A 105,994-nucleotide genomic window follows, 5' to 3' on the forward strand; every position below is an offset into this window, starting at 1 on the left:
CAGACGCGTCTTCAGCCGCTCCTCAAGCAACCGGATATGCTGACTGACGGCCGCCTGGGTCAGGCCGAGCTCGGCGGCCGCCGCCGTAAAATTCGAAAGCCGCGCCGCTGCCTCGAAGCTGCGCAGCCAGTCGAGTGGGGGCAAGGTGGGGATGGTTCTCGCAGGCATTATGGTTTTGCAGCCATTGACCGAAAAATGATAATTTCAATTATACCTTTCGCTCGGTCAACATGCAATCGAGGCCCCGCTGAGCGGACTGCGGGGCGCAACGGACAGGAACATCTCCATGTTGACCGATGCGCTGATAGGCGACGCAGGAAGAATGATCGAGCTGGGCTGGAAGGACGGGACACGCTGCCGATTCCACGCCATGTGGCTTCGCGACAACGCACTCGACGACAAGACACGCAGCGCCGGCAACGGCCAGCGACTGATCACCATCCTCGATATTCCAGCCGAGACGCGGATCGGTGCCGCTTCGATCAAGGGCAATGCCGTGGAGATCAGATTCGTGCCCGAGAAGAAGACGGTCAGCTTTCCCGAGGCGTGGCTTCGAGCCAATGCCTATGATCGCGCCGAGGCCCGTCAGTCCGGATGGACCGCCGACGCGGTGCAGCGCTGGACAAGGGCGACGATGCAGAATTCGGTGCCGCGCGCCGGCTATCCGGCGGCAGGCCGCAGCCGCGGTGTACTGCGGGAATGGCTCTCGGCGGTGAGGACATATGGTTTTGCAGTGATGGACGGACTGCCGGCCGAACCAGGCGCTCTGTGCAAGGTCTCCGACCTGTTCGGCTACATCAGGGAGACCAATTACGGGCGCTGGTTCGAAGTGCGCGCCGAGGTCAATCCGAACAATCTGGCCTACACCAATCTCGGCCTCCAGGCGCATACCGACAACCCCTATCGGGATCCGGTGCCGACGCTGCAGATCCTGTCCTGTATCGAGAACACGGTGGAGGGTGGTGAGTCGAGCGTCGTCGACGGGTTCGCCGTGGCGGCCGCCTTGCAGGCCGAGAACCCCGAAGGCTTCCGACTCCTGAGTTCGCATCCGGCGCGTTTCGGATATGCCGGCTCGTCCGGCGTGCGGCTGCAGGCGAAGCGGCCTATGATCGAACTCGGGCCGGACGGCGAACTGATCTGCATCCGCTTCAACAACCGCTCGCTGGCGCCGACCGTCGACGTGCCTTTCGCCGAGATGGAGGCCTACTACGCCGCCTATCGCCGCTTTGCGGAGTTGATCGAGGATCCGGCCTTCGAAGTGACGTTCAAGCTCGAGCCGGGACAGGCCTTCATCGTCGACAACACCCGCGTCATGCATGCGCGCAAGGCGTTTTCGGGAACCGGGAAACGCTGGCTGCAGGGCTGTTATGCCGACAAGGACGGCCTGCTGTCGACGTTGGCGGCGATCGAGCACGGTTTCAAGGAGGCGGCGGAATGAACGCACATGATCTGAACGCCGGCAACATCGTCGAATTCATCGCCGATATCTTCGAGCGCCGGGGAGCCGAATCCTATCTCGGCGAGCCGGTGACGATGTCCGAGCATATGCTGCAGGGCGCCTGGCTCGCAGAGCAGGATGGTGCGCCGGAAGAACTGGTGGCAGCAGCCCTGCTGCACGATATCGGCCACTACACCAGCGAGTTCGGTACCTATTCGCCCGATGACGTCGAGGACAAGCACCATGACGAGGCCGGCGGCGAGGTGCTGGCGCCGTTCTTCCCGCCGGTCATCGTCGAATGCGTCAGGCTGCATGTCTCGGCCAAGCGCTATCTCTGCGCCACCGACCCGACCTATTTCGACAAGCTGTCGCCGGCTTCGGTTCATACGCTGTCGTTGCAGGGCGGGCCGATGAGCCCGGACGAGGTGGCCGGGTTCCGCAAGAACCCGTTTCACGAAGAGGCGGTGCGCGTCCGCATCTGGGACGAGGGCGGCAAGGTCGCCGACATGAGGACGCGCACGTTTCGCGACTATGTGCCGTTGCTAGAACGCGTGGTGGCGCGGTTCGCGGCCGACCAGGCGGCGTAGCCGATCGCACTGATCAGGAAAGGGAGGCGCGGTCCAAAACCGCGCCTCCCTCGGTTTTTCACCACGATCTGGCTTATCCCTTGTGGTGAACCTGCTGCAGCCCATAGACGGGCGTCGCAATGCCTTCCTGCCTGGCCTTCAACTGCAGCGACAGGAACTGCGAATAATGGCGCGACTGGTGCAGGTTACCGCCATGGAACCAGAGCGCCTCCTGCTGCGTCGGCTTCCACATGTTGCGCTGCTCACCTTCCCATGGGCCGGGATCCTTGGTGGTGTTCGAGCCGAGCCCCCAGCATTTGCCGACCTTGTCGGCAACCTCCTTTGAGATCAGCTCCGCCGCCCAGCCATTCATCGAGCCGTAGCCGGTGGCGTAGACGATGACGTCCGCCGGCAGTTCGGTGCCATCGCTGAGCAGGACGGAATGTTCTTTGATCTCGGCCACATCGACGCCGCTCTTGAGCTTGATGGCGCCATCGATGATCAGCTGCGAAGCGCCGATATCGATGTAGTAGCCGGAGCCACGCCTGAGATATTTCATGAACAGGCCGGAGCCGTCGTCGCCCCAGTCGAGCATGAACCCCGCCTTTTCCAGGCCCTTGTAGAACGCCGCGTCGCGCTCCTTCATCTTCTCATAAAGCGGAATCTGGAACTCGTGCAGGATCTTGTAGGGCAGGGAGGCGAAGATGAGGTCGGCCTTGGCGGTGGTCATACCGTTCTGCACCGCCTGCTCCGAGTAGAGCGCGCCAAGCCCGATATCCATCAGCGTGTCGGATCTGACGATGTGGGTGGTCGATCGCTGCACCATGGTGACGTCGACGCCGGCTTCCCACAGTGCTGCGCAAATGTCGTGCGCGGAATTGTTCGAGCCGATGACGACAACCTTCTTGCCGGCATATTGGTCGGGGCCGGGGTGCTTGGAGGAGTGGTGCTGATCGCCCTTGAAATTCTCCATGCCCTTGAACTTCGGCAGATTGGGACGGCCGGACATGCCGGTGGCCAACACCAGCTGCTTCGGCTTCAGCGTGATGTCCTTGCCGTCGCGGTGGACGACAACTGTCCATTCCTTCTTCTCCTCGTCGTAGGAAGCGCTCTTGGCCTCGGTTGAGGACCAGTAATTCAGCTCCATCACCTTGGTGTACATTTCCAGCCAGTCGCCGATCTTGTCCTTGGGCGAGAAAACCGGCCAGTTCCGGGGAAAATCGATGTAGGGCAAATGGTCATACCAGACCGGGTCGTGCAGGCAGAGCGACTTGTAGCGCTTGCGCCAACTGTCGCCGGCACGTTCATTCTTCTCGATGATGATCGTCGGCACGCCGAGCTGGCGGAGCCGCGCGCCAAGCGCGATGCCGCCCTGGCCGCCGCCGATGATGACCGTATAGGGCTGCGTCTTGAAGCCAAGCTCGGCCGCTTCCTTTTCGCGCTCTTCCTTCCAGGTCGGGCGGTTCTTGCCGGAGCCGTGCTTGGCGCCCATCGGCCGGGCGAAGCCGGCCGGCTCTTCATGCCCTTTCAGCTCGACCATCGTGGTCAGCAGCGTCCAGATCTTGCCGTCCTTCAACCTGATATGGCCGAAGCCGCGCGCCACATCCGTCTCGAAGCTGATCCAGCCGTCGATCACCCCGTTCGCCTCGGTCGCGTCCTCGCCCCTGGCGATGGCGAAATGTGATGGCTTCGTCTTCGACAGCTGGCTTTCCAGCATGTCACGCACCTGATCGCGGCCTTCCATGGTCTTAATATTCCAGGTGAAGGTGACGAGGTCGCGCCAATAACAATCTTCCTGGAAGCATTCGACCGCCTTGTCGACGTCGCCGGCGGCAAGGGCCGCGCCAAATCGTTCGAGAAGGTCGGAAAGCTTCCTGTTCGGGGCCTTGTCGAGCATCAGTTTCCTCCGCGTTTTTGTTGATCGGCCTCGTTGCGAGCTGCCTTTGCCGAGCTTGGGGTCCGGCCTCGGGCAGTATCGCGGCAAACCATGGGCCGCGTCACGTCGCCAAATAGTTCGCTTTGTTTTCAAGGGTTTGACCAGCGACCCGACGTCGAGCCGGGTCTAAATGACGGCGTGCGCGTGCTTCGTGCCATGCACCGGGCAAGCCGGCATGAAAGCGGAATCGACCCCATTGACGAACGGCTGCTTTCACCCTTATGGTTCGCCACCATGAAAAAGGCACTCATTCTCGTAGGAAGGCGCGTGGGCAAGGCGGTGTAACCGCCGGGCGAAAACCTCCCATGCGCAACACACAGGCTCCCTCGGGGGCCTTTTTTATTGCCTTAAACACGACTAAACGACCAGCAAATCGCCAGATGGCGGACAGTACGGGACCAAACCGATGAGCAACGGACAGAGCGAGCGGCGCGAAATGACTGGCGCCGAAATGGTGGTGCAGGCGCTGAAGGACAATGGCGTCAAGCATGTCTTCGGTTATCCGGGCGGCGCGGTTCTCCCGATCTATGACGAGATATTCCAGCAGGACGACGTCGAGCACATCCTGGTGAGGCACGAGCAGGGCGCCGGCCACGCGGCCGAGGGCTATGCGCGCTCGACCGGCAGGGCAGGCGTCATGCTGGTGACATCGGGTCCGGGCGCGACCAACGCGGTGACGCCTTTGCAGGACGCGCTGATGGATTCGATCCCGCTGGTGTGCCTGACCGGGCAGGTGCCGACCTCGCTGATCGGTTCGGACGCTTTCCAGGAGTGCGACACGGTCGGCATCACGCGCCCCTGCACCAAGCACAATTGGCTGGTGAAGGACGTCAACGAACTTGCCGCAACCATCCATGAGGCCTTCCATGTCGCCACCACCGGCCGTCCCGGTCCTGTCGTGGTCGACATCCCGAAGGACGTGCAGTTCGCCAAGGGTTTTTACGTTTCTCCGCAAACCGCGCCGCGCACCAGCTATCAGCCGAAGGTGCAGGGCGACCTGGAGAAGGTCAAGGCGGCGGTCGAACTGCTGGCCGGTGCCAGGAAGCCGATCATCTACAGCGGCGGCGGCGTCATCAACTCCGGTCCGGAAGCGAGCCATCTGCTGCGCGAACTGGTCGACCTCACCGGTTTCCCGATCACCTCGACGTTGATGGGGCTCGGCGCCTATCCGGCATCGGGCAAGAACTGGCTCGGCATGCTCGGCATGCACGGCACCTACGAAGCCAACATGGCCATGCATGATTGCGACGTGATGATCTGCATCGGTGCGCGCTTCGACGACCGCATCACCGGCCGGCTCAACGCGTTCTCGCCGAACTCGAAGAAGATCCATATCGACATCGATCCGTCCTCGATCAACAAAAACGTCCACACCGACGTGCCCATTATCGGCGATGTCGGCCGGGTTCTGGAGGATCTCGTGCGGCTGTGGCGGGCAACCGCCAAGGCCGACAAGAAGGCGCTCTATCCCTGGTGGGAGCAGATCGCCAAATGGCGTGCGCGCGATTCGCTCGCCTACAAGATGAACAACGACGTGATCATGCCGCAATATGCCATCCAGCGGCTCTATGCCCTGACCAAGGACATGGACACCTACATCACGACGGAGGTCGGCCAGCACCAGATGTGGGCGGCGCAGCACTACCATTTCGAGAAGCCGAACCGCTGGATGACGTCCGGGGGGCTCGGCACGATGGGTTACGGCCTGCCGGCGGCACTCGGCGTGCAGATCGCGCATCCGAACGCGCTGGTCGTCGATATCGCCGGCGACGCTTCGGTGCAGATGACGATGCAAGAGATGAGTGCCGCGGTGCAGTTCGACGCGCCGATCAAAATCTTCATTCTCAACAACCAGTATATGGGCATGGTGCGGCAGTGGCAGCAGCTGCTGCACGGCAACCGGCTGTCGCATTCCTACACCGAAGCCATGCCTGATTTCGTCAAGCTGGCCGAAGCCTATGGCGGCCACGGTATTCGCTGCGACAAGCCGGACGAGCTGGACGATGCCATCAAGGAGATGATCTCGGTCAGGAAGCCGGTGCTGTTCGACTGCCGCGTGGCGACGCTCGCCAACTGCTTCCCGATGATCCCGTCGGGCAAGGCGCACAATGAGATGCTCTTGCCGGACGAGGCGACGGACGAAGCGGTGGCCAACGCCATCGACGCCAAGGGCAGGGAACTGGTTTAGCAGCGGACAGAGGCAGGGCTGTCGCGAGAAGCCGTGCGTAAACAGAGATTAGATCCAAGAGTTTGAAGTCGAGATTCACATCATGAACGCACAGCTACAACCGACCGGCTCCGCCTATTTCATCGCCAAGGAAACGGAAAAGCCCGAGAACCACACGCTTTCAGTGCTGGTCGACAACGAGCCGGGCGTGCTTGCCCGGGTCATCGGCCTGTTTTCCGGGCGCGGCTACAACATCGAGAGCCTGACGGTCTCGGAAACCGAGCATGAGAAACATCTGTCGCGCATCACCATCGTGACGCGCGGCACGCCGCATGTGCTGGAGCAGATCAAGCACCAGCTCGAGCGCATCGTGCCGGTCCACCGCGTCGTCGACCTCACCGTGCGCTCGCAGGAGTTCGGCCAGGAGCGGCCGCTGGAGCGGGAACTGGCGCTGGTCAAGGTCGCCGGCACCGGCGAAGCCCGCGTCGAGGCGCTGCGGCTGGCTGACGCCTTCCGCGCCAGCGTCATCGACGCCAACACCGAGCATTTCATCTTCGAGATCACCGGCAAGGGCTCCAAGCTCGACCAGTTCATCGCCATCATGAAGCCACTCGGCCTGGTCGAAATCTGCCGCACCGGCGTGGCGGCGATGAACCGTGGCCCGCAGGGGATGTAGCACCGGTAAGTTTCTCCACAGCGCGACGACGGGATCGGCCACCGGCCGAGGGTGGCATTTGTGCGGTCGTTGGAAGAGACAATAATACTGGCTTATCTGGGAGGATATCATGTCGCTCGACGCATTCCTCGCCTTGCTTGTCTACGCCTTCGTGACCTCGATCACGCCCGGGCCTAACAATCTGATGCTGCTCGCCTCAGGTGTGAATTTCGGCCTGGTGAGGAGCGTGCCGCATATGTTCGGCATCAGCATCGGGTTTCTTGTCTTGCTGCTGGCGGTCGGCCTTGGTCTTGGCGCCGTGCTGACGGCGTTCCCGGCGCTGCACACCGCGCTCAAGATCGCCGGCGCCGCCTATCTGCTCTACCTTGCCTGGAAAATCGCCATGTCACGCTCGCTCAGCGGCAAAGGCGAGACGAAGGCGCGGCCGATGCGTTTCATCGAGGCGGCGGCGTTCCAGTGGGTCAATGCCAAGGCCTGGGTGATGGCGATCACCGCCATGGCCGTCTACTCCAATCCGGAGCATCCGTTCCTGTCGGTGGCGCTGATCTCGGTGGCCTTCACCATCGTCAACCTGCCGAGCGTTTCAGTGTGGGCGGGATTCGGCACGGCGCTGCGCGGTTTCCTGTCCGATCCAGTGCGGCTGAAATGGTTCAACATCGCCATGGGCGTGTTGCTGGCCGTGACGCTTTGGCCGATGCTGCGGTGAGTTGTCCAGGGTCGCGATCCGCCTTTTGCACGCGATCATGGTGGCCAGCCCATCCATTGTGCAGTGCACATTAAATCTTCGTAATGCCGTGTTTTGGCCCTTTTCCGCCAAAGCCCTGTCCTATCTATTCAGCGAAATCGCGGCAGGGCGTCGTGATTTGAGCTAGAATACGACCACCTGGCTATGGCGTGTCGGACGGAGAGGGTCTTTTGTCGATGCGTGGAAAAGTCATTCTTTCATTGCTTGCGGTCGCCTGCGCAGGCGCGGCCTGGCTCTATCTGTCTCCCGATGCGCTGAGCAGGGCCCGGCAGATCATCGGTGTAAATCAGGTCGCGTCGGACAAGCCGGCGTCGGATAGCCAGGATCCGCAGGCAGGGGGCAAGCAGGCGGCTGGCGGCACTGGCGCCCGTTCGGCCTCGATCATCTCGGCCACGGCAACGACGGCCGATTTCCCGGTCCGGCGCTACGCCATCGGCTTCGTCTCCTCTCCCGCCGTGGTCAGCATCAACGCGCGCGTGTCCAGCCAGATCGTGTCGATCGACGTCAAGGACGGGCAGATGGTGAAAACCGGCGATCTCCTGTTTTCGCTGGATGACCGTGCCTTGAAGGCGCAACTCGCCAAGGATCAGGCGACGCTCGCCAAGGATCAGGCGCTGCTTGCCAGTTCGAATTCCGATCTTCAGCGCGCCAAGGATCTTGTCGCCAAGCAGGCCGGTACGCAGCAGACCTACGACCAGGCCGTTGCCGCGCAGAAGGCGGCGGCAGCGACTGTCGATGCCGACAAGGCGACAATCGATGCAGACAATGTCCAGCTTGGCTTTGCCAGGATCACCGCGCCGATTTCCGGCAGGCTTGGCGCGGTCAACGTTGCCGTGGGCGATCTCGTGACCACGAGCAATGGCAGCAGCAGCACCTCGACCCCGCTCGTCACCATCACCCAGATGGATCCGCTGCAGGTGAACTTCAACCTGCCCGAAAGCAACCTTGCGCTGCTGCACAAGGCACTGGCAAAGCCACAGCAAGGGGCAGTGACCCTGACCCAGGACGGCGACCCGACACCCATTGGCAAGGGCACGCTCGATTTCGTCGATTCCAGCGTCGATACCGCTTCCGGCACCATCGCAACGCGAGCCAGCATACCCAACGCCGATCTGTCGCTGTGGCCGGGCCAATATGTGAATGTCGTGCTCGACGCCGGCATCATGCCGCAGATGACGTCCGTCCCCACGGTCGCGGTGCAGCCCAGCCAGAAGGGGCCGTTCGTCTATGTGGTCAAGCCTGACAACACAGTCGAAATGCGGCCGGTGCAAGTGGCGCTGACCGTGGGTCAGAGCGCCGCCATCAGCGATGGCCTGAAAAGCGGCGAGAAGGTTGTTATCGAAGGCCAGACGCGACTGAAGAACGGGGCTGCCGTGCACGAAGGCAACGCATCCGCCGGATCCGGCGACCAGGCAGCACCCAAGATCGCGCAAGCGGACAAGGCCGGCGAGGCGGCCCAATGATCTCCGAGTTCTGCATTCGCAGGCCTGTCGCCACCCTCCTGATGTCGTTCGCCCTCGTTCTGGGCGGGCTGTTCGCCTACAAGTTCCTCCCGGTGGCCGCGCTGCCCAGTGCCGAATTCCCTGTCGTCAACGTCTCGGCTCAGCTACCCGGAGCCTCGCCGGAAACGATGGCAACGTCGGTGGCGACGCCGCTGATCAAGCAATTCGCCACCATTGCCGGAATCGATTCGATCTCGACCACCAACTCGCTCGGCCAGACCTCGATCGCCATCCAGTTCGTGCTCAACCGCGACATCGATGCCGCGGCCGCGGACGTGCAGGCAGCGATCGCGCGCACGCAAAGATCGCTGCCGCCGCAGATGACCTCGCCGCCGAGCTATCGCAAGGTCAATCCGGCCGACGCGCCGATCCTTTTGATGTCGCTGGTCAGCGATACGGTTCCGCTGACCGATCTCGATGCTTTCGCCGAAAACGTCATCTCGCCGTCGCTGTCGACCATCGACGGCGTGGCGCAGGTCTCCATCTTCGGCCAGCAGAAATATGCAGTCCGCATCCAGATCGACCCGACCGCGCTTGCCGCGCGCGGCATTTCGATCGACCAGCTGCAGGCGGCGATCGCATCCGCCAACTCCAACACCCCGCTGGGTGTTCTGAAGAACAACAAACAGCAGTTGACGATCACGGCCAATACGCAGCTGACCGACGCCGCCGGATTCTCCAACCTCATCATCGCCACCAAGAACGGTCATCCGGTGCGGCTGGGCGAGGTGACACGCGTCGTCGATTCGGTGCAGACCACGACGACTGCAAGCTGGTATGACGGCACGCGCGCGATCATCATGGCGGTGCAGCGCCAGCCCGACGCCAACACTGTCGATGTCGTCGACAAGGTCAAGGCGATGCTGCCGTCCTTCCAGGACCAGATGCCGGCCGCCGCCCAGATCAAGCTGCTCAACGACCGTTCGACCTCGATCCGCCAGGCCGTGGATGACGTGCAGTTCACGCTGCTGTTGACCATCGCGCTGGTGGTCATGGTGATCTTCGTGTTCCTGCGCCGCGTTACGGCGACCATCATCCCGGCCGTGGCGGTGCCGATCTCGTTGATCGCCACGCTCGGCGCGATGTTCCTGTTCGGCTTTTCCATCGACAACATCTCGCTGATGGGCCTGACGCTTGCGGTCGGCCTCGTCGTCGACGACGCCATCGTGATGCTGGAAAACATCTTCCGTCACATGGAGGAGGACGGATTGTCGGCTTTCGATGCGTCGCTGAAGGGCGCGCGCGAAATCGGCTTCACCATCATCTCGATTTCGATCTCGCTGGTGGCCGTGTTCATCCCGGTGCTTCTGATGGGCGGCGTCATCGGGCGCATCTTCAACGAGTTCGCCGTCGTGGTGACGGTCGCCATCCTGGCGTCGATGTTCGTGTCGCTGACGCTGACGCCGATGCTGTGCTCGCGGCTGCTGTCGGTGACCAAGGCCGACCGCGAGGCGCATGGCGATGGCCACAGGCGCGATTTCATCACCCGCGGCTACGACCGGATCCTGAGCTTCTGTCTGCGGCACACTTTCCTGGTGTTCCTGGTCTTCATAGGCACCGCGGCGGCGTCGGTGTGGCTGATCGAGGTCTCGCCGAAGGGCTTTTTCCCGCAGGAGGATATCGGCCAGATATCGGTGACGACCATTGCGCGCCAGGACATCTCGTTCGACGCCATGGCAAAGCTGCAGGGGCAGGTGGCCAGCGTGTTCTCGCATTCGCCCTATGTCGACCATGTTGCGTGGTCGGCGGGCAGCGGCAACAATGCGCTCAACCAGGGGCAGCTTTTCGTCCAGCTCAAGGGCAAGGACCAGCGGCCCAATATCGAGAAGGTGCTTGCGGATCTGCGCAAGCAATTGGCCGGCGTCGCGGGCATCGAGACCTACATGCAGCCTGTGCAGAATCTGAGGCTGGGTTCGCGCTCGTCTGCCAGCGCCTACCAGCTCGTGGTTCAGGGCCTCGACACCGGCCAGACAGACATCTGGGCGCAGAAACTGAATGACGCGATGGCGGCCGATCATGCGACCTTCACCGACGTCACCAGCGATTTGCAGAACAATGCGCTGCAGGCGACGCTGGTGGTGGATCGCGACAAGGCGGCCCAGCTCGGCATCGACACCGACACGCTGCGCTCGGCGCTTTATGGCGGGTTCGGCACCGACCAGGTTTCGACGATCTTCGGCTCCGCCGACAGCTACGAAGTCATCACCGAGCTCGATCCCAAGATCGAGTGGTCCCCGGAGCGGATGCTGGCCATCCAGATGCGGACGGCGAGCGGCTCGCTGGTTCCGCTTGGCGCCTTCGCCCGGGTCGATCGCACGGCCGGCGCCTTGACGGTGAACCAGCTCGGCCAGCTTCCGGCCGTGACGATCTCCTATAATCTGCCGCAAGGCGTGGCGCTCGGCGACAGCGTGAGCCGCATCAACGCGCTCAAAGAGCAGATCGGCATGCCGGAGACGATCTCGACCAGCTTCGCCGGCACGGCCAAGACCTTCCAGGACTCGCTCGCCAACCAGGGCCTGCTGATCGGCGGCGCGATCCTCACCATCTATATCGTGCTTGGCATTCTCTATGAGAGCTTCATCCATCCGCTCACGATCCTCACAGGCTTGCCATCGGCTGTGCTGGGAGCGGTTGTCGCCTTGCGCTTCGCCGGCATGGACCTGTCCGTCATCGCGGTGATCGGCATCCTGATGCTGATCGGCATCGTCAAGAAGAACGGCATCATGATGGTCGACGTCGCGCTCGAATTGCGACGAGAAGGAATGTCGGCCACCGAGTCCATCCACAAGGCCTGCCTGATGCGGTTCCGGCCGATCATGATGACGACGCTGGCCGCCTTGATGGGCACGTTCCCGATCGCGCTCGGCACGGGCGCCAGCGCGGAGCTGCGCCAGCCGCTGGGCGTCGCCGTTGTCGGCGGTCTGCTCGCCTCGCAGGCGCTGACGCTGTTCGTCACACCGGTAATCTATGTCTACATGGAAAATTTCTCGGGCTGGCTGGTCGGGCTGATGCCGAAGCGCAAGCCCGAATTGCATCTGGTCGAAGCGGGGGATCAGCCTTCGCTGTTCGACGATGATGACGAAATCCGAGGCGAGCCGCAAAAGACGGCCGCGGAGTAGTGTATCCGCGTCGCGCCCACTGGCCCAAGTCGTCATGCTTGCGGCCGGCGGATCGCAGCCGTAGTTTGTGGCCATGTCCCACGATCATGACCACGACAACGAACTCGATCCGTTTGCCGCTCGCGTGCGCGCGCTGGAAACCATTCTCACCCGCAAGGGATTGATCGATCCGGCCGCGATCGATGTCATCGTCGATACCTACGAGACTAAGATCGGTCCTCGCAACGGCGCGAGGGTGGTGGCCAAGGCCTGGAGCGATCCCGCTTTTGCCGACTGGCTGAAGCGCGATGCTACGGCGGCGATCGGATCGCTGGGCTATACCGGCCGGCAAGGCGAGCACATGCAGGCGGTGTTCAACACCGAAGAGACTCACAATCTCGTCGTCTGCACGCTGTGCTCCTGCTATCCGTGGTCGGTGCTCGGCCTGCCGCCGGTCTGGTACAAGGCGCCGCCCTATCGCTCGCGCGCGGTCATCGATCCGCGCGGCGTGCTTGAGGAATTCGGGCTGACGCTGCCGGCCTCAACAAAGATACGCGTCTGGGATTCGACCGCGGAGTTACGCTATCTCGTCGTCCCGATGCGGCCTCAAGGAACCGAAGGCTGGAGCGAGGAGCGCTTGTCAGAATTGGTAAGCCGCGATGCGATGATCGGCACTGTGCTAGCCCAAAAACCGGAACAAACAGGGGGCCCGGCATGAACGGCCCGCAGGATCTCGGCGGACAGATGGGATTCGGACCGGTGGCGCCGGAACGGGACGAGCCGTATTTCCATGCCGACTGGGAGCGGCGGGCGCTCGGCGTGACGCTCACCGCCGGCGCAATGGGTGCCTGGAATATCGATGAGAGCCGGCATGCGCGGGAATCGCTGCATCCGGCCGACTATTATGCCTCCAGCTACTACCAGATCTGGATCGAGGCGCTGGAAACCCTGCTCAAGCGCCATGGTTTCGTCAGCGAGCGTGATCTCAAGGCAGGCGAGGCGATCGATCCGGCGGCGACGCCCAAAAGAGTGCTGAAGGCCGATGACGTTCCGGCCGTGCTGGCGAAGGGCGCTCCGTGCAACCGGCCGGTCGAAACGGCGCCGCGGTTCAGGGCCGGCGACCGCGTGCGGACCAGGAATTTCAATCCGGCCGGCCACACCAGACTGCCGCGCTACGCGCGCGGCAAGCATGGGAGGATCGAAGCGGTGCGCGACGGCTTTGTATTCCCCGACACCAACGCGCATGGGCAGGGCGAGAACCCGCAATGGGTCTATACGGTGGTTTTCGACGGGGCCGAGATCTGGGGCGACGGGGCCGATCCGACGCTGACCGTGTCCATCGATGCCTGGGAGAACTATCTTGAACCGGCCTGAGGCGAACGGGCCTGCCGGTCTGCCCGCCGGCCTCGATGCGCCCGTCTTCGCCGAGCCCTGGCAGGCCGAAGCCTTCGCGATGACGGTGGCGCTGCACGACAAGGGCCTGTTTTCGTGGAGCGAGTGGGCGCAGGCACTGTCGGCCGAAGTGAAGAAACCCGGCGCCGCGGCTGACGGCCATGACTATTACGAACATTGGTTGGCGGCGCTGGAAGCGCTGCTGGCGTCGAAAGGATTGGCCGCCAAGCCCGATGTCGATGCGATGGCACGGGCCTGGGAGCGCGCCGCGCACGCCACGCCGCACGGCAAGCCGATCCTGCTGGAGAACGATCCCCACGCCGTCGGGTGATCGCACGGACATGGCGCCCGTTCCCTTTACGTTCCCGTCCTCGCCTGATAGGCTGAAGCGTGTGGAGTTCGCCACCAGGCTGCGTCGATGATGGTGGCGGCCATCTTGTCTTTCCCTTGCGAATCCGGTCACACGATCAGATGGAATTTTCACCCCAACAGGACGAGGCGCTGCAAGCGGTTGCCCGCTGGCTCAAGGACGGCAAGCCGCAAGTGTTCCGGCTGTTCGGCTATGCCGGCACCGGCAAGACGACGCTGGCGCGCTATTTCGCCGAACATGTCGACGGGCAGGTGCAGTTCGCCGCCTTCACCGGCAAGGCGGCGCAGGTGCTGCGCTCGAAAGGCGCGGTTAACGCCCGCACCATCCATTCGCTGATCTACAGGCCGAAGGGCGAGGAATCGGTTGAAGACGAGGTGACCGGCAAGACGTCGATGTCGCCGACCTTTTCGCTCAACCGGCAGAGCCCGATCTCGCGTGCGAAACTGGTCATCATCGACGAATGCTCGATGGTCGACGAGCAGCTTGGCCGTGACCTCTTGAGCTTCGGTACGCCGATCCTGGTGCTGGGCGATCCCGGCCAGTTGCCGCCGATCTCGGGCGGCGGCTTCTTCACCGACCACGAGCCGGATTTCCTGCTCACCGAAATCCACCGGCAGGCGCGCGACAATCCGATCCTGCGGCTGGCGCTCGACGTGCGCGAGGGGCGCGAATTCATGCGCGGCGACTACGGCACTGCGCAGGTGATCGGCAAGGAAGACGTCAACCAGGACCTAGTGCTGAGGGCGGACCAGGTGCTGGTCGGCACCAACCGCACGCGCCGTCGCTACAACCAGCGCCTGCGCGAGCTCAAGGGGTTCAATGCCGACTATCCGCAGGCCGGCGACAAGCTGGTGTGCCTGCGCAACGACCCGGCCAAGGGCCTGCTCAACGGTTCGCTGTGGAAGGTGATGACCTCGTCGCGCGAGACGGTGAAACCTGGCATCAACCTCCTGGTGTCGCCCGAAGAGGATGATCCGGACCGCGGTGTCGCCAAGATCAAGCTGCTCAAGGCGGCGTTCGAGGATCCCGACGCCGATATCCCGTGGCAGCAGAAGAAGCGGTTCGACGATTTCGACTATGGCTATGCGCTGACCGTGCACAAGGCGCAGGGGTCGCAGTGGAACGAGATCGTGCTGTTCGACGAGAGCTGGGCGTTCAAGGAAACGCGCCAGCGCTGGCTTTACACCGCGATCACCCGGGCGGCCGAACGGCTGACGATCGTCAGGTAGCGGAGCCCAGCTGTCTGGCGCCGAGCCATTGCCAGGCATCGGCCTCGTCTTTGAAATGCCTGAGTTCGACCGGCGGCGGGGTAGGGAGGAAGTCTCGCGCCTGCGCCGTCCAGTCCGGCTCGCCGATCGCGGCACAACGACCGATATGTTCTGCGGCCTGCACCGCGCCCTGTCGCAGCGTCTCGTCCGATATGTCGTTCCAGTCGACACCGTCATGATCGATCACGCGCACCAGCACATCGATTCGCGGGTGAAGCGCGTAAGCCGCTTCGAGCAGGCCGAACAGGTTTTCCGCGTCGGCCGCCGAGACATGGCCGACGATATCGATGGCGAAGAGATCCTCACGGTCCGTATCGATGCGCCGGATTGCCGGCACGGCTTCGAGGAAATTCAAGGGATCGTATCCTTTCACAAACGTCATCCGATCTTCTGGAACACCGGAAACCCCCTATCTGTTCCCGTCAAAGGCGGTATAGATGCGCCGAAATCGAGCAGGATCCGAAGCCATGCCCGCAAAGCTTTCCGTCAATCTCAACGCCATCGCCATGCTGCGCAACCGGCGCGACCTGCCGTGGCCCGATGTGATCAGGCTTGGCCGCATCGCGCTTGCGGCGGGAGCGCATGGGCTGACGGTGCATCCTCGTCCGGACGAGCGCCATACCCGCCGTTCAGACCTGCCTGAGATCAGGGCCTTGATCGACGATGAGTTCCCGCGGGCCGAATTCAACATCGAGGGCCATCCGACCGAGGATTTCCTGGCTCTCGTGGAAAAGCACCAACCGGAACAGGTAACCCTGGTGCCTGACGATCCCTCCCAGGCAACCTCGGACCATGGCTGGAACTTCATCGCCGATGCAGCGTTCCTGACACCGATCGTGAGACGCCTGAAGAAGAGCGGTTTCCGGGTCTCGTTGTTCTCCGATGCGGATCCTGCCGGCGTAAACGCCGCGCGCGATACCGGCGCCGACCGTATCGAGCTTTACACGGGACCTTATGGCAGTTGCCATGCCGATTCCGCCAAGGCGGCCAAGGAGCTGGAAAGACTGGGAAAAACCGCCGATGCGGCCTTTGTCGCGGGCCTCGAGGTCAATGCCGGGCACGATCTGACGGTGAGCAACCTGCCGGCCTTGGCGCGACGCGTTCCGGCATTGGCCGAAGTGTCGATCGGACATGGGTTGACAGCCGACGCGTTGGAGTATGGCATGGCCGGCACGGTGGGCCGCTTTCTCAGGGCCTGCGGGTGGTAATGGTGGCAGCCTCGCGTGCAAAGCATGGCAGCCATAACGCGACGGTACTTGATATTGCATCGCAGCAAGCGTAGAGCACCGCCCGCTTATCGGAGTGTCGTTCATGGCCCTTGCCAACACTGGTAGTGAGGCAGAAACCGTCGAACAATCGAGCCATCCTGAAATCGAGCAGCACAGCACCAAGGTGTTGATGCTCGGCGCGCTCGGCGTTGTTTACGGCGATATCGGCACCAGCCCGATCTACGCGTTCCGCGAGGCGCTGGTGGCGTCGTCGGGCGGCGAAGTGGCCGACCGTGGCGACATTCTTGGCGTTCTCTCGCTGATCATCTGGTCACTGACGATCATCGTCACCATCAAATACATCATGTTCGTGCTGCGCGCCAACAACCGCGGCGAAGGCGGCGTGCTATCGTTGATGGCATTGGCGCGCGGCAGTTTCCCGAAGCGCTCGGCGATCATCCTGGGCATCGGTATCGTCGGCGCCTCGCTGTTTTTCGGCGACGCCGTCATAACCCCGGCAATTTCGGTGCTCTCGGCGGTCGAGGGCATGAATGTCGTCACGCCGACCTTCCAGCCTTATGTCGTGCCGCTGACACTGGTCATCCTGGCGGTTCTGTTTTCGGTGCAGCGCTTCGGCACCGGCGGCGTGGCGCTGATCTTCGGCCCGATCACCGCGGTCTGGTTCCTGGCTATCGGCCTGTCCGGCCTCAACCATATCATCGCCGATCCGGAAATCCTGTGGGCGATCAGCCCGCACTATATCGTCGCCTTCCTGATCAATTCGCCCGATGTCGCCTTCGTCACCATCGGCGCCATCTTCCTTGCGGTCACTGGCGCCGAAGCGCTCTATGCCGATCTGGGCCATTTCGGCCGCAAGCCGATCGTGCTCGCCTGGCTGGCGATCGTGTTCCCTTGCCTGCTGCTCAACTATGCCGGCCAGGGCGCCTTCGTGCTGGCCAAGAACGGCGTGGTCGGGCATCCCTTCTTCGAAATGAACGAAGGCTGGACGCTGATCCCGATGGTGGTGCTGGCGACCGCCGCGACGGTCATCGCCAGCCAGGCGGTGATTTCAGGCGCATTCTCGCTGACCAGGCAGGCGGTTCAGCTCAATATGCTGCCACGGCTGGAAATCCTGCACACGTCGGAAAAACAGTCCGGCCAGATCTACATGCCGCGCGTCAACCTGTTGTTGGCGCTGGTGGTGATGATGCTGGTGGTGGGCTTCGGCGAATCCAGCAGGCTGGCTTCGGCATACGGCATCTCGGTGACCGGCAACATGCTGGTGACCACGGTGCTGCTGTTTGTCGTCATGACCCGCATCTGGAAATGGCGGCTGTGGGTGGCGGTCGCGATGACAGCCTTGTTCGGGTTCATCGATGTCGGTTTCTTTGCTTCCAACATCGTCAAGGTGTTCGAAGGCGGCTGGGCCTCGCTGGCGGTGGCCTTCACCATCGTTCTGGCGATGTGGACCTGGGTGCGCGGCAGCCGTTATCTCTTCGACAAGACCCGCCGCAACGAGATCCCGCTCGATTTCCTGGCCGGCAATCTGTTGAAGAAGAAGCCGCAGCTGGTATCCGGCACCGCGGTGTTCCTGACCAGCGATCCGCTCAGCGCGCCGACCGCGCTGATGCACAGCCTGAAGCACTACAAGGTCCTGCACGAGCAGAATGTGATCCTCTCGGTGGTAACCGCGCCGCAGCCGGTGGTGCCTGACAGCGACCGGGTCAAGATGGAGACGGTCAACGAGCTGTTCATGCGGGTGACGCTGACCTTCGGCTATATGGAGCAGCCCAACATCCCGCGCGCGCTGGCGATCTGCCGCAAGCAAGGCTGGAAGTTCGACATCATGACGACGTCCTTCTTCCTGTCCCGGCGCTCGCTGAAAGCCTCGCCCAATTCCGGCATGCCGGTGTGGCAGGACCGGCTGTTCATCGGGCTGGCGCGCACGGCGGCCGACGCCACCGAATATTTCCAGATACCGACCGGCCGTGTGGTAGAGATCGGCACGCAGGTGGCGATCTGACTGTCTCGATCGCCTTGGGCTGACGCTTCGGGGGACGGGCATGAGCGGCGAATTGGTGCTTGTCACCGGCGGATCTGGCTTTCTCGGCGCCCACTGTATCCTTGAACTGCTGAAGGCGGGCTACCGCGTGCGCACCACCGTGCGCTCGGCCAGGCGGCAAGCCGATGTCCTGGCCATGCTCAAGGCAGGTGGCGTCGAGCCGGATGACAGGCTCTCCTTTGCAATCGCCGATCTCATGAGCGATGCCGGCTGGCCGCTAGCCGCTGCAGGCTGCGACTATGTCCTGCATGTCGCCTCGCCGTTCCCGCCCGGCGTGCCCAAGCATGATGACGAGCTGATCATTCCGGCCCGTGAAGGCGCGTTGCGGGTGCTGCGGGCGGCACGAGATGCCGGCGTCAGACGCGTCGTGCTGACGTCCTCCTTCGCGGCTGTCGGCTACGGCAAGATGCCGCCCGACGGCCGTCCGTTCACCGAGGAGAACTGGACCGATCCGATGGGAAGGGTCAGCGCCTATGTGAAGTCGAAGACGCTCGCCGAGCGCGCGGCCTGGGATTTTATCGCCGCCGAGGGTGGCGGGTTGGAGCTTGCTGCCGTCAACCCCGTCGGCATCTTCGGGCCTGTGCTTGGCTCCGACCATTCGACCTCCACCGAATTTGTCCAACGCATGATGAATGGAGCCATGCCGGGGCTGCCGCGCCTGTCCTTCGGCGCCGTCGATGCACGCGACGTGGCGGACCTGCATGTCCGCGCCATGACCGATCCAGCTGCCAATGGCGAGCGCTTCCTGGCGGTGGCCGGCGATTTCATGACCGTGCGGGAAATCGCGCAAACCTTGAGAAAGCGGCTCGGCAACGCGGCGAAGCGCGTTTCGACCAGAGAGCTTCCCGATTGGCTGGTGCGCATGGTGGGACTGTTCAATCCGGAAGTCGCGCAGCTCGTGCCTGAGCTGGGCAAGGTCAAGAATGCCACCAATGCCAAGGCGGTTCGCATGCTCGGCTGGAAGCCGCGTTCGCGCGAAGACGCGCTGGCTGCGACCGGAGAGAGCCTTATTCGGCACGGCCTGATCAAAACATCGAAGTAGGGGCGGAAAGTCGAGAACAGACTTCCCGCCGCGTGGATTTCAACCTGCCAGGGCAGCCTTGTTCGCCTCGAGGAATTGTCTCAACGTCCTTGGCGTCCTGCCGGAAAGCATCTCGATCGCGTCCGTCACCATGGCGATGCGGCCGGCACGCGTGTTGACGTCGAAGGAAACGATGACGCCGGCAAAATCCTCGGGAACGCCTGATGCCTTTACCCCTTCGGTCAGGACATCATCCGAAACCTGCACGACATCGAGCGGCTTGCCGGTGACTTCGCTGACAAGGGCGGCGATCTCTGCCGTCGTGTACGCTTGCGGGCCAGTCAGCGTGTAGGTTTTGTTGTCGGTCGAGCCGGAAGCGAGACCGGCGGCGATCGCCGCTGCCATGTCGTCGCGCGCGCCATGGGCGATGCGGCCTTCGCCGGCGGACGTGTACCAGTGCCCCGAGGCGATCGCGTGCGGCAGCGCCATGAACAGGTTCTCCTGGTACCAGCCGTTGCGGAAGATCGTGTAGGGGATGCCGCTCGCCTTGATTGCCTGCTCGGTGCTGTAGTGGTCACCGGCAAACAGGACCGGCGACACCGGTTCCGGGTTGGGCATCGAGGTATAGAGCAGGTGCGAGACGCCGGCGTTTTTGGCCGCCGCGACGGCATTCTCGTGCTGCTTCAGGCGCTTGCCGCTTTTGAGATCGAGATCGCCGGTCGAAATGATTAGCGCCTTGTCGGCGCCCTTGAATGCGGTTTCCAGCGAAATGGCGTCGTTGAAGTCTGCGGCCCTGACAACGACGCCGCGCACCGCCAAATCTGCCAGGCTTTCGGGATTGCGCGTGATAGCGATGATCTTTGCAGGCGGAGTTTTATGCGCGTCCAGGAGATAGCGGATGACGCCGCGGCCAAGCTGGCCGGAGGCGCCGGTGACGAGAAGGGTTTCGGTCATCGGAGATCCTGATTTGTGCCGAAGCGGCGGGTGCTCTAGTGGTCTCAGAAAGAGACCAGCACTAAAATAGGAATTGACCTGTCGCCGTAAAGAAGGCAGTTTTTCGGGAGGTAGGCACATCCAGGGAACCAGCGATGGACGGCAAGGTCACCAATCTGAAATCGAAGCTGGAGACCTACAAAGCGATGAGCGGGGGCGGTAATTTTGCCGATTGTCCGGTTCGCAATGTCATCCAGGGCGTCAGCGGCAAATGGAGATCGCTGCTGGTGATGGCGCTGGCTGAAAGGCCGTATCGTTTCGGCGAGTTGCGGCGGCTGGTGCCTGACATTTCGCAGCGCATGCTGACCCAGACACTGCACGATTTGCAACGCGACGGTTATGTGCATCGTGAAGTGTTCCCGACCAAACCACCGAGCGTTGAATACAGCCTTACCGATCTCGGGCGCTCGATGTTCGGCGCCTTTCATCAACTGATCCTATGGGCCGAACTCAACCATGATGCGGTGCGCGAAGCGCGTGCGGATTTTGATGCCGCCCAGGCATAAGCCGCGTGGTGGCGCCGCGACGCCGCGCATTCGCCGCAGTTCCTGGCCTCGATGGTGGCCGGCACTGTGGTCGATCCGTTCAGCCGAACTGGGCTGGCGGAAGCGCGCTGGCCCGATCGTTCTTGCGAATGACCGTCGAAAGATACGATCCCTTCGCCCGCAGGAAGGCATGCAGGCGCTGTGGATAGTCCTGCGCCACGGCATGCTTGACGGACGGGCGTCCACTCAATGCCTGGCGCCAGGCCTGGACGAGCGGTTTGCCGTCCAGAATGCCGAAATCGCCGATCCGGTCGAAGGTATCGATGTAGCGGAAGACAGGGCCGTAGACTGCGTCGACGAGCGAAAAGCGCCCGCCTTCGAACCATGGTCCAGTCCGGCCGGCTTCGCCCGCCAATTCGGTCTCCACACGATCGAACATTTCCGACAGCGTCCGAGACTCGGCAAGGAATCCTGCCTCGGTCGACGCCGAATAGAACCGGCCGACGGCGTTGAGGATGGCTGAGCCATACTCGATCCAGGCACGATGCCGGGCACGGGCATAGGGGTCGGCGGGGTGGAGGGGATTGGCCTCAGTTTCTTCGAGGAATTCGAGGATGACGGCGGATTCGAAGATCACCGTCTCATCGTTCCCCGGCCGCACGCGCAGCAGCGGCACCTTGCCGAGCGGCGAGACCGCCTTGAACCAGTCAGGCTTGTTGGCGAGGTCGATGTCGACGCGCTCGAACGGCACGCCTTTCTCGGTCAGCGAGATCGCCGCACGCTGGACATAGGGGCAAAGGGGATGGCTGACGAGAATGAGGGTGTTGGCATGCTTCATCGGATTTGCCTCTCGATATCAATGCATTCGCATCTATCTAGATGCAAATGCATTGATCGTCAAGCTTGATGCAATTGCATCTATCTCTTATGGTGCCGTCATGATCGAGACAGCCATGCCTTCGCCGGAGGCCATCAAGACCTGGGCACGCCTGATGCGGGTATCGCGCCAACTGGTGGAACGTGCTGAAGACGCGCTGAAGGAAGGCGGCCTGCCGCCGCTTGCCTGGTATGACGTGCTGCACGAACTCGCTGAGGCGGGCGAGGGCGGCTTGCGGCCGTTCCAACTGATCGAACGAACCCTGTTCGCGCAGTACAATATTTCGCGGCTGCTGGCTCGACTTGAGGCTGACGGGTTTGTCGAGAAGCTGCCGGTGGCTGATGACGGCCGCGGCCAAACCGTCCGCGTCACGGCCAAGGGACGAGAGACGCGCCGGCGTATGTGGGCCGTCTATGGCAGGTCGATCGCGGAGCTGGTTGGCGACAAGCTCTCGCCGCAAGAACTGAACACGGTATCGGCCTTGGTTGGGCGGTTGCGCGATCCGCCAGCCGGCGACTGAACATACGCGTTGCGCGGCTGCGGGGACACGGGAAAGACATTTCGTCATTTTGGCCTTGCGCCGATCTTCGGATTGCGCAATATGCCGAACCGTAACGTACGGTACTGAGCTCGGGCGATCTACGGCTCTACCATCAAACGGGAACAGAGCGTGTTGCAGGCAAATGCCGATATCGACGACAGCGAAGCGCTGACGGAGCGTCAGAAGGCGGTCCTGGATGCAGCGCTCCGCCTGCTGGTCGAAGAGGGCGACAATCTGACCATGACTGCGGTGGCACGCCGGGCGAGCTGCTCCAAGGAAACGCTCTACAAATGGTTCGGCGACCGCGACGGACTGCTGACGGCGACTGTGCAATGGCAGGCCTCGAAGGTGCGGGTGACGGCGGTCGACGGCAGGGGGCTCGACCTTGCGTCGTTGGCCGCGAGCCTGGAGCGATTTGCTTCCGACTGGCTGAAGGTCATTTCCAGCGACACTTCTGTCGCGCTCAACCGAGTGGCGGTCGGCCATGCCGGTTCGGGCAAGGATGATCTTGGCGCGGTGGTGCTGGAGAACGGGCGGTTTGCCCTCGCCAAGCGCCTGAAGCCGGTGCTGGAGGCCGGCCGCCAGGCCGGGCTGCTCGATTTCTCGGACGCCGAGACGGCGTTCCGTACGTTTTTCGGGCTGGTCGCCCGCGACGTGCAGATCCGTCTCTTGCTTGGCGACCGGCTGGAATTGACTGAGGCGGCGATCGGCGGTGATGCCGTCCGCGCGACGCAGCAGTTTCTCGCTCTTTTCGGAGCAAAAACCGGGCCGCAAGGCCTCTGATCTTCAAACGGGAAGGAAGACAAAAATGCGCGTCTATTACGATCGTGATGCCGATCTCAACCTGATCAAGGGCAAGAAGGTCGCCATCATCGGCTATGGCAGCCAGGGCCGGGCGCATGCGCTCAACCTCAAGGATTCCGGCGCCAAGGAGATCGCCATCGGCCTCAAGGCCGGATCGGCGACCGCCAAGAAGGTCGAGGCCGACGGGCTCAAGGTGATGAGCGTGGCCGACGCCGCCAAATGGGCCGACCTGATGATGATGGCGACGCCCGACGAATTGCAGGCCGACATCTACAAAAACGAGATCGCGCCGAACATCCGCGACGGCGCGGCAATCGCCTTCGCGCATGGCCTCAACGTGCATTTCGGCCTGATCGAGCCGAAGTCGACGGTCGACGTCGTCATGATCGCGCCGAAGGGGCCCGGCCATACGGTGCGCGGCGAATACCAGAAGGGCGGCGGCGTGCCGTGCCTGGTCGCCGTCAACCAGGATGCTTCGGGCAACGCACTCGACCTCGCGCTCTCCTACGCCTGCGGCGTCGGCGGCGGCCGTTCGGGTATCATCGAGACCAATTTCCGCGAGGAATGCGAGACCGATCTGTTCGGCGAGCAGGTCGTGCTGTGCGGCGGCCTGGTGGAGTTGATCCGCGCCGGGTTCGAGACGCTGGTGGAAGCCGGCTATGCGCCCGAAATGGCCTATTTCGAGTGCCTGCACGAGGTCAAGCTGATCGTCGACCTGATCTATGAAGGCGGCATCGCCAACATGAATTACTCGATCTCGAACACCGCCGAATGGGGCGAATATGTCTCGGGGCCGCGCATCATCACCGCAGAGACAAAGGCCGAGATGAAGCGGGTGCTGAAGGATATCCAGACCGGCAAGTTCACCTCGGAGTGGATGCAGGAATACCGTGCCGGCCTGTCGCGTTTCAAGGGCATCCGCCGCAACAACGACAGCCATCAGATCGAGGAAGTCGGCGCCAAGCTGCGCGCGATGATGCCGTGGATCTCCAAGAACAAGCTGGTCGACAAGGCGAAGAACTGAGCGATCCACGCTCCAAAAGAAACGGCGCCGCGCGGCGCCGTTTTTTATTGCAGGATTGTGCGGCCTGGCTCAGCGATAGGGCGAGTAGCACTGCTGGCGTGGGCCGTTATAGGGCTGGAAGGTGTTGTCGTAAGCGCGATACGAGCGGTATCTGTTGTAGCACCACCGGACATGGGCGCTCGACAGCCGGCCGGCGCGATAGTAGCGGCGCGGCGGTGCATCGTAGTAATTGTAGTTGTTGTACATGCTGCCGAGGCCGAGCCCCAAGCCAAGCCCCAGGATCGCGGCGCCGGCGCTGTCATCATAGTAGCGGCCGCGATAATGGTGGCGGCGCCAACGCCAATCATCGCCGCCGTTCCAGTGACGACCGCTCCAGTGACGGCCGCCCCAATCGCCGCGGTTCCAATTGCCGTGGTTCCACCCGCCCGACCGGCGCCATCTCCAGTCGTTGTTGAAGCTCCGGTTGTTGCCGCCGGCCCAGCTGTCACGCACAGGCGTGACCGTCGGCGCCGCGGTGCTGGCTGGGATCGACAGCTCCGGCTGAAGGATTGGTCCGGCAGCGGATGGTGCCGTGATGCCGGAGAAGATACCGAGCGCTATCAGCCCGGATTTGACTGTGGAAGAAAAGAGCGCGTTCATTGCACTTCTCCAAGAGAACAGGCCCCACGCCGACCCTGGGATGGGCCCACTGTGGGTCTTTGCGTCTGAACGGCGGATGAACGGAAAGGTTCCCTCAACCATGGCGCGAGGCGCGCCAGGATCAATCGATTCCAGCTGGTGGTTGCCCGGCCTTGTTTTCTGCCGCGCTTGCGGGCAAAGGTCATGATATGTCGCTGCGTCTTGCAACCTTCAACGTCGAGAACCTGATGAACAGGTTCGATTTCTCCGGATACCGCAACCAGCTCAACGAGGACCGGACGCTGGCTCTCTTCGATATCCAGAGCGAGGCCGAGTACAAGATGCTGGAGCAGGCCCGCGCCATCGCGCAGTCGGACGACATGCGGCAGCTGACGGCGCTGGCCATAGCGGCCACGCGCGCGGATATCATCTGCATGCAGGAGGTCGACAATATCGAAGCCCTCAAGGCGTTCGAATATGGCTATCTTTTCAAGATGGTGGGGCAGGGCTACCGCCAGAAGTACACCGCTACCGGCAATGATTCGCGCGGCATCGACGTCGCCGTGATGATGCGCAGCGAGACCGCGCAGGGCCAGCCCATCGAATTCGTGCGCATGACCAGCCACGCCTATGTGACCTATGAACAGTTCGGGCTGCACACGCCGGAGCTGGCGGCGCTCGGCAACCAGCCCAATGAACGCATCTTCCGGCGCGACTGCCTGGAAGTGGACATTACCGTGGGCGGCTCGCCGCTGACGCTCTATCTCGTGCACTTCAAGTCGATGGGCTCGCCCCGCAACGGGCTCGACGGGCGTGAAGCGACGATGCCGATCCGCATCGCGGAGGCGCAGGCGGTGCGCCGGATCATCGAGGAGCGCTTCGGGGCGGATCATGCAGCCGACAAGCGCTGGGCGATCTGCGGCGACATGAACGATTACCGCCAGCGCGTGAAGATCGCCGGCGACGAATTCGACGGCTATCGTTTCGAGGTGGTCGACGAGAACCTGTCCTGCATCAACGTGCTGACGGCTGGCGGTTTTTGCGAAAACGTGGTCGAGAGGCGGCCGGAAATGAACCGCTGGACCTTCTACCACACGCGTGGGCCGCAAGAGCGGCATTTGTGCCAGCTCGATTATATCCTGCTGTCCAAGGGATTGGCGGCTAAGAACGCCACCGCCGTCCCGGACATCATCCGCAACGGCCAGCCCTGGCGCACGATCTTTCCTGCCGGCCAGGAAGTGGAGCGCTTTCCGCGCGCCGGCTGGGACCGGCCGAAGGCATCGGACCATTGTCCGGTGGCGATCACGCTGGACATGGCCTGAACCGTGAGCTTCGACCTGCCGCGCAATGTCATTTTGCCGGTCGACGCCGTCGATGTCAGGCTCGACCCCGGCCCGCATCCTTTCGCGCTGGACAATGCCGAGGCGATCGCCGCGAACTGGCAGCACGAGATCGCGGCCAACCCCGCGCTGTTCGACGGTCCCGTGGTGCTGCTCTCGCGACTTGCCTGGCGCGACAATCGCCTCGTCGGCCGGTGCCACGCGGTCAACTACTCCACCTTCATGCTCTGGCGGAAGCGGCGCGAGAATTCGGGCGCCGAGCACGCCTATGCCCATGCCATGCTCGTGGCCGGCGACAATGCGCTGGTGGCGATTCGCATGGCCGCCCACACCGTTACTGCCGGCCGCGTCTATTTCGCCGCCGGTTCCTTCGAACCGGCCGATTTTCGCGATGGCCTCGTCGATGTCGATTTCAATATGATCCGCGAGGTGCGGGAAGAAACCGGCCTCGACATTTCAGGCGCCGCACGCGGCCTGCATTACCATGCCCTGTCGACGGAAAGCGGCACGGTGATCTTCCGCCGATACCGGGTTCCCGAGCCCGCCGAGGAGATCGCGCGGCGCATCTCGGCCTTCGTCGCAACCGAGGCCGAACCGGAGATCGTCGGTCCGGTCATCATCCGCCACGCCGCCGACCTGCCGCACGGGCTGATGCCGCACATGAAGCCGCTGATCGAGTGGCATTTTGCGAACGCGGACTAAACCTTACCTTCCGTGCTGATCGCCAATGCCGGCATACGAAGGTCTGAGTGGCTGCCTGCAACCCCAAACATCGGGTGCGTGCGCGGACAATCGTCTCGATCAGGATGTGTTGCCACTGTTTGCAGGCCGCATTCTGCCTTTCGACCTCGACGCGTCGCGCGCCTATGCCGACCTCATGGTAAAGGCGAGAGCCTCAGGCAAGGCGATCGGCAATGCGGATGCCTACATCGCGGCCACGGCCGCAGCAAACGGTCTTACGGTCGCCACCCGCGACACCGGCCCATTCGCGGCCGCCGGATTGAATACGATCAATCCCTGGGAAACAGCGTCGTAGCCGCGCCTTTGCTTTCCAATCGCCTTATTCATGCCGCAGCGCGTCGATCGGGTCGAGCCTGGCGCCGCGCAGCGCCGGGAAGAAGCCGAAGACCATGCCGATCAGCGCGGAAAAGCCGACGGCGAGCAGGATGACTGCCGTGCTCGGCGCAAAGGGAATGGCCAGCGTCGCCGAGGCGAGACCGGCCAGCGAGAGCCCGATCAGGATGCCGATGATGCCGCCGAGCAGCGACAGCACCGTCGCCTCGACCAGGAACTGGATGAGGATGTGCTTTTCATGCGCGCCGATGGCGAGCCTGATGCCGATCTCGCGGGTGCGCTCGGTGACCGACACCAGCATGATGTTCATGATGCCGATGCCGCCGACCAGCAGGCTGACGCCGGCGACCGCGCCCAGCATGCCGGTCATGGTGGTGGTGGCGCTGGCCATGGCATCGGCGATCTGGGTCATGTCGCGGATCGCGAAATCGCTTTCGCGGTCGGGCGTGAGGCGTCTGGCGTCGCGCAGAATATCCTCGACGCGCGGCTGCAGCTCGCTGGTCGGGGTGCGGTCGTCGGCGGCGACGTAGATGTTGTCGATGTTGCGGTTGCCTGCAATGCGCCGCTGATAGGCATGCAGCGGCATCAACACGACATTGTCCTGGTCCTGGCCGAAGCCGGTATAGCCCTTCGGCTCGAGCAGGCCGATGATCTTGCAGGAGGTGCGGTTGACGCGGATGATTTCGCCCTCCGGGTCGCCGGCACCGAAGAACTGCTGGCGCACCGTCTCACCGATCAGGCATACGCCGGTGCCCGAGCGGGTCTCGGACTCACTGAACGAACGGCCTGAGACCAGTTTCCAGTCGCGAGCATCGAGATAGGCACTGTCGGTGCCGGTGACGCCGGAGGTCAGGCTCTCGGTACCGAAGATGACGCGGACCTGCTTCTGCGAGGCCGGCGAAATGGCGCGTGCGCCTGTCAGATGGGCAATGAGCGCGGCAAGATCCTTTTCGGTGAGCGGACGGACGACCTGGTCGAGCCCGCCCGGGCCGCCGGGACCGGCCGGGCGGCCGGAGCGCACAACCAGAAGATTGCTGCCGAGCTTGGCGATGTCGTCCTTGACCTTGGCGGTGGTGCCGGCGCCAATGGTGAGCATGGCGATGACCGCGGCGACGCCGATGACGATGCCGAGCAAGGTCAGGAACGAGCGCAGCATGTTGCGGCGGATCGAGCGCAAGGAGAGGCGGACGGTTTCCCAGAGCATTGTCAGGCCACCTCGACGGTCATGGTGTCGGAGGCGACATGGCCGTCGAGGAAGCGCACCGTGCGCTCGGCATATTCGGCGACGTCGGCCTCGTGGGTGACCATGGTGATGGTCAAGCCAAGCTCCTTGTTCAGTTGCGTCAGCAACTCCATGATCTCGTGCGTGCGGGCAGTGTCGAGATTGCCGGTCGGTTCGTCGGCGACGAGCAGCGTCGGCCTCGTGACGATGGCGCGCGCGATCGCCACGCGCTGTTGCTGGCCGCCGGAAAGCTCGGCCGGCGTGTGATGCTCGCGACCGACAAGGCCGACTTGCGCCAGCGCCTGCATGGCAAGATCGCGGCGCTCGCGGCCGGCCACGCCGCGATAGATCAGCGGCAGTTCGACATTTTCCGCCGCCGTGGTGCGCGTCAGCAGATTATAGCCCTGGAAGACGAAGCCGACATAGAGGTTGCGCAGCATGGCGCGGCGGTTGCGGTCGAGCCGGCCAGCATCGACGCCCATGAAGGAATAGGTGCCGGCGGTCGGCGTGTCGAGGCAGCCGATGATGTTCATCGCCGTCGATTTGCCGGAGCCGGACGGGCCCATGATGGCGACGAATTCGCCGCGCCGGATCGCCAGGTCGACGCCGGCCAGCGCGTGCACCTTGGCTTCGCCATGGCCGTAGGTCTTCCAGACCTTGTCGAAGGTGATGAGGGGGGCGCCCATCGCCACGGCGTCAGCTCCGCTGCTGCGAGGCCGTGATGACCTGCGCCCCCTCCGACAGGCCCGAGGTGATCTCGGTCAGCTCGCCGTCGGTCGAGCCGATCCTGACGTTGACCGGATGCGGACGGCCTTTCTCCAGCACGTAGAGCATGCGTGAGCCGTCGGTCGGCGGCGCTGCCGCCTGGCGCTGGCGATTGCCGCCGGGACGTCCCATGCGGCCGGTGAACAGGTCGCTCAGGCTCCAGCCGCGGGCGGCCTGCTGCGCAGGACGATAGCGGAAGGCGGAGGAGGGGACGGTCAGCACGTCCTTGGCCTGCCGGGTGACGACCGAAACAGTGGCCGTCATGCCGGGGCGCAGCAACAGCTCGTTGTTGTCGACCTCGAGCCGCGCATTGTAGGTGACGACGCCGTCGGTGGTGACCGAGGCGTAGGAGATGTCGCGGATCTCGGCGTCGAACGGCCGCTCCGGGAAGGCATCCACGGTGAAGCGGGCATGCTGGCCCGGCTTCACCGCGCCAATATCGGCTTCGTCGACCGCCGCCACCAGTTCCATGTTCCTGAGATCGGCGGCGATGATGAACAGCACCGGCGCCTGCAAGGAGGAGGCGACCGTCTGGCCGGGGTCGACAGAGCGCGTCAGCACGATGCCGTCGATCGGCGCATAGATGGTGCTGTTGGCAAGGTCGGTCTGCTGCGATTTCAGGTCGGCGTTGGCGATGGCGAGATTGGCCTCGGCGCTATCGAGCGCTGCCTTCGAACGGTCGCGGGTCGCGGTCGCCGCTTCGAGCGACTGGTCGGTGGCCATGCCGCGCTTGGTGAGGGCGGCGGCGCGCACGAGCGCGCTTTCATTCTCGGCCAGCGTCACGGTGGCGTCCGCGACATTGGCGGCGGCCGCCTTGGCGGATGCCTCGGCGCGTTCGATCTGCACCTGCAGCTTGGCGGTGTCGAGCGCGGCCAGCACATCGCCCTTCTTGACCTGCTGGTTCTCGTTGACCGAGACTGAACGGATGATGCCCGAGAGCTGGCTGGAAATGTCGACCTGGGTGAGGGGCTGCAAGGTGCCGGTCGCCGAAACCTCGACAGTGAGGTCGGCCTTGGCGGCGGGCGCCGTCGTATAGTCGATCTTGACCGGCGAGCCGGCATACCACTGGTAGCCGGCAAAAGCCGCGACAAGGACGATCAGCGCCAGCAGCGCATAGAGCCAGCCGCGGCGGCGATTCTTGCGCCGCCCCGTCTGGTCGAGCCCGAGCGCGGTCTCGATGGCGGAATCCGATTCCGTCTTTGGCAGATTGACAATCTGGTCCACGCCGGACCCCCTGAAGCGCAATAAGTCCCTATGAGTGCACAGATCAGTGCTAATGGTTCGAATATCAAATTAAATTTCGCTCATGTTGGGATTGAGGCAGAAATTCGGATCAAAGCGGAAGGTTTCCTCCATGAGACGCGATTACTTGCTTTACGATGTGTTTACGACCGATCGGCTGGCCGGCAACCCGCTGGCGGTGGTGTTGGACAGCGGCGGACTGGACACGGCTGCGATGCAGGCCATCGCACGAGAGTTCAACCTGTCGGAATCGGTGTTCGTGCTGCCGCCGGACAATCCCAAGCACCGCGCCCGTATCCGCATCTTCACGCCCGATTATGAAATGCCTTTCGCCGGCCACCCGACCGTGGGCTCGGCGATCGCGCTGGCCGAACTGGCCGATATCGCGCTCGCTGAAATGGCCGACAATGACGGCGCTGCGAGCATTTTCGTGCTGGAGGAAAACATCGGCCCGGTGCGCTGTGCCGTCAGCAAGCACGATGGCGCCACCTTCGCCGAATTCGACCTGGCGAAGCTGCCGGAGCCGCTGAAGCTCGAAGCCGACCCGGTGGCGATCGGCGCCGCCCTTGGCCTGGCGCCGCACGAGATCGGTTTCGAGAATCACCGCGTCGCGTTCTGGTCAGCCGGCGTGCCCTATGTGACCATACCGGTGGCCAATCTGGAGGCGGCCGGCCGGATCCGGCTCGACAACCAGGCCTGGTCGGAACTGGCGCCCCGCAAGAGCGAATGGGCCTTTGCCAGTCCCTATGTCTATTGCCGAGAGACGGTGAACCACGAGAGCGCCTTCCATGTGCGCATGATCGTGCCCGGCACGCCTTCCTACGAGGACCCGGCGACCGGCTCGGCGGCGGCGGCTTTCGCCGGCGCCGTCATGCATTTCGACGCTCCGACGGATGGCGTTTCGCAGCTGTGGATCGAACAGGGGCTGGAGATGGGGCGGCCCTCGCGTATCCGCCTGGAACTAAGTGTACAGGGCGGAAAACTGGTCTCGGCGCGCATCGGTGGCAACGCGGTCAAGGTGGCGGAAGGCAAGCTGTTCGTCTGACCATCTGCGTCACTTCGGCGATTTGTCGGGAAATGATTCCGGCAGGGCTGGACAGGACCGGCATCGGCGGCTATATGCCCGCCAACGCCGGTTTTTGCCGGCCGAGTGGGTGCGTAGCTCAGTTGGTAGAGCAGCTGACTCTTAATCAGCGGGTCACAGGTTCAATCCCTGTCGCACCCACCACTAAGTCCTTGAAAAACCGCTGTAATTCCAATCATCAAAAATAAATCAGCAGGCACTGTGTTTCAAAGTGTGTCGGCCTCCATCTGGTCGATCGCCTTCTTCAGCGACTTCAGGCTGTTGTGGGAATAGCGACGGGTCATCGAGTCCGTCTTATGTCCCATCAGATCCTGGGTCGTTTTGTCTGCCACACCGGACTGAAGCAGCCAGCTGGCGAACGTATGGCGCAGATCGTGAATGTGAAGCTTTGGCATGCCCGCGCGCTTGCGGATGCCCAACCACCTCTTCGCAAAGCTGTATTGTGGTTTACCCTCCTCTTCTCCAATGAACACATATCCCTTCCGCTGGTCCTTCGGTGTGTGTGCGAGTGTGTCGCGCACCTCCTGACGGAGCGGTATTCGCCTGGGGCTGCTGTTTTTCACGCGCTCGCCGTCCAGTTGTATCGCGGTCAGCTTGGGGTTTATCTCGCTCCACTCAAGCTTCATGATCTCCTGGTGCCGCATACCGGTCCAGACGGCCAGGGTGACGAATAGGCGTTGCTCCTGGTTCGTGCAGGCCGCCAGCAGCTTCTCGTAATGGTGACGCTGCAGATAGACCTCGCGCCTCGTGGCGTCGGGAATGTCGCCCTTGTCGACCTCCTTCACCGCGTTGTAGGTCACACCGCAGTCTAGTCTCCTTTTGGCAAACGTCAGCAGCAGGCTCAGGAAGGCAAGGTCGCGCCGAAGCTGGACCGTCTTACCCGTCTTGAGCTTCTCCTTGATATAGGTCTTCACCTTCGCTTCATCTAGTACACGCAGAGTGATATCGCCCAGCACCTCGACGACGTTGGTCAAACTCGTCGTGTAGTGGCGCTTGGTGTTCTTCGAATATGGCCGGCGCCGGGGGTGCGCAAAGAGCAGCTCCGTCGCCTTGATGAGGGTGATATCGCCGTCCAGGATGAGCGCGGCGTTCAGTTCTTGTTCAAGCCGATCTGCCTCCGCTTGAGCAGCCTTTGGACATTTAAGCCCAGTGGATTTTCTGACGGTGTCGTCCCCGACGCGGAGACGGGCTTGGTAGATCGTTGATCCTTCTCGTAGGTAGATATCGGCCATTGATGGACCTTCCTCTGTTGTTGAGAAACATCCATGGTGTTCAGCCAACCCTCGACTTCTGTCAAGCGAAAGCGGAATTGCCTCCCAATTCGTGCGGCGCCAGGGATCATGCCCCGGGCCGCCCAATACCGGATTGTTCTGTCGGACACGCTCAACGCGTCCGCCAGCTGCTTGGCTGATATCCAAAGCACGATTTCCGCCCACCAAACCTTTGAATGCTTGTTTTATGGGCAGGTCTGTACCGGATTGGGACACCCTAGCACAAGAGGAAAAATCACTTTTCGTAACAGAAAATTAACATTTAATGATGGGATTTATTAAACCTCGCTAATATTCGAAGTACGTCCTCATTCACGGGGTACCGAAGTTTCTCCAAGAGTTTGACGCCATCCCTGATGACTTTGAACGATGGGGACAGAGCAAACATGTCCTCATCGTCGTAATGAAGGTCGAGCTCTGTTGCGAGCTCCAGCAGGAGGTTGTTGATCGTCTCCTTATCTGCTTCCGTGATCTGATCTTTTTCCGGCATGTCCAGCAATTTCGTCCACCCGTTTCTTTTTCGTACCGTGGGCGGGGAAGCCTACTATCACTCCCTTTCGTTCTCCATCGGCACATACGCCACACTGTGTACAACTAACGTCGGTATAGGTCGCGGGGCAGACAGCAATTTTCCTACCTTTTGGAGTGTAGTTAGCTAAGTCTTTTGCCCTACGGCGGTATTCACTCAGGCTTTCATCTTTTCTTCTTCCGTATTCGGAATTCAATACTACCGCTACTGGTAGACCCAGGTCGGCCAGGTTGTCTGCCTTCTCGATGCTGTCGGCAGAGAGGTTGATGTTCAATCCTTCAGCTGCGGCCTCTCTAATAATTGCGATATTATCAAGGCTCGGTGGCTTATGGGTGAAGATAATCGCTCGCTTTCCCTTGCTTGCCTTTGCAATTTTTAAAACGCCGGCGCGATCGATTGTGTCTTTCTCCCCAGGCAGATCCCCAGCCTGTCCGTAACGCCAGATAGCGCCACGATTGAGTTTCCGGATCGGCTGAAGAGCCTCATCCAAGCCCGAGCCTCGCTCTCCCGAGGTGACCATGTCCCAGTGCAGCTTCAGCGGCCCGGTCATTGCGTAGCAGCCGCCCTTCTTCAGGGGACAGCTGTCGGGGCAGGTCTCACGGGAGCTCGTCATCACGGGCATGGGACCAGTCTTCACGTTCCGCGAGACGGGGGTCGTATGATAGTTCATCTTTTCCTCGCAAAGAAAAAGGGCGCCCCGAGGGACGCCCTTTGTTCAGACTGGTTGTTGGATGGTGTTGGCTAGTTCAGCAGCCTCTTGGTCCAGGCCTTGACGGCGCCGAAGATGCTGGTGAAGGTGGCCACGGTGTCCTCGGGGGTTGGCCCTCCGTAACCGTCGTAGAACCAGCCCTCGTCGTCATCGTAGGCTGTCGAGTAGACCGGCGCGGGGAAGGCGTGCTTCGCCTCATCCTCGGGGATCTCGTCGACGATCATGTATCGACAGGCCCGACCCTTGCCGGTGTATGAAGACTGGAAACCGACGACATCCGCCGGGTTGATCTTGAGCACGACGACGCGCCCTGTGTTGCCGTGGTATTGAGGCAGGTAGTCCCACGAGCAGAAGTGCAGGCCGGCGGAGCAGACACGCGCCTTGTCGTGGTCATATTCAGTCAGGAAGATCGTCGTCCCGACCGCGTTTATGGTGCTGTGGTCGTAGAACGACGTATAGTCGTCATCGACCTTCTTGTAGGCCAGGAAGTAGCCATCAGGTGTGATCGGCATGCCCCCACGTTCGAGCCAGTCGAACAGCTCGTCCCTGACATTGGGGTCGGGGTTGAGCTGCAGCCGCTTGAAGAAGTTGATCCACGGCGTGGCCGGCTGACCTCGACGCACCAGGTCGATGATCCGCATCGTGAGGAAGTTGTTGATCGGCCGGTCATTGTAGGTCATGCCATCCGGGCCGACCTTGACCAGTTCGTCTTCGTAGCCGAGGTGTCGGCGGAGGGCGGCGGCCAGGTCGAATAGGTCTTCGCCAACCTCCGTGCCTTCGCGGAGCCGCTGCTTGATCGTGGCGAAGTTCGGATGGCTGCTGTCGATGGTCTTCAGATCTCCGCCAATGAAGGCGGAGATCGTGTTCCCAGAAATGACGTGCGGGATCATCAGTGATTACCTCGTGATCAGTTTGAGATAGTGGGTCAGGTGCTCATTGTTGTCGCAGAGCACCTTGAGCAGGGGGTAGGCGCTGGTCAGCTTGGTGAACTTCTCGTGGAAGTCCGTCTTCAGCGCCGGCAGGGTCTTGCCGGTCACTTCGGTCCACAGCTGCTGACGAAGGACATCCTCGTAGCTGTTCGACGGCATGTTGATGGCCTTCTGGAGAAGGTCGCGCAGCCGCTTCGGCAGGAGTTCCAGCTTGTCCTTGAGCACGTTGACCAGGCGCTGGTTGCGGAACGCCGTGACGTCCGACTTCACGGCATACGCCCTGGCATTGAAACCGGCGGCGGTGTCGCGGAGCAGATCGTCGAGGTGAACCCAACCCGGCCGGTCCTTCGGCAGGTCGCGCTGGTTCTTCATCAGGACGATGATCTCGGTGTCGACGCCTATATTACGGAGCCGCTTGGTGTAGCGGTCTCTCACCGTGTCGAACTCCAGCACCGTGCCGAAGACGTCGTAGTGGGCGCCCTCGGAGTAGACGTAGATCGCCTTCTCCGGCTCCAGGATGATGCTCCGGTTCTGATCGAAGCGACGGATGTCCTGCTTGGTCAGGGCGACCCGGTACCTCGTGACGCGGGGCAGCTTCAGCCGTTCAATCTTGTTGAGATCGACGACGTCCTCGACGCCGAAGTACTCGACGATCCACTCCTTCTTGGAGGCCTTCACCCACAGGATGTCGGCGTCCTCGTTCTCCTGGCGGAACATCCTGATGCGATCGGCCGGAAAGCGACAGTCGTCAGCCTGCCAGACGATGACGTAGGATTTGAGATCCTCCGGCGTGATCGTCGGGACATCGGCGTAGTGGCGGCGCTGGCCGGTTGGTTGACGGGGCGGCGAGAACTTAATGTCGTCCCAAGCTTCGAGCACCGCAGCGCGACCGGCGTTGATAAAGCCGAACTTGGTGCGCAGCTGACGCTGGCCACGCCATTTCGGTTCCTTGAGCATGGCCTTGCCGAGCCTGCCGCTCAACTCACGATACCGAACGCAGGCATCGAGATAGTTGTCCGGTTCGTCGAGCGCAGCCTGGAGCTCGGTCCTGATGTCCTGGCGCACCTTCTGCCAGATCATCCGCAGATTATCCTTCGTCACCTCGTCGTAGCCAAGCTGCTCGCGAGAGGTGGACACGCTGGCCGTGCCGATCGGCACGTCGATGATGATCGGGATCTGGCGTTCGCCGTTGTCGTCCACGGAGACCAGCTGCTCAATGTCCAGCGGGTAGAGCACGCAGCCCTGACGGATATGGGGCCGGTTGATGTGTCTCGAGTTGACGATGCGATAGTCGGTACCCTCCATGAGGGTCGTGACGCCGGCCGGCGCCCAGTGGTCATTGAGCACGTTCGGCATCGGGTCGAAGCCGATCATCACCTTCTCGATGGCGGTGTGGAAACGGTCGATGTCGCCCTGCTGGACAGGGAACTTGATCATCACACCACCAGGCTCATTGCTCTCGCCCTCGGCGGCCAGGCTCACGGTCGGCATGCCAGTGGCGTCCAGGAAACAGATGTATTCCCGCTTGTACGAGCCGTCGAAGCAGGTGATCGTGTACTGCTTGGTGTAGGCGAAGGCCGACTTCATGCCGAGACCGAGCATGCCGACCTGGTCGTTGTTGTCGCGTTTGTCCGAGCCGAACAGCGTCGTGGCGCGCTGCATCACATCCTCGTGGCTCATGCCGGGGCCGAAGTCCCTGACCATGAAGTACGGGCTGAAGATCGACGGAGCCATCAGGAGGAAAGGCACGTCGTCCTTGCCGACCATGCGGTGGGCATCATAGGCATTGGTGGCGTATTCACGTACCGGCGCCAGGATTTTGTCCGAGTAGATGCCGTCGATGACGGCGTGAAAAGCGAAGGCGTTCATTTCGAAGCCAAAAGAGCGGGCCTCGGTGACACCGGCGGTGTGGAAGTCTTCGGCGCGGGCCGTGTTGAGCATTTTCATGGTCTTGTCCTTGTGCATGGCTTCGCCGTTGCCCCGGATGATCCGAGGCGGGAAGAAGCGATTGAGAAGGGATGTTGGTGTTTAGGCCGCCATGGGCAGCGGACGGAGGACGCGGAGCTGAAGCTCGGCCGCCTGGTAGTTGTCGTGCTGGCCGATGACGCGGCCTGTCGGGCTTGTGACCCAGTACTTGTCCCACCCTCGTTCGAAGGGCAGCTTCATATTGGCGACGTCTGCGCGGGTCAGCACGTCGCCGGTGGTCGGTTCATAGACTTTGATCTGCAAGGAGTGTCTCCATTTGCTTGCGCTTTCCATCCAGGACCCGTGCTACGGGCTGGCCCTTGACGAGCACGAGTTCGGTAAATCCGACCTGGATGATTTCGATGGGTTCGCTGTTGAGTTCGAGGGCTTCGAGCCCTGCCGCGGTGATGTCTTTGCGGCCAAGATGCCAAGCGTCGGTTGTCCACCCCTTCATCCAAAGGGACTTCAGGGTGTTGTACTCGCCGCCGCTGGGGTAGAGGCGGTCGGTCAGGAGCCCTCGGATGAGCATCTCTTTCTGCTTTGGTGTCATGTGAAATGGACCTTCTTGTTGGTGTCACTGGGCGGTGATATTCTCCACCTCCCGTTCACAGACCACGAGACCGTAGTTCTCCAGCTCCTCGAATTTCTTCGCCTGAACGAAGGCCTCGCCGGCAGCTTCGCGGGGATCTTCGTCGGACTCGACGTCGATGGTGAAGCTGTGTATGACGGTCTCGACAATCGTGACGTCGTATTTCTTGGACATGGAGTTTCCCTATGGCAAAGCAGCAGGACATTGATCTGACGGACAAGAGCATGGACGAGCTCGAAGCCATCCACGAAGCCGTGATGCAGGCGAAGGAAGCCCGGGCGATCGAGTTCCAGAATGAACTGATCCGCCAGTACCAGGAGCTTAAGGTGAAGATGGTGAAGGCCGGGGTGGTCAAGGAAGACCAGCTGCCGAACCTCAAGATCCGGGGCTGGACTCGGAAGAGACCAAACTGACGTCGTCCATGTTGACGTCGTTCCTCTTGGTCCAGTCGCGGACCAGGAACATAGGCACGCAGTCCGGAACTTCGATCCGATTGCGCTCGATGACCTCGGGCTCCACGACCTGGGGCTCGAGCACGGCGCCAGCCGGCGCAATTTCCTCCGGGGCCGTGAGCTCCGGGTCTTTCTTCAGGCCCATTAGACCATTCAGCAGCGCTGCCAGCTCCTCCCGCGTGTCGATGCGGATGGTGGCGAGCGCCGCTGGCTTCAGGCCGAGCTGGCGCCGGTGGGCGTCAGCGTCGTTCTTCATCGGGAACCAGCCGCGCTCGACGTTGTAAACAATCATTTCATCAACTCCACGGCGGAGCTGACGTCCACAAGATCGAGGATGGCGCGGTCGATCCGCCGGCGGGCTGTGTCGATGTCCTCGACGTCTTCCAGTTCCCTCATGATAAAGAGGAACAGCGTGTCGCCCACCAGGTCGACCTGGGTCATGTCCTCGACGTGGGCATGGTCGCCGTTCGAGAACGCCTTTGCGGCGGCTTTTTGGTAGGGGTTCATTTCACCAGCTCCTTGGCCTCGCTGACCAGTTTCATGAAGGCGCCGTACTCTTCGCAGAGACGTTCGTCGCTCATGTCTGACAGCATTTCGTCGACATCGTCGTAGGTGACGCCGTCGTCTCGGGCCACGCCGTCCTCATCCTTGAGGGCTTCGAAGTCCTCCTCCGGCGTGGTCAGGCGGGCCATCTGCTCGACGAATTTCTCCATCCGCTCGTACCGGTCGGTGTCGTAGTTCAGGGGTTTCTCGCCGCGGTCGTCGCTGTCGACGAGAATGCCGGTTTTGGTGATCCGGAGATTGACCGGCTCGTCGTGGTCGGGGTCGTAGGCATGGACGACGAGGTGCCCGTCGCTGATCTCGATCCAGACCTCGCGCTTGGTGCCATCCGGGCACTTCGCCTCGATGTCGATCCGAGGCATGGACGACTTGATGTTGACCTCCCAGAGCCGGCGGTCAGCCTCTTCACCATCCGCGATCTTCCAGTCCTGCATGTTCAAACGGACGTGCATGTTCCTGCCTCAATGATTGTGGTGTTGTCGTCGAGCGTGACAGCGTCGATCGTGACCTTGTCGATCAGGTCAGCGACCTTCGCGTGGGTGATCAGTTCGTAGACATGCTCGGCGATCACCTCGGGGGTAATGGGGCCGGCGTAGATGCCGACCGTGATGAAGCAGCTCATGTCGACTTTGAGCCGGACGTTGACGTCGTCGATGCCCATGTCAGAACCCGTGCGGCGACACGTAGCTGCTGCAGAGCAACTCCTGGTCCATGGCATAGCCGCAGTTGTTGGCGTAGTCCCGGTTGGCAGGCGCAGTTGCAGAGCACCCGGCGCAGATCAGCGCCGTGATCAAGATCACGATTTTCATGTTGGTTTCCTTGTTGGGGTAGGGTTGTGGATCAGCGGATCCGGGTGAGGTCGTACTTCTCGGCGTAGCGGTCGACCACGGTCTCCGGATCATCGTCGAAGCTGTACCAGGTGGTCAGGAACTCCTCCTTCTCCTGGCCGGAGTCCTCCACGGTGATGCCGTAGGATCGCTTCATGAGCCAGTCGCAGGATCGGAAGAACTCCTCCTTTGCGGACTTGTCGCTCAGGATCTCACGCTTCGCCATGATGGGGTCGCGAGACGTCTCTCGTGGCTTCAGGGTGCTGACGATCGCGGGCACGATCTCCCAGTCATAGGCGCCGCTCGACCGGTACCATTCGGGCAGCAGCTCGTAGACCTGGAGCACGAACTTGCCGATTGTGATGCTCTCGTGCCGGAGCTCGGCCGAGCCGACGCCCTCCCGGTATTCGAGCCAGGCCTTGTCGGCCTTGCCCCGCTTCGGGACGACGGTGATCTCGTTGAGCCACTCCCAGACGCAGAGCGCCGCCTCCATCTCCAGGTGGCTGTAGGCCTCGGAGATCTCCACTGACATGTTCTGCCGATACACGTGGGCGCCGCTCTCGAGTAGCTCGTTGGCTACCTTCTTTGCAGCATCGTCGGTGGCGACCAGGTCCCGGACGATGCCAGGGATGTGGTCATGCTCGCCTTCGATGTAGAAGAGGTCAATTTTCATTCTGTCTCAGGCTCCGATCTGGTGAGCAGCAGGGTGACGGCGCGCGTCAGGTACTGGCAGTCCTTGACCTTCAGCTCCTTGCCGGTGACACGGCGCATCAGGTCTTCGACCGTGTTCACGATCTCGATCCGGCGGAGGTCGCGGTCGTGATACCAAGGCGCGACTTCGCGTGGCTCGGCGTCGTCGTCGATCAGCTGGCATTGCAGCCACTCGCCGCCGTTCTCGTCTACGAAGACGACCTGGCCGGCCGCGGTGACGGTCTCCTGACCGTCATAATTATGCTGCGTGCCGGTGCCGTCGAAATCGTAGCTGCCGTCTTCGTTGAAGATGACCCCGCAGGTGCCGGGGGTCGTTTCGAGCGTGCCGACAATTTCTGTTCCGTCAGGCGCTTTCATAGGTCACCTCAAATGGTTCGGCGTTCATGAAGATGGTGGAGAACTCGCGCGCCTCCTTTTCCTGGACCTCGAACTGTTCGGCGAGGTGCGGGTGCTTCCACTCGCGAAGCTGGAACGCGTTCAGTTTGAACTTGTCGGCGGCGGCATCGCAGATGTTGGACAGCGACTGGAGGTCGCTGTCGGTGAAGTGGCGGGTGGTCATTCAACCACCTCCATCACGAGGGACCAGTCGGCCTCGCCGGTCTTGGCGAGGTGGCGCAGGACCTTGGCGGCCTGCCTGGGCGTGACCTTGTACCAGTCGACGTAGTCGGCCACCATGCTGGAATTCATTGGCTCGAACAGCGCCAACCGGGTGGCGGCGTCGAGGTTGAGAAGGTCGCCGGCGAATTCTTCGTACCACCCGATCTCTCTGGTGCTCCGGGGGGTGCTGCGGATCTCGCCATTCTCGCCGAGGACGAGACACGCCCAGCCGGCGATGCACGCCGTGCTGTTGCACTGGAAGCCGACGTTCGTGCTTTCCCCCGGGTCCTTCCTTCCCATGTAGCTTCCCATGTTGAAGCCACGTTGGTGCTTGCTCGGGATGTTTTCGAGGAAGGCGGCCAGGTTGTTGATGGCGTCGATGTTCATGCGCGGGTCTCCTAAACTTCCACCACCGTGATGGCGGCGATTTCGTTGATGTCGAGGATGGGTGTGTCCTGGCCGCCGATAGCGTCGAGCATCAGCACGCCGTCGTCGGCGTAGATCTCGGGCAGGCCGTCGTAGCGTTGCCCGTTTTTCATCAGGACGTGGAAATGGTAGCCGCCGAGAGCCTCACAGATGTCGGCACCTACGGCGAAGGCGGCGCGGATCACTGGCGTCGGTGGAATAGGCTTGTGAGCCATTTCAACTTCTCCTTCAGGTTGTGCCAGATGATTGGCCACAGAGGGATGTCGAGCACCGTCTCGTCAGCCGAGTGGGTGTCGAGATCGCCGCAGAATTTCTGGATGTGCTCCCAGGGGTCTTCCAGGAACTGCTCGAAGGTGATCAGGTCGCTGTTGTCAGCAACCACTTCGTCGAAGAGGTAGCGATAGAGCTCGGTCTCCGTCGCAAAAGCGAAGGACTGGGTGCCGTTGCGATCATCAATCGCCAGGGTCTGGACGGTGATCTTCATGCCACCACCAGCTGGTTCGTGAGTTCGTTGTCGGAATGATCCGAGACCACGTCCTCATCGTTGCCGTGGATCAGCAGGACGGAGCCGATCTTGGTTTTGTCCTGGCGCCGGAAAACCAGCTGGGTCTCGTCGGTGGCGGCGATCTCGGCGGTGATCTTCTCGTAGTCGCCGGACCTCTTGAGGGCCCATTCCTCGCCGTCGTAGACGGAGACGACGTAGCCCAGGCCCAGGGCTTTCTTGATCAGGGCGCCAACGATCTTGGCCTCGGTCGGCCGCATGTAGCTGGGGAATGCCATTAATCTCTCCTTCGGTTACATTCGGCGCCGTATTCTTTCCAGCGCGGCAGGACGTACTGGGCGGCCAACAGGCGGTCGTTCTCGTCCTGTGTGTTGCCCCAGGCATGAATGGAAAGGGCCCGCACCATGTTCTGGAGCGGGCCCTTGGTGTTGTTGATGCCGAGGATCTCGACGGCTCTATCCATTGTCATGATCATCGAAATCCTCCTTGGTGACGTAGCGGGCCAGGCGGAGTCGGCCTCGATCATCGAACCGGAGGAAGAAACCGGCGTTGGACAGCTCGACTTGCATGTCGTTGATGGCGCGGATCTGCTGGACCGCTCGGCCAGGCAAGGATTGGCGCCGGGATTGGCCACGGAGGTTTTCCTGCACCTCCTGGATCTCGCGCCACGTCTTGACGCCGGCATGGCGCCACGTCATGACCTGGGGCTTGGTCAGGGCCATGAACTGGTCCAGTGTGGTAATGTTGTAGGCGTCGAGCCTGTTTGCGGCGCGGATGCTCAGTTCGAGGTCGGCGATCTCGGGGGAGTTCGGCATGCAATGCTCCAGATGGTGTGCCACCAGCGGCGCCGGCGGGGTTGCCTAAATTTCAGGTTGTGGGCGTCCAAAAGCTTCTGGATCTTGGCGTCGGCGGTTCGCACCTCACCTTCGGTGAAGCCCCGCGCGGTGGTCACCTCGGAGAGCCTCACGATCTTCAGCATCGCTTTGTGGCGGGGGTTCACAGTTCGTGGACCTCCTTCATGAGGGCGAGGTAGCGCGCGGGGCGCGGGTGGATGTTGAAGCGCTCGGCGATCGCCGGCCCGTCGCAGTCGTAGAGACGTGCGACAACGCTGGTCTCGCCCTTTTCACAGGGCTGGTCGTGGCAGAGGACCCAGTGGCTGTAGCGCTTGCCCCAGATGGCGCGGAGCTTCATCTGAGCATTTCTTCGAGCAGCGCGGCGCGCATGTCATCGCAACTGCGCTCGAGCTGCTCCAGGAACTCGAACTGGTCCGAGCGGGTTGTGTCGGGGCGGAAGACGATGCGGACCTTGCCAAGGTCGCGCTGCCATCCCAAACTTTCGAGTGGCGTGCCTGCGATGAGGACTTTCATTCTGTGTCTCCTGAGCGATTGAATTTCATCAAGCCCACGAAACCGTTGCTCGTGCGGGAGCCGCCAGTCAGCGACGACTGGCTGCACGAGATCAAATACGATGGCTTCCGGGTTCAGCTGATCCTGGATTGGGCGGGTGCTCGTGCCTTCACCAGGAACGAGCATGATTGGTCGAGGCGCTTCTGGCCTGTGATTGACGCGGCCGAAAAGCTACCGGCCAAGTCTTTCATCCTGGACGGAGAGATGATCGCCCCGGAGCCCGATGGGCGGCCGAACTTCCTCCAGATGCACTCCCGCATGACTTGGAATGCCGAATTGCTCGCCTATGTCGCCTTCGACATCCTGTACCTGGACGGGGAAGACCTGCGTGCCTTGCCGCTGATCGAGCGTAAGGCCAAGCTCTGGGAGCTGGTGAAGCCCGCGACGGGTATCATCCAGTATTCGGCCCATGTGGAGGGTGGCGGCGCCGAGTTTTACGAGGCCGCCCAGAAGATGGGCTTGGAAGGGATTGTCTCAAAGCGCCGGCACAGCTCCTATAAGAGCGGGGCGACCGACGCGTGGGTCAAGACGAAGTCGCCGAACTATCTCCGGCGAGAGCGGAAGCTCCGGCGAGTCGCCTAGCTGCGCGGGCGGCTTCCTTGGCGCCGGTGACGCCGCGGTAGTCCTTCTTCCCGCGCTTGATCAGCTCCTTGCCGATGTTCTTGTTCGTGACTGGCTTGCAGCGCTGGTATTGGTGACGGATGCTCATTTGGGATACTCCGGGTGATAGATGTAGAGGATGCCGCTGGTCTCGAAGCCCCTGACGCCGACCCGGTTCCATTTGCAGAGCAGGCGCAGGAAGCCGAGCTCGCCACAGGAGCCGATACGGTGGAACACGTCGGCGTCCTCGATCTCGACGGTCTCCTTGTGGGCGAGCCTGGAGGCCTTGAAGGTCCAGCGGGTGTAGGTGTGGACGGTCATGCCGGCTCCTCTATGATACGGGCATTCACGAAGGCATCAGGGTGGGGCTTGATCATCCAGGGGTAACAGCTTGCCGGCCCCCAATTCGGCGAGTACCGGATGCCGAGGTCGGCCAGCATCCAGCTTCGGGTTTTGAAGTGGGAGACCCGGCAAACGGTACAGTGCTCGGAGCGCGTCGGGCCGTAGTTGAACCATCCTCCGTGGATAGTACGCTCCACGACCACACGGTCGCCGACCTCATACTCGTACCCTTCGGAGCCGTCGCTCCAGCGATGGATGATCACAGCCGCATCTCCCGCACGAGGTTCTGGTTCTGGCGATGGAACCAGACGGCCAGCTTCTTGGCGGAGTCGATCGCTGCCCTGGGCCAGTCGAGGGCACGGTCGGTGATCAGCTTCTCGATCTCGGCGTCATCCGTGCCGACATGCTGGCGACCGACCAGCCACCGTACCGACTGGATGGGCACGCGGGGGTGGACGCGGTGGCGCTTGCCATCGAGCGTGAAAGACTTCATATTGCCCTCCTGATAGGAATTTATTCATGCGTGTCAGCCCACCCACGATCGAAGAGTTTGCGTTCCACGTTGAGGTGTGGAGTCCCGATGATCAGCGGGTGGATGAGACGATGGCGGTGGCGAAGAATATCCGCGTGGCGCGGGCGGCCTACGATGAGACGCTGGCCGTGAGAGAGGGCCGGATCGTGAAACTACGACACGGCGCTCGGATCATTCTGCCGGACTAGATGGCCAGGTGCGGTCGAGGAAGGCATTCCATGCCTCCTTGGTGAAGGCCATCTGCGAGGCTTCGAAGTGCGCGCCGGTCTCGACCGACACGAACGTGCCCCGCTCAGTCGGGTGAGCGGTGACGATGTGGTAGTTGTCCTGTCCGTTGGAGCCGACCATCTGCCAGCGCTTTGCACGCTCGACGTTGTCCTTGGTGTAGGGGTCGAGATGGACGGGGCAGCATTTCTTGAAGCCGTAGACGGCCAGGCAGTAGTAGCGAGCCGGGTTGGTCATGTCGGCTCCCAGCATTTGGTGATGGCTTCCCAGATCACGGCGTCGTAGCGGTCGTAGCTCGCGGGGTACGTCCCGCCGTTGCCAGCCAGCTCGCTGATCATCTCGACGGTGTTGTCGAACTCGCCGGCCTCGTTCTCGTGCTCGTGGAGCTCGTCCCAGAAATCGGCCATGGCGGCGGCGGCGACCTTGGCCTTCTTGACCAGGCGGTTCTTCTGGTCATCGTTTATGTGCTCGGTCACGGGTCATTTCCTCGTACATGTTGCGGGTGTGGCCGTTCATCTCTTCGTGCGTCAGGTTGTGATCGACCCGGATGCAGAGAGGGTGGGCGCCGGAGTAGCGATTGATGGCGATCGCGTCGTCGGCGCAGTAGTAGCCGTAGGTGCCGCGGTTGTAGAAAACGGCATGCGATTGGCTGCACGCCGTCCGGTTGCAGATCCCGCCGAAGACCGACCCCTTGTGACCGGCGTGGTTCGGGTATTTCTGCGGGTGTGGAGGCACCTTGACCTCGAAGTGAGGCAGTTTCGGCTCGGGAGGCGGTGCCCAACGCGCGTGAGGGGCGACATGGCGCAGCCGGCGCGAGAGGTCTTTCGAATAGCTCATGGTCACGCCGCCTCCCGGATGATCGCCGTCTCGCTCATTTTGAAATACATGACGGCGAGCTGGCGGTAGTGCTGGTTGGTAATGTCAGCGATCCGCTCCATTTCCTCGGCGGTCGCGATGATCTGCACCGGGATGACCCGGTCCTGGTAGAGAACGGCGGTCGCGGGATCGACCCACTGGCCCTTGCCCGGGGGCAGGATGGTGAGGCCGCCGGTGATCGAGCGGACTCGACGATCCCACTCACGATGGTGGCGGGTCCGGACGGGCTTGCCGTCGTTGTAGTTGCACGGCACGAGGATCTGCCAAAGGCACTTCAGAGCATCGGCCATTGGAACTCCTCGTTCAGTTCTCGCCCATCAGGGCTGCATTCGCTGATGATGGCCTCGAACTCCGGTTCGGATTGCTCCTTGAGGAAGTTCAGGGCCTGTTGGTGGAGACGCGAGCCGGCGTGGGCCTTGGTGTAGACGTGGTTCCAGGCCTTCATGTCGCGCATATCGCCGGTGAAGGCGTCGCTCTCATCGCAGGCCTGGAGCTGAAACGGGTGGTCGCCGTTCTCATTCAGGATTGATCCGCTGGCTTCGAAGATGTCCCAGCCTTCCGCTTGCGCGTCGAACTGGTGTTCGGGGGGCCACTCAGTCATTGAGCAACTCCCTGTATTGGCGGAGCCGATCCAGGATCTGGTCCGGCGTGAACTTCTCGTACAGGCCGTCGAGGTTCGGGGCCTGGCGCTCCTGCATGAAGGTTCGGGTAGGCTGGCCGATCGGCACGATGTCATCGTACTGGTCGAGCACGATCACCGTGCTCTCGGCGTGCATGCGGATGGTGTGAAAATCCCTGGCCCACATCTGGTAGCTGTGGCCGGGGATGTGGAACTCACGGGTGCGCTCGAAGAGCCGAGCCTCACGCTTCCAGGTGAAGCCGTCGCCGCCGTTGAGCGGGGTGCGCCACTCGAACTCGTTGTAGACCTTCCCGTATTTGTCGTTCGGGATGTAGACCGAGTTCGACATCACGCCGGACAGCACGGTGGTCTTGAAGTGGTAGCGGTGGTCGTGCGGGTTCACCACCTCCGGCAGCTGGCTCACGTTCCCGTCGAAGAAATAGACCTTGCGGGTGTGCTCGGGCGTCCGCTTGACGCAGAGGTAGTCGAAGCCCTTGACGTGGAAGTTGCGGAACGAGTGCTGGATCATGTCGTCCATGTTCATGCTCGGCGCTCCTTCTCGGCCCGCTGCTCGGCGAGGATCTTCTCGGCCGTTTCGACCAGATGCTTCGGCGGGTACTCGGGGGTCTGGAGCTCGAAGCCCCAGGCGGTGGCGATGGCCCTGGCAACTTTGATCTGGTCGTCGGTGAACACGCGCTCGCCGGCGTTGGCGCCGAACTGGTGCAGGTAGGTTTCGAAGTTGCCGTCATCCAGCGAATGGAGATTGCCGGCGTGGGCCGTCACGGCGACCGGCCAGGTGTCGGCCAGGCCGACGACCTTCTCGTCGGGGATGACGAGCGTGTCGCCGTTCTCGATGTCCTCCATGCACTGGGTGCAGTCGTAAGCGTCACCGGTGCTGTCGAAGAAGTGGACCTTGATGGTGTCGAACATGATCGTCCTCAGTTGGTGGGCAGGCCCCAACCATCCACGCCCTCGGTGCAGGTGCGACACCGGGCCAACATGCGTTGCCGTTAAGTGGATGGTTGGGTGACCCACAGGAGGAGAGCGGGCACCTGAAACTGGTAGCTAAAAGCTGTGGTCGTACTCCGTGGCGAAGTAGGTAGCGCCCTCGGGGAAGCAGCCGAAGATCAGGTCGTCGTTGGGCAACCGGAACCAGAGCCAATTCGATCGGCCATCCATAGACGTTGGGTCAGCCTTGAGGATGGTCTCGACGCTCGCGTCAGAGGCGGGCTTTGACCGCATGATGTTGTGCCTGGACTCATCCTCGAACATGCCCAGGCTCAGGTCGTGTTCAGCAGCGATGCGGGTGGTCATGCCACGTTCCTCGTCACGTCCAGCACGACGTCGAGGTGCAGTGCCGGGAGCAGCTCGGCGTTGAGCTGCTTGAAGCGGTTGCCGTCGACCTCCTCGGAGCGCCAGATCAGGAACCTGGCGAACTGGCTGGGCCGGCAGATGATGGTCTGCTCGGTGCGGACGGCGTTGTAGGCTTCGCTGCAGGTCAGGCCGAAGGCCTTCTGCGCCGCCCTGGCGTTGGCCGCGTGGTTCTTGTCGATGTCGCTGAGGGTGAAGCGGACGCGGTCGTTCATGCTGGCTCCTTGTAGACGGAGGGCGCCGGGACCGCGAATGGTCCTGGGCCGATGACAATGGCGATCCCGCCGATGCCAATCTTGGTGAGGCGTGGACGTGGGTCGTCGTGGTGAAGTGGCGGGCCGATGTCGTGGACCCCGTTGCGCCAGTTCTTCATGGGGCGGGGATCTCCAGACCGAACTTCTGGCCGAAGGTGATGAACGCCGCCTTCATCTCGTCCGGATGGACGTTGTTGTCGTGGCAGGCCTGCAGCCCATTGAACTCATCGCGGGTCAGCTCTGGGACGAAGTTGAGCTCCTTGAACCAGTCGTACCCAAGGACGCCGGCGACGAAGTCGTCCATCTTGGGGACGTACTGGTCGTCCGGGATCAGGTGGCCGATCGCGCATTTGTGGTTGTTGGCACCCCGGTACGCGCACATGAACGCCTCCCTGTCGTAGGACTGGCGCCAGCCCTGGGCCTGGAGACCGAGATAGATGGTGTTGAAGGTCTGCTGGGTGATCATGCGTAGAACTCCTGCCTGAAACGGGGTGTGATGCAGATCGGGTCGATGATGATGGGCGTGCCTTCGTGGTCGCGCATCACATTGCCGGCGTGGATGTCCGACACGAACCGATAGTCGACGAGCTGCTCGACCGCCTTGCGGTAGCGGGCGGTCGGCCTGCCGCCATCGTGGATGGTTCCGCCCGAGACCTTGCGGAGCGTGGCCGCGATGTTCGCGGAGGTCGTGATGCGCTCGGCCCTCGGGACCTTGGCGTACCGGCGCATGACGCACCAGAAGCTGATTTTGGCGTCGTCCCACTGCAAGGCATAGATCTTGGGGAAGAACTTGGAGCTGATCTCCTTGTCGAGCAGCTGCTGAGCGAAGAACGGGAAGCCATCGGCGAGGCCTATGCGCCCGTTGTAGTGCTTGCCGACCTTCACGACGACGTCAGGGGCGTCGGGATGGACGAAGGCCGTGGAGAAGGCTCCGCGGCCGATCTGGCGATATCCTGCCTTGCGTAGTGCGGACGCGCTGAAGCAGGCGTGGCGGCGGGCGTGGTTGATCTGGGCTTTGATGTGCATCGGTGCTCTCCGGGGCAAACAAAAAGGGCGTCCCGTTGGGGACGCCCTTGGTTGCTCCTCTTCTCGCGGGAGCAGTTCGGATCTCAGGCTCACGTGGAGATCGGTGCGCAAGTTAAGGTCATTGCAGACCCGCGTTCAGCGAGAGTTGTGGACCCCACTGCGGATTGGCTTGGCCACAAGCAGTCGATTGGTTCCACGATGTCGTGATGTAACATATGAAGTCCGGTGTGCCGTAGGCGGCCCGGATTGGGCGCAGGTATTGGATGTGGGCACTATGTGCTAGTCCGGCTGGTCTGCGGGGTGAGGTTACAACTTCATGATAGCCTCCTATGTTGGCTGATCGATGATCGCCACCCTCATGCTGGGGTGCGCGCATCGGTTTCCCCGATCAGCTTTGGGGTGTTGCGGCCGGAGCCGAACCTTCGTGCTGGGACATCTTGGCCTCCAGCATGTTGCGCGCAGCCTGATAGAGCGCAGCCTTGTGGCTACGGGCCGGTGCATAGTTGAACTCGAAGCTCATATTGGAGAACGCCTTCTTCAGGGTGTGGTAGTCCTCCACGGCGACGAGCTCGGCGAACCGGGTGATGCAGTCCACGAGGACTGCGGCCTTGGCGTTGATGTCAGCCATTGCTGGTTTCCCTCCAGATGTGAGCCACCATCTTGGCGGCGTTGGTGTCCTGGAGATCGCTGAACGCGCACCAGTAGTCGGCGCCGACCTTGAGGTAGGTGGCGGAAATGTCGTCGGTCAGGCGCTCCCACATCCTGAAGCCGCCCGGGCAATAGATGGGTGGCAGCAGGTTGAGGAACTCCTCGTAGATAGGGAGATCGATCTGCCAGAACTTTCCCAGCATCCAGCGCGCGGGCTGGCCCTCACGTGTCCACCGATTGAGGTTCACGAAGTGGAGCGTGCGGTCGCCTTTGGCTGAGGGGAGTTGCAGCATATGTTGACCCTTTCACGATTTTCGAGAAACCAGACGCAGGCCCGGAGGTTGTTGTCGACGAAGTCCCGGTCGCTCTCCAGATAGTCACCCACGCCATAGAGCCGGCGCTTCTTCACCTTGGGGATACGCATGGCTGATCCCAGGAGAGGTCGAAGACGGAGACGTAATACTCGCTGCCGGGTTGGCCATCCGACCAACTGACGTAGACGCGGTTCCTGCCGGTCTTGTCCCAGCCGGTCACCGTGGCGGCTTCGCCGCGGAAGGAGGTCACGGGGTCGCCCACTTTCACCGGGCGACCATCAGGGTGGAAAAGGTGACGGTTCATGGTTAGGCCTCCGGCGGATCATAGATTTCGAAGGGGTTGCCCTCGGCGAGGTGACCGAAGGGTGTCATCAGATATTCGTCGTCCTGGTAGCTCATCACGGTGAGCACATAGCGCGGCTCGCCCGTCTTGGAGTCCGTGCATTCGAGCAGGGCAAGCTGTCCGTCCTGGGCGGCGCGCAGGAGCGTGTCGAAGTTCTTGCGGTGGTGTTCGGGGATCATGGACGTGCTCCTGTGTTGGTGGCGGCCACGCGAGGGTGATAAGGCCTCAGTCCGGAGGTCATGGGACATGGCGTGGCCGCCTGCGCCTCGCCCTGACTGGAGGGAGGGCGAGTTGCAGTTGCTGTTGCTGTTGGTCGGGGTAGGCCTAGGAGGTGGAGGTGGCGCGGGCGATGATCTCGGCCCGGACGTGCTCGGGGAAGATGTCCAGATCCTCGACCGTGATCTCTTGCGAGACCAGCAGTGGGACGTGCTCTTCGATGTCGATCAGCTCGCGATCGGTGAAGTCACCAGTGTCAATACGTGGGTCGCGCCATTGTGGCGGCGGGAGATCGTCATATTTGAAGGACTTCTCCACGACCACTCGCCAGTGGTGGGGCTCGATGCAGCGGGGCTCTAGGCAGGTGGGCCGGATCGATATACGTGGCTGATCCACGAGGTTCAGCAGCACACGGGCCGGGTTGCCGAAGTCACGCATGACTGGGTGACGGCCACGCATGGGGCCGTCCCAGATCAGGTGGTTACCTTCGAGGTGTGAGAGCCGAGCCACGCGGTCGGCCAGTGATGTCTTGGGGCGTGCCATGGTGCTCATATGGGTGGGAGAGAGTTAACCGAACAGTCCGGACCCCCAACTCAGTATGTCAATTTTAATATTGTACTCTGAGTACGGATTTTTTCCGCGGTCCCTAAGAGTAACTACATACTGTTCTGTTTATTCTCTCCGCATTGGGGAAAAAGGAGAGAGAAAAAAGTACTTTCTTATATGGGGAAAAGTGAATGATTAGAAAGGCTTACGAAGCCTTTCTAACCCAATTTCTGATCAGTGCTGGGTCTCGATTGCTTCAAGCACCCTACCGGTCAGCCGGCGATCCCTGACCTCTTCGAGATAGCGAATGGCCTCAAGCCGGTTCCTCTCGATGGCCTCAAGCCGCTGCTCGACCTTGGCCGAGACATAATAGGGGTGTTGCATCTGATTTCTCCGTGAAAGTGGTTGCGAAATGCAACCGGAAAATTCATGCGAACGCACACTACAAAAAGTTGGCGCGGCCCTGAATTGGCCCGCGCCACCGCCTGCGCCACACCCAGGTCATGACTAGGCCCTGATTTATGCAACCAAAGGCAGCAGCAAACTCAGCAGCACGTCAGATTGGTTGTGGCGCAGGCGTTGGAAGTGGTCGTCGTCCCTCCGTCCGTGTTGATCCGTCGCTCACACTGCGCGCCCTCCCGGGCTTCCGGCACGTCCCGCTCCTCCACACGACCGTGGAGCGGCCTAAATCGTTATCGAACCTGCACGCAGCGGATCTCGCGCCAGCCCTTGGGCACATGCGCGCCCTGCCAGGCGGCCACGCAGTCCGACCCGGCGCCAGCCACGTACAGCTGGTCGTCGTAGGTCGTGACCTGCAGCTCGTAGTGCTCGGGCGCCGGCGGCGCAGAGAGCCAGCTGGTGAGCCAGGCGAGCGCCGAGGCGGCGATGGCGATGCGGATCATGACAATTCTCCCTCGAATACGACCTTGAGATCAGAGAGCTCGAACCCTTGGCTGCGGGCGAGCTTCTCGGCTTCCACTTCACAATGCAGAGCGCCGCCCTTCACCCGCGCCAGCGCATGGCCTTCTTGGCGATCCATGATCACGAAGACTGTCTCCACCCCACGCTGATCCTGCGGCGTGTACAGCCGGCGGGCGTTTCGGGTGATCGGGGCCTGGCGCTGGCGCGACGGCCGAGCGCTAGGCTCGGGCACCGGTTCATGGGTGTGGACGCGCTCCTTCGAGAGCTTGTTCCAGACGCGATGCACCGGCTCGGCAAAAGAGTGCGATTGCACGAAGCCGTCCTCGCGCACCAGCACGGTCGTGGCCAGTCGGCGGCCAAGGCGGGGTTTTTGCGTCAAGTCCGGAAGGACGCGCATTCGCACTCTCCTGAAAAGTTTTGGGCTGTAGTGAGCGCGCTAAAGGTTGAGCTTCGCGCACCCTATGACGCACACGCATGAGCGTGCGCAGGAGACCCGCCCCCGAGGGGGCGGGGTAGGAGGGTGGCTTACGCCACCTTCCTCTGGGCTTCGGCCTGTGCCCGCTGGATGTGCTCATTCAGCCATCCGGCGAACTCCATCGCCTGCTCCAGCGTCAAGGCGCTGGCAGCGTGCTTCAGCCCGACCATCGGGTCGACCGGGTTGAGTTCGGCCTCACGCTTGGCCTTTTCTTCGGCCTCCGCCTTGGCCTCTTCCTCCGCCTTGGCCTTGGCCTCCGCTTCGGGGTCCGGTTCGGCCTCCGCCTTTGGCGGCATGGTTTCGACGCTGGCGTATTTGCAGACGTCCTCATAATCCTTCATGTTCGTGACCTTGAGCGCGGTCTTGTGCGCCTCCAGCGCCTTGACCGCGAAGTCGATTGCCTCATCCAAGGCAAGCTCGACGACGGCCTTGCGGTGCTCCGCCGGGAAGCCTTCGGAGAAGGCCTTTTCCGCGATGCGCCATGCGTTGCGGAATGTGGAAGTCTCCTTGGCCTCCTTGGCCGTGCCGAAGACCTTGTCAGCAAGGCGCTTTTTCGCACCCTTGCCGCTATCGCGGCACATCGCCAGCCAGCACACGCCGACATAGTAGGCACCATTCGTCTTGTTCTCGAGGTCGCGGATGCGTCCTGCAACGCCCGCCAGTGTGTAACCCGTTGCCATTTCACTCTCCGTTTTGCTCAATCGAGCAGGTTGCCGATCAGGCGCACCCCTCCCGTCCTCGCCCCCCCTTCGGGCTTGGCGCTGCTCATTTGAGCAACTTCCGGTCCGGGCATGGCTCCGCCACTCCCCTCGCGAGAGGGGTTGTTGGTGGGGGAGACCCCGCCACCGGCCTAACCGGCCGATAACCAAAGATAACCCATGGGATCGCAGGAACAAGCAAAGGAGTACACCATTTTTCCAGTATTTCCAAGTGTTAGCGGCGGGAATAGTGCCACATATACTATACAAAAATTTTTGGAAATTGGACCAATATTACTCCTGAACGAAAAAGGGCGCCCCGAAGAGCGCCCTTTCTTCCGCGTCTCTTGACCAAATCCCTAGTCCCAACCCGGGAGATGGTCAAACGCGATACTATAGGAAGAGTGATTTTAGTGCTTTCCCTCCGGAATTTCAGGCATTCGCGCAGCCAGATCGGCGCAGGTGTCCCGCATTGCAGCCAGTGCCTGATCCACCGGCATCCTGGAAACCAGGAACTGAGCGACCGCCTGCATGGTGCAGGCGCAAATCTCCAGGTCGGGACACCCCGCCTGAGACGCGATGTCCATGTGGTCACTCACTGCATCCATCAGCAAATCGAGATCTGCCTGTTCACTCATAGCTGATCCACTTCTCGTACTCCCACCACTCGTCAGCATCGACAGTTATCACTTCATCGCCCCCACAACTGTGACGAAGTTGTACACGATGTCGGTGCCCCCGTTCCGGATCTCGCGCAGCTGTTCGAACCTGAAGGCGCCGGCCAGCTCCTTCATCAATGCATGAAATCGCATCCGTGGCACACGCGCGACACCCCCCGCCATCGTGCAGAAAGCCCAGTATTCGTCGAAAAGGTGATCCCCCATAGTGCGGGTCTTGGAAGTGCCCTCGTGCTCGCGCTTTCCGACTCTGAGACGAGGGCTCTGTGACAAAAAATATCGCACCGAGTTGTTCTGGTTGGCCATGTCGTCGATCGCAGTCATGTGGCTGGTCGGCAACGTGTAGTCCTTGTTGACCTTCAACCGTGACAGGCCCAGGAGCGCCCAGGCGACGATCTGCTCACGCTCGGAGGCGAGAATGATCTGATCGATGTCGATGATCTTCTTCTCGTCCGAGATCCGCCGCGGGAACTCCAGGAACAACCAGCGGCGATTGAAACCATCGGAGGTATCCTTGGTGCGGGGAGTGTGGTTCGAAGCGAACCACTGCGCCGCCCTCGGCCGGAACCTGAAGATCGGCTGGTTCTTCATCTGTGCCTCGATCTCGGCGCCCTCGATCACTTGCTTGAAGACCTCGCCGGAGATGTCGCGCTTTTCCGAGATCTCACCCGCGAAGTTGACCAGCTTGTCGGCCATCTGGGCCGGCATAAACTTGTCACCCCAATCGGTCGGCGGAACAGCCGAGTGACACCCGTCCGGCATCAGGCCCTTCAGGATCTCCAGAATTCTCGACTTGCCGCTGTGCGCTTGGCCGATCAGGCAGAAGGCTCGCTGGTATTTGGGGGCAACACCCATGAGCGTTACCGCAAGAGCCTCCTGCAAAGCCATCACCTTGTCGCCATAGTCGGCGTCTTCTCCCCAGCAATCGTCCAGCATCTGGAGGAAAAGCGGGCAGCGGCTGTCTTCCTGGTACCGATAGGGCAGCACGTAGGTGCAGCCGAACTCCGGCGAATGCTTGCGGAGCTCCAGGTCCTCGGTCAGGAAGCCGTTGGCGAAGTTCACGCCGGTCAGGGAGACAGTCTGGAGGGTCTCGGAGATCAGGCCGGCCATCAGCTTCACGATCTGCGAGATGTCGGAGTAGCGCCGGCACACGGGCAGGTGGCCATACTCCTCCGACAGGTGCTTGATGAAGTCGTTCTGGTCGACCGTCTGCCAGGACGCGCCCTTCCACTGCCAGAACTGGCCCTGATGGTGCTTCAGCTTGCCGAACTCCTCCATGTCCTTGATCAGGGCGCGCGCGACCTCGGAGTGGTCGGTGCCCGTGATGTCGCCGGCGCGGAGCTTCAGGAGCTCCTTGCGCAGCGTGGTCACGCTGTAGGAGCCCTTCGATGCCGAGACGATGAACTTCAGGATGCGCTCTTCGTCGAGCGCGCCGATCTCGGAGTTGCGCGCCAAGCGATCGAGCGCCACTTCCACGGCGCGAGTCCAGCCGGCAGTGTCCGGCGTAACGTGACGCTCGAACTCACTGACGAGGTGGGCAACGATCTTCTCCGGCTCCCACTGCTCATTCTCGTCGCTGATGACGAGGCCGAGCTTGGTCTTGTCTTCCTCGGTCAACCCGTCGTCCCAGCCGGTCGGCAGGGCCTTGCGCTTGTCGCCGAGCACGTCGCGCATGAGGAAGTCGACAACCTTGGTCTGCGCCTTCTCGACGGAGACAGGATCACCCGCCACCTTCTCGACATAGCCCTCGACCCAGGCCTTCATCTCACCCATGGCCTCGATCAGCGTGCGCTCGCCGCGCGTGACAGCCCGGGCCAGCAGGCCGGCATTGTAGACCAGCGCGTTGTCGCGCGCACCAGCTGGCACGAACGACGTGATCTTGGTGTTGCCCGAGCTCGAGAGCTCGAAGCCCTCGGCCTTCAGCGCCTCGCGGAGCAGGCCTTCGACACCCTTCGGGAGCGCCGGGAGCGCGCCGATGACGTCGATCAGCTCGACGTTGGAGCTGTAGGGCTTGCCCGTGTCCGGGTGGATTGACGGAGGGAGCACGATCTGGGTGCCCTTGGACAGGCATTCCAGCAGCATTTCACCCTTCGAGTCCTTGACGCGGAAAGTGCGCTCGCCCTCGAAGCGATAGGCGTAGACCGCACCCTTGCGGCCGACACGCCGCCACGGCGAGGCCGGCAGGAGCTGCTCTATGATGCGCTGGACACGCGGGTCGTCGCTGTCGACGTCGATCGCCACCACGCCGGACGCGGCGCCCATGGGCAGACCGATGTTGCCGTCACCCTTCTGGCCCAGCCACTCACGCTGTTCGCGCTCGGTGGGCATACGGTCGGCGAAAACCTGCCACGCATCGATCCAGGGGCGCTTGAAACCGACCCGCAACGGGATCGCAGGCTTGCCGAGGGCCCAATATTTCGGTGCTTCAGAGGCAAAAATACCCATTATCCGGCCTCCTTCACGCGCTCTTTGAGGGCCTGGACCTGGTCCGCATCGCAGACTTCGGTCAGAAAACCCATGATTTTGGCCTGAAAATCGGCCATTTCGCGCATCGTCCAGACCTTTTCGCGGGCGGCGACCAGCTTCTCGATCAGGCCGGCGCGGGCCTTGGCCACCTGTAGCTTTTCGGAATGGTCGGCGTTGCCCAGGCTGGCGACGAGCGTCTTCAGGTCGGCCAGGACGGTGGTGATCTCCTGCTCGACGTAGTCAAGACGATCGGTCTCGCCTTCGAAGGTCACCGCGGCCGACTGAACAGTGCGGCCATTGAGCTCTTTCAGGAAGTCGCGCATTTCGGAAGGATAGGGGGACTGATCCAGATAGTCAGGCTGCTCGCGCAGCTGGTTCAGCACCACCCTTAGCTGGAGGACAACAGCCTCCGGCAAGGTCGGATAGAAGTTCGACATGAGGTACTCCGGGTTGGGGTACCTGATGTGGGCACGAATTTCAAAAATGCTCGGCAGATACTCTAGGGGGAACGGAAACAAAATTCGAAATTCTGGAGAACAGCGCCCACGTCGGGCGCATGAAAACAAAGGATGAAATTTCCGCCAGGAGGAAGGCCTATCGTGAACGTACTCGCGAAAGGGCAGCTGCCTATACGAAGGTGTATCGGGACAGGCACAAAGAGAGAGTTAACGATCAACGAAGAGATCACTACGCCAACAATAAGTCCTCTATTCGTGAGAAAGGCAGAGAGCGACAACGTTCGAGGTCCATCAAGCAGAGGTTTCTTGATGGAGTCAAAGCCCTCATCTACCAACAAAATCGCAGGCAAACGGACCCAAATTTCAAGATCGCCCACCGGTTACGCGTCCGCATCAATAGAGTGTTAGGTGATCAGTACACAAACGGCTCTGCGGTTTCGGATTTAGGTTGTTCAATTCCGGAGTTCAAAGCCTACATTGAAAGCAAGTTCCTCCCAGGCATGTCATGGGAGAACTGGGCGTTCGACACCTGGCACCTTGATCACATCAAGCCCTTGGCGTCGTTCGATCTAACCGATCAGGCGCAGTTCCTACAGGCGTGCCACTACACAAACATGCAGCCCCTGTGGGCGTTGGACAACATGAAGAAGGGCGCCCGTTGAGCCTGTACGCCGATTTCCTCACCCGGCTCCAACAAAAATTCCCCGAGGACGGGGCAGAGATGTCTATGTCGGACTTCATCTGCGCGAACACCAGCCTCCGGAAGAAGCAGTTCTCGTTCAAGGGTTATGAGTTCCAGCGTCAGATAGTGGACGACCTACACCTCAACCTGTCGGTCATCAAGTGTTCGCAGGTGGGTCTGACCGAGGTCCAGATCCGAAAGTTCCTCAGCTTCCTCAAGCGCACCAACGGCATCAACGGCATCTTCTCTCTGCCGAACGATGACATGTACAAGCGCGTCTCAAAAACGCGCATCAAGCCGCTCGTCGATGACGAGCTTGTGTTCAACCAACACGATGCGTCGAAGAAACCAGCCCGGTCGATGGACCTATACCAGATCGATGACAGCTTCGGTTTCATCACCGGCGGCAAGGAAGGTGACGCCACCTCGATCAACGCTGACATCATGTTCAACGACGAGGTCGATTTAACCGACCAGGAGATCCTTGCGCTCTACGGCTCCCGCTTGCAGGGCTCCGACATCAAGATGCGTCAGGGCTTCTCGACTCCGACCTTTGAGGGCTACGGCATCGACAGCATGTACAAGGCGTCGGACCAGCACGAATTCCTGTGCCGGTGCGGCTGCGGCCACTGGAACCTGCCGGTCTTCAGCCCGCGTTTCGTCAGGATCCCTGGTCTCTCTGCGGATCTGAACGATCTCTCCGAAATCGACAACGATATGGCCGCGAAGTTCGATTTCGATGACGCGTACATGATGTGCGAGCACTGTGGCCGGCGCCTCGATCTCGGTGACCCCGATCGGCGCGAGTGGGTGCCTCGACACCCCGGCCGGCTCGGCCGCGGCTACTGGGTTCGACCCTTCGCCACACCCCGCCTGAGCGTCCGATACATCGTCGAGCAGCTGCTCGACTACAAGCGCAAGAACTCAATCCGCCGCTGGTACAACACTGTGCTCGGCGAACCCTACAACGACGCGAATGCCCGCCTCTCCATCCCGGAGATCGAGGCCGTCATGAAAGGCGAGGGAGCCGTAGATGTACCCGATGGATCTCCAGTGGCTGTGGGTGTGGACGTCGGTCAGACCTGTCATGTTGTCGTGGCTCATCTGGGACTATCGGTACCGGTTGTTTTTGAATGGCTGCAAGTTCCCTCCGACCAACTGAAAGAGAAGCTGGCCGAGCTGCGCACGCGATACCACGTCGTCGCCGGGGGCATGGATCTTAACCCCTACGCCCCGCTCGCCAGGGAGATCCGAGACGACTCCAAGGGCATCATCATGCCCATTGAATATTCGACGAGCCTCAAGGCGGCGGCAGTGACCCTCGTCAAGGACGAGATGGACAACATCACCCATGCTTCGTCTAACCGCACCGGCATCATCGACAAGATCGTAGGTGAGATCCGCGCCCGCCGCCTGGCGTTCGCCGGGTATGGCAACAAGAAGCTGATCATCCAGACGCACCTTCAAGACATGGTGCGCGTCGAGCTGCCCGAACAGCCCGCGAAATGGGTCAAGCTGACCGGCGACGACCACTTCTTCCACGCGCTCGGCTATCTTCTGCACTCGCTGCGGGTCCACGACTATATCGCCAGCCAGGACGAACAAGAGGAACGCCAAATGGCTATGCTCTTCGGTTTGAGCCCAACTGTGCAGCAGAATGAGGCATCACTTAATTACAGAACAAGGATCAAGACCCCATCTGTCCTGGGACTTGCATAAGGACACGCTGTGGCGGCTTTTGATTTTCTCAGCGCAATCATCCCTGCGAAAAAGAAGGCCAAAGTTGGTGGCACCGCTTCCACGCCTACTTTCAACCCGCAGCAGGTAGACCGCGTCCTCACGGTCCCGCAGTACCGGGATCACCTGACGGATCTGTTCACCTCCAGGCAGTCGGATGATAGCCGGACCCTTCTGCAATCCCTGTTCAAGTTCGATCCGGACGTCTCGGCCGCGCTGAACGCCTATCTCACGATGGCGAACACCGACTGGATCATGCTTGCGCGCGATCTTGAGGGCAACATCGACCGGGATGCGACCAAGAGCCTGATGCTGGCGATCGAGAAGATCGGCCGGCCCACCGATTACACGCTCGGCTTCCAGCTGAAGAAGAGCATGCGCTCGATCGCCGAGGAGCTGCGCTACATGTGCCTGCTCCGCGGCGGCATCGCCGCCGAGCTGATCGTCGACAAGCAGATGCTGCCCGACCGCATTCGCAACGTCGATCTGGCCACCATCCAGTGGTACGAAAAGAAGGCGGGCGATTACAAGCCGATCCAGAAGATCACGGGCTCGAACGACGAGATCAACCTCGACATCCCCACCTTCTTCGTATCACACTACCGCAAGGACCCGACCTCGATCTACGGCACCTCGACGTTCGTGTCGTCGATCAACACGATCGCTGCCCGTCAGCAGGTGATCAACGACCTCTACCGCATCATGCGCCTCACGGGCTTCCCCCGGATGGCTGTCGAGGTGGTCGAGGAAGTCCTGACCAAGAACGCACCCGAGAGCATCCGCTCGGACGACGTCAAGCTGCGTGAGTGGAAGGCCAATCGGCTGGGCGAAATTCGTTCGGTGATCGAGGGGCTCCGCTCCGATCAGCCGCTGATCCACTTCGACAGCGTGCAGCCGTCGATCATGAACGATACCAAGCCTGGCGCCGGCGTCGACATCACGGCGGTGATCGAGACGCTCAACGCCCAGAACCAGGCTGCGTTGAAGACCATGGCGACCGTCATCGGCCGCGGTGCCTCGGGCGTCAACACGGGCTCCGTCGAGGCGCGCATCGCTGCCATGAACGCCGACGAGCTCAACGAGCCGATCGCCGAGCTCCTGCAGAACATTTTCTCCTTCATCCTGCATCAGACCGGCTTTCAGGGCTTCGTCGAAGTGCAGTTCCGCAAGGCCGAGCTGCGTCCCGATACGGAACTCGAGCCGCAGCTCATGCTCAAATCCAGCCGTCTGCGCCAGGATCTGTCGGACGGTCTCATCACCGACGACGAATATCACCTGTGGATGTACGGACGACTCCGGCCCGACACCTCCCCCGAGGTAAGCGGCACCGGCTTCATGACCCCTGTCAAAACCAAGGCCGAGGAGGTCAGCCCCAACTCCGACCCCCTCGGCCGCTCCCTCGCGCCAGAGGGCGGCAAAGCGGCGAGGAGCAACTAGCCATGGCCCAGAACTTCCGCGGCAAGATCATTGAGGCCGGCTATCCCTGGAGCATCCGGATCCAATTCACCAACTCGATAAATTTCCCAGTTGAGGCCACCTTCACCTCGCAGGTGCGTGAGAAACCAGAGTCGGCCCTGCCGATCATCGAGTTGACCACTGCCAACGGTGGCGTCGTCCGGCTTGATAGCGTGACGCTGGAGATACACATCCCGGAGACAAGCCCAGGTATCTGGCCGGTCGGGAAGACCGTCGTGCTCGACGTCATACGCACCGATGGCACGCAGAACGAACATCTCGGGATCCTTCTGCAGGTCCCAGTCCGAAATCCCGTGACTAGGCTGTAACATGGTAGACATGATCACAATCGAAGACGCAAGTGACGAATTGCTCCTCTTCGGCGGTCAACTTGGTGACAACATCCTCAAGATTGAGGCTATTGGCCCCAAGGGCGACGATGGCGACAAGGGCGACAAGGGCGACACCGGTAAGCAGTTGATATATGTAACTGGAGCCCCGGCGACCAACGTTGGTAATGTCGGCGACTTTGCCATCAGAAACACCGGGGATGTCTACGAAAAAACGGCGGCAAATGTCTGGACGCTGCGCTTCAATATAAAGGGTCCGCAGGGCGACCAAGGCATCCCTGGCCCTGGGGACATGAACGCAGCTGAATACGACAGCAACAACGACGGCAAGGTCAACGCGGCGGATGTCGCTGATAGCGCGCCGTGGGACGGTATCACGGACAAGCCGGCAGCGTTCCCGCCGGAGACCCACATCCACGCTGACGCGACCGAGACCGACCCCGGCTTCATGTCGGCCGCCGACAAGACAAAGCTCGACGGCGTCAGTGCTGGCGCCACGGCAAACGCGACCGATGCCGAGCTGCGCGACCGCTCGACGCACACGGGCACCCAGAGCGCGGATACCCTGACCGATGGCGCCACCAACAAGGCATTCTTGGCCGCCGAGCGCACGAAGCTGGCAGGTATCGCCGCCGGTGCAACGGCCAATCAGACCGACGCCTATCTGCTTTCGCGCGCCAATCATACGGGAACGCAGGGGCAGAACACCGTAACCAATCTCACGACCGATCTCGCCGCCAGGCAGCTGACCTCCGAAAAGGGCCAGGCCGGCGGTTATGCCGGTCTCGACGGCACCGGCAAGGTTCCGGCCGCGCAGATGCCGTCCTATGTCGACGATGTGCTTGAATACGCAAACCTTGCTGCCTTCCCTGGCACTGGCGAAGCGGCCAAGATCTATGTGGCGCTCGACACCAATAAGACCCATCGCTGGTCGGGATCGGCCTATGTCGAGATCTCCGCATCGCCCGGTTCCACGGACGCGGTGACGGAAGGCGCTACCAATCTGTATTTCACGGCGGCCCGTGTTCGCTCTACGCTGCTGACCAGCCTCTCGCTGCTGACGAGCACCGCGGTCATCGCCACCGACACGGTGCTCGATGCGATTGGCAAGCTTCAGGCTCAGATCACCGGCCTGGTGGCCTCTGCTATTGGCTTCACGCCGGCAAATGGAATTGGTTCGACCAATGTGCAGGCCGCCATCGCCGAGATCGCACGCAATAACCGCAACTATCTGATCAACAGCAACGGTGCGATCAACCAGCGCGGTGTTATATCGGCGAACGATGATACCTACGCCTGGGACCGGCATTACGTTCTGACCCAAACGGGAGCGGTTGGAACTGGCTTTATAGTCGATCCGACCCCTGGCGTTCTGTGCATGATGCGCCAAACACAAGCACAGGTAGCCGCGCAACGCATGGGCATTGCCCAGATTGTCGAAAGCATCAATTGCCGAGATCTGCAAAGCAGCGTCGTCACGCTGCTGGGCAAGCTGCGTTGTTCCTCGTCGCAGGCAATTCGATATGCGGTCCTTGAATGGACCGGAGCTCGTGACGTTGTGACCTCCGATGTCGTGAATTCCTGGACAAACGGCACCTTCACCGCCGGTCAGTTCTTCACCTCGACCACGCTCAACGTGCTTGCAGTTGGCTCGACTACGCCTACCGTGGCGACCGTTACGGACTTCGCTCTTCAGGCGACTGTTGGAGCGTCCGCCAACAACCTGATCGTGATGATCTGGACCGAAGGCACGGCAGCGCAGGGCGTAACGCTCGACGTAGCCTGGGAGCTGGTCGACGGCACTCGGGATGCTTCTGCCTATCCGCTTGATCAGCGAACCATCCAAGACGAAGTAACGCTCTGTCAGCGTTACTATTGCAAAAGTTTTCCCCTTAATACAGCTCCAGTCGAAGGAGTTGCCTCATCGTGGATCGCAGGATTTGCGTGGTCAGCAGCAGCCATCGGGACGCAGACAATTAGTTTTCCTGTATCGATGATCGGCATTCCGACAATAACCTTTTTTAAGCCAGCTCAGATCACCGGAACAAACAGCAAGTGGCAATGGTTCGATAGCGGACTGGGCAGCTACCAAGACAGTTCCGCGACGATTGTTTCCAGTGGCGCAATACAAAGTAACGCCAGCTTTTCTGCCAACCTTACGGTGGCGGGTGCGACGGCGAAAGGCGGCTACATTGTGCAAGGCAATTGGACTGCGGAGGCCGAACTGTGATTATCACGTCAGCAAAATATGTGGGTAGCGCGATGATCGTTGCCGTTATCGACGGTCAGGAGAAGAACGTTCCCGACGATCTTAGAAACATGCATCGTCAAGCAATCGAAGCCTGGGTCGCGGCTGGCGGCGAGATCGCGCCCTATGTGGCGCCACCGCCGTCGATGGATGACTATTCGATCGCGATACAGCTTCATCTCGACGCTACGGCGGCAACCCGCCAATATGACAGCATTCAGACGGCTGTCACCTATCGCGGTGACAGCAACCCGGTCTTTGCTGCCGAAGCTGACGCGCTGTTCGCCTGGCGGTCCAGCGTCTGGACATATGCAACTGAGGAACTCGCCAGGGTCATGGCCGGCGAGCGGACACAGCCTACAGTGGTGGCGTTCATCGCCGAGCTTCCCGAGATGGTTTGGCCCTGATCATCACTGTGCATCATACTGCTGCACAGCAGGTTTGCGCCCTGACCAACAAATCACGACATGCCCCCCAGCAACGTAGGGCATATTGTGAAACAAATTTCGAAGACACCGGAGATCATCGCTCGCCTGAGACAGGCGATCGGGTCATCCGCGTCGGTCGAGAACCTTGCCGTCTTCGAAGCCATTGCCCTCAACAATCTCCCGCTGCGTAAGCGTCACCCGCTCTACAACGGTGCGGTCGCGCAACGCTCACTTCTCCTGGAAATGGCCCTGGCGCTCGAAGCTGAGAGCCGGCCTGTCCAGATCATGCACGAAGGCAGTCTGCTGCCGATCGGCCGCGTCTTTCATGGCCGGGTGATCGACGGTGTCGACACCGAGCTCCGCGTCCTTTTCTGGATCGACAAGGAGCACGAGGACAAGATCCGTCAGATCGACAACGGGACCATCGATCAAGTCTCGGTCGGGATCATGCCGAAGCAGATGATCTGCTCGGCAGACGGTTTCGATTTCCTCGGCCCCGAAGCCGGCCTTGAACACCTATTCACCGGCACTACGCCCGATGGCAACACGGTCGGTGAGAACGGCGTCTACTGCAAGATGGTGGGACTCGAAGCATTCTTCGAGATCTCCCTCGTCGGACAAGGCGGCGCCCAAAACGCGCGCATCGTGAACAACGATCAAAGTCATTTCTCGCCTCACATCAAGGCACTGGCTGCGAACGTCACGCTCGATCGTCTCGCACTCACCGCAACTGCAACCACCAGGGAAAAGCCCATCATGGACGTCAAGGAACTCCTCGCCGAACTGCGCTCCACCGAGAAGGAGAGCATGAAGGTCACCATCGAAAACGAGGCGCTGAAGGCGACGAACCTCACCCTCACCAGCGAGCGCGATGCTCTCAAGACCCAGCTCGCCGCCGCCAGCCAGACCGAGCCGGCGGTCAAGACCGAACTGGACGAGCTGAAGACCAAGCATACGGCCACGGAAGCCAGCCTCACGGCGGCCGACACGGCTCTCCGCGACATCTGCAAGAAGGTCCTGACGGCATCCGGCCAGGTCGCCGCTGAAGTCCCGGAGAAGCTCGAAGACGTCGTCGCCAAGATCGCCGAAACCAAGATCAACCTGGTCGCCGGTGGGACTTCCCAGGGCGCCGAGAGTGATCTCGCAGCCTCGGTGGCGCCAGCGGTCACTTCCTTCCGCACCCGCCGCTAAACCGCAACAGGAACACAGGGAAACACATCCATGCCCACCTATTCTCACCAGAACGTCACGCTGCGCGGGTTCCACTGGGAAACCTCGTCGCTCACCGGCAACCTCGCCACTGGTATCACCGCAAACGACGTCGGCAAGGCCGTCTCGGTGGACCCCTCCGGCGCGAACAAGTTCAAGCTGTCGGGCGATGGCGACGTCATCGTCGGCCGTCTCGCTTCGGTCGAGGACCGCAGCGTCGAAGGCTCGCTGATCGGCGCGATCGAGTTCCAGTTCGCCAACATGCTTCCGATCAAGGCTGGCCTCGCGGCCGGTGAGATCGTGGCTATCGGGTCCACGGTCATTGGCGCCGGGAACGGTGAAGTCAAGGCCCTTACGACCGGCAGCGGTCCCACCGTCGCCGCCCCGAACCACAACATCAACTTCGTCGCTGAAATCATCGGCACGAACGCGGTGGTCGTGAAGATCTAATCGAACCCCGAACGAAACGAGGAATACCGACAATGCAATACAAGCCTCTCTCTCAGGTCAAGCGTCGGGGTGTCGAAGCTCTCGCCGCCCTGCGCTCCGAAGACGCCCAGGCGTCGAAGGGTGCCGGCCAGAAGATCCTTGCCGAAGCCAAGTCCTTTGGCCTCGGCATGCGCGACTACCTCAACCTCGCGATCGACGTGCGCGGTTCCGAGGAAGCTGACAAGCGCTACCGCGACGACCGCGGATATCTCTCGGGCTACGAGGCCTCGCTGGCCTTCCTGAACCTGCCGATCCAGAACGACTTCGAGCGCGGCATCGTGCTGGAAGCTGCGTCGGACACGTTCCAGACGTTCCCCGGCGTCCGCGCCATCTTCCCGGAAGTCGTCGATGACGTCGTCCGCTGGAAGTTCCGCCAGGACAACCTGGAGACGACCTCGGCACTCGTTGGTTCGAGCCGTACCATGTCGGGCGTCGAGCTGATCTCGACGGTCGTGGATGACAAAGCTGACGACTACCAGGTCGTGTCGGCCGTGGCCGAGCTCGGTCGCTTCCCGGTCAAGACGATCCGTCTGTCCGAGCAGTCGGTCAAGTTCTACAAGCACGGCGGTGGCTACCGCTTCTCGTACGAGTTCGACCGTCGCGCCAGCATCGAGACGCTGGTGCCCTACGTCAACCGTATGGACCGTGAGAAGGAAATGTCGAAGGTCCGCGCGGCCACGCACATCCTGATCAACGGTGACGGCGTGAACCCGGCCGCTCCGGTCGTTGGCCAGAAGGACTTCGTGTCCACCGCCACCGACAAGAAGCTGAACTACGAAGCGCTGCTTCGCTGGTTCGTGGCCCGTGCCCAGGCTGGTATCCCGATCGACACCGTTGTCGGCAACTGGGACACCTACATCGACTGGCTGCTCCTGTTCGCCATCCCGGTGTCGAACAACAGCCGCACCGATGCGGAGAACCTGGCGGCTTCGGGCTATCAGATCGGCGGCGTGCCGATCCTGAAGGGCACCGTGAACTTCGCCCTGTCGTCCGCTGCCCCGGCCAAGCAGCTTGTCGGTATGTCGCGCGGCGACACGCTGGAAGAGCTGAACGAGGGCGGTTCGCAGATCGAGGAGACCGAGCGCGCGATCACCAACCAGTCGATTACGTTCACGAAGTCCGAGAACACCGGATACAAGCTGGCCTTCAGCGACACCCGGTCGATCTACGACTACGACAGCACGGACGACTAAGAGCCCCGAAGGCCTGTCACCGGACGGTGACAGGCCTTTCCCGCGTTGAGGAAACACCATGATCAAACTGCTTGCGGAAACCAAGGGCTCCTTCCAGCTCCACGACCTGGCCCACAAGGGTCAGCGAATTCACGCTCGTCGACCGAGCGTCATCGAAAACTCGCACTTCATCCAGGATCGCATCGGCCGCGGCCAGGTGCGGATCATCTCCGAGCTCAAGCCGGAGGCGGCCGACGCTGACTTCGTCGCCTACATGAAGGAGAGCGAAGGTGATGAACAGCTGGCGATCGACGCCTTCCTGGCGGAATTCGGCGGGGAAGCCGTCGAACAGCCGATCAAGAAGAAGCGCGGCGCCAACAAGCCGAAATCCGACGAGATGCCCAACCTGGAAGACGCCTGATGCGTACCTTTGAGGCCGGCCGGGACGTCACTCTCCCGGTCAACCTTTTCTACAACGGCCAGCCTGCCGTCCCGGATGCCGGGACGGCAGTTCTGTCTGTGGCCGACCCCGGCGGCGCGGTGATCTACACCGAGGATCTGGTGACTGGTCCGACCGACGTCGTGATCCTCGTGACGATCCCTGCCGAACACAACCAGATCTCCACGTCCTTCGCCCGTCGCATCGTGAGAATTTCTGCGGCGCGCTCCGGCGTCCCCTTTGACTCCATCACCGCGTACCGGCTTGTGCCGACCATCCTCTACACCGTCCAACCCAAAGACGTTCGGTCTTTTCTGGGTGTCAACGAGAGTGAGCTGCCGGACGAGGACGTGGATCTCTCGGGCGCCCTTCTGAACCTTGAATTCTCGGTCTCGCGCACGACCCTGGCCGCCGCCCTGACATCTGGTGAAGAGGCCGAGCTGCGGGCCAACGAGGCGATCCTGTATCGTACCGTCCTGGACATCATCCCATCACTCGCCAACCGAGTGGCCATGGAAGAGACGGACGGCGCACTCAGCTTCCGCCGGAACGCCCGCAAGGACTTCTCTGAGCTGAAGGCCGCTGCGGAGAGCCGGCTGTCGGCCGCCATGGCTGTCATCAGCCCCACGATCGACCCGGGTTACGCGATCCTGATCACGACGGCCGACGCCGACCCGATCACGGGTGCATAATGGCCAGCCTTCACACCGCCGCCCGCCGGTTCCAGACGCTGATCTACAAGGAGAATGGCCAGCCCTTCAACGGCACCATCATGCCGGTCGACGACGGCAAGGTGCCGACCTACGACTTCTCGTCGCCCCGCCTGCTGCTTCGTACAATCGTTGATGGTGTGGTCAAGCCGCGCGACGTCATCCTGGACAGCCTGGGTCGTCGCTTCATCGTCGCCAACAATGGCTATTCGACCTACGGCGACCAGTTCAGCTGGCGCCTATTCCAGGTACTGGCCGACCTGGCCTGGAAACGAAAGGCCGGCGCGACGGACACGCTGACGGGCCTGAAGCGCGCACAGCCGTCCCAGGACCTCGGCATGATCCCTTGCACGGTCGAGATGACCGGCCGCGAGTATCCCGAGCCGGCCACCAATCTGTCGGAAGAGACCCGCCGGATCGTCACCTCGGTTCAGCTGCAGCTCGGCGATCAGGTCGACGACGCCGTCGTGCGCCGGATCGACACGGCGCTCGGGGTTACCTATGCCGAGATCCGCTAAGGCCAAAATCACAGCTACCCTCACGAAGCATGGGTCGTCGGTCCCAGGCGGCACCGCCTCAGCCTCGGTCGGCCGGTCGGTGAACCAGTTCGTGACCTCCGACATGGGCAAGCTCCCCAGCATCGTCGCTGCCAATCTAGCCAGGACGATCGAGCGGTCGAACCGCACGAATTTCTTTGCCACCAAGGCCGAGACGCTGGCGAAGCGGATCTCGGACGGCATCGACGCAGAGCTCCGCAAGATCGGCCAGTTCATTAGTTCCGAGCTGATCGGCATCCATTCGGAGACTGAGTACGGCGGCAAGACGTCACTCGAAATTGATGAGTTCGACGAGGCTGGCATCATGGTGGACTGGCGCAATCTGGCCAACATCACCCGGCGCAAGAAGACCGCCAACAAGGACAAGTTCTTCCTGCACACCTCGGCGCTTCGCTCCGAGATCCGAGCAAAGGCCGGTCCTGGGCTGGTCAACCTGAACTCCGGTTTCAAGTCCCGAGGAGGGAGCGGAGTGGTCAGCTACGGGTGCGTGACGATCCGTCCTTCCTACTACACTGACGACACAGGCAAGCGCGTCTACAAGATCGCCGACATCTCCATCAATCTCCTGGCCGGCGCCCCCGCCAGCGCAGCGCGCGCCGTGTTGACCCAGCAAGTGTTCAACCAGAGCCATAGCGCCGCCGGCAACATGCCGGTGTTGGCCCGCCTGATGGGTCTAAGCGAGAGCGCGATCAAGAAACTGGAGGGTGGAGTGATCGACCGCAACCGCATCAAGCGGAGAAACCGGAGTGGCTTCAAGATCGGGTCAGTGGAGAACACATTCACCGGCGATCGCATGAACTTCTACAGGCCGATGCTCGAGCCGTCCCTTGCATACTTTTTCCAGAAAAGAGTCCCAGCCGCGGTTGAGAAAGCCCTGAACCGCTATTCGATCGGCAAGATCCGTCAGTACGGAGGTAACTCGTGAGCTACATGAATGTCTGGACGTCCCTGGCGGCGTACGTGAACCAGCAGATCCAGATGATCGCCGCCAACGGCATCACGCCGGCCGAGAGTATGCTGATGTTCGATTGGGAGGATCACGCCAACATCGAAGAGGCACCGGCGAAGCACCTGATCGGTCCCGCCTCACTCGCGCTCGACGAGATCTCCAACGGGATATACAGCGCTACGTTCGTGATCGGCGTCGGCTCCTTCAGCGACGACGGTCTCTTCGTCCACCGCCGGATGGTGGACTTTCTCTTCAAGTCATTGATGTCAGGAACGCGGCTGTCGGTCTTCGACAGCCAAACTGAGCAGGCCTACAGCTGGCTCAAGATCGTAGACGGGACGTCGGTCGCCCCGATGACCAAGGCTAACACCAGAGCCTTGCAGTTCATTCAAGCCGAGGCGTTGGTCGACCCTATGGTATAGTGGGCCTGCAAGATGGCCCGGTTGGTCTCGTCTTCTTGAGCGAGAGCCGTCTCAATAAGCGTGACGATTTCAGCGGACAAGGATCGACGGAGAAAGGTTGAACGGCGCTCCAGGAGCTCCTTCAACTCGTCGTCCACGTTTACAGTAATGCGCTTCATTTTACACCATTGTGCTGCACAGGTTCGTTGCTCATGTAGGTGGTGGTGCCCACCTAACAAGCGCGATTGAAAGATCATTCTGCGCCGATTTCAAAAGGAGCACTCCATGGCCGGTAACGCCAAAACGAATAAGTTTATGCTTTCGACGGCGACCGTCATGCTTGGCGCCCTCGCTGACCTTCACAAGCTGAACCCGATGGAACATTCGATCGGCCTCGTGAAGAACTTCCAGCTGACCGGCGAAGCCGCGTACACCGAGCTGACCCAGGGCATCCGCAACGCGGTCGTCATGTCTGTCCGCACGGGCGAAGGTCTCAAGACCTCGTGCGAGGTCTACGAGTTCACGGCGAAGAACCTCGCCTACGCCGCCGGCCTCGACGCGTCGGGCGCCACTTACGAGACCGTGGATGAACTGTCGGCTCTCAAGACCGCGACCGACGCTGATGGCGACACGCTGGTTCTGGCCACCGCGCCGACCACGCCGCTCGTCGCCGGCGACTACATCTTCGTCCAGAAGGGCCAGGACGACTATGTCCACGTCGCCAAGGTCGCTTCGTATGTCTCGACCGTCGACCCGACGATCACGCTGGCCGAGGGCTTCGAAGTCCCGACCGGCATGACCTTCCCGGTCGGTGCCCGTATCGGCCGTCTGATGCGTGTCGACATCGGCCAGAACGTGACCCAGCCGGACCTGGCCTGCAAGGTCACCGGCATTCTGCCGAAGGACAACACACCCTTCACCATCCTTCTGCCGAAGGTGAAGGTTACCCGCGGTCTCGGCATCTCCTTCGCGTCGGACAACTTTTCGAACATGCCGTTCGAAATGCAGCCCTACGAGATGGTCACGACCGATCCCTTCTACGGGGAATACGGTCAGGGCCAGGCGGTTCTTCTGGCCCGCTAATTTCCAAAACTGCGTAGAACAAGACCTCGCCCGTGACTACATCACGGGCGAGGTTTTTCTTTTCTAGGAGCACTGAATGTCCGACGTACAGGACCGTATCGAGATCACACAAGACGGCGAAACACGCGAGATCTTCATGTCCTTCGGGCTGCTGAACGAGGTCACCACGTTGATGGGTGAACCGGCAACTGCTGCCAGTGTTTATTTCGCCCCCAAGCTTCGTGAGCAGGTGCTCCTTGCAGCGCTCCACAAGCGTACCAAGACGGGCAAAGTCGAGGCGCCGATTGGATCGCTCGACGATGTCGAGATCTCGATGTCTGACATGGAAGCCCTCCTGGCATGGGAGGTCGATCACGCCATCGGTTTTTTCACAAGATCTATGGATCGGGTGGTGAAGTTGAAGGGGGACCTCGAAAGTCTCAATCAGGGCGCGTCTTCACTGAATGGGTCTCCAGTCTCTCCTTCGAAGAAGCAATCATCTGGACGCTGAAGGTGAAGCCAAGCGATCTGCGCGAGGTCTACTGGGATCACACCTACAAGGACCTCGTCACGATCGTCCGGCTGAACACGGAAGGGAAGGTAGCGGAACTCGGTCAGCACTTTGACAACCTGGCAACGGTGGTGTCGAAGGCTCTCGGTGGCTCCGACGATGACGATGCCGATGAAGACGTCACAGTGATCGAAAGCTGGGACGACCTCGCGGCAGCATTTAGAACGCTAGGGGGTCAAGTTGGCGCTTGAGCAGAACGATATCCGGTACGGCGTCGACATCGACCTGCAGGATAGTCTTCAAGCAATCGACAAATTCCAGGGTAAGCTGCGATCCTTCGGCGACGACCTGGCCGTCAGCGCCACCCAGGTCCAGCAGCAGATGCGCAAGGCGGCGCAGGAATACGTCTCCTACATCCGCAAGCTGGAAAGCGAGATCAACTCCCTGAAAAAGCAGGGGCAGGACACCTCCGCGCACGATGCGCGCCTGTCCCAGATCCGCAACCGTCAGCGCTCGGCGCCGGCCGCCGTAGCCGGCGACTACGCGAGAGGCTCGGAACAGTCCCAGGCTAACCGCGCTGTCTTCCAGCGCGAGATCAACGAGATGAAGTCCACCACCAACCAGTTGGTGGGCAAATACTTCGACGAGTTGAACGCCACCTACCTCAAGTCCGTCAAGCGCTCGCTCACCAATCTGCAAAGTGAGGAGACACTTCTCCGCAGTCGGATGAACGACCGCAACTCGCGCGCGACCATGGGTGACGCCGCCTACGGCTTCATGAAGCAAGGCGAGCGCCGGAACCTCAACGGCGGCGCCAACCAGTTCCTGTCCCAGGCCGGCATCCTGAACAACTACGCCCTGGTCGGTGGTGCCTACAGCGCCGCCTTCAGCCTTGGCAACTTCATCACCAAGCTGGACGAGCAGTTCAAGCAGTTCCAGGCGATCACCGCCTCGACCAACAGCGAAATGGGGCTGATGGAAGACCGGCTCCTCTCGGTGTCGGAGAAGACCAAATTCACAGCCAACGAGATCGCCGAAGCCGCGACCCTGATGGGTCAGGCCGGTCTGTCGGCCGGCGAGGTCTCCGCATCGATCGAGCCAGTCGCCAAGCTGGCGACCGCCGCCGGCACCGAGCTGAAGGACGCCGTCGATCTCGTCACCACCTCCCTGAACGTCTTCGGACTTCAGGCGGGCGAAGCCGGTCACCTGGCTGATGTCTACACCGCGGCCCTGAACGAGTCCAAGCTGACGCTCGACCAGCTGTCGGCCGCCATGCAGTACGCCGGCAACACGGCTGCAACCGTTGGGGTCAGCTACAACGAACTGACCGCTGCGGTTGGTGCGCTCGCCAACGCCGGCATCCGCTCCGGCTCGACCATCGGCACCGGCCTTCGCCAGCTCCTGGTGGATCTGATCACGCCGTCCAAGAACCTGAAGGCCGAGCTTTCCCGCCTTGGCCTGTCGCTGGAAGACATCGACGTCAAGTCGCATGGCCTCTCGGGCGTCATGGAGAACCTCAAGAATGCGGGCTTCGACACCTCCAGCGCCTTCAGCGGCCTCGAGGTTCGCGCCGCCGCTGCCTACACAGCGCTCTCGAACAATCTGGACACCATGTCGGAGCTCCGGCAGTCCTTCCTTCTGACGAACGCTGCCGCCGAGGCGAACGCGACCCAGATGGAGTCGCTCACCAACACCGCCAAGAACTTCGGCTCGAACCTCGGCGCCTTGGTCTACACGGCCTTCCAGCCTTTCATCCGCACCCTCCAGAACACGGTCTCCGCCGGGGCATCGGTGCTCGCCTGGCTGCGTGAGCTTCAGCCACTGGTCCAGATCGTGGGCACGACCTTCGCCACGCTGGTTTCAGCTTCGCTCCTGGTCAAGCTGGGCAGGCTGGTCGCCGGTCTAATCGGTATCGGCACGGCGGCGACCGGCGCGGCCGGCGCCATGGCGGCGCTCCGCGCGGCCACGTTGGGTAATCCGATCTTCCTCGGCGCCACTGCCTTGATTGTAGGTCTCCAGCTCCTGTCGACCTACGGGGACACCGTCGGACACGTGGCTTCGTCTCTCGACAAGCTCAAGACCGAGCAGAACGAATATCAGGCGTCAATCGACCAGACCAACGACCGGCTCACGAGCCTGTCCACGACCATGGACGACCTGGCCCTGAAGCAGAAGAACCTCGACAACGGCAGCGAGGTCCTGCGCAAGACCAAGATCATGGAGGTGCTGTCCACCTTCCAGGAACTGACCGGCAGTATCGACGCTTCGTCGGCCTCGGTCGCGGACCTGATCAAGGCCATGCAGACCCTCAAGGCCGAGATGATCAAGGGTCTGCCCGGACAGTTTGGCCTGCTGGTCGACAAGATTGATGAGAAGACCGGGCTGCTTCGCGAGGCCGCCTCCGATCAGGCGCGGGGCGACAGCTACTGGACGACCTCTCTCGGCGCTTCTCGGCGCTTCGGCGTCGGCGGCGCGGTCGAGACCCGAGACATCCCCTCCTACAACGACAAGGTTGCCCAGGAGTTCGGCAAGGACATCGCTGAAGCCTTCCAGATGTCGACCAACCAGACGGATCTGGACAAGGTCGATGGACAGCGCGCCCAAGCCTTGGCGGTCATGCTTGAGCGGCTGATCCTCGGCACCGAGCGGAAGATCAAGCCTCTCGACGCGCGCAGCGGTTTCCTCGGCGTCGGCGGCGACCTGTCTGAAGACGAAAGCACACAGCTCTCCACCCTCAAGAAGAACCTCGACTTTCTGCAGTCGCTCAAGAAGGGCTTCGAGCCGATCTCCAACTACCTGGTGCAGATCCAGGCGGAGAAGGCCGATCGCTCCGTCCAGGTTTCCAAGCAGTCCGCTGCCTCGCTCCAGAACACCGCTGGCTATCAGGCGGGCGACCGGGCGAAGACCGAGACCAAGCAGTACCTGCAGAACCAGCTCGGTGAGATCATCAGCGCCGACCTTCCGATCGAGCAGACGAAGGCCGCTTACGACGACCTGGAGACCGAGCTCAACAAGCGCATCGAGAAGATCAATGCCGATCTGAAGTCCGCGGCCGATGAGATGCGCAAGTCCGGAGAATTCAGCGAGAAGGAGATCGCGGACGCGGTTAACGGCAGCGAGCTGAAGACCGACATCGCCGGCTTGCAGGGGGCGTTCAAGAAGGGCGCCGAGGGCTCGGTCAAGGCCTTCAAGAAGTTCCAGGCTTACATGATCGAGGAGGAACAGAAGAACGTCGAGAAGCAGGTCGCCGCGACAAAGAAGCAGCTCGGTGACGCTCAGAACGAACGCCAGGTCGATCTCCTGGAGAACCAGCTCTACGGCCTCGACACCAAGCTGGCAAAGCTGGAGCAGGATGCCTTTGACGCTGATCCCGACAAGGACGTCGGTACCAATGATGCCGATCTGGAGCTGGCCAAGCGCAAGATCCGTGACGAGCAGAAGACCCGCCGTGATGACCTCGTCCAGTCGGTGATCGAGAAGCGCGCCGACCTGGCGAAAGCGGCCAACGAGACTTTCGACGACAACCTCAATGACCAGCTGAAGCGTGTTCAGGACGAGATGAAAAATCTCGCCCAGTCGATCGATAACAACTCGACCGAGGAATACATCAAGACGGTCAGGGACAAGCTGAACGAGCTCAACGAGAAGGCCAAGGCACTTGCCGGCCAGATCGCTGGTATCAACGTCGGTCAGGACTTCGGATCGTTTGCTGTGGGTGGCTTGCCGACCGCGGGCGCCACCGACATCCAGCGCCAGATTATCGAGGCGGCCAACAAGGCCGGCATTCCCCCACAGATCGCGCTCGCTATCTCGTCCTTTGAGACGGGCGGTACCTTCGATCCGTCGTCGAAGAACCCGAACTCGTCTGCCGCCGGCCTGTTCCAGAACACGGACGACAACTGGGCGAGCCATGGGCTGCAGGCTGGTGATCGCAGCAGCATCTCCATGCAGATCTTCGCCGGTATTCAGGACATGCTGCGCACCCAAAAGGAGCTCGGGTCCACCCAGCTTTCCTTCAAGGATTACTACGGCTCGCACCTGCTCGGCCAGGGTGGCTACGGGAAGGTGTTGGCGAACCCGAACGCCAACGCAGTCGGCCTTCTTGGATCCGAGGCCGTCGCCGCCAACGGGGGCAACATCCAGCAGACCGCGTCCGAGTTCCTGGACATGGTCTACAAGAAGGCCGCGGTCCACCTCGAAAAGGTGAAAGGCATGGTCCAGAAGCCAATGGACGCTGCCGACGACGCCCTGACCACGCAGACCGACAATCTCACCGAGGGCGCGCGTGACGCCGTGCGCTCGGCCGGCGAGAAGATCCAGAAGAACCAGATCAAGACGGCCACCAAGCTGCTCGACAGCCAGGCCAAGGCGATCGAGGCCCAGATCAACACCCTGATGGTCCAGTCCTCCAAGGCTCAGGACCCACAGGCCCTCCAGTCGATCATCGATCAGGTGAAGGCGAAGTGGGCCGACATGACCGAGAAGGAGGTCGCCTCGTTCACCAAGGCCAACAAGGGCACCGATGGTTTCGATGAGCGCCTCGCTGGTCTGAAGGATCAGCTGGAAAGCGGCCTGGGTGGCAAGATCGTCACGCTGCTCGATCGCTACCAGCAGTCGATCGAGAACATGGAGTTCAAGCCGCTTGAGGACGCCCAGGCGAAGCTCCAGGCCGCGCAGAACCCACTGTATGCGAACAAGTTCTCCGACGTCCAGGTCCAGGGCATGCAGCATGACGTCCAGCTCCAGGAGCAGGCCGCCCAGCAGGAGCGCCTGAACCAGCTTGAGCAGCTCCACGCCTACATCCTCCAGCAGGTGTCCGCGGCCGAGCAGCAGTACGGCGCCAACAGCCAGATGGTCCAGGCCCTCAAGGAGCGCCAGTACTCGGTCGAGCAGAGCCTGACTGGCGTGCGCCGGCAGGCCACGGCTGACACCGAAGCAGCTGCCCAGGGCGAGATGACCTTGAGCCAGGCGATCGAGGCCGCCAACCGCGCCTGGATGCAGCGCAACGGCCTGATGGACGCCAATGGCAACTTCATCTCGTACGCGCAAAGGGCCGGTGAGGCTTGGGGCCAGGTGCTCGACGGTCTGACGAGCTCTATGTCCACGCTGTTCACGGATCTGGCGTCCGGCTCGATGTCGGCCGGCGAGGCCTTCAAGAAGTTCGGCCTGTCCGTCGTCCAGATGCTCATGCAGATGATCGCCAAGGCGCTCGTCTTCAACATGCTGCAAAATCTCATGGGTGGTGCAGATAGTGGCGGCGGTGGCGGCTTCCTCGGCATGTTGTTCGGTGGCGGGAACGCAACCGGCCAGTACATCGCCGGCGTCAAGCGGGCCGCCAATGGCGAGATGATCACGGGCGCGAGCACGCCGTTCCGCGATAGCCAGCTCCGCATGGTCCAGCCTGGTGAGATGATCCTGCGCACCTCCGCCGTGAACCAGATCGGCCGGGACGCCCTGGAAAAGGTCAACGCGCTCGGCAACCGCCGGATGTCCGCTGGCATGCCAACCTTGCCCGCCCAGCCCCCGGTCGATCAGCGCCCTATCAACGTCTGGGCGGTCCTGCCGGAAGAGAAGCCGCAGCTCGGGCCAGACGACGTGGTGGCCTACATCGGCGACGACATCCGCCGACGTGGCGTAACGCGCAAACTTATCCAGTCGATTGCTTCAGGGAAGATGTGATGCAGACGTTCGACTTTCCCTTCCACCTTGTCGAGGATCAATACCCGTCGAGCTCGACCGTGATGCAGTTCGGCGGTGGCTACCAGTTCGCCACCAAGCCGAATGGTCCGGACCAGATCACTTTCAAGCTGTCCTTCAAGGCCATGTGGTTCTTCGAGCGCAGCCCTGGCGTCGTGGACCGCGATCGTGACCCGCAGATCAACATGCAGTGCATGCAGGACTTCTACGAGAACCACCGGCTCTACGAGCCCTTCTATTACTCGCACCCACGCCGTGGCCTTCTCAAGGTCCGCTTCTCGAAACCCCTCCAGATCCCCAAGGGCGTCGAGAAGGGCAACGGCCAAACCGAACAAGTCAACGTCGAATTGATCCTTCAGCCATGACAGCAAACAAACCCATCGAGCATATGGCCGACTCCCAGAAGCTGACGGCTGACGGGAAGGTTAACCTCTACGAAATCCAGCTGAAGACCGAGCCAGTCATCCTGCGCCTGAGCGACACCGTGACCCGCACCTGGCAGGGCCAGGTCTGGGAGATGTTCGGCGTCCAGCTGTCAGGTGAGAAGCGATCGGCTGATGATGAGGAGACCCGGCCATCGCTGCAGCTCATCAACCCCGAAGGCGTCTTCAGCACGCTCGTCCGTCAGCGTCTGCTCGACCGCGCCACCGTGATCCGCTACCGGCTCCTGCGCGAGCACTATGAAGGCGACGTGCAGATCTTCCAGCGGCGCATTTGGTACATCTCCCGTATCGCCGACGTCACTGCCGGCCAGTCGATCACCGCCGAGCTGCGCGTGATGACGGAAGGACCCAACAGCCGCATCCCGGCCCGTCAATTCATCCCACCGGAATTCCCCATGGTGAGGCTAGCCTGATGAACTATCAGCACCTTCTGGGCCGTCCATTCGTCTGGGGATCTCAGGACTGCTTTGGTCTCCTGCGCGACTTCTACCACGACATCTTCGGCATCGATCTACCCAACTTAGCCCGTCCGGAAGACTTCTACCAACGAGGTCTAAACCTGTTCGGAGAGAACTACAGGAGCATGGGCTTCAAGGAAATTCAGGTGCATCCGTCCGAGATCAAATTCGGCGATGTGGCTGTTGCTGCGATAGGCTCCACTTTTGGAAATCACTGCGGCACATTCGTTGAAAACGGGCGCATTATCCACCACCTCTACGGTGGCCTGTCACAGGTTTCACCGTTCCGGGGAATGATGAGGAACAACTGCATCGGCGTCTATCGCCATCAGGATGTTCCCAGTGGTTTCGTCACTGCGACGGAGACACGCGATCTTCGGGACTTCCTTTCGCCGAGCAAGCAAAAGCTGTTGGATGAACTTCGAGCTGCCCATTCAGGAACTCAAGACGAAGCTGACAGACGGCCCTGAGCGCGTCGGCTTCGTCCTGGTGACCGGCGAGGTCGTCGAGGTTCAAAACATCTGCGTCCATTCGGACAACGGCTTTGAGGTCTCGGGCACAGACCTGGTCCAGTACCACGATCAGGTGTTCGCCTCCTGGCACACCCACCCGGAACAGAACTCCAACCTGTCGACCAACGACTGGTACGGCTTCCGCAATTATCCAGACTGGTTGCACCTCATCATCGGGACGGACGGCGTGAGCTCGTACCGGGTCGATAAGGGTCGCGTCCTCGCCGATCAGAAATGGGAAAATGAAGGTTAAGGTATTCCTCCACGGATACTTCTCAAAGTTCCATGAAGGCCCGATCGAGGTCGAAGCCAGCACTGTCTCCGAAGCCGTCTCCCTTCTAACCCGTCAGCTCCCGGGCTTCCGTCCCAACGCCGTCCGTGGCCGGCACCGTATCTCCGTCGTGGGCTGTGACAAGGTGGAAGATCTCTACCGGCCGGCCAAGGATGGTGAGATCCACCTGATCCCCCAATTCGCCGGCGGTAAGAAGGGTGGCTTCCTCCAGATCCTTCTCGGTGTCGCGCTCGTCGCGGTTGGCTGGTTTGCCGGCGTTGGCTGGCTCCTCCAGGCCGGCGCGCTGGTCTTCCTTGGTGGTGTCGCCCAGTTGCTGATGCCCACGCCTGATAGCGAGGACAATCAGAAGAAGTCCCGCTACCTCGGCGCCTCACAAAACACGGTCCAGATCGGAACACGTATCCCCATCCTGTACGGCGAAGACCTCGTCGGCGGGCATTACCTCTCGTTCGACACCGACGCAATCGTAACAGGATAACCACGCATGCGACCAAACCAAGAGAAGATGATCGAAGCGTTCAGCAAGGCAGGCGGGTTCCGTCCAGCCGAGCGAATGCTGCGCAGCATGGGCTTCGACATCTCCGAGCGGACGCTACGGCGCGCGCTGGCCAACATGCCTTCAGCGACCGACGAGCCCTTCACGGTTGACGACGGCCCCGAGATCGACATCCAGGAACTGCTGGAGCGCCGGATAAAGGTCTTCGAGAAGAAGAACAAGCAGCGCGAGCACGACAAGCTGATCCCGGTCAGGATCAACATCGACGGCCCGGTCGGTCTCGGCTTCATGGGTGACCCACACATCGACAGCGACGGCTGCAACATCAAGCTGCTGCTCGAACACACCGAGATCTTCGACGGTCGCAACGAGGGCATGTTCGGCGCCTGTCTGGGCGACATGTGGAACAACTGGTCCGGCCGCCTCGCGCGCCTGTGGTCTGAGCAAACCACCGATGGCTCCGAAGCCCGCGCGCTGGTCGAATATTTCCTGAGCCGCGTTAACTGGATGTTCGTGATCTATGGCAACCACGACCTGTGGTCTGGTCACTCGAAGATCCTCGACCAGATGCTGGCCGGCAACGCGGGCGCTGCCCGTGACTGGCGCGCACGCGTTGGCCTCCGGTTCCCCAATGGCCGCACGGCGAAGATATACGGCGCGCACGGCTTCCCCGGCAATTCGATGTACCTGAAGAACTTCGGCGCCGTGAAAAAGGCTCTCTTCGACGGCCAGCACGACATCTACGTCTCAGGCCACATCCATTCGGCCGGCTACACGCTTGGCGCGCACCCGGGCGCCGAACGCGCCTTCCACGCGGTCCAGGTCGGCACCTACAAGGAGATCGACAGCTTCGGCGATGCGATCGGTGCGGAGAACCTCAATCTCTACACCTGTCCGGTCGCGCTGATCGACCCGTATGCCACGTCGCCCCTCAATTTCATCCGCTGGGAGTTCGATCCCGAGCAGGCAGTCGATCGTCTCGCGTGGATGCGGAAGCGTTGGTCTGAGGCTCGGTAATGCAGAAGTTCGCCGGTAGTGGTTTCGGTAGCAGCGGGGGCAGCAATGACCCCGACAGCTATTTCAGCGATGATATCGTTGAATTGGTGCTGGCCATCTCTGAGGGTCAGATCAAGGGGCTGAAGGACGGCACGGCCAAGAACTTCTACATCGGCGAAACTCCTCTTCTCAACGCCAACGGGGTGTCGAACTTTTCGGATTTCGAGCTCGACGTAAACGTGGGTTCGCCCCAGGGTGAGCTCATCGTCTTGTCCCTGGGTGGTCAGGCCACCAGCACGACCGTCAGCAGCTCCCTGGCCCAATTCGTACCGGTCGTGCGTCAGGGCTCCCAAGTCGACATCGACTGGCTCGAGTTGCGTCTGGTCATCAATCAGCTCCTCCGCACGAATGATGATGGCGTTCGGGCGCGCGAACTTGATCTGCAGATCGAGATCAAGCCCTCCGACAGCAACACCTGGATCAGCCCTGTCCTTTATGCCGAGGTTGGAACGACGGTCGAGGCGTACGAGAACAGCCTCAAAGTTGTCCATCGCAACGACATCCAATCAGCCGCGATCGCCGGTCGGACGCAGGTCGTGTATAACCAGGAGGCCGAACCGAACCCGACCTCCGTCGAGCGCGGCCTCGGCGCGGCTTACGGCAATCGCGTGTGGTGGATCGACACCGCCGGCGGTCAGTTCAATCCGAAGTTCTACTCGGACCAGGAGTTCTTCCTTCCTGACGGTCTTGTGCTGGACACCACGCCAGGCAAGCAGGTAGCCACGTTTGAGGACGCGAACTACATCGCGCTGGTCGACCCCTACCGGTCGGATATCACGCGCAAGATCTATTTCTGGGCGTCCGGCACGCCTGGCACCGCCCGTTTGGGCGATCTCTGGTACACTCCGGCCTCCGGTCGCCTCCTGTGGTTCAACGGCGCCGCCTGGGTCGCTACGCTGGCCCCGCAAGGGACGTACGACCCCACCGCTGGCAACAACGTCATCTCCACGAACGGCCAGCTCCACATCTTTGAGAAGATCACCTCCAACGCTGTGAAGGAAGTGCGGATCAAGGTCGATCGGATCGGCGTTCCCTACGACATACGGATTACCAAGCAGACGACGGACAGCAGCGACCTCGAAGACGATCGCACCGACGTCTCCTGGGAGAGTTTCCAGGAGGTGAAGGCCGAGCCGATGCTGTTCCCCAATCTGGCGACCGTTCGCCTGAAGGGCCGTGCCAGCGATCAGTTCTCCAGCCTGCCGGAATTCCAGGGTGTCTACGAGGGCCGTCTGATCAAGGTCCCCTCGAACTACGACCCCGTGACCCGCACCTTCGCCGGCCTTTGGGACGGCACCTGGAAGGTCGCCTACAGCAACAACCCGGCCTTCATCGGTTACGACCTGGTCGAGAACGACCGGTACGGCATGAGCGCTACCTATCCTGTCACGCTGGAGCCGTTCGACGTCTACGAGGCGGGGGTGTGGTGCGACCGCCGGCTCCCCACTGGCAAACCCCAGTTCACCTTCAACAGCCTCATCAAGGAGGCCCAGTCGCCGCGGGAGCTGGCGACCTACGTCTTCGGCGTGTTCGGCGGCCGGTTCTTCGACGACGGCAATGGCTATGGGCGCCTGCGCATCGACAATGACGCTCCTGCTGTCCACCTGTTCACCAAGGAGAACGTCAAGAGCGGCACCTTCAAATACTCCTATACGGAGATTGAGAGCCGCATCAACGACTACACGGTCTCCTTCAAGAACCCCGCGCTGTTTTATGCAGAAGACCGGCGCAGGGTTTACGACCAGCCGGCGATTGACACCTATGGCCGCGCGCCGGATGACTTTGTCGCCGTGGGTTGCAACAGCGCTGACGAGGCGGTCTATCGAGCCACCGTCAAGCTGCTGACCGACCAGACCGAGGTGGAAACAGTCACCTTCGAAACCGCCCGCGAAGGTCTCTATCTCGAGCCCTACGAAATCATCCTGGTCGCCGACGACACGATGGACGAGATCATCACCGGCCGTATCGCCGGTACCGATGGTCCCCGCCTCATCTATCTGCGCGACAACGTCTACCTGGAAGACGGTTTCGACTATGAGATCGTCATCAACCTGAACCAATTCGAGCTCGCCACGCTCTCGATCGACGTGATGTCCGTTGGCAGGGCCACGAAGATCCTCCAACTGGCCGAGGATCTTCCGCAGGGCATCCCGGATCAGGCCGTCTTCTCGATTGGCTCGAACGCCAAACCGTATCGCGTGCTCGCCATTGGAGAGGGCAGCGATGGTGAGGACGGCGAGAACGTCACCATCAGTGCGCTTGAGGTGAACCGGACGAAATATGCCGACGCCGCCGATGCCCCTGGAACGGTCGTCATCGACGTTCCGCAATTCCCTACTGACCTCTCCGCGGTCTCCAACGCGCGCATCACTCCTTGGACCGAGGTCCGCAATGGTCGCCCGGTCCAGAACCTGCGTGTTGAGTGGGACCCCCATCCGAACAAATGGGTGCGGACATATTCGATCAACTCCCGCTTCAATGACGACCAGTGGCAGTTCAACGGCGAGGTGAAGAACCCACGTTTCGAACTCTTCGACGTCAAGCAGGGGCGCTACATCTTCTCGATCCAGGCACTCGCCATGACAGGGCAGAAGTCTGTGGTCGCCTACGCAGACATCGACCTGAGCGGCGAGGTCCGCACGGTCGCCCCAGTCAAGAACCTGACCCTGGTCAACGAGACGGGCGTCGATGGGGCCCTGCATCTCTTCGACGACGTGCATGCCGATCTGCAATGGGAGCCGGGAGAGAGTGATCCTGCACTCGCCACCTATGGCGTGAAGCTGTTCAGCGACAGCGAGGAGCTTTTGCGATCAGCATCCGTTGGCGTGCCGGAGTTCACCTACACCACCGCGATGATGCGGAACGACGGTGGCCACCGTCAGGTGCGGGTGGAGATCACAGCCTACGATTTGTTTGGCAACCACTCGGTGCCCGTCTCGATGCTGATCAAGAACCCAGCCCCGGCGGCGCCCCTGGTCGCGGCCGACCGCGGCTTCGGTTCGGTTTCCTTCTCGTGGCCGATCTCTGGTCTCATTGACTATGTCGGCGCTCTGGTTTGGATCTCCGACCAGCCTGGGATAGTCCCTACCGCGCTCCCGCCCGACATGGATATCAACAGCAACACAGTGTCGGTGGCCGTAGAGAGCCAGGGCGTCTGCTACGCGGTGATCGCGCTCTACGACACGATGGGCAAGACCGAGCTGAATTACAGCCAGGAGGTCTTCGCCCAGTCCTACCAGACCGTGGATACGGAGCCGCCGGAAACCCCGACAGGGCTTGGACTGTCCTCGCGGATCGAGACGGTCGATGGCGTTGTGCAACGGATGATCCTGACGGCAGGCCTGGGCGCGGCGGTCGATGATGACTTTGCCTATTTCGATTTCGAGCTCAAGCAGAACAACGGCAACTGGGTCAGCTTCACCTCCAGCACGCCGACGTTCGAATGGACCGTGCTCCCCCTGCAAACCTACACGGTTCGTGCCTCGTCGGTCGACCAGTTCGGCAACCGCTCTGGTCATACTGCCGACCAGGCTTTGCTGACGCCTGAGTGCCCTGAGCTCGCCGACCTGATTAATTCCGGCTTGGGCGAGATCGAGGCGAACAAGATCCGGGTCTTCGGCGACACTATGGTGTCTGACTGGCGCAACCCTGGCGATCTGACCACGATCAACGGCGGGGCGGTGGGCACCGGCACGCTCACGGCCGACAAGGGCATCTTCGGCCAGCGCGGACTCCAGGTCGAGGACATCATCTTCGATTACAACAGCCCGAGCATCAACAAGGTCTCTTGGACTGCCGGCGTCGTGCGCTACACGGGCGACGACGGGAACACGGCCACGCGCAACATCGCAGCCGGCAGTGCCACCTGGACGACCGGCACGCTCTTCATCTGCTACACGAAGGACGCCACGGAGCTCACCGCCACCACCAACCCGCTGGCGGCCTTCGATCACGACGCAATCGTCGTGGCGACCTACAAGGGCGACAAGGCCCTGGACGGAAGCTATGGGCGCACGATCATCGACGGCGGGCAGCTGAAGACCGGGACGGTCATTGCCGACCAGGCACGGCTCAACTCGATCGACAGCGATGCCATCCAGTCGGACGCTGTGAAAGCTCGGCACATCGCCGCGGGCGAGATCACGGCCGATCACATCCAGGTCGGCACCGGCGGCAACTGGCTCGACAACGCCGATCTTAGCGCCGGTGTGACCAACTGGGTCCTGACTCGCACCGACACAGGCGTAACGGGTGCCATTCGCACCGATAGCCTTGCGCCAATCGGTGGCGCTCTGCAGATATACACCGGCGCCGCCGCCGGCGCGGCCGACTATGGATATTACATGGCGACCGGTGCATCCGGGGCGCTTAGATACTTTCCGGTCATCGCTGGCCAGAAGTATCAGTTCTCGGTCTACACCTACTCTCTCCGAACCCAGAACTTCGGGATGATCCGCTTCTTAAATGCGGCTGGTGCTGCCCTCTTGGACAGTCCTCTGCCCAAGTTTGGTCCTGATGTTCTGGATCCCGGCTTCAACCTTGGCAACTATCATCGTCCGTTTGTCATCGCCACCGCTCCTGCCGGCGCGGTCAAGGCGGTGATAATTATGGGATCGGATCCCAGAAGCTCCGGCACCGACTGCTATTGCTGGTTCGCGCGCCCGTTCTTTGGCGAGGCCCTTCCCCACCAGACCCAACCGTCGCCATGGAGCGTCGGCGGTGCGACCAAGATCGGCCCCGGCACGATCGAGACGGTCTCGCTGGCGGCAATCTCCGCGGTTCTTGGATCTGTCGACATCAGTGACGCCAATATTGGCACACTGCAGGTGGGTAGCGCCAACATCGCCAATCTCGCCGTCACCTCGACGAAGACGCAGTCCCTCGAGGTGACCAGATGACGGCGATCAACGTCTTGGTCGGCTACAGCGAGACGCACCTGTTCGCCGACACCGGCCATTATAACCAAGCGACGAAGAAGCTCGACCACCTGGCGCCGAAGGTTTTTCCGCTCCCGAACCATCAAGCCTTGCTGGCATGGTCCGGGCCGTCCGCGTTCGGGCCTGTGCTGGCGGAACTGTGCCGGGGCTCGCCCGAACCACTCATGATTGCCTTGCCGCGGATGATCGCCGGCCTCGGCATCCTGGCCAAATTCTCCGCCATCGTGGTCGGCGCCGGCTGGGGCATCGCGGTCGAGGAAGGCGGCAAGGTCCATCACCTTGCTCCTGGTTCCGTGGTCCGATCGATCACGGCCGAAAACCAACTCGATCCCAGTGACCTGCGGGGATCTGGCGTCCGCCTCATGGAGGAGCAGCGCCAATCATCGGGCGTGGTGTTCGGCGAGTGTCAATACTGGCACCTCACGTCCCAGCAATGCACGATGCAAGTCCTGCATGACTGGCGCGATCGGCCATCGCTAATCAGGGGAGCTTTGTCGACCGCGGCCAAAATTGCCAATCTTACGGTAGACAAGCTCAATGTCGCACCCAATGCCGTCACCAAGATTGCCACAGGCACGACAACGATCACCTCGGGCGGTGACGGCAGTTACCCCAACATCATCTGGATCATAATCAACTGCGTGTATCACGGCACGCGGGTCGACTCCTCCGGAGTGCTCAATGTTTTCACCAAACGTTCGCCCAGCAATGAAGTAGTTGGCGGTAGCTCAAAGGGCTTTAGTGGTAATGGAGATCAGCCGGCGATCGTCAAAGTAAATGCGGTCGATGTAGGTATGGCGGCAAACCAGCAGTATTCGATTTCTACAAACTTTAACTTTTCCGGATCGAATGCCACTTGCACGATCAACTCGATCACCACCGAACTGTTTTACACGGTGAAGTGAGATGGCGAAGATCGCAAACCTCGATGTCGATACCATCAAGATCGGCAATGCCGCGCTGACTGGTGCTGGCCAGTCGAGTTTTTCCTATTTCCCGTCGACCGTGAATGCATCTATTCCGATATCGAACCCGAGTGGCAACCCGATAACCCTCTATTGGAACGCCAATGGGACATGCGCCAGTGGTGCGTCTTCCAGCCGAGACCGCACGGCATCGGTGACTTTTTCCGTCATGCGTGGCGCTACGACGTTCTATAGCAATAGCGTAGTAAGAACGGCCATCGGGGATACTGGTGTGCAGCTGGCATGGAGTGGCGCGGTCTACGATCCCACCCCCGGAACATCTCCTGTCTACTCCACAACAGGTGCGGCCGGTTCGACCTCTCCGGGTGTCGCGACTCTGACCGGAATGCTCATGGCCGTGTATTTCAAGAAGTAGGGGACCATGGCCAAGATCGCCGATCTGAACGTCACCACAATCACCATCAAGGATGGTTCGATCACGCAGTTCTGCGCGCCCTATAGCGGCGCCCTGGGCACTAACCGCTATATCAACGTGGTCTTCGACGCCTATTCCACGCCAGCGCTGATCTTCGCCAGGACGACGGCAGGAACAGCAAATCTCTACTACGATCTTGGTGGACCCAACCAGGAGCTGATTTTCTCATTCGTCGACAACAAATGCGGCGTGGTGGGAGACTCCCGTCCAGCCGGGACGGCGGTCTACGCGCTATCTGGCGGTACGGGGACGATCACTGGTGCGCTCATGAGGTATCGATGATGACCTATCGGATCACTTATACAAGCGGCATCGAAGTCGATGTCGAGGCGTCTCGCATCGAGGACGACGGCATCTCAACCAAACTGTTTCGCGATGACGGCTCGGTGGCGCTTTGGGTCACCGATTGCGAAATAGTTTGCTGCGCGCCGGTCGGTGATTTTGCACCTGATGTATTCGACGTTGGGGAGACGCAGCAAGGCGTCGTCCTGTTGAACGAAGCCGGTGAGGTGCTCGCCGCTTACCGAAATTATCAATGAAGAGGAGTTCAAAATGAGCACGATTGCCCTGCAACCTTTGACCCCATTTTTATGTTTCCTTCGACATGAAACGTAACAAGGGTATCATCGCCTACGGCACCGACGAGGACCGCGCCAAGCTCGCGGTTCTCTCCAGCCTGTCAGGCAAAACAGCCTCCGACTGGATTGTCCAGGAGGTCCGGAAACAATACGCCGCGGCTTTCGGCGAGACACCTCCTGAGCGCATCATAGCGCAGCAGTAGCACCGAACAAAACCTTGCGTCCGGCCTTATATTGGCTGGAGGTTTTCAGGGTATGTTCATGTCTTCAGAAGAGCTCAAAGGTGTTGTCGTCAACGGCAAGGTCATCTCGGCCATTGTCGGCTGCATCAGTATCATCGGTGTGCTCTTCAGCTCGGTCGGCTATGTGACCTATCAAGGCTTCGAGCTCACCCAGGCCAAGGAAGACCTTGCCAAACTGGAGACGAAAGTCGACACCCAGGTGGCCAAGCTTCAGGCCCAACTCGAGGCCTCAAATCAACAGAGCCGTCAGGACTTCAAGCAGATCCTGGACCAGGTTCAAAACCTGACCGGTGAGGTCACCAAGCTGACGATCGCGGTGGGCAACGTCCAATACAAACAGGACAACACCCCTCCCAAGCAGTGATGCACAGCGCAGCACAGCTGGCCAAACACCAGCTGGCTCCGGCCCCATATAGGGGCCATGAAGACGCGACTACACCCTGACTGGAAGAAGAAGCTGCGACACGCCTGGAGCGTGCGCTTCATCGCGCTCGCTGCCGTCCTGGCGGGCATGGAGGCGATGCTCCCGTATCTGCCGGCCTTCCTGACGCTCTCACCACAGGTGATGGGCGTCCTCACGGGTCTGGTCGTGGCCGGGGCCTTCATCAGCAACGTCTTCGTCAGCCAAAAGGTTTTCCGGGATGCCGATTAACAAGATCAAATCGTCCGGCCGCGCCAAGGCCGCCATCGCAGCTGTGTTGGCGATCTCCACCATGGCCAGCGGGGTCCTGATGGCCAAGAAGCCCGGTGAGGAGCCCATGCCGGCTGCCGTCACCCTGGCGGTGGACAATGCCATCATGCCGTGGGAGGGCCTGGTGCTTGCCTCGCACTGGGACAAGTTTTCGAAGCGGTATGACATCTGCCACGGTGATACGCTGATCAACGGCAAGCCCGTGGTCCCTGGTATGCGTTTTACCAAGGAAGAATGCTACGAGATCCTGCTCCGGCGCGTCTACAACGACTATTACAAGCCGCTGACGAAGTGCATCGCTGACTTCGACAAGAAGCCGATCACGCTCCAGGCGATGCTGATCTCCGGCGCCTACAATTTCGGCCCGAACGGCACCGCCAAGAAGCCTGGTGTCTGTCAGTCGACGGCTGCCCGATTGACCCGCCAGGGCGACTACCACGCTGCCTGTCTGGCGATGACCGTCTACAACAAGGCCGGCGGCAAGGTCGTTAAGGGCCTCGTCAACCGCCGCGAGATGGGCGATGCCCAGCGCATAGGTGAGGCTGAACTCTGCGTGTCGGGGCTCTGATGCCGACCTGGTTGTCACTCCTGCTGCTCCGCGCCGCCGTCTGTGTTGGCATCTTCCTGGTCGGCGTCGGCTACGGCTGGACGAAATTCGAGAAGGCGGCCGAGATCGCCGGACTTAAAACCCAGATCACGCAGCTGCAAACCAACATCGCGATCCTTGAGGCCGACTCCAGCCAGGCTGTGGTCGATGCCGAGAAGCTCGCCCAATACGACAAGAACACAAAGGAGCAGCGTGATGCAATCACGCCTAAGCCGCGCACTACCTGTTTTGATGGTGATGCTGCTGACCGGCTGCGCAACCTCTGGAAAGGTTGAGCTGCCCAACGTCCCCGAGGACATTCGTCACTGCTTCGACAAGGAGGTCGGGCCGTTCCCGGCCGGCGTGTCGATCGACGACCTGATGGTCTTCGACAAGATCGACGAGTTCATCCGCTCGGACAAGACCAAGTCGGCCTGCGGGAAGCGCCTGATCGCGATCGTGGATGCGGCCCACGATCCGAAGATCCTGGCCAAGCTGTTGCGCGAGACTCCGCCACGCACTAAATAGGTCTTCCTATAGTATCGGGGGGCCCATGAAGAAGCTTATCGTCGCAGTCGCCATTCTCGCCGCGGGCACGGGCCTCGCGTTCGCCGTCAAAGGATCTGGGCCGACCCAGCAGCAGATCGAGGATGGTATAGCCGGCACCTGGAACGTCCAGCAGGTGGCCTCGTCCTCCTGGGACGATGACAAGCTGATGGTCCTGGTCTCCTGGAAGGATCTCACGAAGGGCAACTCGGCTGCGGACCAGCTCTGCCAGACCTTCCCCGTCAGCTCGATCGTCTGGGACGACAAGCTGGGCGAGCCTCACTCACACCACTGCAAGTGAAAAGGGCTGATCAGAGAAGACTTAGCTCTGGGTCGCTCATCGTTCTACTATCAACCACTAAAACAATGGCGGGGGTTCCCCCGATTGGATCGGCAGGCCTGAAGTAACGCTTCTTCACTGAGTGCATTTTCTGACCGGTCGAGTAGGGCGGAAGCATAATTACATCACCGATGTTGGGGATGTCTCCGAAATCGGATGCTAGATGACTTTCACTGTAATGGAGATGGCCGTGCTCATCCTCAGTGAAAAAAGCTAGGGTGACGGGTTTGTTGGGCATTTCTATCTGTTGCCTGTTTAGGGATTGTTTCGAGCCATACCTGCTAAACCCCCAATTGAAAAGGGCCGCTGACGCGGCCCTTCCATTTCTCACTTGTTGAAGTCGACGGGACACGCCCCGCCGGCGCAGTCGATGTGGACCTTGTCTACGTCCTCGGCCATCTGCTCGTTGATGGACGCCACGATCGCCTCGTAGCGCGCCTTGGTGAGCGGCTCCTCCGGCTGGTACTCGTAGGACAGGGTGTCGACCTGGGGCAGGACCGACACGGCGCGCACCAGATCGATGTTGCGGTCCATGACCTTCGAGTATTCCTTGAAGCTGACCTTCTTGGGATCGTATTTGAGGGTGTAGGAGACCTGGTTGCCGCCCTCGCGGCCGATCCAGAACGTCTCAAGCAGGCGGAGCCAGCGGAACTGCTCCTCCATCGTGGCCTCGCCGGCCGTGGTGACCTCTGGCATACCCATGCTGCAGATGACCGGCGCCGTGGGGAAGCCGATGATCGTCGTACCCTTGTAGCTCTGGAGCTCGCGGGTGGGGTATCCCTTGGCGGCGTACTCGGCCACCAGCGGGTCGTCAGAGCGGAACTGCACCCAGCGGAGGTATTCCCGCAGCGGAGGCAGGTGAGCGCCCTCGGTGAGGCCAAACAGCTTGCTGGTCGTGCCGGCGGGCTTGATGGTCCTGCGCGTGTGGGGGAACGCCACGCCGAGATCCGCGCAATAGGTGCCGGCCTCTTCGTCGACGATGTTGGCCAGCTCCTTCATGCGGAGCCAAAACGGCATCGAGCGGATGCTGGGCGCCGTCATTTGGTTGCCGTTGGCATCCTGGATCTGGATGCCGTCACCATCCATGGCGATCAGATCCTTGAAGGTCAGCCCGTACCGCTTCCAGGCCCACTCCAGGATGCCCGTCAACGAGACACCGATGCGGTTCGTGCGCGTGACCTCCTGCTGGTAGATGGAGGGCATCAGGTTGGTTCGGATAAGGGCGCGGGAGATATGGCGCACCGCCTGTTCTTCCTCCCGGCTGTCGCCGGCATGGAAGAGGGCCAGGTCGCCGATCACGCAGAAGCCGCCCAGGATGAAGAGGACGATCTCACCGCAGGGGTTAACGATGAACTGATAGGGGTGATCGATGATGAGCTCGGCCAGGGCGAGCTGCATCTCGCGCATGACGTCGCCACCGAACTTGGCGAATGGGTAGACCAGATAGCGGTCGATGTCGGCCTTGTTGGCAGTGAGCTTCGAGACGTTGAGGAAGCCGGTCTCGCCAGTCTTGTCGTGGTACTGGCGGCGCTGCATCTGGGCGTTGAGGATGTAGGCCTTCTGCTCGAGCCCGGTCAGGGCAATGCCGTTACGCAGCATGTGCCTGGCCCTGCGGAGGCACTCGTAGAACTCGTCGTCGACCGCCACGGAGTTGTTGGAGGACCAGAGGAACGAGCCGTATTGCGGGAGGCCCGCCATAGCGTCGACCTCGTCCCAGCTCCGGCCAAGGAACTCGATCGGCCGCTTCAGGTCGATGAACTCGAGGATGTCCTTGTCTTTCCAGAACTTGGTCGCTATGCGCGCAGCACGGCGGGCGCCGCCGACGAGAACGCATTCGGCCAGATAGTGGTCGGCGAACATCGCAGCCTTCCAGCTGGCTATGTTCAGGCCACGCAGGCGAGCCACATTGGCGATGGCACCCATGAGCGGGCCCGGGCCGGAGGCCGGCCGGTTCTGCATGCCCTTGATCGGCTCACCGAAGCCGCGAACCTCGGTGAAGTCGAGGATGAGGACGTGCTCGGTCAGGCCCTTGTAGGTGGCGACCTCGATCTCCTCGACGGACTTCGCCCAACCCTCACGGCTGTCGCCGACCATGTGGTAGATCGTCTTCTCGCCGGCATAGAGGTGCATGGCCTCGCGCGGGGTCATGTAGCCGGTGATCCGGCCAGAGAGGACGTCGGGGTGGGTGTTGTCGATCACGCAGACCACGCGGGGCTGCTTGGTCCAATCGACCAGCATCAGGGCGTCGTCGTAGCTCGATCCCACGCCGGAGCCCGAGAGCAGCAGCTGGAAGGTCATGGCGCGGAACATCGCGGTGGAGCAGTTGGTGAAGACCTCCATCGGGCGGTCCTTCTGCCGGATGTCGCCGTGCTGGAGATGCCGGCCGGACATCAGGATTGTTCCCTGCGCGATATGGTAGTTGAGCGGATCCAGGTCGTAGCAGTGTGGGTCGAGTGAGGCGTTGCCCTCGGCCACGCGTAGGGCGACGTCAGCCCAGGTCTCGCGCCGGGTGTCCGGCTTGCAGCCCATAAATGGTGCTTTGGGATCGTCGACGATCTTAATCAGGGGGAAGGTAAGGCTCAACGCAGACCACCAGGCTTTGTAGTCGGGGTCTTGTGGGTTGAGGTGGGAGCTCTTCCGATCGGCAAGGCGGGCCTTGGCTTCGTCGGTGAGAATGAGACGGGCGACAGTGCGTTCTGCCACACCCTGGCCCATTCCTGGCAAGAAATCTCGGGACATAAAAAACCTCTCAGTTCGGTAGGAACTGAGAGGTAGGAAATCAAAATCTTGTATGTGAGTGATGCGTTTTGCTCACCCTATAGTATCAGAACTTTTTGCCGTGGATGCCCTTGCGGTGTTCGACGGTGTGGTCCTTCCTGACCTTGTTGAAGGCCGTCTTCTCATGATAGGCGCCGTTCAGGTCGTAGTTCCATTTGCGAGCGTACTCCTGGATGCGCTCCAGCGTGTTGTAGAGCTGCTCGCCAATCGCCTTCTTGATCTCGGGGAAATAATCGCCGTCGTTCGCGCAGAAATCCCCCAGCTCCGCGACCATCTTCGAGATATCGAAGAGAGCTGCACCCTTGTTGTCAGACAACGGGTAGTCGGGGTCGTTGTTGCCCTGCCGGATGTCGTAGCCATACGCGCCGGCGAAGTCACCCAGCCGGATGACGGCGTCGACCAGCTCGACCTCGGCCGCGGGGCGATGAGGCAGCTTGTCGTCCATCAGGTTCTTGCGCTCGCCTTCCATCGCCTCGGCGATCTCGGAAACGACGAGCATCAGCAGCTCGTCCTTTTCGCGGTCAAGGCGCGCGCCGGTCTCCAGATCGTGCCACCATTTGGCGTTGTTCTGGTGGCATTCGTAGGCGAGTTGGTTGTAAGAAAGTCCGTTGATCATTCGAAGCCTCGTTTGATAAGCGCTGCCACCACAATGCCTGTCCAGGCACCGGCGGCGAGCGCGGGGTTCTGCATGTCGAAGGGGGAGGGAAAGGTGAGCCACAGGCCGTACGCGATGACGCCGGCCAGTGGGGGCACCACGATCATGGCGATGAGCGCCGTAATCGTGGTGAAGATCTCAACGACCTTGTTCACAGCGGCGGATTGTACGGCCAGGGTGGGAAGCTGCCGTCCATCGCGACGAAGCCGTCGAAGGCGACCGAGCCCTCCACGATGGGGATCTCCGTGCCGATCGGCGCGTCGTTGACGGGCGGTTCGCCCATCAGGTTCCGCACGGTCTCTTCCGAGATCTCATCCAAGGCGATTGTGACCTTGAGCTCGTCCTGCTGGCGCTGACGGAGACGCTCCTTGTGGACCGCCTTCAGGCGCTCGACCCATTCCTCTCCCTGGTGCAGGAGATCGGCCTCGACCGGCGAGTGCCGGCGGTTGTCGATCAGCGTGCCGTGGGCCGCTGCGTCGATCAGGATCGTGCAGCACGCCATGACGGCGCCCAGGTTCTTGACCAGGGTGTCGCGGGTCAGTTCCTCGCCGACCTTGTAGAGCTCCAGATGCCTGAGCGCTGCCTCGACATAGGTCATTGCCTCGACCTGGGTGTCGCGCCAGTTGTGGGGGTCGTACTTCAGGAGACCGTCGTAGAGGGCCTCCATGCAGGCGAGCTTGGCCGAGAGCGGGAAGTAGCCGAGCGGTGGCTTCTTGTCGCCGAAGGCTTGCTTGGGATTAGACATCAGAGCACCTCCGCCAGAGTGTCGATCCAGGTGACCATGTCGTCCCCGATCTCGTGGGGGTTCACGACGAATGCCCTGTGGGCCCCGATCTCGTGCTTCCTGTTGTGGGGCCGTCGCAAGATGAACGTCTTGTGACCAGCGGCTTGACCGATGAGGGCGTTCTTGTAGTTGTCCTCGATCCAGATGCCAGGGCGCAGAACCTCAAGCCACTGGGACTTGGACTGGCCGAGAGGCAGGCAGATCACACGCGGAAAGACATCGCCGAAGCAGTCCCTGAGGTTCTTGACCCGGAGATCAACAATGTTTGGATCGTCCGAGCAGCTGGTGAGGACCGTCAGGGTGTGTCCCTCGTCCTTCAGTTGCCTGACCATTTCCAGAGCGTCATCGTACGGCTTCAGCTGACCGAAGGCCGGGGACGAGTTGAAGACCTCGATCAAGCGGAGCGTTGCCGCGTCTTCGATACCAATCCACTCAGCCATGGACCAATCACGCGGCCTTGGCTCGGCAGGTGCATGTCCAATCCCCACGAGGAAATCGCGGAAACCCCCGACCCAGTCGAGCAGTACGTCGTCGCAATCAAAGATGAAGTGCTTCATGGCATTAGCTCCCATGGAAGAACCTCCGCGGCGCGGTGGGTCGACGGCGGGGGATCAGGTACTGGACGACCCAGCCCTGGTCGATCGACTGGCACATCTCGTGGGTGCCCTGATCGAACTTGTGACGGGCGTCCTTCAACACCTCGTCGAACTCTGCTGTCCATTCGGTGCCGCAACGCTTGATCGCGACAACGTACTGGCGTGCATGGGGCCGGCCGAGCTCCTTGATGTCGTCCGGGCGCGGGCATGCAGGCGGGAGGGTGGAGATTGCTGTTGGGCCGTAGCGGGCCACCAGCGAGTGGTACGGGAGACCCAGACGACGGGCGACCATCGATAGATTGCCGCCCGTCTTCCGGATCTCCTCTTCAACTAGTCCGTCAATTAATGTTCTTTTCATTTGCCTCAAGCTCAATGTAGTAATCGGCTTGAGGGTATTTGTGACTGACCAGCAAGATCTGCGAGATGCGACTTGCGAGGTACTCTAGGGTAAGAGCAGTATTGTGTGCGCGATCGGCGTCCATTGATGCGTCGATCTCGTCGCCCAGGAAGACCGAGAACACATTGTTGGTCAGAACCTGGCCGAGGCCAAGGCGGAGCGACAGGTTTGCAACCGCCTTGCCCGATCCCGAGAGTGTATTGATCGGTTGTCCGTCAACGGTGATCTCGAAATCCTCGTCCACCTCGATCACATTGCGCTGCCCGCCGGTCATCTTGGAGATGTAGTGGCTGGCGACCTTGTTCAGCGAAGGGATCAGGTGTTGTTTGACGAGCCGTCGCAGGATGGTCAACGCCTCACGTCCTTTCCGGTAGCCTTGCTCCTGCTCCTTCCTGGCTTTGATCTCCTTCTGGCGATCCTGGTAGATCTTGAGGTCGCGCTTATAGGTCGCGAGGCGGTCCTCGTAGATCTTGGCCTGCTCGTAGACCTTCTCCAGGGCCGTCAGCTGGGCTGGCACCTCGGTCAGCTCCGCCTCGCGGACCTTGTCCTTGACGAACAGGAGGTCCTGGGCCTCCCATTCGCCCATGCGAGCCTCGTAGGTGGTAAGCTCGTGCTCGTAGGCCAAGCGGTCTCGCCAGAGGGCGTTGAGCGTCTTGCTGTCAGCCGAGACCGGCTCCACGGCCTCGAGCTCTGCACGGCGTCCCTGGGCCTCCTTGGCGGCCTGGAACTGCGCCACCTGCTGGCGCGTGTGGACGGGCTGGGGCGTGTCCTTGACGCGTTCCCAATCTTCCCTGACCTTGTCGAACGCCTGCAGCTGGCGACGGGCCACATCGACGTTGACCATGTCGGGCTTGCCGGGGCGCTCCAGGCCCTCCAGGAGCTCTTCTGCAACGGCCAGCTTCTCGGCCACCGCGTTGACCCGTTCGGCCTCCATTGGCCACTCGAACGAGCATGACGGGCAAGTATGCATGCCGACAGCACGAAGATCCTCGTACTGCTTCCGCAGGTGATCCCGTTTCTCGAACTGGCGAACCAGCTCGGCGTCAGCGTCGGCCTTGGCGATCTGCTCGGCTGTCATCATCGTCGGATAGCCCCGGCGGATCTTCTCGCGCAGCTCCCAGTCGTCGATACCTTCCTCGGAGAACTCCGGAGGCGGCGCGGGCAACCGCTTGAGTTCGGCCTGGGCCTGCTCGTAGGCGCAGGCCATATCCAGCTCCTGCTCGATCTCGCCGGCAGACTGGTTGCAGGGTGCAATCGGTTCGACAGGCTTGGCCATCCGGGTCTGCTTGAGCCGGCCCCGGACCTGGTTCAGCTCGTCGTTCAGGGCACGCAGCTCGCCCAGGTCGATCTTGGAGCTCTCGATGTAGCTCTCGGGCTGCTCCGGCTTGGCGGGCTTCACCAGACCGTCTTCCATACCGGAAACCACCGAGGCCAGACTGTTGGCCTCCTGGCCGCACCACTTGGCCAGCTCGTCGATCACGGACAGGCCGATGACGGAGTCGACGGCACGTTTTCTTTCGGCCGGGGTCATGGCGCCGAGTTTCTCGATGTCACCCTGTGTAGACGCACAAGCGGTGTCGAAGATATCGAGGCCGAAGCCCAGGACTTGAGCAACCTTGCTGTTCACCGCCTTTTGGCCGTTGGCGATCTCGGTATCCCCGCGGAACATCCGAGCAGTGGTGATCGTCCGCTTCGTCGTGTAGGTCTCGCCCTTGGCCGCAAAGGTCAAGGTAGCCTTGAGGCTCTTGTAGTCTTCAGCCTTGCCACGTAGGGCGGAGGTGCCGAAGAGGGAGTAACGGATCATCTCCAGGATGAATGATTTGCCGCTTTCGTTTTTCCCAACGATCGCGCCGAACCCCGACTGGAAGTTTATGTCGTTGGCCAGAGTGCGGCCTGTGGATGGAAACTGCACCGAATATTCAAGCGAATTAAGCATATCTTGCAAATTCTCCGAAGTGAGTGTTCGCCGCCTGGCAGTAGGCAGCATGAGCTTGCTCGGGAGTATCAAAAACCCCCAAGTGTATATGTTTTGACCTAGCCTTTATCCTAGCTACGTATCGGCCTTTTGGTGTCACGGTGACGCCCTTGAAGCCAGAAGTATTGTTAGCTTTGTCGTGGCGAGTTGGCTTGATTGTTGGTTCCGGTTGCATCGCGCAGATTGCTCCACCGATTGTTGGCCTTGTTGAGGTTCCAATGATCAACATCCCCAACCGGATCCTCGCCGGTTACAAGCTTCCAGATTACCCGGTGTGCTAGGTGGTGATTGGACTTTCCGCCCCACGTTAAGGTCCCATACCGGTAGCCCTTCTTATGTGGAGCGTTGAATGCACCCTTGCCCGACCACCGGGCGTTCCAGGTGGCCCAGGCCTTCTTGTTAGGAAAATGCTCCGGTGGACGGACCTTCCACCGGAGCTCACCAGTTGTTGGGTTGTAGTCGAGACACTCCCGAAGAAATTCTGTGGGGGGAAGAGTCTTGATCCTCACGCCGGCCAGTCCCTGCACTTGCCCTGGGCGCGCGCCTTGGCGACGGCGCTCTCTACGATGTCGGGCATGGCCTCCGCGAAGAGGTTCGCCGCGGCTTGGAATGCGAATTCTCCCACCCCACCGGCGCGCTTGAGTTCGTCGATCATTCCGACCTCGGCTGGATGAAGGCCCTCCGTGGAGAGCCACTCGTCCATGGCCTTGACGATCTGCTCTTTACTCGGCAACGCGCGCCTCCTCGAACCGGGTCAGGATCTGACCGCGGACCTCGGTCGGCACGCCGGCCTCCTCGAACGCCTGGCCGAAGAGGGCCATCAGATCGAAGTCGCCCATGGTGACCTCTTCCGTCTCTTCCTCATTGGCGCCGACGCGCTGGACTGTGAGCTGCAGGCAGTCCACTTCCACATCCAGGCGCTCGCCGGGGGCGAGGAGGACACGGATGCACTTGTCGCGGAGGTCTTTGCCCTCCAGCTCGTCGAGCGCGAGCGTGACGTACATCTCGCCATTATCCTCGCCGTGGGCGTAGGGTTGCATCGAGCCGACCTGGACGACTTTGACGTCGTCGCGGGTGAACTCGTCCGGCAGATGGACGTGACCGGTGTAGGCGACCTCGCAACCCATCTCGGCCAACTTCTTGGTGGGGATCAGGTTGCTGTCGCCGAAGATCGTGTCCCAGTGGCCGAAGGCGATGTCGACCTTCTCGGTCACCAGCTCGGCCGCAGGTTTGGTCGGGTGGAAGGGGAAGAAACCACACATTTTCCCCCCGATCCTCAACTGGAAGGAATTCATGGAGTGCTCAACCACAAAGATGTTCTTCTGGCTTCGAACGATCAGGTGGAAGAGATCAAGCGCACCCTTCTTCTCCAGATCCCTGGAGATGTCGTGGTTGCCGGCGATCACGATATACTCGGTTCGTGGGTTGGCGCTTGCTGCGTTGAGGAACGCCAACGCGGCCTGGAACACGACGCCATAGGACACAGCCCATTTGTCGAACAAGTCGCCCATGCAGATGAAGACGTCGTACTGGCCCGAGCCGGCGAGGCGCTGCTGGAAGTCCTCCATCACCATCTTCTCGCGGAGACCACGCTTTTCAAGCGAGACCCCGCGCACAAACGCGCGGCCTAGATGGGGGTCACCCAGGATGCCAACACTCACGGTGCCGATCTCAATCTCGGTTATGCGGTTCATGCAGGTTGAGCCTCCTGTTTGGCGACGAAGATGCACTTGATCTGGTGGAGTACGTCGTGCAACGCATTGTGCAGATCACCGCTGAACGGGACATGCTTCATTTCCGGGTGGTCGGGGTTACCCAGCATGCCCGCGATGTAGCTGTTCATGTCGCGGGCGTAGCGGTAGTGGAACGGCAGGTGCAGGTTGAACTGCCGGAAGTAGGACTGGACGAACGAGTAGTCGAAGCTCGTCGGCTTGCCCCAGAAACGGAGCGGTGCATCCGATGGCGCACGACCCTTGTTGGCCCATTCCTGGAACGCCTTCAGGACGAGGAACGGGTCCTCCATGCGGGCGCAGATCTGCCGGTAGACATTCTGGTTCTTGCCCTGCCAGAATGCGCGGGTAGACTCCTCCCAGAAGCGGCCGGGTGCGATGGACAGACAGCGGTCGAACATGTCGGAAGCGTCCACCGTCATGGTCTGGGCGTTGAAGCGCACCGCAGCGAGCTGGATCATTCCATTGTGCTCGGGGTGCGTGCCGGTCGTTTCGATGTCGACCATCACGTCGAGGTTGCGAGTTTCCATTTGTGTCCTTCGAGTTCTTTCCAGGTGAGTGAGCGTGCCGAATGGTCCCGGATCATCTGGTACGGGATGCAGAACCACTCGTCGGTGAGGATCCGGTGGATGTAGACGAGGTAGTCGCCTCCAGCCGACAGGATCATGGCGGCCATCGCAGACGGTTTCGGACGAAGCAGGGAGAAGCGGAACGCGGTGTCGTCGAGTGTCGATTTGACCTCGGCGAAGTGAGCACCATTTCGGACGACCACATAGTCGCTGGGCGCCGGCCTTGTAGTGCCGATGTTGCCCGTGCGGCCTCTAACTTCGGCCGCGTCTGGTACTCGCCAGACCCAAGCGGATTTCCCCAGCTTGAGCCATGTGCGTTCGAATGCTTGTTCGGAAGGTTTGCCGGTGTTCTTTGCCATCAAGGGCGCATATGGGCGCCCTTGATGTGGTCGAAAATGTCAGATCTTGTCCGTACTATAGGACAAGCTTAGTTTTACTCGTGGATACTCTTCACTGAGCTTCCGCAGGAAGTCACCCAGCTCCGGCGACCAGTCGGTGATTACAATGCCAGCACCAATGCGGTTCAACGCCTTCACTGCGTACTCGACCCAATGCTGGGCCTCAGCTTGGCTGTCGCTTTCGTAGCGTCGGCCGTCCTCGGTGACGACATAGAACTTGCCCACGTCCTGCTCCTAAATCGCAATTGGCGCCGGGATGCTAGCGTCAGCGACGTAGTTGTCCAGCCGGAAATCCTCAAATTTGAAAGAGAATATGTCCGTGACGGCCGGATTGATCCACATCGTCGGCAACGGCTTCGGCGCGCGCCGGAGCTGCTCATGAACCTGGGAGAAGTGGTTCAGGTAGATGTGTGCGTCACCCAGCGTGTGGATGAACTCTCCCGGCTGGAGCCCGGTCACCTGCGCCACCATCATGGTCAGCAGCGCGTAGGAGGCGATGTTGAACGGCACGCCGAGGAAGATGTCGCCGGAACGCTGGTAAAGCTGGCAGGAAAGCCGGCCTTCCGAGACGTAGAACTGGAACAGGCAGTGACATGGTGGCAGGGCCATGTACCCGATCTCGGCCGGGTTCCAGGTCGTGACGATGTGCCGGCGGCCTTCTGGGTTGCGGATCAGATCGTGGATGACGTCTGTGATCTGGTCGATGGTCTGCCAGCCTCTGTGATTGTCGTACCATTCCCAGCTGCGCCACTGCTCGCCGTAGACCGGGCCGAGATTACCGTGCTTGTCGGCCCACTCGTTCCAGATCGTGACGCCGTGGTCGTTCAGGTATTTGACGTTGGTGTCGCCGGCCAGGAACCAGAGCAGTTCGTGGATGATTGACTTGAGGTGGAGCTTCTTCGTCGTCAGCAGCGGGAAGCCCTGGGCGAGATCGAAGCGCATCTGGTAGCCGAACACAGATCTAGTGCCGGTTCCAGTGCGGTCTCCGCGGTCAACGCCGTTGGTGAGGACGTGGCGGAGGATGTCGTGATATTGTTTCATGCTTGTTCCTGCGGATAATCGAGAGGGCGGAAAAATGGGCGGGTCCAATCGCGCTCGGTCTGTACGGTGGTGTATCCCCGCTCGATCAGGAGCCCCTGGATATACCCAAGCCAACGGTTCAGCTTGCAGATCGGCAGTCCCACCTGGCACCCCACCAGAAATTCGGCGTTGAACTTCCAGAGAGCGTTGTCCTTGTCGGTGGACAGCATCTCTCGGTATCGCTCCCCACACGCGTGGAGAGCCTGGTGATAGGGAGTTTTCAAACAAGCACCTCCACCGGCTGGCTAGGGAACGTGCCGCCGTAGTCGATCAGCATCATCCTGACCGACTCCGAGGAACCGACAAGCGTCGGGTAGAAGGCCTCGCCGGTCCCCACGGCCACGAAGATCTTGCCGCCGTTGTGGTTGATCACGGCGACTTCCTCGGGGGTGAGCTGCCAGGCGCTGACGACGAAGCGCCTGTTGGTGAAGAAGTGGCCCGGGAGGATGTCGTCCCGGCCCTCTGGTGCTGCGATCGGCCGAGAGCCGACGAATGGTGCGGGGAAGCCCATTAGCGTTTCCTCATCATCTTGTTGAGCTCGGCCTGCATCTGCCGGCGTTGCTTGCGGTTGCCCTGGCCGCTTGTGGCGGCCTTGGAGAACTGGCGCATCTCCTCCAGCTCGAACGAGCGTCTGTTGTAGTCGCGCAAGGCCTCATATTTGGCCCGCTGTTCGGGGGTGTCTTCCATTACAGGCGCGCTCCTTCATGAAACTTGATGGCAACCGGGAACCGCGGGATGCCGTCGCCGGTCGGGGTGAAAAACTTAATCGTCGCCTGGCGGCCGACCCACTCGGTGGCCTCCTCCAATAGCTTACGGCAGAAGTCCTGCGTGCCGGCGATGCCAGCGCCGAAGGTGCGCCCGTCCGGCAGCTCGACGGTGAGACGCTTGGCGTAGCCAGACCAGTTGCCCTGGCCCTCGCACACCTCGACGATCTTGAACTCGGCGTCCTGGAACTCCTTGCGTTTCAGGAGGTGGGCCGAGCGCTTGCCGATCTCGTAGATGGCATCGAGCCGCCCCATCTGGCCTTCCCAGCCGCCCTCCAGGAACTCCTCGTAGTCCTTGTCGAACATGGCCTGGTTGAAGGCGATGCGGGTCTCGACCGGAAAGACGTGCGTGTACCCCTGCAGCATTGCGTTGTAGACCGGGGCGCGCTGGAAGAACGTGCCTTCGAACGACGGGATGTCGTAGACGTGGTACTGGACCACGCCGGCGGTCGCCGGGTTCGGTTCCTGCTTGCGGACCAGCGAGACGATCTGCTCGAAGTCGGCCTTCAGATCGTGGTTGTAGAGCTCACCGTCGAGCACCAGGTCAGGGTCGGCGACGAAGAGCGGCGCCAACTCGGCCTCAATGTGCGGGACGGAGACGATCGGTTTGCCTTGGCGGCTGAACAGGCCCTCGGCGCGGGCGATGCACCGGATGCCGTCGAGCTTCGGCTGACTGGCGATCGGGAACTGGACCTTGCCCTTGTAGCTCTTGGCGAGCATCGGCTCGAAGAAGTTCGGCGTGGCGCACGCCTCGGGCGTCCGGTGATATTGGCGCTCGAGCTTCTTGCGCTCCTCGGCGTCGGCCTCGAACCGGGCCTGGGCCTCGTTGGTCTCCTGGCTCTTGGCAAAGCAGACCGTCCAGTCGGTGGGCGTCTGAGCGCCGTCGACCAGGCCGGAGATCGAGCGCCACCGGTTGCTGTCGACCTCGTATCGCCAGCTGCGGAGACGGCCCTGGGTGTCGAGCTTGTAGATGGGATTGGATGAAATCACTGGATGGCGGCCTTTCTGGTGGGGTATTTGTCGTTGAGGGTTTCGGAGACGCGGCCGATCGACACGTTGTGGTGGGTGGCGATCTCGTGGAACGTGGCGTCGGGGTTCTCGTGGGCGTAGCGCTTGATGCGCCGGCGCATGCCCTCGGTGAGGCTGGTCGACTTGCTGCGAGCCTTCCGGATGGGCGGCGCCCGGAACATTTCCTGCTCCACGATATCGATGATCTCGACGCCGAGTTCGGTGGGTGCGCGATCGGCAATCGCCAGGAGCTTCGCCCTGGCGGTGATGATGCTCATCTGTAAGCCTCCTCAGTGGGCTGGATGGAAAAGCGCCAGTTCGAGCCCTCGGCTCGATTGGCTTTGATCTCCTCTTCCATTCGGGAGAGGAGGGTTTGGACGTCGGCATCGGGATCGATGTCCTCGATCTCGTAGTCTTGGTCGTCACGGATATGACGAGCGATCAGCCGCAGCTTCATGCGAGTATCTTCTCCAGTTTCGTTCTTGCTCGATGAACCTGGCTCTTGATCGTGCCGGTGGGCACACCAAGGATCTCTCCGGCCTCGTCGTATTCGTGGCCCAACATTCCCACCAGGTAGAGGGATTGCTGCATCTTGTGCGGGAGGGAGCGAAATGCGGAGCAGAAGTCCCTGAACTCCTCCCGGTGTTCTTGTGGCGCCTCGATCGCCATCGCGTTGGCATGGAAGTCACCCGGGTCGTCGATAATCCGGCCTTCACGGCGCGCTCCCGAGAAGAAGTGGTTCCGCAGAATGGTGAAGGTCCAAGCCCCAAGGCTTGTACCGGGCTGGAACTTGTCCTTGTTGGTGAGAGCCCTCACCATGGTGTCCTGCACAAGATCCTCGGCCCCTTCGATGGTCCGGGCGAGCTTCATTGCCTGCCGGAAGAGGTGGGGCCGTAGCCCCACCAGTTCCTCCTCAAATGTCATGCGGCTTCCTTGATGAGTTTGCGTTTCTGGAACATCAGGTAGTCGACGACGGCCAAGACCTGGTCGTCGTTCAGGCGGTTGCCCTCGGTGTCCTCGGGCAGGACGCCGGGGAGCTTCGGCGCCTCGTAGAGCTCGATCTGGCCGCCCGGTGCCTTCTTCGCGTCGTAGGGCTCGAAGGTGACACCCAGGGCCGGTGAGCTGTCGAGCTTGCAGGCCTTGAAGATGTCCGGGTGGTTGTTCATGCACTCGCCGAGCATCTGGATGCCGTCGAGCACATGCTTGTGGTGGATCGAGAACACGAGCTCGTCGTGGATCGGGACCATGAGCCGCATGATGCGGAAGTCCCAACCCATCTCCTTCATCCTCGCCATGACGCGAAGCGCAGTGCGCTTGGCGATCGTGGCGCAGGTGCCCTGGACGACCGAGTTGACACCCTGGTTATGGGCTCGCTTCTGGATCTTCTTCGCGATCCAGTGGACGAGCGCGTTGTAGCTCGCCAGCTCGGCGCCGTTGCCCATGTCGAACTTCTGCTTGAACGACATCATCCACTGGTTGGTGGCCTCCCACCGAACACGGCGGTGGCTGTCCGGCAGGTGGACGACGCCTTCACGGGCGATCTGTTCGATCAAACCGGTGCGCCATCCCTCGGCGACCGAGAAGCGATCCCGATAACGCTCGGTAGCCATCTTGGTCTTTTCCTGGGACCAGCCCATCCGCTCACCGATGGTCGCCAGCCAGCCCGAGAACCAGTAGTTGAAGTTCGAGTTCTTGCCGGCCTCAGTACGCCAGTATTTGTAGGCCTTCGCCGGCTCGAGCGGCTCACCCTTGAGGTTGGTGAACATCCGATCGTGGTTAGTGAAGGTGTGGCCGAACTGCTCCAGGAACTCGTCCACGTTGCTGAACTTGGCCAGCGCCTTGAAGACGCCCTCGGTCAGACCTTCGCAGTCGGCCGCCAACACCGCAGTCGCCGAGCCCAGATGCAGATCCTTGTGCGGGACCTGGCAGTAGGCGTCGATGAACACCGGGTCTTGGCTCAACTCGCCGATGATGACGAGCTCGACGGCCGACCAGTCGCGGGAGAGGACGAGGTGGTTCTCGTTGTCGCCCTCGAAGAAGCCGCGGACGTAGGTGCTCTCGCCACGCTTGGCGAGCTGCATTGCGTTCGGGTCTTCACAGGCCATGCGCCGGGATGCCAGCATGGAGGTGACGGTCGGATACATCCGGCCGGTCTCCGGGTCGGTGAGCTGGCTGTAGGGCGTCAGGTAGAGCTTCATGCGCTGCTCGATGCTGGCGAGCTCACCCATCGACACGAGGAGGTTCTTGGCCATCTCGTGGCCGTCCTCCTTGAACCGGTCGATCAGCTTACCGCGCGCCTCGGCGTCGGACTGCGTCTTGTTCTGGCTGACGATCACCTTGGTGCCGGTCAGGTCATAGAAGATCGTCCGCATGGGCATGTAGTGCGAGAGGTTGACCCCCTTCGGTTCAGGGTAGCCCCGCTCGGACGCCCAGGCATTCGACACGGCGCCGCGAACCTGCAAGCACTGCTTGAAGGCGTCTGCCTCGTCCGGCAGCTTGGACCAGTCCTCGACCTGCTTGCGATATTTGTCGGCGCTCTTCTGATACCAGCTGTCCCGCTTCTCCAGCCCGGGGTGGCGCTCTTCGGGGAACGGCAGCAGTGCTTTCACGCTCGTCTTGGTCCGGCGAAGGACCTCGGCGGTGTTCTCCCGTTCCTCGGCTCGGCGAGCCAGAATGTTGTCGAAGTTGACCTTCATGCCCACCTGGCGCATCTGCGCGAAGAGGTGGACCATCGGGTTTTCCTGGTTGAAGAACGTCTGGGTGACGTCGCGGTTGGTGTCGACCATGTACTGGAGCAGTCGACGGAAGAGGCGCAGTGCCCAGTAGGCGTCGTCGGCGCCGTAGTCGGCGACCTCTTCGCCGGTGAGCTCACCCATGTGAGCCTTGTCGCCCAACACCTGCTCGAAGGTCGTCATGTTGTGGCCGAACCACGATTTGACTGCCTTCTTCAGGCCGTAGCCGTAGGCCAGATCGTTGACGTAACCGTTGTAGCTGTGCGCCGCCTTCGACTGCTTGCCGATGATCGAATAGACGATCTCGGCCAGGCGGCTGTCGTTGAAGTCTCCCTTCTCGACGTCGAAGCCACCCTGCGAGCAGAGTTGCATCATCTGCGGGATCAGGGGAGCGAAGGCGCCGCGGCCGGCGTAGCGGAAATTGTTGATGTCATATTCGTCGGGACCGTAGGCCGACACACACATCTGCAGAGTGCAGATGATCTCCGGCAGGTCGAAGTCGAAACAAGACTTGAATGCGCTCAACTCGTAGGGCGCGTTGTGCGCGATCCAGAACGCATCGGCCGCCTTGGCGTCGAGCACGGCCTTGGCAGCTTCCCACGGGATGCGGTTCTCCACGTCGGCGTGCGCCAGGTTCAGGTAGTAGGCCGTGTCGGATGTCTCGGGATAGATCGAGAAGCCGGTCATGACCGTCCGGCGCATGTCGAACACCAGCTTCTTGGCCTTGGACTTTTTCCGGCTCGCCGGATCGACGCTCATGAACTGGTTCAGGCCGTCGTGGCGCGCATCGTCCTGCGTTTCGCAGTCCAGGCCGTTGAAGGGGTTAGCCTTCACCTGGGTGACGATGTGGGGGATCAACTGGTCGACGTTGCGGGCGTCGACCAGCACGGTCTTGATCGTCATTGCATGAACTCCTTCAGTGAGGCATCGGCCTTCGCGTAGTCGGGCTGACCGATCATCGTGTGCTCGGTGACGAGCTCCTCCGGGACGTCGAGGAAACCGACGATGTCCCAGTAGATTTTCAGCTGCTCGGGGTTCTGCTCGATCCAGGCGAGCATCTTCGGCTGGAGCTTCACGCCGGCTTGCCAGCCATCCTGGCCGGCGAAGATCTTGTCGGTGGCGCGCTGGAGGCGATCGGGGCCGTTCTCCAACCAGAGGCTCTCGCCGAAGCGCGGGACGCCGGGGATCTTGTCCGACGAGTCCCCGCACCAGGTCTTGAAAAGCCGGGTGTGTTTGGGCGCGACACCCTTGATCG

General features: G+C 61.5%; 141 protein-coding genes, 1 tRNA gene and 1 pseudogene (2 of these 143 cut by a window edge). 62 read left to right on the forward strand and 81 right to left on the reverse strand.

The window, feature by feature from the left end:
• Positions 1 to 168: the 5' end (the start) of a LysR family transcriptional regulator gene (locus FJ949_RS09160; RefSeq protein ID WP_140495358.1), read on the reverse strand. Its footprint begins 720 nt before the window's first position; only the first 168 of its 888 coding nucleotides appear in the window; its start codon is at positions 166 to 168; its stop codon lies off the left edge, out of view.
• A gap of 118 nt (positions 169 to 286) precedes the next feature.
• Between FJ949_RS09160 and FJ949_RS09165 the strand changes: the two genes are divergently transcribed.
• Together FJ949_RS09165 and FJ949_RS09170 are read left to right on the forward strand one after the other, a co-directional pair.
• Complete coding sequence (locus FJ949_RS09165) at positions 287 to 1,438, forward strand: gamma-butyrobetaine dioxygenase (RefSeq protein WP_140495360.1); 1,152 nt, start codon at positions 287 to 289, stop codon at positions 1,436 to 1,438.
• Positions 1,435 to 2,025 (forward strand): HD domain-containing protein, encoded by a 591-nt coding sequence (locus FJ949_RS09170; protein ID WP_140495362.1) that lies wholly within the window; start codon positions 1,435 to 1,437, stop codon positions 2,023 to 2,025. The genes FJ949_RS09165 and FJ949_RS09170 overlap by 4 nt, the downstream gene beginning before the upstream one ends.
• A 73-nt stretch (positions 2,026 to 2,098) precedes the next feature.
• Here FJ949_RS09170 and FJ949_RS09175 read toward each other — a convergent pair whose 3' ends face one another.
• Positions 2,099 to 3,901, reverse strand: coding sequence for an NAD(P)/FAD-dependent oxidoreductase (locus FJ949_RS09175; protein WP_140495364.1), 1,803 nt, complete (start codon positions 3,899 to 3,901; stop codon positions 2,099 to 2,101).
• Positions 3,902 to 4,346: 445 nt separating this feature from the next.
• On the opposite strand from FJ949_RS09175, the gene FJ949_RS09180 reads away from it, so the two are divergent.
• The 9 genes from FJ949_RS09180 (at position 4,347) to FJ949_RS09220 (ending at position 15,119) form a co-directional block, all read left to right on the forward strand.
• Complete coding sequence (locus tag FJ949_RS09180; protein ID WP_140495366.1) at positions 4,347 to 6,128, forward strand: acetolactate synthase 3 large subunit; 1,782 nt, start codon at positions 4,347 to 4,349, stop codon at positions 6,126 to 6,128.
• Positions 6,129 to 6,210: 82 nt separating this feature from the next.
• A complete protein-coding gene (gene ilvN / locus FJ949_RS09185; protein WP_023676680.1) occupies positions 6,211 to 6,783 on the forward strand; it encodes an acetolactate synthase small subunit in 573 nt (190 codons plus the stop codon).
• A gap of 109 nt (positions 6,784 to 6,892) precedes the next feature.
• Entirely contained in the window at positions 6,893 to 7,489 is a 597-nt protein-coding gene (locus FJ949_RS09190) for a LysE family translocator (protein WP_140495368.1), read from the forward strand.
• 215 nt (positions 7,490 to 7,704) lie between these two features.
• Entirely contained in the window at positions 7,705 to 8,991 is a 1,287-nt protein-coding gene (locus tag FJ949_RS09195; protein WP_140495370.1) for an efflux RND transporter periplasmic adaptor subunit, read from the forward strand.
• On the forward strand, positions 8,988 to 12,149 hold the full coding sequence (locus FJ949_RS09200; protein WP_140495372.1) for an efflux RND transporter permease subunit: 3,162 nt from the start codon (positions 8,988 to 8,990) through the stop codon (positions 12,147 to 12,149). Before FJ949_RS09195 ends, FJ949_RS09200 begins: the two co-directional genes overlap by 4 nt.
• Before the next feature lie 73 nt (positions 12,150 to 12,222).
• The gene (gene nthA, locus FJ949_RS09205; protein WP_140495374.1) at positions 12,223 to 12,846 is read left to right on the forward strand and encodes a nitrile hydratase subunit alpha; all 624 of its coding nucleotides are present in this window, start codon (positions 12,223 to 12,225) and stop codon (positions 12,844 to 12,846) included.
• Positions 12,843 to 13,502 (forward strand): nitrile hydratase subunit beta, encoded by a 660-nt coding sequence (nthB, locus tag FJ949_RS09210; protein ID WP_140495376.1) that lies wholly within the window; start codon positions 12,843 to 12,845, stop codon positions 13,500 to 13,502. Before nthA ends, nthB begins: the two co-directional genes overlap by 4 nt.
• The gene (locus FJ949_RS09215) at positions 13,489 to 13,851 is read left to right on the forward strand and encodes a nitrile hydratase accessory protein (RefSeq protein WP_181172091.1); all 363 of its coding nucleotides are present in this window, start codon (positions 13,489 to 13,491) and stop codon (positions 13,849 to 13,851) included. Before nthB ends, FJ949_RS09215 begins: the two co-directional genes overlap by 14 nt.
• A 140-nt stretch (positions 13,852 to 13,991) precedes the next feature.
• A complete protein-coding gene (locus tag FJ949_RS09220; protein ID WP_140495378.1) occupies positions 13,992 to 15,119 on the forward strand; it encodes an ATP-dependent RecD-like DNA helicase in 1,128 nt (375 codons plus the stop codon).
• Here the strand turns inward: FJ949_RS09220 and FJ949_RS09225 are convergent.
• Positions 15,112 to 15,513: an STAS/SEC14 domain-containing protein gene (locus FJ949_RS09225; protein WP_140495866.1), complete on the reverse strand. Its 402-nt coding sequence runs from the start codon at positions 15,511 to 15,513 to the stop codon at positions 15,112 to 15,114. The genes FJ949_RS09220 and FJ949_RS09225 overlap by 8 nt on opposite strands.
• Positions 15,514 to 15,625: 112 nt before the next feature.
• Here FJ949_RS09225 and FJ949_RS09230 point away from each other — a divergent pair, with 112 nt between their 5' ends.
• The 3 genes from FJ949_RS09230 (at position 15,626) to FJ949_RS09240 (ending at position 19,470) form a co-directional block, all read left to right on the forward strand.
• Positions 15,626 to 16,366: a pyridoxine 5'-phosphate synthase gene (locus tag FJ949_RS09230; RefSeq protein ID WP_140495379.1), complete on the forward strand. Its 741-nt coding sequence runs from the start codon at positions 15,626 to 15,628 to the stop codon at positions 16,364 to 16,366.
• A gap of 103 nt (positions 16,367 to 16,469) precedes the next feature.
• Positions 16,470 to 18,389 (forward strand): potassium transporter Kup, encoded by a 1,920-nt coding sequence (locus FJ949_RS09235; protein WP_140495382.1) that lies wholly within the window; start codon positions 16,470 to 16,472, stop codon positions 18,387 to 18,389.
• Between the two features lie 40 nt (positions 18,390 to 18,429).
• Positions 18,430 to 19,470, forward strand: coding sequence for an aldehyde reductase (locus FJ949_RS09240; protein ID WP_140495384.1), 1,041 nt, complete (start codon positions 18,430 to 18,432; stop codon positions 19,468 to 19,470).
• A gap of 39 nt (positions 19,471 to 19,509) precedes the next feature.
• On the opposite strand, the gene FJ949_RS09245 is transcribed toward FJ949_RS09240, so the two are convergent.
• Positions 19,510 to 20,403, reverse strand: a complete 894-nt coding sequence (locus FJ949_RS09245; RefSeq protein ID WP_140495386.1) for an SDR family oxidoreductase — start codon at positions 20,401 to 20,403, stop codon at positions 19,510 to 19,512.
• Positions 20,404 to 20,537: 134 nt separating this feature from the next.
• On the opposite strand from FJ949_RS09245, the gene FJ949_RS09250 reads away from it, so the two are divergent.
• Positions 20,538 to 20,948, forward strand: a complete 411-nt coding sequence (locus FJ949_RS09250; protein WP_140495388.1) for a helix-turn-helix domain-containing protein — start codon at positions 20,538 to 20,540, stop codon at positions 20,946 to 20,948.
• A gap of 79 nt (positions 20,949 to 21,027) precedes the next feature.
• Here the strand turns inward: FJ949_RS09250 and FJ949_RS09255 are convergent, their stop codons facing one another.
• The gene (locus FJ949_RS09255) at positions 21,028 to 21,765 is read right to left on the reverse strand and encodes a glutathione S-transferase family protein (RefSeq protein ID WP_140495390.1); all 738 of its coding nucleotides are present in this window, start codon (positions 21,763 to 21,765) and stop codon (positions 21,028 to 21,030) included.
• Between the two features lie 100 nt (positions 21,766 to 21,865).
• On the opposite strand from FJ949_RS09255, the gene FJ949_RS09260 reads away from it, so the two are divergent.
• The 3 genes from FJ949_RS09260 to ilvC all read left to right on the forward strand — a co-directional run bounded on the left by FJ949_RS09260 (position 21,866) and on the right by ilvC (position 24,173).
• Positions 21,866 to 22,324, forward strand: a complete 459-nt coding sequence (locus tag FJ949_RS09260; protein WP_140495867.1) for a MarR family winged helix-turn-helix transcriptional regulator — start codon at positions 21,866 to 21,868, stop codon at positions 22,322 to 22,324.
• Between the two features lie 150 nt (positions 22,325 to 22,474).
• Positions 22,475 to 23,128: a TetR/AcrR family transcriptional regulator gene (locus FJ949_RS09265; protein ID WP_140495392.1), complete on the forward strand. Its 654-nt coding sequence runs from the start codon at positions 22,475 to 22,477 to the stop codon at positions 23,126 to 23,128.
• A gap of 25 nt (positions 23,129 to 23,153) precedes the next feature.
• Positions 23,154 to 24,173 (forward strand): ketol-acid reductoisomerase, encoded by a 1,020-nt coding sequence (gene ilvC / locus FJ949_RS09270; protein ID WP_140495398.1) that lies wholly within the window; start codon positions 23,154 to 23,156, stop codon positions 24,171 to 24,173.
• A gap of 69 nt (positions 24,174 to 24,242) precedes the next feature.
• Here ilvC and FJ949_RS09275 read toward each other — a convergent pair whose 3' ends face one another.
• On the reverse strand, positions 24,243 to 24,812 hold the full coding sequence (locus FJ949_RS09275; RefSeq protein ID WP_140495400.1) for a BA14K family protein: 570 nt from the start codon (positions 24,810 to 24,812) through the stop codon (positions 24,243 to 24,245).
• Between the two features lie 188 nt (positions 24,813 to 25,000).
• Here FJ949_RS09275 and FJ949_RS09280 point away from each other — a divergent pair, with 188 nt between their 5' ends.
• The 3 genes and pseudogenes from FJ949_RS09280 to FJ949_RS09290 all read left to right on the forward strand — a co-directional run.
• Positions 25,001 to 26,113, forward strand: coding sequence for an endonuclease/exonuclease/phosphatase family protein (locus FJ949_RS09280; RefSeq protein ID WP_140495402.1), 1,113 nt, complete (start codon positions 25,001 to 25,003; stop codon positions 26,111 to 26,113).
• Positions 26,114 to 26,116: 3 nt separating this feature from the next.
• Positions 26,117 to 26,833: a hypothetical protein gene (locus tag FJ949_RS09285; RefSeq protein WP_140495404.1), complete on the forward strand. Its 717-nt coding sequence runs from the start codon at positions 26,117 to 26,119 to the stop codon at positions 26,831 to 26,833.
• Between the two features lie 85 nt (positions 26,834 to 26,918).
• Positions 26,919 to 27,167, forward strand: a pseudogene (locus tag FJ949_RS09290) (PIN domain-containing protein); the annotation flags it as partial.
• Between the two features lie 24 nt (positions 27,168 to 27,191).
• Here FJ949_RS09290 and FJ949_RS09295 read toward each other — a convergent pair.
• Genes FJ949_RS09295 through FJ949_RS09305 form a run of 3 tightly spaced genes read right to left on the reverse strand, consistent with a single transcriptional unit; the run spans position 27,192 to position 30,416 of the window.
• Complete coding sequence (locus tag FJ949_RS09295) at positions 27,192 to 28,409, reverse strand: ABC transporter permease (RefSeq protein WP_140495408.1); 1,218 nt, start codon at positions 28,407 to 28,409, stop codon at positions 27,192 to 27,194.
• A 2-nt stretch (positions 28,410 to 28,411) separates the two neighbouring features.
• Positions 28,412 to 29,119 carry an ABC transporter ATP-binding protein gene (locus FJ949_RS09300; protein ID WP_140495410.1) on the reverse strand — a complete coding sequence of 236 codons (708 nt, stop codon included), beginning with the start codon at positions 29,117 to 29,119 and terminating at the stop codon, positions 28,412 to 28,414.
• Positions 29,120 to 29,123: 4 nt separating this feature from the next.
• Positions 29,124 to 30,416: an efflux RND transporter periplasmic adaptor subunit gene (locus FJ949_RS09305; protein ID WP_140495412.1), complete on the reverse strand. Its 1,293-nt coding sequence runs from the start codon at positions 30,414 to 30,416 to the stop codon at positions 29,124 to 29,126.
• A 130-nt stretch (positions 30,417 to 30,546) separates the two neighbouring features.
• Between FJ949_RS09305 and FJ949_RS09310 the strand changes: the two genes are divergently transcribed.
• Both FJ949_RS09310 and FJ949_RS09315 read left to right on the forward strand, forming a co-directional pair.
• Positions 30,547 to 31,479, forward strand: coding sequence for a PhzF family phenazine biosynthesis protein (locus FJ949_RS09310; protein WP_140495414.1), 933 nt, complete (start codon positions 30,547 to 30,549; stop codon positions 31,477 to 31,479).
• A gap of 107 nt (positions 31,480 to 31,586) precedes the next feature.
• Positions 31,587 to 31,662: transfer RNA gene (locus FJ949_RS09315), tRNA-Lys, on the forward strand.
• A 62-nt stretch (positions 31,663 to 31,724) separates the two neighbouring features.
• On the opposite strand, the gene FJ949_RS09320 is transcribed toward FJ949_RS09315, so the two are convergent.
• From FJ949_RS09320 to FJ949_RS09355, 7 genes are all read right to left on the reverse strand, one after another.
• Entirely contained in the window at positions 31,725 to 32,750 is a 1,026-nt protein-coding gene (locus FJ949_RS09320) for a site-specific integrase (RefSeq protein ID WP_140495416.1), read from the reverse strand.
• Positions 32,751 to 33,244: 494 nt separating this feature from the next.
• Entirely contained in the window at positions 33,245 to 33,868 is a 624-nt protein-coding gene (locus tag FJ949_RS09330; protein ID WP_140495418.1) for a hypothetical protein, read from the reverse strand.
• A 191-nt stretch (positions 33,869 to 34,059) separates the two neighbouring features.
• Positions 34,060 to 34,917: a hypothetical protein gene (locus FJ949_RS09335; RefSeq protein ID WP_140495420.1), complete on the reverse strand. Its 858-nt coding sequence runs from the start codon at positions 34,915 to 34,917 to the stop codon at positions 34,060 to 34,062.
• 6 nt (positions 34,918 to 34,923) lie between these two features.
• Positions 34,924 to 36,903, reverse strand: a complete 1,980-nt coding sequence (locus FJ949_RS09340; protein ID WP_140495422.1) for a hypothetical protein — start codon at positions 36,901 to 36,903, stop codon at positions 34,924 to 34,926.
• An 81-nt stretch (positions 36,904 to 36,984) separates the two neighbouring features.
• Entirely contained in the window at positions 36,985 to 37,185 is a 201-nt protein-coding gene (locus tag FJ949_RS09345; RefSeq protein ID WP_140495428.1) for a hypothetical protein, read from the reverse strand.
• Entirely contained in the window at positions 37,166 to 37,471 is a 306-nt protein-coding gene (locus FJ949_RS09350) for a hypothetical protein (protein ID WP_140495430.1), read from the reverse strand. The genes FJ949_RS09345 and FJ949_RS09350 overlap by 20 nt, the downstream gene beginning before the upstream one ends.
• Before the next feature lie 24 nt (positions 37,472 to 37,495).
• A complete protein-coding gene (locus tag FJ949_RS09355) occupies positions 37,496 to 37,684 on the reverse strand; it encodes a hypothetical protein (protein WP_140495432.1) in 189 nt (62 codons plus the stop codon).
• Between the two features lie 11 nt (positions 37,685 to 37,695).
• Here FJ949_RS09355 and FJ949_RS09360 point away from each other — a divergent pair, with 11 nt between their 5' ends.
• Positions 37,696 to 37,923: a hypothetical protein gene (locus tag FJ949_RS09360; protein WP_140495434.1), complete on the forward strand. Its 228-nt coding sequence runs from the start codon at positions 37,696 to 37,698 to the stop codon at positions 37,921 to 37,923.
• Here FJ949_RS09360 and FJ949_RS09365 read toward each other — a convergent pair.
• From FJ949_RS09365 to FJ949_RS09435, 16 genes are all read right to left on the reverse strand, one after another.
• Positions 37,886 to 38,254 (reverse strand): hypothetical protein, encoded by a 369-nt coding sequence (locus FJ949_RS09365; RefSeq protein WP_140495436.1) that lies wholly within the window; start codon positions 38,252 to 38,254, stop codon positions 37,886 to 37,888. The two genes, FJ949_RS09360 and FJ949_RS09365, sit on opposite strands and share 38 nt — an antisense overlap.
• Positions 38,251 to 38,469, reverse strand: coding sequence for a hypothetical protein (locus tag FJ949_RS09370; RefSeq protein ID WP_140495437.1), 219 nt, complete (start codon positions 38,467 to 38,469; stop codon positions 38,251 to 38,253). Before FJ949_RS09370 ends, FJ949_RS09365 begins: the two co-directional genes overlap by 4 nt.
• Positions 38,466 to 38,963: a hypothetical protein gene (locus FJ949_RS09375; protein WP_140495439.1), complete on the reverse strand. Its 498-nt coding sequence runs from the start codon at positions 38,961 to 38,963 to the stop codon at positions 38,466 to 38,468. Before FJ949_RS09375 ends, FJ949_RS09370 begins: the two co-directional genes overlap by 4 nt.
• Entirely contained in the window at positions 38,960 to 39,184 is a 225-nt protein-coding gene (locus FJ949_RS09380) for a hypothetical protein (protein ID WP_140495441.1), read from the reverse strand. The genes FJ949_RS09375 and FJ949_RS09380 overlap by 4 nt, the downstream gene beginning before the upstream one ends.
• A 1-nt stretch (position 39,185) precedes the next feature.
• Positions 39,186 to 39,332, reverse strand: a complete 147-nt coding sequence (locus tag FJ949_RS30280; RefSeq protein WP_181173120.1) for a hypothetical protein — start codon at positions 39,330 to 39,332, stop codon at positions 39,186 to 39,188.
• A 31-nt stretch (positions 39,333 to 39,363) separates the two neighbouring features.
• A complete protein-coding gene (locus FJ949_RS09385) occupies positions 39,364 to 40,023 on the reverse strand; it encodes a hypothetical protein (RefSeq protein WP_140495442.1) in 660 nt (219 codons plus the stop codon).
• Positions 40,020 to 40,418 (reverse strand): hypothetical protein, encoded by a 399-nt coding sequence (locus tag FJ949_RS09390; RefSeq protein ID WP_140495444.1) that lies wholly within the window; start codon positions 40,416 to 40,418, stop codon positions 40,020 to 40,022. The genes FJ949_RS09385 and FJ949_RS09390 overlap by 4 nt, the downstream gene beginning before the upstream one ends.
• A complete protein-coding gene (locus FJ949_RS09395; protein ID WP_140495445.1) occupies positions 40,405 to 40,620 on the reverse strand; it encodes a hypothetical protein in 216 nt (71 codons plus the stop codon). The genes FJ949_RS09390 and FJ949_RS09395 overlap by 14 nt, the downstream gene beginning before the upstream one ends.
• Positions 40,617 to 41,045, reverse strand: coding sequence for a hypothetical protein (locus tag FJ949_RS09400; protein ID WP_140495447.1), 429 nt, complete (start codon positions 41,043 to 41,045; stop codon positions 40,617 to 40,619). Before FJ949_RS09400 ends, FJ949_RS09395 begins: the two co-directional genes overlap by 4 nt.
• Before the next feature lie 11 nt (positions 41,046 to 41,056).
• Positions 41,057 to 41,299 carry a hypothetical protein gene (locus FJ949_RS09405; protein ID WP_140495449.1) on the reverse strand — a complete coding sequence of 81 codons (243 nt, stop codon included), beginning with the start codon at positions 41,297 to 41,299 and terminating at the stop codon, positions 41,057 to 41,059.
• The gene (locus FJ949_RS09410; RefSeq protein WP_140495450.1) at positions 41,266 to 41,568 is read right to left on the reverse strand and encodes a hypothetical protein; all 303 of its coding nucleotides are present in this window, start codon (positions 41,566 to 41,568) and stop codon (positions 41,266 to 41,268) included. Before FJ949_RS09410 ends, FJ949_RS09405 begins: the two co-directional genes overlap by 34 nt.
• Positions 41,565 to 41,864 (reverse strand): hypothetical protein, encoded by a 300-nt coding sequence (locus FJ949_RS09415; RefSeq protein WP_140495452.1) that lies wholly within the window; start codon positions 41,862 to 41,864, stop codon positions 41,565 to 41,567. The genes FJ949_RS09410 and FJ949_RS09415 overlap by 4 nt, the downstream gene beginning before the upstream one ends.
• Entirely contained in the window at positions 41,864 to 42,055 is a 192-nt protein-coding gene (locus tag FJ949_RS09420) for a hypothetical protein (RefSeq protein ID WP_140495454.1), read from the reverse strand. The genes FJ949_RS09415 and FJ949_RS09420 overlap by 1 nt, the downstream gene beginning before the upstream one ends.
• Positions 42,042 to 42,401, reverse strand: coding sequence for a DNA-directed RNA polymerase subunit alpha C-terminal domain-containing protein (locus tag FJ949_RS09425; RefSeq protein WP_140495457.1), 360 nt, complete (start codon positions 42,399 to 42,401; stop codon positions 42,042 to 42,044). Before FJ949_RS09425 ends, FJ949_RS09420 begins: the two co-directional genes overlap by 14 nt.
• Positions 42,402 to 42,582: 181 nt before the next feature.
• Positions 42,583 to 42,777 carry an AAC(3) family N-acetyltransferase gene (locus FJ949_RS09430; protein WP_140495460.1) on the reverse strand — a complete coding sequence of 65 codons (195 nt, stop codon included), beginning with the start codon at positions 42,775 to 42,777 and terminating at the stop codon, positions 42,583 to 42,585.
• Positions 42,774 to 42,953 (reverse strand): hypothetical protein, encoded by a 180-nt coding sequence (locus FJ949_RS09435; protein WP_140495462.1) that lies wholly within the window; start codon positions 42,951 to 42,953, stop codon positions 42,774 to 42,776. Before FJ949_RS09435 ends, FJ949_RS09430 begins: the two co-directional genes overlap by 4 nt.
• Before the next feature lie 18 nt (positions 42,954 to 42,971).
• Between FJ949_RS09435 and FJ949_RS09440 the strand changes: the two genes are divergently transcribed.
• Complete coding sequence (locus FJ949_RS09440; protein WP_246680003.1) at positions 42,972 to 43,574, forward strand: RNA ligase family protein; 603 nt, start codon at positions 42,972 to 42,974, stop codon at positions 43,572 to 43,574.
• Positions 43,575 to 43,697: 123 nt separating this feature from the next.
• On the opposite strand, the gene FJ949_RS09445 is transcribed toward FJ949_RS09440, so the two are convergent.
• The 3 genes from FJ949_RS09445 to FJ949_RS09455 are packed head-to-tail and all read right to left on the reverse strand — an operon-like array spanning position 43,698 to position 44,427.
• Entirely contained in the window at positions 43,698 to 43,913 is a 216-nt protein-coding gene (locus tag FJ949_RS09445) for a hypothetical protein (protein WP_140495464.1), read from the reverse strand.
• A complete protein-coding gene (locus FJ949_RS09450; RefSeq protein ID WP_140495466.1) occupies positions 43,910 to 44,197 on the reverse strand; it encodes a hypothetical protein in 288 nt (95 codons plus the stop codon). The genes FJ949_RS09445 and FJ949_RS09450 overlap by 4 nt, the downstream gene beginning before the upstream one ends.
• Entirely contained in the window at positions 44,194 to 44,427 is a 234-nt protein-coding gene (locus FJ949_RS09455; protein WP_140495467.1) for a hypothetical protein, read from the reverse strand. Before FJ949_RS09455 ends, FJ949_RS09450 begins: the two co-directional genes overlap by 4 nt.
• A gap of 26 nt (positions 44,428 to 44,453) precedes the next feature.
• On the opposite strand from FJ949_RS09455, the gene FJ949_RS09460 reads away from it, so the two are divergent.
• Positions 44,454 to 44,654, forward strand: a complete 201-nt coding sequence (locus tag FJ949_RS09460; protein ID WP_140495468.1) for a hypothetical protein — start codon at positions 44,454 to 44,456, stop codon at positions 44,652 to 44,654.
• Here FJ949_RS09460 and FJ949_RS09465 read toward each other — a convergent pair.
• From FJ949_RS09465 to FJ949_RS09575, 24 genes are all read right to left on the reverse strand, one after another.
• Positions 44,638 to 44,928, reverse strand: a complete 291-nt coding sequence (locus FJ949_RS09465; RefSeq protein WP_140495469.1) for a hypothetical protein — start codon at positions 44,926 to 44,928, stop codon at positions 44,638 to 44,640. The two genes, FJ949_RS09460 and FJ949_RS09465, sit on opposite strands and share 17 nt — an antisense overlap.
• Positions 44,925 to 45,167 (reverse strand): hypothetical protein, encoded by a 243-nt coding sequence (locus FJ949_RS09470; RefSeq protein ID WP_140495470.1) that lies wholly within the window; start codon positions 45,165 to 45,167, stop codon positions 44,925 to 44,927. The genes FJ949_RS09465 and FJ949_RS09470 overlap by 4 nt, the downstream gene beginning before the upstream one ends.
• Complete coding sequence (locus tag FJ949_RS09475) at positions 45,145 to 45,528, reverse strand: hypothetical protein (RefSeq protein WP_140495471.1); 384 nt, start codon at positions 45,526 to 45,528, stop codon at positions 45,145 to 45,147. Before FJ949_RS09475 ends, FJ949_RS09470 begins: the two co-directional genes overlap by 23 nt.
• Positions 45,529 to 45,530: 2 nt before the next feature.
• The gene (locus FJ949_RS09480) at positions 45,531 to 45,857 is read right to left on the reverse strand and encodes a hypothetical protein (protein WP_210242133.1); all 327 of its coding nucleotides are present in this window, start codon (positions 45,855 to 45,857) and stop codon (positions 45,531 to 45,533) included.
• Complete coding sequence (locus tag FJ949_RS09485) at positions 45,842 to 46,168, reverse strand: hypothetical protein (protein ID WP_140495472.1); 327 nt, start codon at positions 46,166 to 46,168, stop codon at positions 45,842 to 45,844. Before FJ949_RS09485 ends, FJ949_RS09480 begins: the two co-directional genes overlap by 16 nt.
• A complete protein-coding gene (locus FJ949_RS09490; protein ID WP_140495473.1) occupies positions 46,161 to 46,730 on the reverse strand; it encodes a hypothetical protein in 570 nt (189 codons plus the stop codon). Before FJ949_RS09490 ends, FJ949_RS09485 begins: the two co-directional genes overlap by 8 nt.
• Positions 46,727 to 47,116 (reverse strand): hypothetical protein, encoded by a 390-nt coding sequence (locus FJ949_RS09495; protein ID WP_140495474.1) that lies wholly within the window; start codon positions 47,114 to 47,116, stop codon positions 46,727 to 46,729. Before FJ949_RS09495 ends, FJ949_RS09490 begins: the two co-directional genes overlap by 4 nt.
• A gap of 135 nt (positions 47,117 to 47,251) precedes the next feature.
• On the reverse strand, positions 47,252 to 47,500 hold the full coding sequence (locus FJ949_RS09500; protein ID WP_140495475.1) for a hypothetical protein: 249 nt from the start codon (positions 47,498 to 47,500) through the stop codon (positions 47,252 to 47,254).
• Entirely contained in the window at positions 47,497 to 47,772 is a 276-nt protein-coding gene (locus FJ949_RS09505) for a hypothetical protein (protein WP_140495476.1), read from the reverse strand. Before FJ949_RS09505 ends, FJ949_RS09500 begins: the two co-directional genes overlap by 4 nt.
• Positions 47,773 to 47,926: 154 nt before the next feature.
• Complete coding sequence (locus tag FJ949_RS09510) at positions 47,927 to 48,277, reverse strand: hypothetical protein (RefSeq protein WP_140495477.1); 351 nt, start codon at positions 48,275 to 48,277, stop codon at positions 47,927 to 47,929.
• The gene (locus tag FJ949_RS09515) at positions 48,274 to 48,837 is read right to left on the reverse strand and encodes a hypothetical protein (RefSeq protein ID WP_140495478.1); all 564 of its coding nucleotides are present in this window, start codon (positions 48,835 to 48,837) and stop codon (positions 48,274 to 48,276) included. Before FJ949_RS09515 ends, FJ949_RS09510 begins: the two co-directional genes overlap by 4 nt.
• 388 nt (positions 48,838 to 49,225) lie before the next feature.
• Complete coding sequence (locus FJ949_RS09520) at positions 49,226 to 49,465, reverse strand: hypothetical protein (RefSeq protein ID WP_140495479.1); 240 nt, start codon at positions 49,463 to 49,465, stop codon at positions 49,226 to 49,228.
• Positions 49,458 to 49,733, reverse strand: coding sequence for a hypothetical protein (locus tag FJ949_RS09525; protein ID WP_140495480.1), 276 nt, complete (start codon positions 49,731 to 49,733; stop codon positions 49,458 to 49,460). The genes FJ949_RS09520 and FJ949_RS09525 overlap by 8 nt, the downstream gene beginning before the upstream one ends.
• Positions 49,730 to 49,909: a hypothetical protein gene (locus FJ949_RS09530; RefSeq protein WP_140495481.1), complete on the reverse strand. Its 180-nt coding sequence runs from the start codon at positions 49,907 to 49,909 to the stop codon at positions 49,730 to 49,732. Before FJ949_RS09530 ends, FJ949_RS09525 begins: the two co-directional genes overlap by 4 nt.
• Positions 49,891 to 50,103 carry a hypothetical protein gene (locus FJ949_RS09535; protein WP_140495482.1) on the reverse strand — a complete coding sequence of 71 codons (213 nt, stop codon included), beginning with the start codon at positions 50,101 to 50,103 and terminating at the stop codon, positions 49,891 to 49,893. Before FJ949_RS09535 ends, FJ949_RS09530 begins: the two co-directional genes overlap by 19 nt.
• A 2-nt stretch (positions 50,104 to 50,105) precedes the next feature.
• On the reverse strand, positions 50,106 to 50,321 hold the full coding sequence (locus tag FJ949_RS09540) for a DUF6117 family protein (RefSeq protein ID WP_140495483.1): 216 nt from the start codon (positions 50,319 to 50,321) through the stop codon (positions 50,106 to 50,108).
• A 145-nt stretch (positions 50,322 to 50,466) separates the two neighbouring features.
• Positions 50,467 to 50,901 carry a hypothetical protein gene (locus FJ949_RS09545; RefSeq protein WP_140495484.1) on the reverse strand — a complete coding sequence of 145 codons (435 nt, stop codon included), beginning with the start codon at positions 50,899 to 50,901 and terminating at the stop codon, positions 50,467 to 50,469.
• Positions 50,902 to 51,138: 237 nt separating this feature from the next.
• Positions 51,139 to 51,288, reverse strand: a complete 150-nt coding sequence (locus tag FJ949_RS30285) for a hypothetical protein (RefSeq protein WP_181173122.1) — start codon at positions 51,286 to 51,288, stop codon at positions 51,139 to 51,141.
• Between the two features lie 308 nt (positions 51,289 to 51,596).
• On the reverse strand, positions 51,597 to 51,806 hold the full coding sequence (locus FJ949_RS09550; RefSeq protein WP_140495485.1) for a hypothetical protein: 210 nt from the start codon (positions 51,804 to 51,806) through the stop codon (positions 51,597 to 51,599).
• Positions 51,803 to 52,222 (reverse strand): hypothetical protein, encoded by a 420-nt coding sequence (locus FJ949_RS09555; RefSeq protein ID WP_140495486.1) that lies wholly within the window; start codon positions 52,220 to 52,222, stop codon positions 51,803 to 51,805. The genes FJ949_RS09550 and FJ949_RS09555 overlap by 4 nt, the downstream gene beginning before the upstream one ends.
• Positions 52,223 to 52,350: 128 nt before the next feature.
• Positions 52,351 to 52,980, reverse strand: coding sequence for a hypothetical protein (locus FJ949_RS09560; protein ID WP_140495487.1), 630 nt, complete (start codon positions 52,978 to 52,980; stop codon positions 52,351 to 52,353).
• 428 nt (positions 52,981 to 53,408) lie between these two features.
• Positions 53,409 to 53,636, reverse strand: a complete 228-nt coding sequence (locus FJ949_RS09565) for a hypothetical protein (RefSeq protein WP_140495488.1) — start codon at positions 53,634 to 53,636, stop codon at positions 53,409 to 53,411.
• A gap of 48 nt (positions 53,637 to 53,684) precedes the next feature.
• Positions 53,685 to 56,120, reverse strand: coding sequence for a bifunctional DNA primase/polymerase (locus FJ949_RS09570; protein WP_140495489.1), 2,436 nt, complete (start codon positions 56,118 to 56,120; stop codon positions 53,685 to 53,687).
• Positions 56,120 to 56,659: a hypothetical protein gene (locus tag FJ949_RS09575; RefSeq protein WP_140495490.1), complete on the reverse strand. Its 540-nt coding sequence runs from the start codon at positions 56,657 to 56,659 to the stop codon at positions 56,120 to 56,122. Before FJ949_RS09575 ends, FJ949_RS09570 begins: the two co-directional genes overlap by 1 nt.
• A gap of 38 nt (positions 56,660 to 56,697) precedes the next feature.
• On the opposite strand from FJ949_RS09575, the gene FJ949_RS09580 reads away from it, so the two are divergent.
• The 36 genes from FJ949_RS09580 (at position 56,698) to FJ949_RS09750 (ending at position 89,234) form a co-directional block, all read left to right on the forward strand.
• Positions 56,698 to 57,261 (forward strand): hypothetical protein, encoded by a 564-nt coding sequence (locus FJ949_RS09580; protein ID WP_140495491.1) that lies wholly within the window; start codon positions 56,698 to 56,700, stop codon positions 57,259 to 57,261.
• Positions 57,258 to 59,000: a phage terminase large subunit family protein gene (locus FJ949_RS09585; protein WP_140495492.1), complete on the forward strand. Its 1,743-nt coding sequence runs from the start codon at positions 57,258 to 57,260 to the stop codon at positions 58,998 to 59,000. The genes FJ949_RS09580 and FJ949_RS09585 overlap by 4 nt, the downstream gene beginning before the upstream one ends.
• Before the next feature lie 9 nt (positions 59,001 to 59,009).
• The gene (locus tag FJ949_RS09590) at positions 59,010 to 60,455 is read left to right on the forward strand and encodes a hypothetical protein (RefSeq protein ID WP_140495493.1); all 1,446 of its coding nucleotides are present in this window, start codon (positions 59,010 to 59,012) and stop codon (positions 60,453 to 60,455) included.
• A 2-nt stretch (positions 60,456 to 60,457) separates the two neighbouring features.
• The gene (locus tag FJ949_RS09595) at positions 60,458 to 60,802 is read left to right on the forward strand and encodes a hypothetical protein (protein WP_140495494.1); all 345 of its coding nucleotides are present in this window, start codon (positions 60,458 to 60,460) and stop codon (positions 60,800 to 60,802) included.
• Position 60,803: 1 nt separating this feature from the next.
• The gene (locus tag FJ949_RS30510; protein ID WP_210242134.1) at positions 60,804 to 63,053 is read left to right on the forward strand and encodes a hypothetical protein; all 2,250 of its coding nucleotides are present in this window, start codon (positions 60,804 to 60,806) and stop codon (positions 63,051 to 63,053) included.
• 32 nt (positions 63,054 to 63,085) lie between these two features.
• The gene (locus tag FJ949_RS30625; RefSeq protein WP_246680004.1) at positions 63,086 to 63,478 is read left to right on the forward strand and encodes a hypothetical protein; all 393 of its coding nucleotides are present in this window, start codon (positions 63,086 to 63,088) and stop codon (positions 63,476 to 63,478) included.
• Between the two features lie 60 nt (positions 63,479 to 63,538).
• Complete coding sequence (locus FJ949_RS09610) at positions 63,539 to 64,690, forward strand: hypothetical protein (RefSeq protein WP_140495495.1); 1,152 nt, start codon at positions 63,539 to 63,541, stop codon at positions 64,688 to 64,690.
• A 30-nt stretch (positions 64,691 to 64,720) separates the two neighbouring features.
• Complete coding sequence (locus FJ949_RS09615) at positions 64,721 to 65,158, forward strand: hypothetical protein (protein ID WP_140495496.1); 438 nt, start codon at positions 64,721 to 64,723, stop codon at positions 65,156 to 65,158.
• Positions 65,159 to 65,190: 32 nt separating this feature from the next.
• Positions 65,191 to 66,390, forward strand: a complete 1,200-nt coding sequence (locus FJ949_RS09620; RefSeq protein WP_140495497.1) for a hypothetical protein — start codon at positions 65,191 to 65,193, stop codon at positions 66,388 to 66,390.
• Between the two features lie 58 nt (positions 66,391 to 66,448).
• A complete protein-coding gene (locus FJ949_RS09625; protein WP_140495498.1) occupies positions 66,449 to 66,790 on the forward strand; it encodes a hypothetical protein in 342 nt (113 codons plus the stop codon).
• Entirely contained in the window at positions 66,790 to 67,500 is a 711-nt protein-coding gene (locus FJ949_RS09630) for a hypothetical protein (protein WP_140495499.1), read from the forward strand. Before FJ949_RS09625 ends, FJ949_RS09630 begins: the two co-directional genes overlap by 1 nt.
• Positions 67,500 to 68,036, forward strand: coding sequence for a hypothetical protein (locus FJ949_RS09635; RefSeq protein ID WP_140495500.1), 537 nt, complete (start codon positions 67,500 to 67,502; stop codon positions 68,034 to 68,036). Before FJ949_RS09630 ends, FJ949_RS09635 begins: the two co-directional genes overlap by 1 nt.
• A gap of 91 nt (positions 68,037 to 68,127) precedes the next feature.
• On the forward strand, positions 68,128 to 69,000 hold the full coding sequence (locus FJ949_RS09640) for a hypothetical protein (RefSeq protein ID WP_140495501.1): 873 nt from the start codon (positions 68,128 to 68,130) through the stop codon (positions 68,998 to 69,000).
• A complete protein-coding gene (locus FJ949_RS09645; protein ID WP_140495502.1) occupies positions 68,997 to 69,446 on the forward strand; it encodes a hypothetical protein in 450 nt (149 codons plus the stop codon). Before FJ949_RS09640 ends, FJ949_RS09645 begins: the two co-directional genes overlap by 4 nt.
• Before the next feature lie 294 nt (positions 69,447 to 69,740).
• Entirely contained in the window at positions 69,741 to 70,508 is a 768-nt protein-coding gene (locus tag FJ949_RS09650; protein ID WP_210242135.1) for a hypothetical protein, read from the forward strand.
• Between the two features lie 76 nt (positions 70,509 to 70,584).
• Entirely contained in the window at positions 70,585 to 70,998 is a 414-nt protein-coding gene (locus FJ949_RS09655; RefSeq protein ID WP_140495504.1) for a hypothetical protein, read from the forward strand.
• 2 nt (positions 70,999 to 71,000) lie between these two features.
• Positions 71,001 to 71,249, forward strand: a complete 249-nt coding sequence (locus FJ949_RS09660; RefSeq protein WP_140495505.1) for a hypothetical protein — start codon at positions 71,001 to 71,003, stop codon at positions 71,247 to 71,249.
• The gene (locus FJ949_RS09665) at positions 71,239 to 76,677 is read left to right on the forward strand and encodes a phage tail tape measure protein (RefSeq protein WP_140495506.1); all 5,439 of its coding nucleotides are present in this window, start codon (positions 71,239 to 71,241) and stop codon (positions 76,675 to 76,677) included. The genes FJ949_RS09660 and FJ949_RS09665 overlap by 11 nt, the downstream gene beginning before the upstream one ends.
• Positions 76,677 to 77,060: a hypothetical protein gene (locus FJ949_RS09670; protein ID WP_140495507.1), complete on the forward strand. Its 384-nt coding sequence runs from the start codon at positions 76,677 to 76,679 to the stop codon at positions 77,058 to 77,060. Before FJ949_RS09665 ends, FJ949_RS09670 begins: the two co-directional genes overlap by 1 nt.
• The gene (locus FJ949_RS09675) at positions 77,057 to 77,551 is read left to right on the forward strand and encodes a hypothetical protein (RefSeq protein ID WP_140495508.1); all 495 of its coding nucleotides are present in this window, start codon (positions 77,057 to 77,059) and stop codon (positions 77,549 to 77,551) included. Before FJ949_RS09670 ends, FJ949_RS09675 begins: the two co-directional genes overlap by 4 nt.
• On the forward strand, positions 77,551 to 78,066 hold the full coding sequence (locus tag FJ949_RS09680; protein WP_140495509.1) for an NlpC/P60 family protein: 516 nt from the start codon (positions 77,551 to 77,553) through the stop codon (positions 78,064 to 78,066). Before FJ949_RS09675 ends, FJ949_RS09680 begins: the two co-directional genes overlap by 1 nt.
• On the forward strand, positions 78,011 to 78,361 hold the full coding sequence (locus FJ949_RS09685) for a hypothetical protein (RefSeq protein ID WP_140495510.1): 351 nt from the start codon (positions 78,011 to 78,013) through the stop codon (positions 78,359 to 78,361). The genes FJ949_RS09680 and FJ949_RS09685 overlap by 56 nt, the downstream gene beginning before the upstream one ends.
• Positions 78,351 to 78,878, forward strand: a complete 528-nt coding sequence (locus tag FJ949_RS09690; protein ID WP_140495511.1) for a tail assembly protein — start codon at positions 78,351 to 78,353, stop codon at positions 78,876 to 78,878. Before FJ949_RS09685 ends, FJ949_RS09690 begins: the two co-directional genes overlap by 11 nt.
• 27 nt (positions 78,879 to 78,905) lie before the next feature.
• Positions 78,906 to 79,913 carry a hypothetical protein gene (locus FJ949_RS09695; protein ID WP_140495512.1) on the forward strand — a complete coding sequence of 336 codons (1,008 nt, stop codon included), beginning with the start codon at positions 78,906 to 78,908 and terminating at the stop codon, positions 79,911 to 79,913.
• Complete coding sequence (locus FJ949_RS09700; protein WP_140495513.1) at positions 79,913 to 84,850, forward strand: phage tail protein; 4,938 nt, start codon at positions 79,913 to 79,915, stop codon at positions 84,848 to 84,850. The genes FJ949_RS09695 and FJ949_RS09700 overlap by 1 nt, the downstream gene beginning before the upstream one ends.
• The gene (locus FJ949_RS09705) at positions 84,847 to 85,794 is read left to right on the forward strand and encodes a hypothetical protein (protein WP_140495514.1); all 948 of its coding nucleotides are present in this window, start codon (positions 84,847 to 84,849) and stop codon (positions 85,792 to 85,794) included. Before FJ949_RS09700 ends, FJ949_RS09705 begins: the two co-directional genes overlap by 4 nt.
• Before the next feature lies 1 nt (position 85,795).
• A complete protein-coding gene (locus FJ949_RS09710) occupies positions 85,796 to 86,230 on the forward strand; it encodes a hypothetical protein (protein ID WP_140495515.1) in 435 nt (144 codons plus the stop codon).
• A gap of 6 nt (positions 86,231 to 86,236) precedes the next feature.
• Positions 86,237 to 86,572, forward strand: coding sequence for a hypothetical protein (locus FJ949_RS09715; RefSeq protein ID WP_140495516.1), 336 nt, complete (start codon positions 86,237 to 86,239; stop codon positions 86,570 to 86,572).
• Entirely contained in the window at positions 86,569 to 86,829 is a 261-nt protein-coding gene (locus tag FJ949_RS09720) for a hypothetical protein (protein ID WP_140495517.1), read from the forward strand. The genes FJ949_RS09715 and FJ949_RS09720 overlap by 4 nt, the downstream gene beginning before the upstream one ends.
• A gap of 65 nt (positions 86,830 to 86,894) precedes the next feature.
• Positions 86,895 to 87,071 carry a hypothetical protein gene (locus FJ949_RS30290; RefSeq protein ID WP_181173124.1) on the forward strand — a complete coding sequence of 59 codons (177 nt, stop codon included), beginning with the start codon at positions 86,895 to 86,897 and terminating at the stop codon, positions 87,069 to 87,071.
• A gap of 58 nt (positions 87,072 to 87,129) precedes the next feature.
• On the forward strand, positions 87,130 to 87,474 hold the full coding sequence (locus FJ949_RS09725) for a spore coat protein (protein WP_140495518.1): 345 nt from the start codon (positions 87,130 to 87,132) through the stop codon (positions 87,472 to 87,474).
• A gap of 57 nt (positions 87,475 to 87,531) precedes the next feature.
• A complete protein-coding gene (locus tag FJ949_RS09730; protein ID WP_140495519.1) occupies positions 87,532 to 87,762 on the forward strand; it encodes a hypothetical protein in 231 nt (76 codons plus the stop codon).
• Complete coding sequence (locus FJ949_RS09735; protein WP_140495520.1) at positions 87,752 to 88,369, forward strand: lysozyme; 618 nt, start codon at positions 87,752 to 87,754, stop codon at positions 88,367 to 88,369. The genes FJ949_RS09730 and FJ949_RS09735 overlap by 11 nt, the downstream gene beginning before the upstream one ends.
• On the forward strand, positions 88,369 to 88,683 hold the full coding sequence (locus FJ949_RS09740) for a hypothetical protein (RefSeq protein ID WP_140495521.1): 315 nt from the start codon (positions 88,369 to 88,371) through the stop codon (positions 88,681 to 88,683). Before FJ949_RS09735 ends, FJ949_RS09740 begins: the two co-directional genes overlap by 1 nt.
• On the forward strand, positions 88,646 to 88,915 hold the full coding sequence (locus FJ949_RS09745; protein WP_140495522.1) for a hypothetical protein: 270 nt from the start codon (positions 88,646 to 88,648) through the stop codon (positions 88,913 to 88,915). The genes FJ949_RS09740 and FJ949_RS09745 overlap by 38 nt, the downstream gene beginning before the upstream one ends.
• A gap of 25 nt (positions 88,916 to 88,940) precedes the next feature.
• A complete protein-coding gene (locus FJ949_RS09750) occupies positions 88,941 to 89,234 on the forward strand; it encodes a hypothetical protein (protein WP_140495523.1) in 294 nt (97 codons plus the stop codon).
• A gap of 366 nt (positions 89,235 to 89,600) precedes the next feature.
• Here FJ949_RS09750 and FJ949_RS09755 read toward each other — a convergent pair whose 3' ends face one another.
• From FJ949_RS09755 to FJ949_RS09850, 22 genes are all read right to left on the reverse strand, one after another.
• Positions 89,601 to 91,976, reverse strand: coding sequence for a ribonucleoside-diphosphate reductase (locus tag FJ949_RS09755; protein WP_140495524.1), 2,376 nt, complete (start codon positions 91,974 to 91,976; stop codon positions 89,601 to 89,603).
• Between the two features lie 121 nt (positions 91,977 to 92,097).
• Positions 92,098 to 92,667 (reverse strand): hypothetical protein, encoded by a 570-nt coding sequence (locus FJ949_RS09760; protein WP_140495525.1) that lies wholly within the window; start codon positions 92,665 to 92,667, stop codon positions 92,098 to 92,100.
• Positions 92,664 to 92,861: a hypothetical protein gene (locus tag FJ949_RS09765; protein WP_140495526.1), complete on the reverse strand. Its 198-nt coding sequence runs from the start codon at positions 92,859 to 92,861 to the stop codon at positions 92,664 to 92,666. The genes FJ949_RS09760 and FJ949_RS09765 overlap by 4 nt, the downstream gene beginning before the upstream one ends.
• Positions 92,858 to 93,451, reverse strand: a complete 594-nt coding sequence (locus FJ949_RS09770) for a dATP/dGTP diphosphohydrolase domain-containing protein (RefSeq protein WP_140495527.1) — start codon at positions 93,449 to 93,451, stop codon at positions 92,858 to 92,860. Before FJ949_RS09770 ends, FJ949_RS09765 begins: the two co-directional genes overlap by 4 nt.
• On the reverse strand, positions 93,451 to 94,047 hold the full coding sequence (locus FJ949_RS09775) for a hypothetical protein (protein WP_181173126.1): 597 nt from the start codon (positions 94,045 to 94,047) through the stop codon (positions 93,451 to 93,453). The genes FJ949_RS09770 and FJ949_RS09775 overlap by 1 nt, the downstream gene beginning before the upstream one ends.
• A gap of 4 nt (positions 94,048 to 94,051) precedes the next feature.
• A complete protein-coding gene (locus FJ949_RS09780) occupies positions 94,052 to 94,444 on the reverse strand; it encodes a hypothetical protein (RefSeq protein ID WP_140495529.1) in 393 nt (130 codons plus the stop codon).
• Positions 94,425 to 96,419: an AAA family ATPase gene (locus FJ949_RS09785; protein ID WP_181173128.1), complete on the reverse strand. Its 1,995-nt coding sequence runs from the start codon at positions 96,417 to 96,419 to the stop codon at positions 94,425 to 94,427. The genes FJ949_RS09780 and FJ949_RS09785 overlap by 20 nt, the downstream gene beginning before the upstream one ends.
• A 544-nt stretch (positions 96,420 to 96,963) precedes the next feature.
• Positions 96,964 to 97,191 carry a hypothetical protein gene (locus FJ949_RS30295; RefSeq protein ID WP_181173130.1) on the reverse strand — a complete coding sequence of 76 codons (228 nt, stop codon included), beginning with the start codon at positions 97,189 to 97,191 and terminating at the stop codon, positions 96,964 to 96,966.
• Complete coding sequence (locus FJ949_RS09800) at positions 97,181 to 98,152, reverse strand: metallophosphoesterase (RefSeq protein WP_140495533.1); 972 nt, start codon at positions 98,150 to 98,152, stop codon at positions 97,181 to 97,183. The genes FJ949_RS30295 and FJ949_RS09800 overlap by 11 nt, the downstream gene beginning before the upstream one ends.
• Entirely contained in the window at positions 98,149 to 98,718 is a 570-nt protein-coding gene (locus tag FJ949_RS09805) for a 3'-5' exoribonuclease (protein ID WP_140495534.1), read from the reverse strand. The genes FJ949_RS09800 and FJ949_RS09805 overlap by 4 nt, the downstream gene beginning before the upstream one ends.
• Complete coding sequence (locus FJ949_RS09810; protein ID WP_140495535.1) at positions 98,694 to 99,116, reverse strand: hypothetical protein; 423 nt, start codon at positions 99,114 to 99,116, stop codon at positions 98,694 to 98,696. The genes FJ949_RS09805 and FJ949_RS09810 overlap by 25 nt, the downstream gene beginning before the upstream one ends.
• Before the next feature lie 39 nt (positions 99,117 to 99,155).
• Positions 99,156 to 99,380 carry a hypothetical protein gene (locus FJ949_RS09815; protein ID WP_140495536.1) on the reverse strand — a complete coding sequence of 75 codons (225 nt, stop codon included), beginning with the start codon at positions 99,378 to 99,380 and terminating at the stop codon, positions 99,156 to 99,158.
• A 9-nt stretch (positions 99,381 to 99,389) separates the two neighbouring features.
• Positions 99,390 to 100,196, reverse strand: coding sequence for a thymidylate synthase (locus FJ949_RS09820; RefSeq protein WP_140495537.1), 807 nt, complete (start codon positions 100,194 to 100,196; stop codon positions 99,390 to 99,392).
• A complete protein-coding gene (locus tag FJ949_RS09825; RefSeq protein WP_140495538.1) occupies positions 100,193 to 100,405 on the reverse strand; it encodes a hypothetical protein in 213 nt (70 codons plus the stop codon). Before FJ949_RS09825 ends, FJ949_RS09820 begins: the two co-directional genes overlap by 4 nt.
• A gap of 50 nt (positions 100,406 to 100,455) precedes the next feature.
• Positions 100,456 to 100,746 carry a hypothetical protein gene (locus FJ949_RS09830; protein ID WP_140495539.1) on the reverse strand — a complete coding sequence of 97 codons (291 nt, stop codon included), beginning with the start codon at positions 100,744 to 100,746 and terminating at the stop codon, positions 100,456 to 100,458.
• Positions 100,746 to 100,922 (reverse strand): hypothetical protein, encoded by a 177-nt coding sequence (locus FJ949_RS30300; protein ID WP_181173132.1) that lies wholly within the window; start codon positions 100,920 to 100,922, stop codon positions 100,746 to 100,748. The genes FJ949_RS09830 and FJ949_RS30300 overlap by 1 nt, the downstream gene beginning before the upstream one ends.
• Entirely contained in the window at positions 100,922 to 101,989 is a 1,068-nt protein-coding gene (locus FJ949_RS09835; RefSeq protein WP_181173134.1) for a hypothetical protein, read from the reverse strand. Before FJ949_RS09835 ends, FJ949_RS30300 begins: the two co-directional genes overlap by 1 nt.
• On the reverse strand, positions 101,986 to 102,285 hold the full coding sequence (locus FJ949_RS30305; RefSeq protein WP_181173136.1) for a hypothetical protein: 300 nt from the start codon (positions 102,283 to 102,285) through the stop codon (positions 101,986 to 101,988). The genes FJ949_RS09835 and FJ949_RS30305 overlap by 4 nt, the downstream gene beginning before the upstream one ends.
• Positions 102,282 to 102,464: a hypothetical protein gene (locus FJ949_RS30310; protein WP_181173138.1), complete on the reverse strand. Its 183-nt coding sequence runs from the start codon at positions 102,462 to 102,464 to the stop codon at positions 102,282 to 102,284. Before FJ949_RS30310 ends, FJ949_RS30305 begins: the two co-directional genes overlap by 4 nt.
• A complete protein-coding gene (locus FJ949_RS09840; RefSeq protein ID WP_140495541.1) occupies positions 102,461 to 102,931 on the reverse strand; it encodes a sigma-70 family RNA polymerase sigma factor in 471 nt (156 codons plus the stop codon). The genes FJ949_RS30310 and FJ949_RS09840 overlap by 4 nt, the downstream gene beginning before the upstream one ends.
• Positions 102,928 to 105,642 (reverse strand): DNA polymerase, encoded by a 2,715-nt coding sequence (locus tag FJ949_RS09845; RefSeq protein ID WP_140495542.1) that lies wholly within the window; start codon positions 105,640 to 105,642, stop codon positions 102,928 to 102,930. The genes FJ949_RS09840 and FJ949_RS09845 overlap by 4 nt, the downstream gene beginning before the upstream one ends.
• On the reverse strand, positions 105,639 to 105,994 hold the end of the coding sequence (locus FJ949_RS09850) for a hypothetical protein (RefSeq protein ID WP_140495543.1). It continues 415 nt past the right edge of the window; the window shows 356 of its 771 coding nt (coding positions 416-771); the start codon falls outside the window, past its right edge — the gene reads right to left on this strand; its stop codon occupies positions 105,639 to 105,641. Before FJ949_RS09850 ends, FJ949_RS09845 begins: the two co-directional genes overlap by 4 nt.

Origin of the sequence: Mesorhizobium sp. B2-4-1 (assembly GCF_006442185.1) — a bacterium.
GTDB lineage: Bacteria > Pseudomonadota > Alphaproteobacteria > Rhizobiales > Rhizobiaceae > Mesorhizobium.

Excerpts from the sequence above, each read along its gene's own strand:
- FJ949_RS09165 (WP_140495360.1), top strand. The coding sequence starts at position 287 with ATGTTGACCGATGCGCTGATAGGCGACGCAGGAAGAATGATCGAGCTG.
- FJ949_RS09170 (WP_140495362.1), top strand. The coding sequence starts at position 1,435 with ATGAACGCACATGATCTGAACGCCGGCAACATCGTCGAATTCATCGCC.
- FJ949_RS09175 (WP_140495364.1), bottom strand. The coding sequence starts at position 3,901 with ATGCTCGACAAGGCCCCGAACAGGAAGCTTTCCGACCTTCTCGAACGA.
- FJ949_RS09180 (WP_140495366.1), top strand. The coding sequence starts at position 4,347 with ATGAGCAACGGACAGAGCGAGCGGCGCGAAATGACTGGCGCCGAAATG.
- ilvN (WP_023676680.1), top strand. The coding sequence starts at position 6,211 with ATGAACGCACAGCTACAACCGACCGGCTCCGCCTATTTCATCGCCAAG.
- FJ949_RS09190 (WP_140495368.1), top strand. The coding sequence starts at position 6,893 with ATGTCGCTCGACGCATTCCTCGCCTTGCTTGTCTACGCCTTCGTGACC.
- FJ949_RS09195 (WP_140495370.1), top strand. The coding sequence starts at position 7,705 with ATGCGTGGAAAAGTCATTCTTTCATTGCTTGCGGTCGCCTGCGCAGGC.
- FJ949_RS09200 (WP_140495372.1), top strand. The coding sequence starts at position 8,988 with ATGATCTCCGAGTTCTGCATTCGCAGGCCTGTCGCCACCCTCCTGATG.
- nthA (WP_140495374.1), top strand. The coding sequence starts at position 12,223 with ATGTCCCACGATCATGACCACGACAACGAACTCGATCCGTTTGCCGCT.
- nthB (WP_140495376.1), top strand. The coding sequence starts at position 12,843 with ATGAACGGCCCGCAGGATCTCGGCGGACAGATGGGATTCGGACCGGTG.
- FJ949_RS09220 (WP_140495378.1), top strand. The coding sequence starts at position 13,992 with ATGGAATTTTCACCCCAACAGGACGAGGCGCTGCAAGCGGTTGCCCGC.
- FJ949_RS09230 (WP_140495379.1), top strand. The coding sequence starts at position 15,626 with ATGCCCGCAAAGCTTTCCGTCAATCTCAACGCCATCGCCATGCTGCGC.
- FJ949_RS09235 (WP_140495382.1), top strand. The coding sequence starts at position 16,470 with ATGGCCCTTGCCAACACTGGTAGTGAGGCAGAAACCGTCGAACAATCG.
- FJ949_RS09240 (WP_140495384.1), top strand. The coding sequence starts at position 18,430 with ATGAGCGGCGAATTGGTGCTTGTCACCGGCGGATCTGGCTTTCTCGGC.
- FJ949_RS09245 (WP_140495386.1), bottom strand. The coding sequence starts at position 20,403 with ATGACCGAAACCCTTCTCGTCACCGGCGCCTCCGGCCAGCTTGGCCGC.
- FJ949_RS09250 (WP_140495388.1), top strand. The coding sequence starts at position 20,538 with ATGGACGGCAAGGTCACCAATCTGAAATCGAAGCTGGAGACCTACAAA.
- FJ949_RS09255 (WP_140495390.1), bottom strand. The coding sequence starts at position 21,765 with ATGAAGCATGCCAACACCCTCATTCTCGTCAGCCATCCCCTTTGCCCC.
- FJ949_RS09260 (WP_140495867.1), top strand. The coding sequence starts at position 21,866 with ATGATCGAGACAGCCATGCCTTCGCCGGAGGCCATCAAGACCTGGGCA.
- ilvC (WP_140495398.1), top strand. The coding sequence starts at position 23,154 with ATGCGCGTCTATTACGATCGTGATGCCGATCTCAACCTGATCAAGGGC.
- FJ949_RS09275 (WP_140495400.1), bottom strand. The coding sequence starts at position 24,812 with ATGAACGCGCTCTTTTCTTCCACAGTCAAATCCGGGCTGATAGCGCTC.
- FJ949_RS09280 (WP_140495402.1), top strand. The coding sequence starts at position 25,001 with ATGTCGCTGCGTCTTGCAACCTTCAACGTCGAGAACCTGATGAACAGG.
- FJ949_RS09295 (WP_140495408.1), bottom strand. The coding sequence starts at position 28,409 with ATGCTCTGGGAAACCGTCCGCCTCTCCTTGCGCTCGATCCGCCGCAAC.
- FJ949_RS09310 (WP_140495414.1), top strand. The coding sequence starts at position 30,547 with ATGAGACGCGATTACTTGCTTTACGATGTGTTTACGACCGATCGGCTG.
- FJ949_RS09320 (WP_140495416.1), bottom strand. The coding sequence starts at position 32,750 with ATGGCCGATATCTACCTACGAGAAGGATCAACGATCTACCAAGCCCGT.
- FJ949_RS09330 (WP_140495418.1), bottom strand. The coding sequence starts at position 33,868 with ATGACCGGGCCGCTGAAGCTGCACTGGGACATGGTCACCTCGGGAGAG.
- FJ949_RS09335 (WP_140495420.1), bottom strand. The coding sequence starts at position 34,917 with ATGATCCCGCACGTCATTTCTGGGAACACGATCTCCGCCTTCATTGGC.
- FJ949_RS09340 (WP_140495422.1), bottom strand. The coding sequence starts at position 36,903 with ATGAAAATGCTCAACACGGCCCGCGCCGAAGACTTCCACACCGCCGGT.
- FJ949_RS09350 (WP_140495430.1), bottom strand. The coding sequence starts at position 37,471 with ATGACACCAAAGCAGAAAGAGATGCTCATCCGAGGGCTCCTGACCGAC.
- FJ949_RS09355 (WP_140495432.1), bottom strand. The coding sequence starts at position 37,684 with ATGTCCAAGAAATACGACGTCACGATTGTCGAGACCGTCATACACAGC.
- FJ949_RS09360 (WP_140495434.1), top strand. The coding sequence starts at position 37,696 with ATGGCAAAGCAGCAGGACATTGATCTGACGGACAAGAGCATGGACGAG.
- FJ949_RS09365 (WP_140495436.1), bottom strand. The coding sequence starts at position 38,254 with ATGATTGTTTACAACGTCGAGCGCGGCTGGTTCCCGATGAAGAACGAC.
- FJ949_RS09370 (WP_140495437.1), bottom strand. The coding sequence starts at position 38,469 with ATGAACCCCTACCAAAAAGCCGCCGCAAAGGCGTTCTCGAACGGCGAC.
- FJ949_RS09380 (WP_140495441.1), bottom strand. The coding sequence starts at position 39,184 with ATGGGCATCGACGACGTCAACGTCCGGCTCAAAGTCGACATGAGCTGC.
- FJ949_RS30280 (WP_181173120.1), bottom strand. The coding sequence starts at position 39,332 with ATGAAAATCGTGATCTTGATCACGGCGCTGATCTGCGCCGGGTGCTCT.
- FJ949_RS09385 (WP_140495442.1), bottom strand. The coding sequence starts at position 40,023 with ATGAAAATTGACCTCTTCTACATCGAAGGCGAGCATGACCACATCCCT.
- FJ949_RS09390 (WP_140495444.1), bottom strand. The coding sequence starts at position 40,418 with ATGAAAGCGCCTGACGGAACAGAAATTGTCGGCACGCTCGAAACGACC.
- FJ949_RS09395 (WP_140495445.1), bottom strand. The coding sequence starts at position 40,620 with ATGACCACCCGCCACTTCACCGACAGCGACCTCCAGTCGCTGTCCAAC.
- FJ949_RS09400 (WP_140495447.1), bottom strand. The coding sequence starts at position 41,045 with ATGAACATCGACGCCATCAACAACCTGGCCGCCTTCCTCGAAAACATC.
- FJ949_RS09405 (WP_140495449.1), bottom strand. The coding sequence starts at position 41,299 with ATGGCTCACAAGCCTATTCCACCGACGCCAGTGATCCGCGCCGCCTTC.
- FJ949_RS09410 (WP_140495450.1), bottom strand. The coding sequence starts at position 41,568 with ATGAAGATCACCGTCCAGACCCTGGCGATTGATGATCGCAACGGCACC.
- FJ949_RS09415 (WP_140495452.1), bottom strand. The coding sequence starts at position 41,864 with ATGGCATTCCCCAGCTACATGCGGCCGACCGAGGCCAAGATCGTTGGC.
- FJ949_RS09420 (WP_140495454.1), bottom strand. The coding sequence starts at position 42,055 with ATGACAATGGATAGAGCCGTCGAGATCCTCGGCATCAACAACACCAAG.
- FJ949_RS09425 (WP_140495457.1), bottom strand. The coding sequence starts at position 42,401 with ATGCCGAACTCCCCCGAGATCGCCGACCTCGAACTGAGCATCCGCGCC.
- FJ949_RS09430 (WP_140495460.1), bottom strand. The coding sequence starts at position 42,777 with ATGAAGCTCCGCGCCATCTGGGGCAAGCGCTACAGCCACTGGGTCCTC.
- FJ949_RS09435 (WP_140495462.1), bottom strand. The coding sequence starts at position 42,953 with ATGAAAGTCCTCATCGCAGGCACGCCACTCGAAAGTTTGGGATGGCAG.
- FJ949_RS09445 (WP_140495464.1), bottom strand. The coding sequence starts at position 43,913 with ATGACCGTCCACACCTACACCCGCTGGACCTTCAAGGCCTCCAGGCTC.
- FJ949_RS09455 (WP_140495467.1), bottom strand. The coding sequence starts at position 44,427 with ATGAAGTCTTTCACGCTCGATGGCAAGCGCCACCGCGTCCACCCCCGC.
- FJ949_RS09460 (WP_140495468.1), top strand. The coding sequence starts at position 44,454 with ATGCGTGTCAGCCCACCCACGATCGAAGAGTTTGCGTTCCACGTTGAG.
- FJ949_RS09465 (WP_140495469.1), bottom strand. The coding sequence starts at position 44,928 with ATGACCAACCCGGCTCGCTACTACTGCCTGGCCGTCTACGGCTTCAAG.
- FJ949_RS09475 (WP_140495471.1), bottom strand. The coding sequence starts at position 45,528 with ATGAGCTATTCGAAAGACCTCTCGCGCCGGCTGCGCCATGTCGCCCCT.
- FJ949_RS09480 (WP_210242133.1), bottom strand. The coding sequence starts at position 45,857 with ATGGCCGATGCTCTGAAGTGCCTTTGGCAGATCCTCGTGCCGTGCAAC.
- FJ949_RS09485 (WP_140495472.1), bottom strand. The coding sequence starts at position 46,168 with ATGACTGAGTGGCCCCCCGAACACCAGTTCGACGCGCAAGCGGAAGGC.
- FJ949_RS09490 (WP_140495473.1), bottom strand. The coding sequence starts at position 46,730 with ATGAACATGGACGACATGATCCAGCACTCGTTCCGCAACTTCCACGTC.
- FJ949_RS09495 (WP_140495474.1), bottom strand. The coding sequence starts at position 47,116 with ATGTTCGACACCATCAAGGTCCACTTCTTCGACAGCACCGGTGACGCT.
- FJ949_RS09500 (WP_140495475.1), bottom strand. The coding sequence starts at position 47,500 with ATGACCACCCGCATCGCTGCTGAACACGACCTGAGCCTGGGCATGTTC.
- FJ949_RS09505 (WP_140495476.1), bottom strand. The coding sequence starts at position 47,772 with ATGAACGACCGCGTCCGCTTCACCCTCAGCGACATCGACAAGAACCAC.
- FJ949_RS09510 (WP_140495477.1), bottom strand. The coding sequence starts at position 48,277 with ATGATCACCCAGCAGACCTTCAACACCATCTATCTCGGTCTCCAGGCC.
- FJ949_RS09515 (WP_140495478.1), bottom strand. The coding sequence starts at position 48,837 with ATGCACATCAAAGCCCAGATCAACCACGCCCGCCGCCACGCCTGCTTC.
- FJ949_RS09520 (WP_140495479.1), bottom strand. The coding sequence starts at position 49,465 with ATGGCTGACATCAACGCCAAGGCCGCAGTCCTCGTGGACTGCATCACC.
- FJ949_RS09530 (WP_140495481.1), bottom strand. The coding sequence starts at position 49,909 with ATGCGTATCCCCAAGGTGAAGAAGCGCCGGCTCTATGGCGTGGGTGAC.
- FJ949_RS09535 (WP_140495482.1), bottom strand. The coding sequence starts at position 50,103 with ATGAACCGTCACCTTTTCCACCCTGATGGTCGCCCGGTGAAAGTGGGC.
- FJ949_RS09540 (WP_140495483.1), bottom strand. The coding sequence starts at position 50,321 with ATGATCCCCGAACACCACCGCAAGAACTTCGACACGCTCCTGCGCGCC.
- FJ949_RS09545 (WP_140495484.1), bottom strand. The coding sequence starts at position 50,901 with ATGGCACGCCCCAAGACATCACTGGCCGACCGCGTGGCTCGGCTCTCA.
- FJ949_RS30285 (WP_181173122.1), bottom strand. The coding sequence starts at position 51,288 with ATGCAACACCCCTATTATGTCTCGGCCAAGGTCGAGCAGCGGCTTGAG.
- FJ949_RS09550 (WP_140495485.1), bottom strand. The coding sequence starts at position 51,806 with ATGATCCGCATCGCCATCGCCGCCTCGGCGCTCGCCTGGCTCACCAGC.
- FJ949_RS09555 (WP_140495486.1), bottom strand. The coding sequence starts at position 52,222 with ATGCGCGTCCTTCCGGACTTGACGCAAAAACCCCGCCTTGGCCGCCGA.
- FJ949_RS09560 (WP_140495487.1), bottom strand. The coding sequence starts at position 52,980 with ATGGCAACGGGTTACACACTGGCGGGCGTTGCAGGACGCATCCGCGAC.
- FJ949_RS09565 (WP_140495488.1), bottom strand. The coding sequence starts at position 53,636 with ATGAGTGAACAGGCAGATCTCGATTTGCTGATGGATGCAGTGAGTGAC.
- FJ949_RS09570 (WP_140495489.1), bottom strand. The coding sequence starts at position 56,120 with ATGGGTATTTTTGCCTCTGAAGCACCGAAATATTGGGCCCTCGGCAAG.
- FJ949_RS09580 (WP_140495491.1), top strand. The coding sequence starts at position 56,698 with ATGAAAACAAAGGATGAAATTTCCGCCAGGAGGAAGGCCTATCGTGAA.
- FJ949_RS09595 (WP_140495494.1), top strand. The coding sequence starts at position 60,458 with ATGGCCCAGAACTTCCGCGGCAAGATCATTGAGGCCGGCTATCCCTGG.
- FJ949_RS30510 (WP_210242134.1), top strand. The coding sequence starts at position 60,804 with ATGGTAGACATGATCACAATCGAAGACGCAAGTGACGAATTGCTCCTC.
- FJ949_RS30625 (WP_246680004.1), top strand. The coding sequence starts at position 63,086 with ATGATCGTTGCCGTTATCGACGGTCAGGAGAAGAACGTTCCCGACGAT.
- FJ949_RS09610 (WP_140495495.1), top strand. The coding sequence starts at position 63,539 with ATGCCCCCCAGCAACGTAGGGCATATTGTGAAACAAATTTCGAAGACA.
- FJ949_RS09615 (WP_140495496.1), top strand. The coding sequence starts at position 64,721 with ATGCCCACCTATTCTCACCAGAACGTCACGCTGCGCGGGTTCCACTGG.
- FJ949_RS09620 (WP_140495497.1), top strand. The coding sequence starts at position 65,191 with ATGCAATACAAGCCTCTCTCTCAGGTCAAGCGTCGGGGTGTCGAAGCT.
- FJ949_RS09625 (WP_140495498.1), top strand. The coding sequence starts at position 66,449 with ATGATCAAACTGCTTGCGGAAACCAAGGGCTCCTTCCAGCTCCACGAC.
- FJ949_RS09630 (WP_140495499.1), top strand. The coding sequence starts at position 66,790 with ATGCGTACCTTTGAGGCCGGCCGGGACGTCACTCTCCCGGTCAACCTT.
- FJ949_RS09635 (WP_140495500.1), top strand. The coding sequence starts at position 67,500 with ATGGCCAGCCTTCACACCGCCGCCCGCCGGTTCCAGACGCTGATCTAC.
- FJ949_RS09650 (WP_210242135.1), top strand. The coding sequence starts at position 69,741 with ATGCTTTCGACGGCGACCGTCATGCTTGGCGCCCTCGCTGACCTTCAC.
- FJ949_RS09655 (WP_140495504.1), top strand. The coding sequence starts at position 70,585 with ATGTCCGACGTACAGGACCGTATCGAGATCACACAAGACGGCGAAACA.
- FJ949_RS09670 (WP_140495507.1), top strand. The coding sequence starts at position 76,677 with ATGCAGACGTTCGACTTTCCCTTCCACCTTGTCGAGGATCAATACCCG.
- FJ949_RS09675 (WP_140495508.1), top strand. The coding sequence starts at position 77,057 with ATGACAGCAAACAAACCCATCGAGCATATGGCCGACTCCCAGAAGCTG.
- FJ949_RS09680 (WP_140495509.1), top strand. The coding sequence starts at position 77,551 with ATGAACTATCAGCACCTTCTGGGCCGTCCATTCGTCTGGGGATCTCAG.
- FJ949_RS09685 (WP_140495510.1), top strand. The coding sequence starts at position 78,011 with ATGAACTTCGAGCTGCCCATTCAGGAACTCAAGACGAAGCTGACAGAC.
- FJ949_RS09690 (WP_140495511.1), top strand. The coding sequence starts at position 78,351 with ATGAAGGTTAAGGTATTCCTCCACGGATACTTCTCAAAGTTCCATGAA.
- FJ949_RS09695 (WP_140495512.1), top strand. The coding sequence starts at position 78,906 with ATGATCGAAGCGTTCAGCAAGGCAGGCGGGTTCCGTCCAGCCGAGCGA.
- FJ949_RS09700 (WP_140495513.1), top strand. The coding sequence starts at position 79,913 with ATGCAGAAGTTCGCCGGTAGTGGTTTCGGTAGCAGCGGGGGCAGCAAT.
- FJ949_RS09705 (WP_140495514.1), top strand. The coding sequence starts at position 84,847 with ATGACGGCGATCAACGTCTTGGTCGGCTACAGCGAGACGCACCTGTTC.
- FJ949_RS09710 (WP_140495515.1), top strand. The coding sequence starts at position 85,796 with ATGGCGAAGATCGCAAACCTCGATGTCGATACCATCAAGATCGGCAAT.
- FJ949_RS09715 (WP_140495516.1), top strand. The coding sequence starts at position 86,237 with ATGGCCAAGATCGCCGATCTGAACGTCACCACAATCACCATCAAGGAT.
- FJ949_RS09720 (WP_140495517.1), top strand. The coding sequence starts at position 86,569 with ATGATGACCTATCGGATCACTTATACAAGCGGCATCGAAGTCGATGTC.
- FJ949_RS30290 (WP_181173124.1), top strand. The coding sequence starts at position 86,895 with ATGAAACGTAACAAGGGTATCATCGCCTACGGCACCGACGAGGACCGC.
- FJ949_RS09725 (WP_140495518.1), top strand. The coding sequence starts at position 87,130 with ATGTCTTCAGAAGAGCTCAAAGGTGTTGTCGTCAACGGCAAGGTCATC.
- FJ949_RS09730 (WP_140495519.1), top strand. The coding sequence starts at position 87,532 with ATGAAGACGCGACTACACCCTGACTGGAAGAAGAAGCTGCGACACGCC.
- FJ949_RS09735 (WP_140495520.1), top strand. The coding sequence starts at position 87,752 with ATGCCGATTAACAAGATCAAATCGTCCGGCCGCGCCAAGGCCGCCATC.
- FJ949_RS09740 (WP_140495521.1), top strand. The coding sequence starts at position 88,369 with ATGCCGACCTGGTTGTCACTCCTGCTGCTCCGCGCCGCCGTCTGTGTT.
- FJ949_RS09745 (WP_140495522.1), top strand. The coding sequence starts at position 88,646 with ATGCTGCTGACCGGCTGCGCAACCTCTGGAAAGGTTGAGCTGCCCAAC.
- FJ949_RS09750 (WP_140495523.1), top strand. The coding sequence starts at position 88,941 with ATGAAGAAGCTTATCGTCGCAGTCGCCATTCTCGCCGCGGGCACGGGC.
- FJ949_RS09760 (WP_140495525.1), bottom strand. The coding sequence starts at position 92,667 with ATGATCAACGGACTTTCTTACAACCAACTCGCCTACGAATGCCACCAG.
- FJ949_RS09770 (WP_140495527.1), bottom strand. The coding sequence starts at position 93,451 with ATGTCTAATCCCAAGCAAGCCTTCGGCGACAAGAAGCCACCGCTCGGC.
- FJ949_RS09775 (WP_181173126.1), bottom strand. The coding sequence starts at position 94,047 with ATGAAGCACTTCATCTTTGATTGCGACGACGTACTGCTCGACTGGGTC.
- FJ949_RS09780 (WP_140495529.1), bottom strand. The coding sequence starts at position 94,444 with ATGAAAAGAACATTAATTGACGGACTAGTTGAAGAGGAGATCCGGAAG.
- FJ949_RS09785 (WP_181173128.1), bottom strand. The coding sequence starts at position 96,419 with ATGCTTAATTCGCTTGAATATTCGGTGCAGTTTCCATCCACAGGCCGC.
- FJ949_RS09800 (WP_140495533.1), bottom strand. The coding sequence starts at position 98,152 with ATGAACCGCATAACCGAGATTGAGATCGGCACCGTGAGTGTTGGCATC.
- FJ949_RS09805 (WP_140495534.1), bottom strand. The coding sequence starts at position 98,718 with ATGGAAACTCGCAACCTCGACGTGATGGTCGACATCGAAACGACCGGC.
- FJ949_RS09810 (WP_140495535.1), bottom strand. The coding sequence starts at position 99,116 with ATGGCAAAGAACACCGGCAAACCTTCCGAACAAGCATTCGAACGCACA.
- FJ949_RS09820 (WP_140495537.1), bottom strand. The coding sequence starts at position 100,196 with ATGAAACAATATCACGACATCCTCCGCCACGTCCTCACCAACGGCGTT.
- FJ949_RS09825 (WP_140495538.1), bottom strand. The coding sequence starts at position 100,405 with ATGCTGTCCACCGACAAGGACAACGCTCTCTGGAAGTTCAACGCCGAA.
- FJ949_RS09830 (WP_140495539.1), bottom strand. The coding sequence starts at position 100,746 with ATGGGCTTCCCCGCACCATTCGTCGGCTCTCGGCCGATCGCAGCACCA.
- FJ949_RS30300 (WP_181173132.1), bottom strand. The coding sequence starts at position 100,922 with ATGGAAGACACCCCCGAACAGCGGGCCAAATATGAGGCCTTGCGCGAC.
- FJ949_RS30305 (WP_181173136.1), bottom strand. The coding sequence starts at position 102,285 with ATGAGCATCATCACCGCCAGGGCGAAGCTCCTGGCGATTGCCGATCGC.
- FJ949_RS30310 (WP_181173138.1), bottom strand. The coding sequence starts at position 102,464 with ATGAAGCTGCGGCTGATCGCTCGTCATATCCGTGACGACCAAGACTAC.
- FJ949_RS09840 (WP_140495541.1), bottom strand. The coding sequence starts at position 102,931 with ATGACATTTGAGGAGGAACTGGTGGGGCTACGGCCCCACCTCTTCCGG.
- FJ949_RS09845 (WP_140495542.1), bottom strand. The coding sequence starts at position 105,642 with ATGACGATCAAGACCGTGCTGGTCGACGCCCGCAACGTCGACCAGTTG.